Origin of the sequence: Deinococcus sp. AJ005 (genome assembly GCF_009017495.1) — a bacterium.
Classification (GTDB): domain Bacteria; phylum Deinococcota; class Deinococci; order Deinococcales; family Deinococcaceae; genus Deinococcus.
Map to the genome: position 1 here is coordinate 1,783,704 of NZ_CP044990.1, position 108,027 is coordinate 1,891,730.

At 63.7% G+C, this 108,027-nt stretch carries 125 protein-coding genes and 1 pseudogene (2 of these 126 running past the window's edge); 40 read left to right on the forward strand and 86 right to left on the reverse strand.

The window, feature by feature from the left end; all coding sequences use genetic code 11:
- Positions 1-660, forward strand: partial view of a phosphoglycerate dehydrogenase gene (gene serA / locus DAAJ005_RS10380; protein ID WP_151847054.1) — the final stretch only. Its footprint begins 969 nt before the window's first position; only the last 660 of its 1,629 coding nucleotides appear in the window; its start codon lies off the left edge, out of view; the stop codon is at positions 658-660.
- A gap of 203 nt (positions 661-863) precedes the next feature.
- Here the strand turns inward: serA and DAAJ005_RS10385 are convergent, their stop codons facing one another.
- Entirely contained in the window at positions 864-1,949 is a 1,086-nt protein-coding gene (locus DAAJ005_RS10385) for an NADH:flavin oxidoreductase/NADH oxidase (RefSeq protein ID WP_151847055.1), read from the reverse strand.
- A gap of 79 nt (positions 1,950-2,028) precedes the next feature.
- Here DAAJ005_RS10385 and DAAJ005_RS10390 point away from each other — a divergent pair, with 79 nt between their 5' ends.
- From DAAJ005_RS10390 to DAAJ005_RS10400, 3 genes are all read left to right on the forward strand, one after another.
- Positions 2,029-2,430, forward strand: coding sequence for a GNAT family N-acetyltransferase (locus tag DAAJ005_RS10390; RefSeq protein WP_151847056.1), 402 nt, complete (start codon positions 2,029-2,031; stop codon positions 2,428-2,430).
- A 68-nt stretch (positions 2,431-2,498) separates the two neighbouring features.
- Positions 2,499-3,398: a rhodanese-related sulfurtransferase gene (locus tag DAAJ005_RS10395; RefSeq protein ID WP_151847057.1), complete on the forward strand. Its 900-nt coding sequence runs from the start codon at positions 2,499-2,501 to the stop codon at positions 3,396-3,398.
- Complete coding sequence (locus DAAJ005_RS10400) at positions 3,379-4,002, forward strand: DUF305 domain-containing protein (protein WP_151847058.1); 624 nt, start codon at positions 3,379-3,381, stop codon at positions 4,000-4,002. Before DAAJ005_RS10395 ends, DAAJ005_RS10400 begins: the two co-directional genes overlap by 20 nt.
- A 169-nt stretch (positions 4,003-4,171) precedes the next feature.
- Here DAAJ005_RS10400 and DAAJ005_RS10405 read toward each other — a convergent pair whose 3' ends face one another.
- The 3 genes from DAAJ005_RS10405 to DAAJ005_RS10415 form a co-directional block, all read right to left on the reverse strand.
- Positions 4,172-5,224, reverse strand: coding sequence for a hypothetical protein (locus DAAJ005_RS10405; protein ID WP_151847059.1), 1,053 nt, complete (start codon positions 5,222-5,224; stop codon positions 4,172-4,174).
- A gap of 9 nt (positions 5,225-5,233) precedes the next feature.
- Positions 5,234-5,437, reverse strand: coding sequence for a DUF433 domain-containing protein (locus tag DAAJ005_RS10410; protein ID WP_151847060.1), 204 nt, complete (start codon positions 5,435-5,437; stop codon positions 5,234-5,236).
- Positions 5,438-5,686: 249 nt separating this feature from the next.
- Positions 5,687-6,649 (reverse strand): hypothetical protein, encoded by a 963-nt coding sequence (locus DAAJ005_RS10415; protein ID WP_151847061.1) that lies wholly within the window; start codon positions 6,647-6,649, stop codon positions 5,687-5,689.
- Positions 6,650-6,918: 269 nt separating this feature from the next.
- Between DAAJ005_RS10415 and DAAJ005_RS10420 the strand changes: the two genes are divergently transcribed.
- Positions 6,919-7,110 (forward strand): hypothetical protein, encoded by a 192-nt coding sequence (locus tag DAAJ005_RS10420; protein WP_151847062.1) that lies wholly within the window; start codon positions 6,919-6,921, stop codon positions 7,108-7,110.
- Positions 7,111-7,117: 7 nt separating this feature from the next.
- Positions 7,118-7,630: a hypothetical protein gene (locus tag DAAJ005_RS10425; protein WP_151847063.1), complete on the forward strand. Its 513-nt coding sequence runs from the start codon at positions 7,118-7,120 to the stop codon at positions 7,628-7,630.
- A gap of 6 nt (positions 7,631-7,636) precedes the next feature.
- Here DAAJ005_RS10425 and DAAJ005_RS10430 read toward each other — a convergent pair whose 3' ends face one another.
- The gene (locus tag DAAJ005_RS10430) at positions 7,637-10,762 is read right to left on the reverse strand and encodes a DEAD/DEAH box helicase (RefSeq protein WP_151847064.1); all 3,126 of its coding nucleotides are present in this window, start codon (positions 10,760-10,762) and stop codon (positions 7,637-7,639) included.
- Positions 10,763-10,869: 107 nt separating this feature from the next.
- Between DAAJ005_RS10430 and DAAJ005_RS10435 the strand changes: the two genes are divergently transcribed.
- The 3 genes from DAAJ005_RS10435 (at position 10,870) to DAAJ005_RS10445 (ending at position 12,428) form a co-directional block, all read left to right on the forward strand.
- Positions 10,870-11,151, forward strand: coding sequence for a type II toxin-antitoxin system HigB family toxin (locus DAAJ005_RS10435; RefSeq protein ID WP_151847065.1), 282 nt, complete (start codon positions 10,870-10,872; stop codon positions 11,149-11,151).
- A 1-nt stretch (position 11,152) separates the two neighbouring features.
- Complete coding sequence (locus tag DAAJ005_RS10440) at positions 11,153-11,590, forward strand: type II toxin-antitoxin system HigA family antitoxin (protein WP_192930730.1); 438 nt, start codon at positions 11,153-11,155, stop codon at positions 11,588-11,590.
- 181 nt (positions 11,591-11,771) lie between these two features.
- A complete protein-coding gene (locus DAAJ005_RS10445) occupies positions 11,772-12,428 on the forward strand; it encodes a DUF1345 domain-containing protein (protein ID WP_151847067.1) in 657 nt (218 codons plus the stop codon).
- A gap of 76 nt (positions 12,429-12,504) precedes the next feature.
- Here DAAJ005_RS10445 and DAAJ005_RS10450 read toward each other — a convergent pair whose 3' ends face one another.
- Positions 12,505-12,987, reverse strand: a complete 483-nt coding sequence (locus DAAJ005_RS10450) for a universal stress protein (protein ID WP_226342378.1) — start codon at positions 12,985-12,987, stop codon at positions 12,505-12,507.
- 136 nt (positions 12,988-13,123) lie between these two features.
- Between DAAJ005_RS10450 and DAAJ005_RS10455 the strand changes: the two genes are divergently transcribed.
- Both DAAJ005_RS10455 and DAAJ005_RS10460 read left to right on the forward strand, forming a co-directional pair.
- On the forward strand, positions 13,124-13,930 hold the full coding sequence (locus DAAJ005_RS10455) for a TIGR00282 family metallophosphoesterase (protein ID WP_151847068.1): 807 nt from the start codon (positions 13,124-13,126) through the stop codon (positions 13,928-13,930).
- A 69-nt stretch (positions 13,931-13,999) separates the two neighbouring features.
- Positions 14,000-16,492 (forward strand): phosphoenolpyruvate carboxylase, encoded by a 2,493-nt coding sequence (locus tag DAAJ005_RS10460; RefSeq protein WP_151847069.1) that lies wholly within the window; start codon positions 14,000-14,002, stop codon positions 16,490-16,492.
- Between the two features lie 81 nt (positions 16,493-16,573).
- Here DAAJ005_RS10460 and DAAJ005_RS10465 read toward each other — a convergent pair whose 3' ends face one another.
- On the reverse strand, positions 16,574-17,548 hold the full coding sequence (locus tag DAAJ005_RS10465; protein ID WP_151847070.1) for a carbon-nitrogen hydrolase family protein: 975 nt from the start codon (positions 17,546-17,548) through the stop codon (positions 16,574-16,576).
- A gap of 372 nt (positions 17,549-17,920) precedes the next feature.
- On the opposite strand from DAAJ005_RS10465, the gene DAAJ005_RS10475 reads away from it, so the two are divergent.
- The 7 genes from DAAJ005_RS10475 to DAAJ005_RS10505 all read left to right on the forward strand — a co-directional run bounded on the left by DAAJ005_RS10475 (position 17,921) and on the right by DAAJ005_RS10505 (position 25,985).
- Positions 17,921-18,763, forward strand: a complete 843-nt coding sequence (locus DAAJ005_RS10475) for a stage 0 sporulation family protein (protein WP_151847071.1) — start codon at positions 17,921-17,923, stop codon at positions 18,761-18,763.
- 83 nt (positions 18,764-18,846) lie between these two features.
- Positions 18,847-20,559, forward strand: coding sequence for a M3 family oligoendopeptidase (locus tag DAAJ005_RS10480; protein WP_151847072.1), 1,713 nt, complete (start codon positions 18,847-18,849; stop codon positions 20,557-20,559).
- Between the two features lie 83 nt (positions 20,560-20,642).
- Positions 20,643-22,793 carry a VWA domain-containing protein gene (locus DAAJ005_RS10485; protein ID WP_151847073.1) on the forward strand — a complete coding sequence of 717 codons (2,151 nt, stop codon included), beginning with the start codon at positions 20,643-20,645 and terminating at the stop codon, positions 22,791-22,793.
- 250 nt (positions 22,794-23,043) lie between these two features.
- The gene (locus DAAJ005_RS10490; RefSeq protein WP_151847074.1) at positions 23,044-23,526 is read left to right on the forward strand and encodes a hypothetical protein; all 483 of its coding nucleotides are present in this window, start codon (positions 23,044-23,046) and stop codon (positions 23,524-23,526) included.
- A gap of 238 nt (positions 23,527-23,764) precedes the next feature.
- The gene (locus DAAJ005_RS10495; RefSeq protein ID WP_151847075.1) at positions 23,765-25,099 is read left to right on the forward strand and encodes a LysM peptidoglycan-binding domain-containing protein; all 1,335 of its coding nucleotides are present in this window, start codon (positions 23,765-23,767) and stop codon (positions 25,097-25,099) included.
- 191 nt (positions 25,100-25,290) lie between these two features.
- Positions 25,291-25,578 (forward strand): 30S ribosome-binding factor RbfA, encoded by a 288-nt coding sequence (rbfA, locus tag DAAJ005_RS10500; protein WP_151847076.1) that lies wholly within the window; start codon positions 25,291-25,293, stop codon positions 25,576-25,578.
- Positions 25,579-25,640: 62 nt separating this feature from the next.
- On the forward strand, positions 25,641-25,985 hold the full coding sequence (locus DAAJ005_RS10505; protein ID WP_255448062.1) for a thioesterase family protein: 345 nt from the start codon (positions 25,641-25,643) through the stop codon (positions 25,983-25,985).
- A gap of 120 nt (positions 25,986-26,105) precedes the next feature.
- Here DAAJ005_RS10505 and DAAJ005_RS10510 read toward each other — a convergent pair whose 3' ends face one another.
- Positions 26,106-26,861, reverse strand: a complete 756-nt coding sequence (locus tag DAAJ005_RS10510; protein WP_151847077.1) for a PIG-L deacetylase family protein — start codon at positions 26,859-26,861, stop codon at positions 26,106-26,108.
- 52 nt (positions 26,862-26,913) lie between these two features.
- Positions 26,914-27,375: a DUF4870 domain-containing protein gene (locus DAAJ005_RS10515; RefSeq protein ID WP_075834079.1), complete on the reverse strand. Its 462-nt coding sequence runs from the start codon at positions 27,373-27,375 to the stop codon at positions 26,914-26,916.
- A gap of 39 nt (positions 27,376-27,414) precedes the next feature.
- On the opposite strand from DAAJ005_RS10515, the gene rnhA reads away from it, so the two are divergent.
- Positions 27,415-27,981, forward strand: coding sequence for a ribonuclease HI (gene rnhA, locus DAAJ005_RS10520; RefSeq protein ID WP_151847078.1), 567 nt, complete (start codon positions 27,415-27,417; stop codon positions 27,979-27,981).
- Positions 27,982-28,374: 393 nt separating this feature from the next.
- Here the strand turns inward: rnhA and DAAJ005_RS10525 are convergent, their stop codons facing one another.
- The 7 genes from DAAJ005_RS10525 to sufC form a co-directional block, all read right to left on the reverse strand.
- The gene (locus DAAJ005_RS10525) at positions 28,375-28,977 is read right to left on the reverse strand and encodes a TMEM175 family protein (RefSeq protein WP_151847079.1); all 603 of its coding nucleotides are present in this window, start codon (positions 28,975-28,977) and stop codon (positions 28,375-28,377) included.
- A gap of 190 nt (positions 28,978-29,167) precedes the next feature.
- Complete coding sequence (sufD, locus tag DAAJ005_RS10530; RefSeq protein WP_151847080.1) at positions 29,168-30,520, reverse strand: Fe-S cluster assembly protein SufD; 1,353 nt, start codon at positions 30,518-30,520, stop codon at positions 29,168-29,170.
- The gene (locus tag DAAJ005_RS10535) at positions 30,517-30,921 is read right to left on the reverse strand and encodes a PIN domain-containing protein (RefSeq protein WP_151847081.1); all 405 of its coding nucleotides are present in this window, start codon (positions 30,919-30,921) and stop codon (positions 30,517-30,519) included. Before DAAJ005_RS10535 ends, sufD begins: the two co-directional genes overlap by 4 nt.
- A gap of 1 nt (position 30,922) precedes the next feature.
- Positions 30,923-31,141, reverse strand: a complete 219-nt coding sequence (locus DAAJ005_RS10540) for a hypothetical protein (RefSeq protein WP_151847082.1) — start codon at positions 31,139-31,141, stop codon at positions 30,923-30,925.
- 563 nt (positions 31,142-31,704) lie between these two features.
- The gene (gene sufB / locus DAAJ005_RS10545; protein ID WP_151847083.1) at positions 31,705-33,111 is read right to left on the reverse strand and encodes a Fe-S cluster assembly protein SufB; all 1,407 of its coding nucleotides are present in this window, start codon (positions 33,109-33,111) and stop codon (positions 31,705-31,707) included.
- Positions 33,112-33,131: 20 nt separating this feature from the next.
- Entirely contained in the window at positions 33,132-33,839 is a 708-nt protein-coding gene (locus DAAJ005_RS10550; RefSeq protein ID WP_151847084.1) for a hypothetical protein, read from the reverse strand.
- Between the two features lie 14 nt (positions 33,840-33,853).
- On the reverse strand, positions 33,854-34,624 hold the full coding sequence (sufC, locus tag DAAJ005_RS10555; protein ID WP_151847085.1) for a Fe-S cluster assembly ATPase SufC: 771 nt from the start codon (positions 34,622-34,624) through the stop codon (positions 33,854-33,856).
- A gap of 318 nt (positions 34,625-34,942) precedes the next feature.
- Here sufC and DAAJ005_RS10560 point away from each other — a divergent pair.
- From DAAJ005_RS10560 to DAAJ005_RS10585, 6 genes and pseudogenes are all read left to right on the forward strand, one after another.
- A pseudogene (locus tag DAAJ005_RS10560) lies at positions 34,943-35,566 on the forward strand (MotA/TolQ/ExbB proton channel family protein); the annotation flags it as partial.
- A 296-nt stretch (positions 35,567-35,862) separates the two neighbouring features.
- Complete coding sequence (locus DAAJ005_RS10565; protein ID WP_192930731.1) at positions 35,863-36,282, forward strand: biopolymer transporter ExbD; 420 nt, start codon at positions 35,863-35,865, stop codon at positions 36,280-36,282.
- A 1-nt stretch (position 36,283) separates the two neighbouring features.
- A complete protein-coding gene (locus DAAJ005_RS10570) occupies positions 36,284-38,428 on the forward strand; it encodes a hypothetical protein (RefSeq protein ID WP_151847086.1) in 2,145 nt (714 codons plus the stop codon).
- Positions 38,429-38,512: 84 nt separating this feature from the next.
- Positions 38,513-39,286 carry a hypothetical protein gene (locus tag DAAJ005_RS10575; protein WP_151847087.1) on the forward strand — a complete coding sequence of 258 codons (774 nt, stop codon included), beginning with the start codon at positions 38,513-38,515 and terminating at the stop codon, positions 39,284-39,286.
- A gap of 94 nt (positions 39,287-39,380) precedes the next feature.
- On the forward strand, positions 39,381-40,157 hold the full coding sequence (locus DAAJ005_RS10580) for a type III pantothenate kinase (protein ID WP_151847088.1): 777 nt from the start codon (positions 39,381-39,383) through the stop codon (positions 40,155-40,157).
- Positions 40,158-40,215: 58 nt separating this feature from the next.
- A complete protein-coding gene (locus DAAJ005_RS10585; RefSeq protein WP_151847089.1) occupies positions 40,216-41,142 on the forward strand; it encodes a cobalamin-binding protein in 927 nt (308 codons plus the stop codon).
- 1 nt (position 41,143) lies between these two features.
- Here the strand turns inward: DAAJ005_RS10585 and DAAJ005_RS10590 are convergent, their stop codons facing one another.
- From DAAJ005_RS10590 to DAAJ005_RS10600, 3 genes are read right to left on the reverse strand one after another with little or no spacing between them, the layout of a single operon-like run.
- A complete protein-coding gene (locus tag DAAJ005_RS10590) occupies positions 41,144-41,671 on the reverse strand; it encodes an AAA family ATPase (protein ID WP_151847090.1) in 528 nt (175 codons plus the stop codon).
- 3 nt (positions 41,672-41,674) lie between these two features.
- Complete coding sequence (locus tag DAAJ005_RS10595; protein ID WP_075834025.1) at positions 41,675-42,673, reverse strand: inorganic phosphate transporter; 999 nt, start codon at positions 42,671-42,673, stop codon at positions 41,675-41,677.
- 11 nt (positions 42,674-42,684) lie between these two features.
- Positions 42,685-43,323, reverse strand: coding sequence for a DUF47 domain-containing protein (locus DAAJ005_RS10600; protein ID WP_151847091.1), 639 nt, complete (start codon positions 43,321-43,323; stop codon positions 42,685-42,687).
- Between the two features lie 185 nt (positions 43,324-43,508).
- Between DAAJ005_RS10600 and DAAJ005_RS10605 the strand changes: the two genes are divergently transcribed.
- Positions 43,509-43,793 (forward strand): DUF427 domain-containing protein, encoded by a 285-nt coding sequence (locus tag DAAJ005_RS10605; protein WP_151848510.1) that lies wholly within the window; start codon positions 43,509-43,511, stop codon positions 43,791-43,793.
- Positions 43,794-43,823: 30 nt separating this feature from the next.
- Complete coding sequence (locus tag DAAJ005_RS10610) at positions 43,824-44,894, forward strand: hypothetical protein (protein ID WP_151847092.1); 1,071 nt, start codon at positions 43,824-43,826, stop codon at positions 44,892-44,894.
- 110 nt (positions 44,895-45,004) lie between these two features.
- Here the strand turns inward: DAAJ005_RS10610 and DAAJ005_RS10615 are convergent, their stop codons facing one another.
- The 6 genes from DAAJ005_RS10615 to DAAJ005_RS10640 form a co-directional block, all read right to left on the reverse strand.
- Positions 45,005-45,445 (reverse strand): hypothetical protein, encoded by a 441-nt coding sequence (locus DAAJ005_RS10615; RefSeq protein ID WP_151847093.1) that lies wholly within the window; start codon positions 45,443-45,445, stop codon positions 45,005-45,007.
- Between the two features lie 104 nt (positions 45,446-45,549).
- On the reverse strand, positions 45,550-46,437 hold the full coding sequence (gene purU, locus DAAJ005_RS10620; protein WP_151847094.1) for a formyltetrahydrofolate deformylase: 888 nt from the start codon (positions 46,435-46,437) through the stop codon (positions 45,550-45,552).
- Between the two features lie 59 nt (positions 46,438-46,496).
- The gene (locus DAAJ005_RS10625; protein WP_151847095.1) at positions 46,497-46,946 is read right to left on the reverse strand and encodes a hypothetical protein; all 450 of its coding nucleotides are present in this window, start codon (positions 46,944-46,946) and stop codon (positions 46,497-46,499) included.
- A gap of 113 nt (positions 46,947-47,059) precedes the next feature.
- Entirely contained in the window at positions 47,060-47,905 is an 846-nt protein-coding gene (locus tag DAAJ005_RS10630) for a phosphotransferase family protein (protein ID WP_151847096.1), read from the reverse strand.
- The gene (locus tag DAAJ005_RS10635; protein ID WP_226342380.1) at positions 47,889-48,530 is read right to left on the reverse strand and encodes a uridine kinase; all 642 of its coding nucleotides are present in this window, start codon (positions 48,528-48,530) and stop codon (positions 47,889-47,891) included. The genes DAAJ005_RS10630 and DAAJ005_RS10635 overlap by 17 nt, the downstream gene beginning before the upstream one ends.
- Before the next feature lie 26 nt (positions 48,531-48,556).
- Positions 48,557-49,777, reverse strand: a complete 1,221-nt coding sequence (locus DAAJ005_RS10640) for a toxic anion resistance protein (protein ID WP_151847098.1) — start codon at positions 49,775-49,777, stop codon at positions 48,557-48,559.
- A gap of 118 nt (positions 49,778-49,895) precedes the next feature.
- On the opposite strand from DAAJ005_RS10640, the gene DAAJ005_RS10645 reads away from it, so the two are divergent.
- The 3 genes from DAAJ005_RS10645 to DAAJ005_RS10655 are packed head-to-tail and all read left to right on the forward strand — an operon-like array spanning position 49,896 to position 51,291.
- Positions 49,896-50,357 (forward strand): DMT family transporter, encoded by a 462-nt coding sequence (locus DAAJ005_RS10645; RefSeq protein WP_151847099.1) that lies wholly within the window; start codon positions 49,896-49,898, stop codon positions 50,355-50,357.
- Positions 50,354-50,806, forward strand: a complete 453-nt coding sequence (locus DAAJ005_RS10650; protein ID WP_151847100.1) for a DMT family transporter — start codon at positions 50,354-50,356, stop codon at positions 50,804-50,806. The genes DAAJ005_RS10645 and DAAJ005_RS10650 overlap by 4 nt, the downstream gene beginning before the upstream one ends.
- Positions 50,803-51,291, forward strand: coding sequence for a MarR family winged helix-turn-helix transcriptional regulator (locus DAAJ005_RS10655; RefSeq protein ID WP_151847101.1), 489 nt, complete (start codon positions 50,803-50,805; stop codon positions 51,289-51,291). The genes DAAJ005_RS10650 and DAAJ005_RS10655 overlap by 4 nt, the downstream gene beginning before the upstream one ends.
- 3 nt (positions 51,292-51,294) lie before the next feature.
- Here the strand turns inward: DAAJ005_RS10655 and DAAJ005_RS10660 are convergent, their stop codons facing one another.
- Positions 51,295-52,428, reverse strand: coding sequence for a sorbosone dehydrogenase family protein (locus DAAJ005_RS10660; RefSeq protein WP_151847102.1), 1,134 nt, complete (start codon positions 52,426-52,428; stop codon positions 51,295-51,297).
- 119 nt (positions 52,429-52,547) lie between these two features.
- The gene (gene aroA / locus DAAJ005_RS10665) at positions 52,548-53,888 is read right to left on the reverse strand and encodes a 3-phosphoshikimate 1-carboxyvinyltransferase (protein ID WP_151847103.1); all 1,341 of its coding nucleotides are present in this window, start codon (positions 53,886-53,888) and stop codon (positions 52,548-52,550) included.
- A 514-nt stretch (positions 53,889-54,402) separates the two neighbouring features.
- Between aroA and ilvA the strand changes: the two genes are divergently transcribed.
- The 3 genes from ilvA to DAAJ005_RS10680 all read left to right on the forward strand — a co-directional run bounded on the left by ilvA (position 54,403) and on the right by DAAJ005_RS10680 (position 58,222).
- Positions 54,403-55,953, forward strand: a complete 1,551-nt coding sequence (gene ilvA, locus DAAJ005_RS10670) for a threonine ammonia-lyase, biosynthetic (RefSeq protein WP_151847104.1) — start codon at positions 54,403-54,405, stop codon at positions 55,951-55,953.
- A 201-nt stretch (positions 55,954-56,154) separates the two neighbouring features.
- Complete coding sequence (locus tag DAAJ005_RS10675; RefSeq protein WP_151847105.1) at positions 56,155-56,832, forward strand: response regulator transcription factor; 678 nt, start codon at positions 56,155-56,157, stop codon at positions 56,830-56,832.
- 58 nt (positions 56,833-56,890) lie between these two features.
- Entirely contained in the window at positions 56,891-58,222 is a 1,332-nt protein-coding gene (locus DAAJ005_RS10680; protein WP_151847106.1) for a HAMP domain-containing sensor histidine kinase, read from the forward strand.
- A 71-nt stretch (positions 58,223-58,293) separates the two neighbouring features.
- Here the strand turns inward: DAAJ005_RS10680 and DAAJ005_RS18940 are convergent, their stop codons facing one another.
- A complete protein-coding gene (locus DAAJ005_RS18940; RefSeq protein WP_192930981.1) occupies positions 58,294-58,485 on the reverse strand; it encodes a hypothetical protein in 192 nt (63 codons plus the stop codon).
- On the opposite strand from DAAJ005_RS18940, the gene DAAJ005_RS10685 reads away from it, so the two are divergent.
- The gene (locus DAAJ005_RS10685; protein ID WP_226342381.1) at positions 58,484-58,687 is read left to right on the forward strand and encodes a helix-hairpin-helix domain-containing protein; all 204 of its coding nucleotides are present in this window, start codon (positions 58,484-58,486) and stop codon (positions 58,685-58,687) included. The two genes, DAAJ005_RS18940 and DAAJ005_RS10685, sit on opposite strands and share 2 nt — an antisense overlap.
- Positions 58,688-58,755: 68 nt before the next feature.
- Here DAAJ005_RS10685 and DAAJ005_RS10690 read toward each other — a convergent pair whose 3' ends face one another.
- The 4 genes from DAAJ005_RS10690 to DAAJ005_RS10705 form a co-directional block, all read right to left on the reverse strand.
- Positions 58,756-58,944, reverse strand: a complete 189-nt coding sequence (locus DAAJ005_RS10690) for a hypothetical protein (protein ID WP_192930733.1) — start codon at positions 58,942-58,944, stop codon at positions 58,756-58,758.
- A 293-nt stretch (positions 58,945-59,237) separates the two neighbouring features.
- The gene (locus DAAJ005_RS10695) at positions 59,238-60,203 is read right to left on the reverse strand and encodes a transposase (RefSeq protein WP_226342382.1); all 966 of its coding nucleotides are present in this window, start codon (positions 60,201-60,203) and stop codon (positions 59,238-59,240) included.
- Positions 60,204-60,496: 293 nt separating this feature from the next.
- Positions 60,497-60,760, reverse strand: a complete 264-nt coding sequence (locus tag DAAJ005_RS10700; RefSeq protein WP_151848513.1) for a metal-sensitive transcriptional regulator — start codon at positions 60,758-60,760, stop codon at positions 60,497-60,499.
- 56 nt (positions 60,761-60,816) lie between these two features.
- Positions 60,817-61,032 (reverse strand): heavy-metal-associated domain-containing protein, encoded by a 216-nt coding sequence (locus DAAJ005_RS10705; protein WP_370519701.1) that lies wholly within the window; start codon positions 61,030-61,032, stop codon positions 60,817-60,819.
- Positions 61,033-61,207: 175 nt separating this feature from the next.
- On the opposite strand from DAAJ005_RS10705, the gene DAAJ005_RS10710 reads away from it, so the two are divergent.
- A complete protein-coding gene (locus DAAJ005_RS10710; protein ID WP_226342383.1) occupies positions 61,208-63,766 on the forward strand; it encodes a heavy metal translocating P-type ATPase in 2,559 nt (852 codons plus the stop codon).
- A 98-nt stretch (positions 63,767-63,864) separates the two neighbouring features.
- Here DAAJ005_RS10710 and DAAJ005_RS10715 read toward each other — a convergent pair whose 3' ends face one another.
- Entirely contained in the window at positions 63,865-64,275 is a 411-nt protein-coding gene (locus DAAJ005_RS10715; protein ID WP_151847107.1) for a hypothetical protein, read from the reverse strand.
- Between the two features lie 162 nt (positions 64,276-64,437).
- Here DAAJ005_RS10715 and DAAJ005_RS10720 point away from each other — a divergent pair, with 162 nt between their 5' ends.
- From DAAJ005_RS10720 to recA, 3 genes are all read left to right on the forward strand, one after another.
- Positions 64,438-65,643, forward strand: coding sequence for a CinA family nicotinamide mononucleotide deamidase-related protein (locus tag DAAJ005_RS10720; protein ID WP_151847108.1), 1,206 nt, complete (start codon positions 64,438-64,440; stop codon positions 65,641-65,643).
- 101 nt (positions 65,644-65,744) lie between these two features.
- Entirely contained in the window at positions 65,745-66,545 is an 801-nt protein-coding gene (thpR, locus tag DAAJ005_RS10725) for an RNA 2',3'-cyclic phosphodiesterase (RefSeq protein ID WP_226342384.1), read from the forward strand.
- The gene (recA, locus tag DAAJ005_RS10730; protein WP_151847110.1) at positions 66,542-67,633 is read left to right on the forward strand and encodes a recombinase RecA; all 1,092 of its coding nucleotides are present in this window, start codon (positions 66,542-66,544) and stop codon (positions 67,631-67,633) included. Before thpR ends, recA begins: the two co-directional genes overlap by 4 nt.
- A 117-nt stretch (positions 67,634-67,750) precedes the next feature.
- On the opposite strand, the gene era is transcribed toward recA, so the two are convergent.
- Together era and DAAJ005_RS10740 are read right to left on the reverse strand one after the other, a co-directional pair.
- Entirely contained in the window at positions 67,751-68,746 is a 996-nt protein-coding gene (gene era, locus DAAJ005_RS10735; protein WP_151847111.1) for a GTPase Era, read from the reverse strand.
- Positions 68,747-68,825: 79 nt separating this feature from the next.
- Positions 68,826-69,629 carry an SDR family oxidoreductase gene (locus tag DAAJ005_RS10740; RefSeq protein WP_151847112.1) on the reverse strand — a complete coding sequence of 268 codons (804 nt, stop codon included), beginning with the start codon at positions 69,627-69,629 and terminating at the stop codon, positions 68,826-68,828.
- Positions 69,630-69,764: 135 nt separating this feature from the next.
- Here DAAJ005_RS10740 and DAAJ005_RS10745 point away from each other — a divergent pair, with 135 nt between their 5' ends.
- Positions 69,765-70,358: a YIP1 family protein gene (locus DAAJ005_RS10745; protein WP_151847113.1), complete on the forward strand. Its 594-nt coding sequence runs from the start codon at positions 69,765-69,767 to the stop codon at positions 70,356-70,358.
- Between the two features lie 90 nt (positions 70,359-70,448).
- On the opposite strand, the gene DAAJ005_RS10750 is transcribed toward DAAJ005_RS10745, so the two are convergent.
- From DAAJ005_RS10750 to DAAJ005_RS10775, 6 genes are all read right to left on the reverse strand, one after another.
- The gene (locus DAAJ005_RS10750) at positions 70,449-71,273 is read right to left on the reverse strand and encodes a transglutaminase family protein (protein WP_151847114.1); all 825 of its coding nucleotides are present in this window, start codon (positions 71,271-71,273) and stop codon (positions 70,449-70,451) included.
- A gap of 107 nt (positions 71,274-71,380) precedes the next feature.
- Entirely contained in the window at positions 71,381-72,337 is a 957-nt protein-coding gene (locus DAAJ005_RS10755) for an alpha-E domain-containing protein (RefSeq protein ID WP_192930734.1), read from the reverse strand.
- A complete protein-coding gene (locus DAAJ005_RS10760; RefSeq protein ID WP_151847115.1) occupies positions 72,337-74,019 on the reverse strand; it encodes a circularly permuted type 2 ATP-grasp protein in 1,683 nt (560 codons plus the stop codon). The genes DAAJ005_RS10755 and DAAJ005_RS10760 overlap by 1 nt, the downstream gene beginning before the upstream one ends.
- 179 nt (positions 74,020-74,198) lie before the next feature.
- The gene (plsX, locus tag DAAJ005_RS10765; protein WP_151847116.1) at positions 74,199-75,254 is read right to left on the reverse strand and encodes a phosphate acyltransferase PlsX; all 1,056 of its coding nucleotides are present in this window, start codon (positions 75,252-75,254) and stop codon (positions 74,199-74,201) included.
- A complete protein-coding gene (locus DAAJ005_RS10770; protein ID WP_151847117.1) occupies positions 75,244-75,858 on the reverse strand; it encodes an NYN domain-containing protein in 615 nt (204 codons plus the stop codon). Before DAAJ005_RS10770 ends, plsX begins: the two co-directional genes overlap by 11 nt.
- 96 nt (positions 75,859-75,954) lie before the next feature.
- The gene (locus DAAJ005_RS10775) at positions 75,955-76,290 is read right to left on the reverse strand and encodes a DUF309 domain-containing protein (protein WP_151847118.1); all 336 of its coding nucleotides are present in this window, start codon (positions 76,288-76,290) and stop codon (positions 75,955-75,957) included.
- Between the two features lie 116 nt (positions 76,291-76,406).
- On the opposite strand from DAAJ005_RS10775, the gene trxA reads away from it, so the two are divergent.
- Positions 76,407-76,766 carry a thioredoxin gene (gene trxA / locus DAAJ005_RS10780; RefSeq protein WP_151847119.1) on the forward strand — a complete coding sequence of 120 codons (360 nt, stop codon included), beginning with the start codon at positions 76,407-76,409 and terminating at the stop codon, positions 76,764-76,766.
- Between the two features lie 82 nt (positions 76,767-76,848).
- Here trxA and DAAJ005_RS10785 read toward each other — a convergent pair whose 3' ends face one another.
- The 45 genes from DAAJ005_RS10785 to DAAJ005_RS18945 form a co-directional block, all read right to left on the reverse strand.
- Entirely contained in the window at positions 76,849-77,427 is a 579-nt protein-coding gene (locus DAAJ005_RS10785) for an alpha/beta hydrolase (protein ID WP_151847120.1), read from the reverse strand.
- Between the two features lie 128 nt (positions 77,428-77,555).
- Entirely contained in the window at positions 77,556-77,906 is a 351-nt protein-coding gene (gene rplQ, locus DAAJ005_RS10790; protein ID WP_029476425.1) for a 50S ribosomal protein L17, read from the reverse strand.
- Positions 77,907-77,956: 50 nt separating this feature from the next.
- Positions 77,957-78,973, reverse strand: a complete 1,017-nt coding sequence (locus tag DAAJ005_RS10795; protein ID WP_151847121.1) for a DNA-directed RNA polymerase subunit alpha — start codon at positions 78,971-78,973, stop codon at positions 77,957-77,959.
- A gap of 10 nt (positions 78,974-78,983) precedes the next feature.
- On the reverse strand, positions 78,984-79,604 hold the full coding sequence (rpsD, locus tag DAAJ005_RS10800) for a 30S ribosomal protein S4 (RefSeq protein ID WP_029483507.1): 621 nt from the start codon (positions 79,602-79,604) through the stop codon (positions 78,984-78,986).
- Positions 79,605-79,775: 171 nt separating this feature from the next.
- Positions 79,776-80,171, reverse strand: a complete 396-nt coding sequence (gene rpsK / locus DAAJ005_RS10805; RefSeq protein WP_029476431.1) for a 30S ribosomal protein S11 — start codon at positions 80,169-80,171, stop codon at positions 79,776-79,778.
- A 3-nt stretch (positions 80,172-80,174) separates the two neighbouring features.
- Positions 80,175-80,555 (reverse strand): 30S ribosomal protein S13, encoded by a 381-nt coding sequence (gene rpsM / locus DAAJ005_RS10810; protein WP_075836856.1) that lies wholly within the window; start codon positions 80,553-80,555, stop codon positions 80,175-80,177.
- Entirely contained in the window at positions 80,555-80,671 is a 117-nt protein-coding gene (gene rpmJ / locus DAAJ005_RS10815; protein WP_029476433.1) for a 50S ribosomal protein L36, read from the reverse strand. Before rpmJ ends, rpsM begins: the two co-directional genes overlap by 1 nt.
- Positions 80,672-80,769: 98 nt before the next feature.
- Positions 80,770-81,012, reverse strand: a complete 243-nt coding sequence (infA, locus tag DAAJ005_RS10820) for a translation initiation factor IF-1 (protein ID WP_029483509.1) — start codon at positions 81,010-81,012, stop codon at positions 80,770-80,772.
- Positions 81,013-81,184: 172 nt separating this feature from the next.
- Positions 81,185-82,381: a VWA domain-containing protein gene (locus DAAJ005_RS10825; protein ID WP_151847122.1), complete on the reverse strand. Its 1,197-nt coding sequence runs from the start codon at positions 82,379-82,381 to the stop codon at positions 81,185-81,187.
- Between the two features lie 90 nt (positions 82,382-82,471).
- Complete coding sequence (locus DAAJ005_RS10830; RefSeq protein ID WP_151847123.1) at positions 82,472-82,852, reverse strand: hypothetical protein; 381 nt, start codon at positions 82,850-82,852, stop codon at positions 82,472-82,474.
- 57 nt (positions 82,853-82,909) lie between these two features.
- Positions 82,910-85,114, reverse strand: a complete 2,205-nt coding sequence (locus DAAJ005_RS10835) for a DUF5682 family protein (protein WP_151847124.1) — start codon at positions 85,112-85,114, stop codon at positions 82,910-82,912.
- Positions 85,115-85,124: 10 nt separating this feature from the next.
- Entirely contained in the window at positions 85,125-85,883 is a 759-nt protein-coding gene (locus DAAJ005_RS10840) for a hypothetical protein (protein ID WP_151847125.1), read from the reverse strand.
- A 48-nt stretch (positions 85,884-85,931) separates the two neighbouring features.
- Entirely contained in the window at positions 85,932-87,035 is a 1,104-nt protein-coding gene (locus DAAJ005_RS10845) for an AAA family ATPase (RefSeq protein WP_151847126.1), read from the reverse strand.
- 28 nt (positions 87,036-87,063) lie between these two features.
- Complete coding sequence (locus tag DAAJ005_RS10850; protein WP_075837055.1) at positions 87,064-87,510, reverse strand: hypothetical protein; 447 nt, start codon at positions 87,508-87,510, stop codon at positions 87,064-87,066.
- A 10-nt stretch (positions 87,511-87,520) separates the two neighbouring features.
- Positions 87,521-89,068, reverse strand: a complete 1,548-nt coding sequence (locus DAAJ005_RS10855; protein WP_151847127.1) for a DUF5691 domain-containing protein — start codon at positions 89,066-89,068, stop codon at positions 87,521-87,523.
- The gene (locus DAAJ005_RS10860; RefSeq protein ID WP_226342385.1) at positions 89,065-90,366 is read right to left on the reverse strand and encodes an SWIM zinc finger domain-containing protein; all 1,302 of its coding nucleotides are present in this window, start codon (positions 90,364-90,366) and stop codon (positions 89,065-89,067) included. The genes DAAJ005_RS10855 and DAAJ005_RS10860 overlap by 4 nt, the downstream gene beginning before the upstream one ends.
- 173 nt (positions 90,367-90,539) lie before the next feature.
- Entirely contained in the window at positions 90,540-91,133 is a 594-nt protein-coding gene (locus DAAJ005_RS10865) for an adenylate kinase (RefSeq protein WP_151847128.1), read from the reverse strand.
- 203 nt (positions 91,134-91,336) lie between these two features.
- A complete protein-coding gene (gene secY / locus DAAJ005_RS10870) occupies positions 91,337-92,683 on the reverse strand; it encodes a preprotein translocase subunit SecY (protein WP_151847129.1) in 1,347 nt (448 codons plus the stop codon).
- 1 nt (position 92,684) lies between these two features.
- Complete coding sequence (rplO, locus tag DAAJ005_RS10875) at positions 92,685-93,191, reverse strand: 50S ribosomal protein L15 (protein ID WP_151847130.1); 507 nt, start codon at positions 93,189-93,191, stop codon at positions 92,685-92,687.
- Positions 93,188-93,355 (reverse strand): 50S ribosomal protein L30, encoded by a 168-nt coding sequence (rpmD, locus tag DAAJ005_RS10880; RefSeq protein ID WP_029483709.1) that lies wholly within the window; start codon positions 93,353-93,355, stop codon positions 93,188-93,190. Before rpmD ends, rplO begins: the two co-directional genes overlap by 4 nt.
- 26 nt (positions 93,356-93,381) lie before the next feature.
- A complete protein-coding gene (rpsE, locus tag DAAJ005_RS10885; protein WP_151847131.1) occupies positions 93,382-93,987 on the reverse strand; it encodes a 30S ribosomal protein S5 in 606 nt (201 codons plus the stop codon).
- The gene (rplR, locus tag DAAJ005_RS10890; protein ID WP_029483707.1) at positions 93,977-94,315 is read right to left on the reverse strand and encodes a 50S ribosomal protein L18; all 339 of its coding nucleotides are present in this window, start codon (positions 94,313-94,315) and stop codon (positions 93,977-93,979) included. Before rplR ends, rpsE begins: the two co-directional genes overlap by 11 nt.
- Positions 94,315-94,872 (reverse strand): 50S ribosomal protein L6, encoded by a 558-nt coding sequence (gene rplF / locus DAAJ005_RS10895; RefSeq protein ID WP_029483706.1) that lies wholly within the window; start codon positions 94,870-94,872, stop codon positions 94,315-94,317. Before rplF ends, rplR begins: the two co-directional genes overlap by 1 nt.
- A gap of 153 nt (positions 94,873-95,025) precedes the next feature.
- On the reverse strand, positions 95,026-95,427 hold the full coding sequence (rpsH, locus tag DAAJ005_RS10900; RefSeq protein WP_029483705.1) for a 30S ribosomal protein S8: 402 nt from the start codon (positions 95,425-95,427) through the stop codon (positions 95,026-95,028).
- Positions 95,428-95,802: 375 nt separating this feature from the next.
- Entirely contained in the window at positions 95,803-95,988 is a 186-nt protein-coding gene (locus DAAJ005_RS10905; RefSeq protein WP_029483704.1) for a type Z 30S ribosomal protein S14, read from the reverse strand.
- A gap of 18 nt (positions 95,989-96,006) precedes the next feature.
- A complete protein-coding gene (gene rplE / locus DAAJ005_RS10910; protein WP_151847132.1) occupies positions 96,007-96,546 on the reverse strand; it encodes a 50S ribosomal protein L5 in 540 nt (179 codons plus the stop codon).
- A gap of 60 nt (positions 96,547-96,606) precedes the next feature.
- Positions 96,607-96,954: a 50S ribosomal protein L24 gene (gene rplX, locus DAAJ005_RS10915; protein WP_151847133.1), complete on the reverse strand. Its 348-nt coding sequence runs from the start codon at positions 96,952-96,954 to the stop codon at positions 96,607-96,609.
- Positions 96,954-97,358 carry a 50S ribosomal protein L14 gene (rplN, locus tag DAAJ005_RS10920; RefSeq protein ID WP_029483701.1) on the reverse strand — a complete coding sequence of 135 codons (405 nt, stop codon included), beginning with the start codon at positions 97,356-97,358 and terminating at the stop codon, positions 96,954-96,956. The genes rplX and rplN overlap by 1 nt, the downstream gene beginning before the upstream one ends.
- On the reverse strand, positions 97,355-97,645 hold the full coding sequence (rpsQ, locus tag DAAJ005_RS10925) for a 30S ribosomal protein S17 (RefSeq protein WP_075837065.1): 291 nt from the start codon (positions 97,643-97,645) through the stop codon (positions 97,355-97,357). The genes rplN and rpsQ overlap by 4 nt, the downstream gene beginning before the upstream one ends.
- Positions 97,642-97,860 (reverse strand): 50S ribosomal protein L29, encoded by a 219-nt coding sequence (gene rpmC, locus DAAJ005_RS10930; protein ID WP_151847134.1) that lies wholly within the window; start codon positions 97,858-97,860, stop codon positions 97,642-97,644. Before rpmC ends, rpsQ begins: the two co-directional genes overlap by 4 nt.
- Positions 97,847-98,272 carry a 50S ribosomal protein L16 gene (gene rplP, locus DAAJ005_RS10935; RefSeq protein WP_029483698.1) on the reverse strand — a complete coding sequence of 142 codons (426 nt, stop codon included), beginning with the start codon at positions 98,270-98,272 and terminating at the stop codon, positions 97,847-97,849. The genes rpmC and rplP overlap by 14 nt, the downstream gene beginning before the upstream one ends.
- The gene (gene rpsC, locus DAAJ005_RS10940) at positions 98,272-99,021 is read right to left on the reverse strand and encodes a 30S ribosomal protein S3 (RefSeq protein ID WP_151847135.1); all 750 of its coding nucleotides are present in this window, start codon (positions 99,019-99,021) and stop codon (positions 98,272-98,274) included. Before rpsC ends, rplP begins: the two co-directional genes overlap by 1 nt.
- Before the next feature lies 1 nt (position 99,022).
- Positions 99,023-99,490: a 50S ribosomal protein L22 gene (gene rplV, locus DAAJ005_RS10945; protein WP_151847136.1), complete on the reverse strand. Its 468-nt coding sequence runs from the start codon at positions 99,488-99,490 to the stop codon at positions 99,023-99,025.
- Positions 99,487-99,774 carry a 30S ribosomal protein S19 gene (gene rpsS, locus DAAJ005_RS10950; RefSeq protein ID WP_029483695.1) on the reverse strand — a complete coding sequence of 96 codons (288 nt, stop codon included), beginning with the start codon at positions 99,772-99,774 and terminating at the stop codon, positions 99,487-99,489. Before rpsS ends, rplV begins: the two co-directional genes overlap by 4 nt.
- A gap of 14 nt (positions 99,775-99,788) precedes the next feature.
- Positions 99,789-100,622 (reverse strand): 50S ribosomal protein L2, encoded by an 834-nt coding sequence (gene rplB, locus DAAJ005_RS10955; protein WP_151847137.1) that lies wholly within the window; start codon positions 100,620-100,622, stop codon positions 99,789-99,791.
- A gap of 13 nt (positions 100,623-100,635) precedes the next feature.
- On the reverse strand, positions 100,636-100,923 hold the full coding sequence (locus tag DAAJ005_RS10960; protein ID WP_075837071.1) for a 50S ribosomal protein L23: 288 nt from the start codon (positions 100,921-100,923) through the stop codon (positions 100,636-100,638).
- Positions 100,920-101,540, reverse strand: a complete 621-nt coding sequence (rplD, locus tag DAAJ005_RS10965) for a 50S ribosomal protein L4 (protein WP_075837072.1) — start codon at positions 101,538-101,540, stop codon at positions 100,920-100,922. The genes DAAJ005_RS10960 and rplD overlap by 4 nt, the downstream gene beginning before the upstream one ends.
- A 2-nt stretch (positions 101,541-101,542) precedes the next feature.
- Positions 101,543-102,148 carry a 50S ribosomal protein L3 gene (gene rplC, locus DAAJ005_RS10970; protein WP_370519823.1) on the reverse strand — a complete coding sequence of 202 codons (606 nt, stop codon included), beginning with the start codon at positions 102,146-102,148 and terminating at the stop codon, positions 101,543-101,545.
- A 26-nt stretch (positions 102,149-102,174) separates the two neighbouring features.
- On the reverse strand, positions 102,175-102,498 hold the full coding sequence (rpsJ, locus tag DAAJ005_RS10975) for a 30S ribosomal protein S10 (protein ID WP_014685998.1): 324 nt from the start codon (positions 102,496-102,498) through the stop codon (positions 102,175-102,177).
- 5 nt (positions 102,499-102,503) lie between these two features.
- Positions 102,504-103,721, reverse strand: a complete 1,218-nt coding sequence (tuf, locus tag DAAJ005_RS10980) for an elongation factor Tu (RefSeq protein WP_151847139.1) — start codon at positions 103,719-103,721, stop codon at positions 102,504-102,506.
- A 335-nt stretch (positions 103,722-104,056) separates the two neighbouring features.
- A complete protein-coding gene (locus tag DAAJ005_RS10985; protein WP_151847140.1) occupies positions 104,057-104,494 on the reverse strand; it encodes a hypothetical protein in 438 nt (145 codons plus the stop codon).
- 103 nt (positions 104,495-104,597) lie between these two features.
- A complete protein-coding gene (gene fusA, locus DAAJ005_RS10990; RefSeq protein ID WP_151847141.1) occupies positions 104,598-106,700 on the reverse strand; it encodes an elongation factor G in 2,103 nt (700 codons plus the stop codon).
- A 154-nt stretch (positions 106,701-106,854) separates the two neighbouring features.
- Positions 106,855-107,325: a 30S ribosomal protein S7 gene (gene rpsG, locus DAAJ005_RS10995; protein WP_029479390.1), complete on the reverse strand. Its 471-nt coding sequence runs from the start codon at positions 107,323-107,325 to the stop codon at positions 106,855-106,857.
- Positions 107,326-107,480: 155 nt separating this feature from the next.
- Positions 107,481-107,864, reverse strand: a complete 384-nt coding sequence (rpsL, locus tag DAAJ005_RS11000) for a 30S ribosomal protein S12 (RefSeq protein ID WP_151847142.1) — start codon at positions 107,862-107,864, stop codon at positions 107,481-107,483.
- A gap of 6 nt (positions 107,865-107,870) precedes the next feature.
- Positions 107,871-108,027, reverse strand: the 3' portion of a protein-coding gene (locus DAAJ005_RS18945) for a hypothetical protein (RefSeq protein ID WP_192930735.1). The gene runs 20 nt beyond the window's last position; the window shows 157 of its 177 coding nt (coding positions 21-177); its start codon lies off the right edge, out of view; it ends in the stop codon at positions 107,871-107,873.

The window sequence follows — 108,027 nt, forward strand, 5'->3', positions numbered from 1 at the left end:
GGCGCGGTGAACGCCCCGGCGCTGGACCCCAAGACGCTGGAGGCACTGGGCGGCTATCTGGATCTGGGCGAGAAGCTGGGCCGCATCCAGGGGCAACTGCTGCCCGGCGCGTATGACATCGAAGTGACCTTCCGGGGTGAGTTTCCGGTAGACCCGGCCCCGGTGGTCTCCAGCGTGCTGGTGGGTTACCTGTCGGGCAGCACCGACGAAAGGCCCAACATGATCAACGCCCGTGCGCTGGCCAAGGAACGCGGCCTGAATCTGGCCGTGCGCGAGCAGACCGACAGCCCGGATTACCAGACGGAAGTGATCGTGAAGGTCAGCACGCAGGGACCGGACAAGGCCCGCACCCGCACGGTGGGCGGCACGGTGTTTGGCCGCAGCCCGCGCCTGACCCGCCTGCGCGATTACCGCGTGGAACTGGAGCCGGAGGGCTACATTCTGATCGCCAGTAATCAGGACAAGCCTGGAGCAGTGGCGCAGCTCAGCACGCTCCTGGGAACGTGGGGCGTGAACATCGCCGGGATGGCACTGGGGCGCGCACAACGCGGTGGGGAGGCGCTGTTCACGTTGACGCTGGACGAGGGGCTGAGCGCCGAGCAATTGCGGGCGGTGCGTGATCTGGACGTGATTGACAGCGCCTATCTGGTGAAGGTGTAGGCATCTGGAGCAGGGCCATTTTTTTCAATCAAATGACGGCCTGCCCGATGAACTCTCCCCCATCTGCCGCTTCGCCCCTCTGTGCCGTGTCATCAGCTTGATATGACGCACCCGCACCGGGACGCCCTGCCCGTCGCCTCTTTTACAAGGAATGAGGTTGAGGGGCAGGGCGAGCAGCGAACCCGCTCCCTGCCCCCAGCCCGCTAATCCAGCCGATGGCCGCGCTGGTACTGCGGAACGATTTCCACCTCCACATCCAGACGCTTCGCGGCAAACTGGGACCAGTGCGGATCACCCAGCAGGGGGCGGGCCAGCGCAATCAGGTCGGCGTCGCCGTCTTGCAGGATGCGCTCGGCCTGTTCCGGCGACTCGATCATGCCCACGGCCATCACGTCCATACCGGACACGGCCTTCTTGACGGCGGAGGCGAAGGGCACCTGATAGCCGGGTTCAGGGGTGATCTGCTGCGCAGTGGTCAGGCCGCCGCTGCTGACGTCCAGCACGTCTACCCCGTGCCGGTAAAGCAGGCCCGCCAGTTTCACGGTCTGCTCCAGATCCCAGCCGCCCTCGGCCCAATCGGTGGCACTGAGGCGCACGAACAGCGGCTTGTGCATGGGCCAGCCGCCACGCACGGCCCGCACCACTTCCATCACGAAGCGCGTGCGGTTCTCGAAGGAGCCGCCGTAATCATCGGTGCGCGAGTTGGACAGCGGCGACAGGAACTGGTGCAGCAGGTAGCCGTGCGCGGCGTGGACCTCGATCACGTCAAAACCCGCCATTTCCGCACGCTGGGCGGCGGCCACGAAATCCTGGGTCACGCGCTCGATGTCGGCCACCGTCATGGCGCTGGGCGTGGGAAAGATCGGCGCGAAGGACTGCGTGTCCGGCCCGATCAACTCCCAGCCGCCGTACTCGTGCGGCACCGCGCCTTTGCCGCGCCACGGGGCGTAGGTGCTGGCCTTGCGCCCCGCGTGCGCCAGTTGAATCCCCACCAGCCTGCCGTGCGCGTGGATAAAGTCGGTCACGCGGCCCAGCGGTACGATGTGATCATCGGACCACAACCCCAGGTCCTCTGGGCTGATCCGGCCTTCCGGCGAGACGGCGGCGGCCTCGGTGAAGATCAGACCCGCCCCGGCCAGCGCAAACTGACCCAGGTGCACCAGATGAAAATCGTTGGCCAGACCATCATGCGCGCTGTACATGCACATGGGCGAGACGACGATGCGGTTGGGCAGCGTGAGGCGCTGAAGCTTGAGCGGCTGGAACAGCTTGGGGGCGTTATCGGGCATCTGGACAATGTACTGGGACCGCGTAAGGTGCGCCAGATGGCCGATGCTTAGCCTCTGCCCATGCTTCAGAGTGGTAGAAATGCAGATTCAGACCACACTGGAAGGAATCACGCCCGCCGCCCTGACCGGCTTTTTCGAAGGCTGGCCCAACCCGCCGACACTGGAAACGCTGTGGCGCATGCTGTCCGGCTCGTCCCACATGGCGCTGGCAGTGGAAGACGGACAGGTAATCGGATATGTGCAGGCCATCAGCGACGGCGTGCTGAGCGCCTACATTCCGCTGCTGGAGGTCCAGGCGCAGTGGCGTGGACAGGGCGTCGCCTCGCGCCTGATGGAGAACCTGCTGGCGCAACTGGACGGTCTGTACATGATCGACACCGCCTGCGACGACGATCTGGTGCCCTTTTACGAGCGCTTCGGCATGATGCGCGGCAACTCTATGATCCGGCGCGACTACGCCCGTCAGAATGGGAACGGTTGAGGCTGGTGGCGACGGAGGCCGCCTGAACTCACGCTGAGGTGCGGGTAGGGCCGCTATTCTGCGGAGGCATGCTCAGTGTTCTCCCCTCCTCCGCTCCCTTCACCGTTCTGGCCCTCTATCAGTTTCGCAACGTGCCGGACCCTACCGCCCTGCGCGCCGAGCTGCTGCAACTGGGCGAAGGCTCCGGCCTGTGCGGCACGCTGATCGTCGCGTCAGAGGGCATCAACGGCACGGTGGCCGGAACGCGGGCGGCGGTTGACGAGCTGAGTGCCTTCCTCCAATCAGCGGGTTTTGACCGACTGGAAGCCAAGGAATCGCACAGCACCGGACAGCCCTTCAAACGCTTCAAGGTGCGCCTGAAATCCGAGATCGTGACGCTGGGCCTGCCCGTCGAACCCACTTCCCAGGCCGGGCAGTACGTGGAGGCGGGCGACTGGAACGCCCTGATCGCTGACCCGGATGTGGTGGTGGTGGACACCCGCAACCGCTACGAAGTCAGCGCCGGAACCTTTGAGGGGGCAGTCAACCCGCTAATCGACAGCTTCCGCGAGTTTCCCGCGTGGCTGGACGCGCATGCCGACGAACTGGCGGGTAAACGCGTCGCCATGTTCTGCACCGGGGGCATTCGCTGCGAGAAAAGCACCAGCCTGCTGCGTGAGCGCGGCTTCACAGACGTATTGCACCTGCGCGGCGGCATCCTGAAGTATCTGGAGGATGTGCCGGAAGAGGACAGCCGCTGGAACGGCGAATGCTTTGTCTTTGATGGCCGCGTGACCGTGGGCCACGGCCTGCGCGAGGGCGGGGCCGCGATGTGCCACTCCTGCGGCTGGCCCCTGGGCGCGGATGAACGGGCGCACACGGCCTACGAGGAAGGCGTGAGTTGCCCGCAGTGTGTGGAGGCGACGACGGAGGCTCAGAAAGCGGCGTTCCGGGATCGGCAACGGATGTATGACGCGCAGCAAACCTAGACCGCAACTGCTGGCCGCATTGGCGCTGGTTCTTTTTGCCGTGGGAGTGGGCGTTTTTCTGCTGCTGACTCCGAGAACCCCAACACCAACCATCAACAGCCCAGAAGTGACCTTCACGCGCGCGATGATCGCCCACCACGATCAGGCCATTACGCTGGCGGTGCTGATCCGAAAACGCAGCGCAGACCGCACCATTCGCTCGGCGGCGCTGGACATCCAACTGTCGCAGGAGGAGCAGATTCGCCAGATGCGCGGCTTTTTGACGGTCTGGAAGCAGTCCGACACCTTCGAGATGTCCGCCGATCACGCCCACAGTATGGGCATGGCGTCGGACGCGGAGCTGGTATCGCTGAGAACTCTGCCCGTGCTACAGGCCGAGATCAAATTTCTGCAACTGATGACCCGCCACCATCAGGGCGCGTTGCGAATGATTCCGCCTGCGCTGGAGCCGGGGGTGTTGCCCCAGGTGCGCCACCTCGCCCGCCAGATGCAGGTTACGCAGGGCGGCGAGATTCGCTTTATGACTTCGCTATTGAAAGCGCGTGGGGCAGGGTTGCTGCCGTTGCCCGAAATGGAGATGGAGATGCCGGGGATGGGGCATTGAGGGGCAAGGGTGAGTGCAACGGTTTAACCCCTCAGTCGGCTTCGCCGCCAGCTCCCCTCAAGGGGAGCCAAGAGTCGCAATTGATCGTGCCACGGCGAAATCTCCTTGCCTCCCTTCTAAGGGGAGGTGGCGCGGAGCGCTGGAGGGGTTAAACCGTGGGAGCCACCCCTTACCCTTCTCCCTCTTGCAAAGCCTCCACTGGCAACGCGGGCGGCAACACCAGCGCCGACAAGGCCAGCCCTCCCAACCCGGTCATGACCGCCACACCCAGCCACAGTTCCAGGCTCAGGTTGCTGAGGCCCAGCCGCACCACGCCGCCCAGATACGGCACCCACACCGCCAGTGGCAGCAGAAAGGCAAACGTCCGGAAAGCCCAAACCCGCGCAGGCGAGGGCCGCAACAACACGCACAGCACGTCCGCCAGCAGGCCGCACACGAACGCCACGCCGGGCAAACGCCAGTCGCCGGGGGCGAGCATCAGGGCCATCGCGGTATTGGTCAGGGTGTACATGACCGTGATTGCACCAAAAGGCAGCACGAAACGGCGCAGCAGCAACAGCACGGGCGCGGCCAGCATCAACGCGGTCAGCAACACGGCGCTGAGTTCGCCGCGCGTCTGCACCCAGCCCAGGCCCTGCGGCACGCTCAGCAGGCCCCACATGTACATGTGGATAAAGGCGGTCAGCGCCAGAACCGACGTGGCCGACAGCACCGCCACCCAGCGCAGGTTCAGGGGCGCAAGCCGGGGCGTCCGCGATTGCCACGCGGCATTCAGCGGCGAGGCCACGATCAGGGAGCCGCCCGCGAACAGCATTAAGTGCGTGGGCGAGAGCAGCGCCTCAATGCCCACCTCTATGCCGTAAACCGTGTGCCACGTCAGATCGCCGATTCCGCCCAGGCCGAACAGCGGCACGCCAATGGCCGCCAGGCCGTAGCCGTCGGGGAAGGCGGACAGGCCGCGCCGTCCCATCTGCCAGCCGCGCGAGGCCAGGTACAGGCACCAGCCCGCCACCGCCAGGAAGCCGCTGTAAAAGACCGCGTGCCAGGGTGTGAAGATGGTTTCTAGCGACTCGCCCAGGTTGTTGTGCGCCCAGCCGTCCAGAAACAGTCCGGCCAGCAGCCACCACGCCAGCGCAATGGTGATCAGGTGCTGCGCGGTGGTGGCGCGGTAAGCCGCAGCCGGGGCCGGGGCCACCTGCACGGGTTGGGGGGCAGTGGTCATGGGGGTAGTTTACGGGGTTTGGAGGGCGGCCCAATGCAAAGCGGCTTCAATATCCTCGCGTTGCAAGTCGGGGTAGTCGCGCAAAATCTCATCGGCTTCCACGCCTGCGCCCAGCAAATCCAGCACGTCGCTAACCCGAATTCGCATATCTCGGATACAGGGCCGCCCTCCGCACTGCGCGGGGTTAATGGTGATGCGCTCCAGCAGAGTCATAGAGTGAGCTTACAGCGTGCTTTAAAAGTCCTCTCATTTTCGATAAGTGACGTCCGAAAGGCATTTGCGGTTTGTTCTCTCTTGCGGACCCGTAGAGCTGCCCCACAAAGCTGTGCCAGTGCCAGCCTCCCCGGCAGGAAGACTTCCAAAGCTGCGGAGCAGGGGAGCGAGAGGCCCATGTTTCCGGGACGAGACTGGAATCTGTGGATCTTTGTAAACGTGCGCTGAGCACCAGATATTCTGCCTGCTTCAGCGGGGCCAGCAGTTGACGAGTGTGCCGTCCAGCGGACGGTGAAAGCCGATGGCCGGACTCTTTCCCCGGAAGAAAGCGTCGGCCACCGCGCCATTAAACAGCCCGCCCGTGAAGTTCAGCTTGCCTGCGGCGGCGTCGTAGCGGAAGGGGAACTCGGCGCTGCCCAGATTGATGTCAAGGAAGGGTTCCAACTGCATGGTGAAGCCACCCGAAAAATTGACGTGCGGAGCGTAGAGAAAACACTGGTAAATGCCCCTGGGCAGTGAGGCAGGCACTGGGCCTTTAGCTTTGGCGGTTCCCGTCACCGTGAAGGTACGGCGGGCCTGCACGATGTTCTGGAAGTTCGGTTTGTCAAAAAACACCTTGACCTCGTACTGGCCCGGATCAAGTGGTGTGAAGGTGAAATCCATCTCGCGTTTGCTGTTGGCGTAAAAATACTGGTCATAGAGCTTATCCGGCGTGCCAACAGGCACCACCGTTACCCAGTCGCCAGGATCACCCGCAAAGCCGGAGACGTGAACTGGGAAGGATTTACCCGCCGGAACCTGCGCCGGAACGGTGATGGTCACGCTGCCCCGAGCGGCAGGAACATTCTGAGGAGGCGTGGTGGACACTGGTTTTGGTGTGGGCGCTGGTTTTGACAGAGGCGCTGCTTTTGGCACGGGAGCGGCTTGGGCCGGAGCGGCTGCCGGGGGTGCAAGAAGGCTGTCAGCTTCCTGCTCGAAGGCGGCGGCCAGTTTTTCGTAAGCGGCGGCTTCCTGGGTGGGCATCTGCGCCAGATGAAAAGCGTCCGCCGCCCGCTGGTAGCTCTGCTCGGCGGCGGCGAACTGATGGGCGGCCAGGGCACTGTCGCCCGCCTTGAGAAAAGCCGCTGCCTGCTGAACCGGCGTGATGGCCTGTGCCAGCGAAGGCAGCAGGGCAAGGGAAAGACTGAGCATCACACTGCGGCAATGGTTCATATCAGCTCCTGGGGTGCGGGTTGTGGGCAGCAAAGCGCGACTTGCAGCGGCGTTCCAGCATCAGCCTGACAGCAGAGGCCGGACAGGCTGATGCTAGCACCGCCTCCAACGCCTCTTGAAGTTCAGGTCAATGCGCGAATACAGGGCCGCCCACCACACTGCGCGGGGTTAACGGTGATCCGCTCCAGCAAGGTCATGGGATGAGTTTACACTGCGCTAAAGCCTCGCCGCTAGATAAGTAGGAATGAACGAGTGGAGGAAAACAGCTCATGAACAGCCGAGCCAAAGCCCGCGCCGAACGGATGCAAACCCTCTTGGATGACGATGGAACGGTGACGCCCGCTGAGCAGCTTCCAGCCGGTTTGCTGATTCAGGAGGGCGAGTTGGAAATGGAATACGCAGAGGCACTGACCGCTGCTGATACATGGGAGCGCCTGAAATTGGTCTGCTCCAAGATATGATTGGCCGATGAAACCCGCCAACCTGCACTACATGCGACTTGTTGGCGTTCTGGGCCTCCTAGCAATGAGCAACTATCCCAATGCAAATTCTCAAGTTTATGATGAACTAGAGATAATTAAAATTAGAGAGAATTATAAGTTTGTCAACTCTCAGATAGATTCCAGAGCTTATACGCGCTCAACAAAAGAATTGCCGTACTGCCAGGGACGAATTGATCAGAAGAGGGAAATTTGGACTGATAAAAATGGGACACTCAGAAAATATAGTCAGAGTGGCGGATCTGACGATAGTTTTACATCAGCGGATTACTATTTTGACTATAAAAAACGTCTGGATTTCATTTTAATCCAACATAATAATGTGCATGGAATATCGGCAGAGCTGCGAGTTTACTATGACGATTCGGGCAAGATAATTCGCTCTACTCAGTCTAGAAGCTCTGTGGCCGAAGATTTCTGGCAGGCGATAAGTTCAAATCCAACTGCCTTATTTACCGCATCATATCAATGTGACCATTAACCCTACTTACCCGAAATACCCCAGCAATTCAATAATCATCCGCGCGTAATCGTCCGGCTTGATGCCCCGTTTCTCCATCTTCACACTGGGCGGGAAGGTCTGCACCTCGGTCTTGTGGGGAAAACGCTTCAGCCCGGCGGCGTCGTAGTCCAGCGATTTATAGGCGAACGTCACCTGCAACTCGGTCATGGTCTCGCCGATGCTCAGCACACGCCGGGCGGCAGCCGTCAGCCTCAGCTTGGCGAGGTCAATGAAGTTCTGTTCCTCCGGGGCGGGCGGGCCGTATTTCTTGCGTAAATCACGCTCCACCCGGCTGATCGCCTGCAACGTGCGCGCGTCCGAGAGGCGGCCATAGGTGGCAATCCGCGCCTCGTCGTCGCCGCCGAAATAGGCCGGGGTCAGGCGGGCGTTGATCGGCAGGTCAATGGAAATGTTGACCGGAGCCTGAATCTTCTCGCCCTTCAGCCGCGCCACCGCTTCCGAGAGCATCTCGGTGTACACGTCGATGGACACGGCCTGCACATGCCCGTGCTGTTCCTCGCCCAGAATGTTGCCCACGCCGCGAATTTCCATGTCCTTCTCGGCCAGCAGGTGTCCGCTGCCCAGGTCTTGCAAATCGGCAATGGCCCACAGGCGGCGCTGCGCGGTCTCGGTCATGCGCGGCGGGTAGAACAGGTAGGCGTAGGCAGTCTGGGCGCGTCGGCCCACCCGCCCGCGCAACTGGTAAAGCTGCGCCAGGCCCAGCCGATCCGAACGCTCGATCAGGATGGTGTTGGCCTCCGGGATGTCCAGCCCCGTTTCCACGATGGTGGTGGACACCAGCACGTCAAAGGCCCCTTCCTCAAAGCCCAGCATGATCTCTTCCAGCTCCTCCTCGTTCATGCGCCCGTGCGCCACGCCAATGCGGGCTTCCGGCACCAGATTGCGCAGGTACAGGCTGCGTGCGCCGATACTGGCAATCCGGTCATGGATGTAAAAGACCTTGCCGCCGCGCTCAATCTCGCTGATGATGGCGTCACGCACCGTACTGGGGTCAAAGGGAGCCAGCACCGTCTGGATGGGCTTGCGGCCCTTCGGCGGCGTCTGGATGCTGCTCATGTCGCGCAGGCCCACCATGCTCATGTAGAGGGTGCGCGGAATCGGGGTGGCCGAGAGGGCCAGGGTGTCCACCGCCCGCGCCCCTTCTGGAATGTCCAGCTTGCCCGCCGCCACATCCGGCATCCCACGCAGCGCCCGCAGTTTTTCCTTCTGAGACACGCCAAAGCGGTGTTCCTCGTCCACGATGATCAGGCCCAGATTCTTGAATTCAATATCGCCGCTCAGGAGGCGGTGCGTGCCGATCAGGATGTCCACCTTGCCCGCCGCCAAGTCGCGCAGGATGGCCTTGGAAGATTGCGGCGAGGTAAAGCGCGACAGCCCCTCCACGCGCACCGGCAGATCCTTGAAACGTTCCACGAAGGTGGTGGTGTGCTGCTCGGCCAGCAGCGTGGTGGGAACCAGAATCGCCACCTGCATGCCGTGGCCCACGACGCGGTGGGCGGCGCGCAGGGCCACTTCGGTCTTGCCGAAGCCCACGTCGCCGGAGATCAGGCGGTCAGCGGGGTTGGGCTTCTCCAGATCCTTCAGCGTTTCCTTGAGGGAGATGCGCTGGTCACTGGTCAGCTCAAACTGGAAGTTGTCCTCGATCTGCTTTTCCCACTCGGGCAGCGGGGCGAATTCGTTGCCGGGCGTAACTTGCCGGGCAGCGTACTGCACAAGGAGTTTACCCGCCACCTCCTCCGCGTTCTTGCGGGCCTTGTCCTTGGCCCGCGCCCAGTCCTTCTTGTCAAAACTGCTCAGCACGGGCGGATCGTCGGTGGTACCGGGATGACGGCGCAGCACGGGCAGTTGCTCAATGGGAACGCGCAGGTGTGCGCCCTTGCGGTATTCCAGGTCAAGGTAATCGCGCGTGACGCCCAGCACCGTCAATGTTTCCAGCCCTAGAAACTGACCGATGCCGTGTTCAGGATGAATCAAGTAATCGCCGACGTGCAGGCCCAGCGCGTCCGTAACCGGGCGGCCCGCCAGCCGTTTGCCACGCAGCGCAGAGCCGCCCTGGAAGCCGTAGATCAGGTCTTCGGTAATGACCACGGTGCGGTGTTCGGGGATGACGAAACCGCCCTCTCCCCCGCCGCGCAGGAAGCCCAGGCCACCTTCCTCCACGCGCGGAAGTTTGAGCCAGGGAATCTCGTGGGTGTTCAGCAATTTGTCGGCCAGATACGCCGCCGTGCGGTCGTGGCGCACCAGAATCAGGACGCGGTAATCGGCCTCCCGCCACTCCTTGACATCCTTTTCCAGATCGCCCAGGCGGGCGCGGTAGAAATCCAGTGTCCCCAGTCCGGTATCCAGATCGGGCAATTGCAATGGCGCGCGGCCAAACGACGTGACCTCGCGCCCGGCCAGTTTGGGCCACAACGTATCGGTCAACACGCCCAGGCTGGAGGCGTAAAACTCCGGGGAGTCCAGAAAGACGCGGCCCGGCAGCAGTTCCAGGCGGGTGGCGTCCCACTTTACTTCCGTCAGGTAGTCGGCGGTGGGTTCCAGGGTGAAGGTCTGGGCCTTCTCGCCCGTCATCTCGCCGGGGGCCAGCAGGCGCAGGGTGTCCAGTTCGTCGCCAAAGAACTCGGCGCGCACCCAGATGTCGCCCTCTGCGTCGGTGGGGCGGCCCGCACCGGGGCTGAGGCGCAGTTCCAGGGTGTCGCCGCGCAACTCGTAGCCGGGTTCTTCTCCCCGCTCGTAGCCCAGGCGTTCCAGGCGGTTCAGGAGTGCCTCGCGCGGGTAGTTGCGGCCCACGCGCAGGCTCAGGGCGTGGTCTTCGGGGTGGGCGGGGAACAAGTCCAGCGCGGTGTTCACGTCCAGTACCACATGCTCGTGCATGCCGTCCCAGTCGCTCAGACCCGGATTGACCGTCACCGGCGCACCCAGTGCCCCCGCCGAGGCGTAATTGCCAATGCGGTCAGCGGTGGTCAGCAGCACCGCCGGGCCGGGAAAGGCCGCGAATAGCGCCGCCCGCGCCACCTGCGGGAGCAAGAGCAGATTGCCGGGCGGGGCGGCGGGCAGCAATTTAGACAGGTTGGGCGCGGAGATGGTCACTGGAAGAGTTTACGCGTAGAGACGCGGGCAGACCGGAAGCGAAATGGCTTATGGGACGAGCGATGAGGAAAATCATTATTGAGATATGCAATAATCAGGATGTGGGAATGAACGCGCTCACTCTGGCAGCGCTGATCGCGTTCTGGCTCAAACATCCCGACGCCGAGGGGCCATTGCGAATCTGGTACAGGCAGGTCCGCCGGAATGAATACCAATCTTTTGCCGATGTGAAGGCCGATTTTAGCAGCGCCGACTGGGTGCAGGGTTTCATCGTCTTTGACATCGGCGGCAACAAATATCGGCTGATCGTCTGTCCAGATTTTCGTACCAAGCGCCTGTACATTGAGGCCATCTTGACCCACAGGGAATATGACCACTGGAGGCCCTGATATGACCACCTTGCCCAACTTCAACGCCTTTGTTCAGTCGTGGCAGCAAATCCATAGCTATGCACCTGGATTATTTGTTGAAATCACTGACGATGAAACCCTCAAACAGGCAACGGACGCACTCAAAGCCCTAGACGCCGAGATGAGCGCCAGCGGAATTCATCCGCACCCGCTTGATGATCTGGCAAACACCGTCATGAACCGCATCGTCGCCTATGAAGCCGTCCACTACCCCATCCCCGACATAGACGCCCCTGACATCCTCAAAGTGTTTATGGAAGAACGCCACCTGACCCAGCAGCAACTCGCTAAAGCGGTGGGCATCAGCCAAAGCACCATCAGCCAACTGCTGGGGCGCAGGCGGGCCTTCACGCTGGAGCATCTGCACAAGCTGGCCGGGTACTTTGGGGTGAAGGTATCGCTGTTTTTGCCGGACTGAACTGTTGCTGGACTAGACGGGATTCATGGACAGCCAGACCTGCGCCAGCATTAGCAGGCCAAAAATAAGGAACATCATCACGGGCATCCAACGCCGGAGCCAGGTGCGGGTGCTTTCTTTCATGGCCCAATGCTAGGCCAGGCATCTATCGCCTTTCTGACGGGAGCGATATGCTCCGCGCATGACCGACACCTCGCGCCATCCCCCGGCTGTGGCGCGGCTGCTGCTGGGCGCTGGCGTGGGCATTCTGGCAGGACTGCTAACCCCACACGTCTGGCCCTGGGAGGCCCGTGTGCTGGTGGGCTGGGTGCTGTTCTGTGCCATCGTCCTGCTGTGGCTGAGGCTGGCGCTGTGGACCGCTTCCCCGGAACGCACACGGGCGCTGGCGCTGCGCGAGGACGATACGCGGGCGCTGGCAGGCGGCGTGACCCTGGTGGCCTCGCTGGTCAGTCTGGTGGGCGTGATCTTCGCGCTGCATCAGGCCGGGAGCGAGAAGGGGGCGGCGGCGGTGGCCCTGACCGTGCTGGCGGTGCTGACTGTGGCCGCGTCGTGGCTGCTGGTCCACGCCGAGTACACGCTGCACTACGCCCGCAAGTTCTACAGCGATGGCGGCGGCGTGACCTTTCCGAAGGAGGACGGCGGCACGCTGAAAGACCCCGATTACCGCGACTTCGCCTACCTGTCCCTGACCATCGGCATGACCTTTCAGGTCAGCGATAACACCATCACTACGCGGGCCTTTCGCCGCCTGCTGCTGGGCCACGCGCTGCTGTCGTACCTGTTCGGGGCCGTGATCGTGGCCGTGACCATCAACGGGGTGGCGGGGATTATCGGGTAGGCATCCGCTCGCTCAGGAAGGCAAAGAAAACCAGGGGCGGAATGCGCAATCACCGCCCCTGACTTCCAACTGTTTATTACGACGAGGCGGTACTCTTGCCCCATGCCACCGGACCCTGATCGCCCTTGATCAGCAGCACGGGCACCGCCGCATGTTGCGCCACCGCCTGCGCCACACTGCCCAGCAGGGCGCGGCCCAGACCGCTGCGTCCGTGGGTGGTCATGACGATCATCTGCGCGCCTTCCTCACGGGCCACGTCCAGAATGGCGCGGGAGACATGGCGGCCCTGGGCGCGCTCCACCATGATCCTGGCGTCCGGCACCTGCTCGTGCAGGAGGTTTTCCAGGCTCGCTTTCATCTCGTCCATGGTTTCGTTGGACGTGGGCATGGCGTAGGCGTATTCGCCGTAGGCGGCCACCAGCGGATCGGTCTGGATGCTCAGCACGATCAGTTCGGCCCCCAGCGCCTTGGCCAGTCCCTGCGCGTGAGAGAGGGCATGCTGGCCCAGTTCGCTGCCATCGGTGGTCACGAGAATTCGGTTCATCGGTGTGGTGGTCATGGTGGTGCCTCCTGCTGCCCAGCCTCGGCCACGCCCATTACGGGGGCATTACCACGCAGAACGTTGGGCCGTATAGAAAACACTGGGCCGTGCAGAAAATGGCAGAAGAAGGCAGCACAGACGCTAGCCTGCCCGCATGATCAAGCTGTTATTCGTGGGAGACGTATTCGGACAACCGGGACGCCGGATGCTGGGAAAAACCTTGCCAGACCTTCGCCGGGACGTGGATTTTGCCATCGTGAATATGGAGAATTCTGCCGGAGGATTTGGAATGCACCGCGACGCGGCGGAAGGCGCACTGCGGGCCGGGGCCGACTGCATGACGCTGGGCAACCACGCCTGGCAACACCGCGACATCAACAAATTGATGCAGGACCCGGAGAACTACCCCATCGTGCGCCCGCTGAACTATGCCGATCCAGCTACTCCCGGCGTCGGCTGGCGCACTTTTGACATTCAGACGAAGGAAGGAACCGAGCGTCTCACCGTGGTCAATCTGCTGGGCCGGGTCTTCATGGATCAGGTGTCCAATCCCTTCAGCGCCATAGACAACCTGCTGGAACGGGATGACCTGGGCAGTGTCTTCGTGGACTTTCACGCCGAGGCCAGCAGCGAGAAGGCGGGCATGGCGTGGCATCTGGACGGACGGGTGGCCGCCGTGATCGGCACGCATACGCATGTGCCCACCGCCGACACGCGCATCCTGCCGCACGGGACCGCCTTTCAGACCGACGCCGGATTCACCGGCCCACACGACAGCATCATCGGTTCGGACCCGGCTGGTCCGGTGGCCCGCTTCGTCACCGAGCGCCCCCACCGGTACGCGGTGGCCGAGGGCCGCGCCGAGCTGAATGCCGTCTATGTCCAGATAGAGGCGGGGCGGGCGATGTCCATTGAGCGCTACCGTGCCGTGGAAGAAGGGGTGGAGGCAGACGGGTTGTAGAGCTGTACGGGTTGTAAAGCTGTTCTGCCTCCCCGCTGCCAGATCCCCACCCATCACCGGAGGACCACTATGGGCATCAAGAGTGACGTGAACTTGCTGGGCCGCACGCTGGGCCACGTGCTGAAAGAGCAGGAAGGCGAGGCATTTTTTGACCTCGTGGAGCGCACACGGGCGCTGGTCCGCGAAGTCCGGGCCGGGGGCGATGACATCGAACTGAGGCAGATGTTGGCCGATCTGTCCGGCGAGGATGCAGGACGGCTGGCACGGGCCTTTACGTGGTACTTCCAACTGGTCAATCTGGCCGAGGAATACGAGCGGGTGCGCTCGCTACGCGGCAGCGATGGCGTCCGCTCACAGAGTCTGGAAAGTGCGCTGGCCGCCCTGAAAGAGCAGGGCCTGAGCGCGGCGGACGTGGAAGCCCTGATCGAGCGCGTCAACCTGGGCCTGACCTTCACCGCCCACCCCACTGAGATGCGCCGCCGCACCATCCGGCAGCATCTGGAAGCGGTGGCACGCGATATCCCGCACCTGGACGATACCGAGGCGCAGGAGCGGGTGGCCGCCCATGTGGAGGCGATGTGGTCCACGCCCGAGCTGCGGCACCTGAAGCCCACCGTGCTGGACGAGGTCAAGGGCGGTCTGAACTACATCACCGCGATTGCCGGGGCGTTGCCCGAGTTACAGCGTGATCTGGGCCGGGCCTTCGTGAACGTGTACGGGCAGGAGTCAAATGCCCGAATCCCCCTGAGTTTCTCGTCGTGGATGGGCGGGGACCGCGACGGCAATCCCTTCGTGACGCCGCAGGCCACCCGTGAGACGCTGGAAGTCCACCGCCAGCGGGCGCGCGAGCTGCTGCTGGGCGAATTGAAGCGCACCTACGCCAACCTGTCTCAGGAGGACGGCGATCCGGCGCAGACGGCGGGGCAGGAGCCGTACCGCACCGAGTTGCGCCAGCTTCACAACGCCGTGCGCGACGGCGAACAGGTGGAGTTGCTCCCGCGCCTGGAAGCGCTGGACATCCGCCTGCGGGGGGACGGGCAGCACCGCACCGCCGATCAATTGCTCACGCCCTTGCTGACCCTCGTGCGCGTCTTTGGGCAGCATCTCGTCAGTCTGGACGTGCGCGAACACTCCGGGCAGACCGGGGCGGCGGTGGCGGAACTGCTGAAACAGGCTGGGGTGGAGGCCGATTATCTGGCGCTTTCGGAGGAGGAACGGCAAAAACTCCTCACCACCGAACTGCGCTCGCGCCGCCCGCTGTGGCCTGCCGGAGAAGTGCTGCCCGAGGAACTGGAAACTGTGATCGGTCCCATCCGCGAGGTGCAGGGCGCGATTGCCCAGAGCGGGCCGCGCGCTTTTGGACGCTACATCATCAGCATGGCCGAGAGCGTCAGTGACGTGCTGGAGCCGCTGCTGCTGGCCCGCGAGGTGGGCCTGCGGGTGCTGACCGTGCCGCTGTTCGAGACGCTGGACGACCTGCAACGCGCCCCGCAGGTCATGACCGATCTGCTGGCCCTGCCCGAATACCGCGCGATTCTGGGCGAGGACGTGCAGGAAATCATGCTGGGATATTCGGACAGCAACAAGGACGCCGGATTCCTGGCCGCCAACTGGGCGCTGCACGAGGCCCAGCGGCAGATCAGCGACGTGTGCCGCGCGGCAGGGGTGCGCTGGCGGTTCTTCCACGGGCGCGGCACCAGCATCGGGCGCGGGGGCGGCCCAGCTTCCCGCGCGATTCTGGGGCAGCCTGCCGGAACCATTGACGCCGGACTGCGGATCACCGAACAGGGCGAGGCACTGGCCGATAAGTACAGCCACCCCGTGCTGGCGCGGCGCAATCTGGAACAGGCGCTGTACGGTCTGCTGCTGTCTGCCGCACGTCCAGCGGATTCGCTGAAACCCGAATGGACGGCAGCGATGGACACGGCGGCTGCGGCCAGTGCCACGGCTTATCGCGCACTGGTGCATGACGACGGCTTCCTACCCTTTTTTGAAGCCGCCACGCCCATCCACGAAATCGCCCGTCTGAACATCGCCTCGCGCCCCGTTCGCCGCCCCGGTGCGCCCACGCTGACCAACCTGCGCGCCATTCCCTGGGTGATGAGCTGGACGCAGATTCGCAGCAACCTGCCCGGCTGGTACGGCCTGCGCGAGGGCTTGCAGAGCATCGGCCCGGACGCGGCGCGGGGGATGTACGCGGCGTGGCCGTTCTTCCGTACCGTGATCGACAACGCGCAGATGAGCCTGGCGAAGAGTGACCCGCTGATCTTCGAGGAATACCTGCGCCTGCTGGGGCCGCACCCGCTGGCCGACTCTCTCCAGGCCGCTTACCGCGAGACGGTGGAACTGGTGCAGGCCGTGGTGGGCGCGGAGTTGCTGGACAATGAACCCCGCCTGCGCGAGAGCATCAGCCTGCGCAACCCGTACATCGATCCGATCCACCGCATTCAGGTGGAACTGCTGCGCCGCGCCCGCGCCGAAGAAGGCGGCCTGGACACCTTCGAGCGCCCGCTGATGCTGAGCTTGCAGGGCATCGCGGCGGGGGTGCGGAATACGGGGTGAGGGCGTGCGCCACGTCTAAAAGTCAAACGATCCAGCCGCAAAAACGTATGCCTATTTTCTGCGGCTGGACCGTTTGAGCTGTCACCGCTCCCCATCCTCAAACCGCGCCATGCGCTGCCGCTCACGGTTGACGCGCAGTTGCACGATGTCGGGGCGGGCGTAATGGCCTGCCACGTCAAAGTTCTGGCGTTCCTCGCGCACATGGGCGTGATTCAATTCCACAGTGAACAATCCCTCTGTCTCGGCCAACGGCGGGAGGAGCCACGTCCCGTCGGGCGCAGCGGCGGCAGTTCCACCATTGGCGAAGAAGGGTCTGCCCGAATCCAGCATTTCCTGGCGCAGTAGGAAATCCTCTGGAATATCCGAGGGACGCAGCAGGCCGGACACGGAGAGCACGAATGAGCGGCTCTCCAGGGCGATAAAACGCGTGATGTCGGGGGTGTTGTGCATTCCGCCGGGCCACACCGCCACATGCACATTCTCACCCTGGGCATACAGCGCTGAGCGTAGCAGCGGCACCCAGTTTTCATAGCAGTTCAAGCCGCCCACCCGAAAGGGTCCAAGGTCATGGACGCGCAGGCCGTGGCCGTCGCCCGCACCCCAGACCAGGCGTTCCTCGTAGGTGGGCTGAGTCTTGCGGTGAACACTGGCAATCTGGCCGCGCTGATCTATGTAAACCAGCGTGCAATACAGGCTGTGGCCCCCACGGTCCGGCGCGCGTTCCATGATCCCCAGGTAAATTGCCAGCGCGTGTTCGGCAGCGAGGGCGCACAGAGCGTTCAAGTCGCCGCGTTCAATGACCACGCCCTGATCCAGATAGTGGGCGTACATCTTCTTCTGCGCCGGACTGTTAAAGCGTGCGCCGTCCGTCAGTTCTACCCAGAATGGATAGCCCGGCACCAGCGCCTCACCGAAGACCACCAGCACGCAACCTTGCGCGGCGGCGTTCCGCACGTAGCCCGCGACTTTTTCCAGGGTGCGGACGCGGTCCAGCCACACCGGGGCCATCTGGACCAGACCGACTTTCAGGGTGTCCGTGTTCGCAGGATCAGTCATGGGGTGAGGTTAACGCCTCGCGCCTGGATCTGCGCTGCCCACACGTCCTGCGGCGTCTTGCGGCGGCGAATCAGGGTGCAATCCGTGCCATTCCGCGTTCCTGGTTCATCCAGGGCTTCAGCAGGTCTGGAACGGGTCAGGTCAGTGCTGCTCCTGGCCGCGCCATACGCCCGCGCCTCTGCGATAGACAGCAGATCACCGCTCTCGCAGGCAAGGCCAGCGATGTCCTATGTCTGAACATCCGAACCGACCCACATGGCCACCTTTTCGATGGGCGCGGGCTGCTGGAAAGCGCGGTGACTCTCCCTCCCACACCCGGATTTGTGCCTCAACTCCCGTCGCAGCGCCCCCCGGCGTGACATGCTGCGGCCAATGGTTGTCCTTCCTGTCCGCTTCGAGCGCAGTCCGCGCCTCCATCCCATGCTCAGTGAGGACACCTTTGCCGTGGGCACGCAGGTGGTCGTGCAGGGCAAGCGTGGGCCGGAGATTGCCACTGTGCGCGGTGAGCCAGGGCAGGCCAGGAGCAACGAGCGCTACGGCGCGGTACTGCGCGCGGCCACCCCCGAAGACCTGACCCGCTGGGACGAGCTGCACCGCACCGGCAACGACCTGAAATGGCTGCTGCGGGCGCGGGCGCGTGAGCGGGGGCTGGCGGTCAAGCTGGTGGCGGTGGAATTCACGCTGGACGAGAGTCTGGTCACGGTCAGCTACAGCGCCGACGAACGTATCGAACTGACGGGGCTGATCGGCGAGGTGCGCGCGCAGACCAGTGCCCGCGTCAACTTTGCCGCCATCGGCCCGCGCGAGCAGGCGCAGATGATCGGCGCACTGGGCGCGTGCGGGCGCGAGAACTGCTCGTCCACCCACCTTCAGGACTTTGCCCCAGTCAGCATCCGCATGGCGCGCGATCAGCAGTTGCCGCTGAATCCGGAAAAACTGTCGGGGCCGTGCGGGCGCTTGCTGTGCTGCCTGCAATTCGAACACAGCCAGTACCAGGATCTGCTGCGCGATCTGCCGCGTAAGAACGCCAAGGTCTGCCACACCGGCAGCGGCGCGTGCGGCAAGGTGACCAAACTGCATCCGTTGACCGGAACCGTGGACGTGTACAGCGATCAGGGCATGCTGCTGGGCGTGCCTGCGGGCGAACTGCGCCGCGCCTCCGAGAACGAGGGCAAGGGTGGGGCGGGCAAACGCGGGGCCGACGCCTCGGAGTGACAGACACGGGGCTTGGCCAGACGGTCAGTTTCTGAGCCATCTGACCCGCGTTGCAGCACCTGCCACACGCTACACTCCCCGCCATGACGGCATCACTGGACCGGGTTGAGAACAAGTTGCAGGTTTCCGAACACGCCGCAGACTGGGAAAGGTACCGCCCGCGCTATGAATCGCTGCTGAAGGCCGAGCTGACGGCGGCGGACGTGCCCGACTGGCTGGAGCGCTGGAGTGCGCTGGACGCCGAACTGGGCGAGGCGGGGGCGAAACTGTCCACCCATGCGGACCTCCATACCGATGACGAAGCAGTGCAGAGGCGTTACCAGACCTTTGTGGCCGAGGTAATGCCCCCCGCTAGCCGCACCGGGCAGGCGCTGACCGAGAAGCTGCTGGCGGTGGCGGGCTACACGCCCGCGCCGGACTTTGCTCTCAATTACCGCCGCTTCCGCGACGCCGCTGCGCTGTTCCGGGAGGCCAACGTGGAACTGGAGGTGACACACCAGCAGCAGCAGAACCGCCACTCGGTCATCACCGGCAACCAGAAGGTGACGCTGAAGGGCGAGCAACTGACCATTCCACAGGCCAAGCAGCGCCTGGATAGTCCGGACCGCAAGGTGCGCGAGGACGCGTGGTGGGCGCTGACGGTCAGCAATATGGAGGTGGCGCCCGAGCTGGACGCGGTGATGCTGGAGCTGATCCACACCCGTAGAGAGCTGGCCCGCAACGCCGACGCGGCCAATTACCGCGATTTTCGCTGGAAGCAACTGGACCGGGTGGACTACACCCCTGCCGACTGCCGCGCCTTCCACGACGCGGTGCGTGAGGAAGTGGTACCGCTGGCCGCCAAACTGATGGGGGACATCGCGCGGGAGCTGGGACTGGAGAGCATTCGCCCCTGGGATTTCAACCGCAGCAACCTGCTGGACCCCTCGGGACGCGAGGCGCTGAAACCGTTTACCACGGGCGAGGAGTTGCAGGAGCTGGCGCAGACGGCCTTCGCAGGCGTGGACCCCGATCTGGCCGCCCGCTTCGGGCAGATGCGGGAGAGCGGTCTGCTGGACCTGGAATCGCGCCCCGGCAAGATGACGCACGCCTACTGCCAGTATTTCCCGGTCAACAACGAACCCTTCGTGCTGATGAACGTGGTGGGCACGGCGCACGATCTTCAGGTGCTGTTCCATGAGGTGGGCCACGCTTTCCACGGTTTTTACAGCGGCGACGCGCAGCCGCTGGTCTGGAACCGCTGGAGTCCCATCGAGTTCGTGGAAATCCCCAGCATGGCAATGGAATTCCTGACGCTGGACCACTTGGGCCATGTGTTTAATCCCGAGGAACTGGCCCGCTACCGCCGCAGCCAGCTTCAGGGCGTGGTGGCTTTCTTGCCATGGGCCGCGCAGATGGACGCCTTCCAGCACTGGCTGTACGCCGAGGCGCCAGAAGATGTGGGCGTTGCCGACCTGGACGCCAAATGGCTGGAACTGGATAAGACTTTCCATCCGTTTGTCGATTGGAACGGCATTGACGAGGGGGTGCGGGCCAAGGGGTGGCAGTACTACCATATTTTTCAAGCGCCTTTTTATTACATCGAGTACGCCATGTGTTATCTGGCCGCAGTCGGCATCTGGCGGGAAGCGCGTGAAGATGCGGCGGGGGCGCTGACGCGCTACAAGGCCGCCCTGCGTCTGGGCAACGCGGCGGGCGTACCAGAGCTGTACCGCGCGGCAGGCGTGGAATTCCGTTTTGACCGCGAGTACATCAAGGGACTGATGGGCTTTCTGAAAGAGCAACTCACGTCCTGAACACACTTTCACGGCATTCCGCCCGTTCTGGCCCACTTCGGCGCAGCTCCCCACCGCCCGTCTCGGGGCACAATAGGGGCCAGATGCAGCCCGTCACCCTCCTCCTTCTCGCACTCGGTCTCAGCGTGGCCGCCTCCGGTACGGCGGCTGGGGCGACTCCGAGTCCGCCACCGCCCACATTGCCCGCTACCTGCGCCCTGCCCACCGGCCCGCTGCCCACGCGCACGCGGGCGGTGTTCGTGCTGGACACCAGCGGCAGCATGCGCGGTATAGGGGACGGGCGGGCAGACATCTTCGGGCGGGTGCGGGCCGAACTGAACCGCTACGTGCGCGAATCGCGGCCTGACCGGGTAGAGCTGCTGACCTTCGATGCCGGGCTACGGACGCGCCGGGGCTTTGACCGCCCCGCCGGAACGCCAGGATGGAACACCGCGCTGAGACGGTTGAAGGCGGACGGCAGCAACACCTACCTGTACCGCAGCCTGCGCGCCGCCCTGGAGCCGCTGACGGGGGGCGAGCAGTATGTGACCACCGTGTTCGTGCTGACCGATGGTATCGACAACGACAGCCTGCGGCCCTTCACGGCGGCGCAGGCGCTGGCGGCCTTCGCGGAGCGCGGCCCCCTTGACCGCCTCCACTATCTGGCGCTGGGCACCCGCATTCCCGCCGACGCCCGCCGCGCCCTGCTGGCCAGCGATTACGCCGATGGCCGGGCCATGCCGCTGGGACAGGTGCCCCGGCTGGGCGGCCCCGGCCTGGGCATTGGGCTGCGGCGCGTGAACAGTCTGGCCTCGGTGCGGCTGCCCCTTGCAGACAGCACACGGGTCCGGCTCTCAGCCCCCGGCAATCTGGGCCTCACGCTGAAGCCGGACGTGGTCAGGGGCGGAAAGGTAAGGCTGTCGGCGCGGGGAAACGTTCCCTACGGGGCGGCGGCGCTGCTGTGCGCGGACGCCCAGGCACTTCCGGGCAGTGTGGCCGCCAAGCCCCAGCAGGTGCTGTTGCGCCTGAACACCACGTCGCCCCTGACGCTGCTGAACCCCGGCGCAGACCGGGAACTTGCTCAGGGTGAGGAGACGGTCCTGCGCTACCGGGCCACCTCCGGCGTGCGGCTGAATGACCTGACGGTGGGCGACCTGCCCCCTGGCCTGAGTGCCGTGGTCTCTCGCGCCCCCGACTCGCGGGAATTTGCGGTTCGCCTCGTCAACTCGGCCCTGACGCCGGGTCAGACCGTCACGCCGCTGCTGATCCTGCCCGGAGGCGCGGAGGTGACCCTGCCCGCCGTGCTGGGCCGAGTGGGAGGCCGCGCGCCGTATGCTGCCGCGCCCATCTCCAGACCCTCAGGCGCGCAGGCGGGCAATCCTTCTCCGCAGGCCACGCGAGACCAGCAGGACCAGGATCAGGAGGAACGCGTGGGAAGCTGGGCCGCCCTGATCGGCGGGCTGGAGTGGATACGGGCGCTGGTGCTGCTGGCCCTGGCAGCAGGCGCCGCATTCTGGCTGCTGGCGCGCCGCAGACGTGGTGGAGGCGTCTGGCGGCCCCTGGGTGGGTCTGCGGCGGTGGCCAGTGCCCGCCTGCGCCCGGTGCTGAGACCACAGGCTACCCCCCAGAACGAGCCGCCTGCAGTGGAGGGCATCGAGTACAGCGGGGGCCGTGTCCTGTCGCTGGTGGCGGCAGGGGGCGAGGTCACGCCCGTGCCCATTCCGCTGGGCGGCCCCTTCGATCTGGGACAACTGGCCCGCGTACCACACCTGAGTGGCCTGCGTGCAGAGCAGCACCGGGACGGCCTGAAAATTCTACGGGTGCCCACCGATCTGGACGTCAGTCAGGGAGCGCGGCTGATCGAGGCCGGGGACGTGGTGAGGCCCGGTACGCTGCTGGGTGTCGCGGTAGGCCGCACAGGCCGCGCGCCGCAGCACCCGCTGGGCACCCTGGCCGGGCTGGGCCAGCCCCTGACCCTGCACCGCGAGGCCATCCGCCAGGGCACAGTTAACGTGCGCGCCGCCGGACCTTACGGCCAGCACACCGTCAAGCTGCCGCCGGGGCCGAGCGACCTGGGCGCCGCCTTCGGTGCGCCCGCCCTGGAAGGATTGATGGTCACCCTCAGCGGCCCCAACGTCCTGCTGGTGGAAGTGCCAGACGGCCTGCGCCTGCGCCGCAGCGGCGAAACGGCCCCGCTGCAACCCGGCAGCTATCTGCCTGACCTGACCCTGGTGGACCTGCCAGACGGCCAGTAGAGTTGGAGCAGTGATGCTCCGCCCAGCGTGGGTCTGCACGGCCCTCATACGCATTCCGTTTGTAACGCGGTAGAGATCAGGAAAGCGTAGGTCTCCACACTCCACGCCCGGAACCCGTTTTTCTCCTTCTCGCATCCGCTCGGATCTTCACCGTTTTGCAAACGATTCAATCGGAGTCCGCATGATCTGCACAGGGCTGGTCTCTCCCTTGCAGTCCTCTCCCCCGCCGCCGCGCTACGCTACGGCCCATATGGATCTGCTCCGCGCCATTCACGGCTATCAGTTCGGCTCTTCACTAGCCTTTCTCTTTCCCACCCCATATGTTCTGGCCACGCTGATTCTGCTGGTCTGGAGCATCGCCCCGGCAGTTAAAGGCGTGGTCAGCGGCTCGTTTACGGTCTGGCTGCGAATCGTCTGGGTGCTGACTTTGATCCCTGCGGCGACAGGGGTGATTCTGGCCCTAGGGGGCTTGAAGGTGCCAAGCGCAACGGACATTGGTAATGGGGGAAGCAAATACGGCTTCGTGGTGGACCCTAGCCGCAATATTGAACACTGGATGTATTCGGCTTTTGCCCTGCTCAGCCTATACGTTATCGAAATGCTGGTGGCTGGGCGCATGATTGACCATAGAAATGGCCTAAAATATTTGCCCGTTGCCACCCTATTTCTGTACGGCGTGGCCTACATGATCTGGAGGGTGGCGGTCTTACCGGGCAGCACGCCGGGCACCTGAAAGCGGGGACTTAAGACATTGGGGGGCTGTGTAGACGGCAAATCGGAAGCTGAATCACCGCCAGCCAATCCCTCCCTGAAACCGCACGGGGCCATCTGCAGGGCCTTCCTGGCGATTTACAGGTGGCCCGTTCACACCTCAGCAGCGGGCCGAAGCTGCTTCCCGCCTCGTAACACCTTCCCATCTGATCAGCTCTGCTCATCCGCCCGCAGTGCGGGTGTGTTCATCTGGAAGGTCTATGCGCTCTCGTTATCTTTTCTTAATCTTTTTACTGCTGATCGGCCCGGCGCATGCGGCTTCCAGCAAAGTTACCGTCCGTTCCGGCGACACCCTGTACAAGATCGCCACGCGCGCAGGCCTCAGCGTGGCGCAGCTCAGGGCAGTCAACGGCCTGAAAAGCGACACCATCCGCGTGGGACAGGTGCTGAAGCTGAGCAAGGTGGCGGCGGTGGCGCCCATTCCCGCTACTCCTGCGCGTGCGCCTGCCGCTAATGCTACTGCCGTGACCTACACGGTCCAGCGCGGCGACTTTCTGAGCAAGATCGCGGGCAGATACGGCGTCAGTGTCGGCGCGCTTCAGGCTGCCAACAAGCTGAGCGGCACGCTGATCACGCCGGGCCAGCGCCTCAAGATTCCGGCGCGCGGCTCGGCCCCGGCCCCCCGGCCCACCACCGAGGTCCGCACGCTCTTCACCTATATCTACATGAAACGCACGGAAACGCCTGCGGTGATTGCCCAGCGCTACCGCATCAGCGTGGACAAACTGCGCCGTATCAACAATCTGGGCAGCGCCCGCTACATCGTGCCGGGAATCAAGCTGCTGGTGCCGTCACACGTCCCAGTGCCGATTCCGCCGAAACCACAGGGCCGCGCCGCCACCTACAAGCAGCTCAGGCCACTGAATATCCCGGTGCAGGTGGTCAACGTGGACCTGCGCTGGCGCGACGTGCTGGTGGCCCCGGTGCTGCCCGGCGGCGGCCTGAACTTCGGCTCGGGCGCGCGGGTGGGGCAACTGGCCCGCAGCAGCGGCGCGCAGGCGATCATCAACGGCTCGTACTTTCACCCGCATAGCTTCGCCCCCGCCGGGGACATCGTGATGCAGGGGCGCATGCTGACCTGGGGCCGCATTCCGCAGGCACTGGCGATTACGCCCGACAACCGTGCAGCCATCCGGGCCAGCACCACCGGACTGCTGCAAATTCCGCTGAGCAGCGCGTGGCAGGGCATGGAAACCGTGATCGCCACCGGGCCACGCCTCCTGGCCGGGGGCCAGGTGCAATACCGGTACAGCAACGCCTTCCGCGATCCCGCCCTGTTTGGCCGCGCAGCAAGGAGCGCCATCGGCCTGATCAGCAACCGCGATCTGGTGATGGTCAGCACCCGGTCCCGCCTGACCATCACCGAGATGGCCAAGGTGATGTCCCGCCTGGGCATTCAGGATGCCCTGCTGCTGGACGGCGGCAGCTCTACCGGCCTGGCCTGGAACGGCAAACCCGTACTGGACAGCGTTCGCAAGGTCAGCTACGGCATCGGCGTGTTCACCGGGTATACCGGACGGCGGTACATCCGCTGAGTGAAGACTCCAAACTCAACGCATGGAAATTCCTTTCCAGACCTATTCTGCGGGAGGCAAAGGCCAGCCAGACTGGAGAACACGCGCGTCTCCAAAGGTTTCTTCAGCCACTCCTTGCCGCCATCCGGCCTGCTTCTGCCCTACCATAGTGGGATGACCCTTGTGAATTTCCCCCTCTCCCGGTTGCGGGCATGAAGCCCGAACAGGTGCAGTCCCAGATCACGCGCGTGCTGAGCGAGGCAATTTCCGGCCTGCGTGACCCGCGCGTGCCACTGATCGTGACCGTTGAGCGCGTGACCCTGACCCCCGATTTCAGTCTGGCGCGCGTGTATGTCAGTTCGCTGGGGGCCGACATGCCCGAATTGATTGAGGCCCTGACCCACGCGCGCGGACACTTGCAACGTCAGGTGGCTGATCAGGTCCGCATGCGCCGCACGCCCACGCTGGAATTCCGCTCTGCGGCGGACAATCTGCTGTGACGGACAGGCTGACGGGCGTCAGTGTTCATACCACCATTCGCGTGCGCTACGCCGAGACCGACATGATGGGCGTCGTTCACCACGCCACCTACCCGGTGTGGTTCGAGGTGGGCCGCAGTGACCTGATGCGCGAGCTGGGCTTGCCTTACACCGAGATTGAGGCACGCGGCTACTACCTGATGCTCTCGGGCTTGAACGTGGAATACCGCCGCGCCGCCCGCTACGACGACGGGTTGGTGGTCACCACCCGCATCTCAGCCCTCCGCAGCCGCACCGTGACCTTCGTGTACGAGGTCCGGCGCGGCGAGGAACTGCTGGCGACGGGGGAATCGCGGCATATTGCCACCAACAAGCAGTACCGCCCGGCGCGGATGCCAGACGACGTGATCGCGGCGCTGGGCGGCTGAGCCAAGGGAGAGAGGCCAGGGCAAACTGCTGAAAGCACGGCCAATACGGTGGCCCCTCTCCCCCGCTGCCACAGGTGGAGAGGGGAAAATACACGCCCCCCCTTTCCATAATCCAGACAATCAGTCCAGATAATCCCGCGCTTTCAAGTGGCTGGCGCGCAGGTTGAAGCGCTCGGCGTACTTGACCCCGGCCAGACGTCCGGCTCCGGCGCGGCCCTCGCGGAACAGTTCGTCGGTCCATTGCCACTTATAGAAGTCGCGGTAGTACGAGGCGATGGCGGCAGCGGTTTCCAGCGTGTCCTCAATGTCCACGAAGACCTCGGGATAGGGGCTGGCCGGGGCGAAATACTGGTAGAAGCGAATCGGATCGCGCCACGCTTCCAGACGGCGCACGTCCTCACCGCTTTCCACCGCGTCATCGCCACTCAGATCGGGGGCGGGGGGCATAGGCTCGCCGCCGCCCTGCTCGTTGACGATCTTGGGAATGCGGGCCAGCGTGATGGCATCAAAGGCGATCTTGGCGGTCATGCGATGATCCGGGTGCGGATGATCGTCGCTCCAGGTGATCACGGCGTTGGGGCGGAAGGTGGCGTACAGCTTTGCCAGTTGCAACGCCTCGTCGCGGTGTCCGGTCATACGGCTGTCGCCCATGTCAAAGAAGTGGTACTGCGCGCCAATTTTCTCAGCCACCCAAGCGCCATGCTCTCGCCGGATGCGGGTGACTTCCTCGTGCGAGGTGTCGCCAAACTGGCTGGCGAGTTCGCCCAGCGTCGTCCAGACCAGCATGATCTCGTCGCCGCGCGCCGCGTGTTTCGCCAAGGTTCCAGCGCAACCGATCTCGTCATCCGGGTGGGCAAATACAGCCATGATTCGCATGGGGCACAGGATAGACCCATCTCGCACAGTCAGGTCCCGGAAGCTGGGACGATCAGCGTACGAAGCGGATGCTCAGGGGGTAGTGGTACGGCTGCCCGGCGCTGACCCGCACCACCGCCACGATCATGAAGATGAAGGGGATGATGCTCAGCAGCAGCAGCAGCGGTACAAAGAACACGAAGAAGGCGGCGAAGGTGCCCAGAAAGGCAAAGGCCCCGAAATCCTGCGCTCCTGCCGCCGTGCCCAGCGCCCCGCCCAGGATGCCCAGACTGAACAGCACAAAGGCCAGAATGCCAATGAGAACGCCATACAGCCACATGCTCAGTTGAAAGTTCAGCGCCTCCTTGCCCTGCTGGTCCAGCGCCGGGCTGCGGTCCCGCAGGGCCAGCCACGCCACCAGCGGCCCCAGCACATTGCCCAGCGTGGGCAGCAGAAAGCCCGCCAGTGGCGACAGATGCGTCAGGACCGCCGGGGTGCGGTCAGCTTCGGGAATGGCGAGTGCGGTGCGGGTCATACTTGACAGTACGCGGCCCCCCTGCCTACAGTTCCGTGGATGACGCGCCCCCGAACTTCCTACCCCAAAACTGCCGCCCGCAAAGCGCAGGACAAAGCGCGTGACCTGCTGCCCCTGAAAGCCGGAATCCAGCCCTCTGTGCCAATTGATGGCCCGATTGCTGGAAACGCCGTGGACCTGTTCAGCGACGGCGCATGCGACACGATGGCCGGGCATGGCGGCTGGGCCTGCATCCTCCGCACCGGAGAGCATGAGCTGGTGCTGAGCGGCAATGAGGCAGGCACCACCAACAACCGTATGGAACTGCGCGGTCTGCTGGAAGGACTGCAAAGCCTTAAACGGCCCTGCCAGATCCGCGTGATTACTGACAGTCAGTATTTGCGTAAGGCATTTACCGACGGCTGGATTCTGAACTGGCAGCGCAACGGCTGGAAAACGGCGAGCAAGGAACCCGTCAAGAATCAGGATTTGTGGGAGGCGCTGATTGGGCAGGCCAAGACCCACGCCCTGACCTTCATCTGGGTCAAGGGCCATACGGGACACGGCGAGAATGAGCGCGTGGACGAACTGGCCGTGCAGGAGCGCAAGAAACTCAGGGCGCAGTGAGGGTGCAGAGGTATCTCCGATTTCCCCCTCTGACCGGAGCCTCCGCGATTTTGAACCCGCTGCGACGGTAGAAGTCCACCGAAGCGTCGTCCGTTTCTGCCGTCAATTGCAACAGATTCAGATGCGCGGCGATAGCGTGGAGCAACTCGCACCCGTAGCCTCTGCCGCATGCATCCAAACGTGTACCGATGTGCAGGACTTCCGCCGTCCAGAAACTTGCAGGCCCGCCGCGCTGACGATTTGACCGCCAACTTCCCAGACAAAAAGCCGCCGCTCCGGGTCCGTCTGGTAAGCCTCCAATGTGCGCTCAATCCGGGCTGGATCGGGGAACATGGCGCGGCTCAGGAGGGCAGCAATTTCGGGGGTCAGGGGGGGGCGGGATGCAGCACGGAATTATTCTCCGATACCCTCAGCTTCAGCCAGCACGCGTTCAATGCGAGGGTCTGGAATCACCCAGCTCAGGCCCACGCACAGCAGCAAAATACCTGCCATATACGCCGCTGTCTGCCCCAGCAAGGGCAGAAGAATGGCGACGATATACACTACCGTGGACACCTTTTCCTTGGTGCCGCCCTTGACGGCCCGCGCCAGCAGGGTATTGCTGGTGTCGGCGCGAATCAATGACTGTTGCAGCAGAACATACGCCACGCCGCACATCACCAGATCAAAGGCGTACACGCTGATTGGGGTGGGCGCGAAGTGGCTTTCTCCCACCCAGGCGGTGAGCCACGGCAACAGCGAAAGCCAGAACAGCAGGTGCAGATTGCCCCACAGTGCCGCGCCGTTCACCCGCTTGACCGCCTGAAACATGTGGTGATGGTTGTTCCAGTAATTGCCGATATACAGAAAACTGACGACATACGCCAGAATCTTGGGCCAATCCTTGAACAGATCACCCAGTTCATGGCCTTCCGGCACAGCCAATTCCAGCACCATGATGGTGATGATGATGGCGAGAACGCCGTCTGAGAATGCTTCTATTCGGCCTTTATTCATATGCTTGCGGTTTCCGTCATGTGTCCATCTCCCTGAACGCGGCCCATCAGCTCCGAACTGACGGCCCATCTTCTTTCGCAGAATAGATCACAATGCAGAACGGCGGCATGACAGCGGAAGGCATGAAAAAAGCCAGCCCCGCTTGTGGGCTGACTCTGGAGAACTTGAGAATGTGGTGTAGAGCTGGAGCTTAAGCTGCGCCCACCTTCTCGGCGATGATGCCTTCAATATATTCAACAACGCTCTTGAGAGGCACACGCGTCAGCACGTCTTCCAGGAAGGCCGTGACCAGCATCTTCTCGGCCAGCTCCTGCCGGATGCCGCGTGAGCGCAGGAAGAACAGTTGCTGCTCGTCCACCGGCCCGGTGGTGCTGCCGTGGCTGCAACGCACATCGTTGGCGTTGATCTCCAGTTGCGGCACGCTGAAGTTGCGGGCCTCGCTGGACAGCATCAGGGTGCGGTGCTTCTGATACGCGTCGGTTTTCTGTGCGCCCAGATCCACCTTGATCATGCCGCTAAACACGCCCACGGCCTGATCGTCACCCACGCCCTTGTACAGCAGATCGCTGTAGCAGTTGGCGGCGGCGTGGTGCTGCAAAGTGTAGTGATCAAAGTGCTGGTCTTCATTGGCAAAGTACAGTGCCAGCATTTCGGAGTGCCCTCCCTGACCGAGCAGGTGGCTCTGCATCTCAGTACGGCTGAGGGTGCCGCCCATCGTGACCACAAGGCTGTTGAGGGTGGAATCCTTGCCCACCTGTCCGCGCTGGCGCTGGATGTGCGTGACGCCCTTTCCCCAGTTCTGGATGGACACGTAACGCAGTTGCGCGCCGTCCTTGACCACCAGTTCCACCGCGCCAATCGCGTAGGTACCGGGCAGCTCCTCGGAGTCCTGCTCGTCAATGAATGTCACCTTGGCGTTTTCCTCGGTTACCACCAGGGTGCGGGTGGCGGTGAAGGTTCCGGCCTCGCTCATCACGCGGAAAGACCCCAGCGGCAGGTCCACTTCCACGCCGCGCGGGACGTACACGAACGCGCCGTTGGTCCACAGGGCGGCGGCCAGCGCGGAAAACTTGCCCTCGCTGGGATCGGGGGACTTGCTGGGCGTGGTGCCAGGGGCGGCGATGGTGGTGTCGTCCGGCACTTCAGCCGGGACCACGCTGTAGAGGTACTGCTGCACCTTGTCGGCGTGCTGCTCCACCGCCGTCTTGAGGTCCGTGAAGATGACGCCCTTGGCAGTCAGTTCAGCGGGCAGTTCGGTGCGGTAGACCACATCCGGGCCGTCCAGCACCAGGAATGCGCCCACATCCGTTCCCTTCAGACGCTTCTGCACGCTTTCAGGCAGTTTGGAAATGTCGGACACGACTTCACGTTTGGGGTGCGGGTTCAGGTTGCCAAAGTCCACGTTGACCTGGGTGTATTTCCAGGCTTCCACGCCGCTGTGCGGCACTTCCAGGGTGTCGAAGAGGTCAAAGCTGGCCTTGCGCTTGGCGGTCAGCCACTCGGGGCCGGTGTGGGTGGAGAGGTGTTCGCTGAGTTGGGTCATTGTTCCTCCTGTCGCCAGTCCGCGAGGTGCAGACCGGGAATACGTTGAAAATGGTTGGTGTTGCGGGTGATGAGGGTGGCTCCGTGGCGCAACGCGGTGGCGGCAATCAGCAGATCAGCGTCGTCAATGAGCGTGCCTGCCCCTCTGAGTTGGTGGTGAAGCAGGGCGGCAATATCGGCGGCTTCGCGGTCAAAATCCAGAATGATATGACCAGACAGCAAGATGTCAAGGCGTTGCAGACGGCGGGCGTGTTCCGGCTTGAGCAGACTGCGGCGGGCCTCATAACAAACAGTGGCAGGTACAGTGACCACATCGTTCGTTAGTGCCGCCTGATACTGGCGAACGGCCTGCGGCTCCAGCTTTTGCAGCGCGATCAGGATATTGGTATCCAGAGCCAGCACTTTAGGTATCATCCTCAGCAGGGGCGGTACGCCACGGACGGCGCTTCGTTCCCTCATCCCACGCTGCCTGCTCCTCTGGCGTCCAGTCTTCGGCAAAAGCTTGAAGGGCTGCCATCTGCCGGGCGACATACTCCTGCCGCTCAATGACTTTAACGACTTCCTCAAAGGCAGAGTCGCTCAGTGTCTCAAGTTTGGCTTTTGCTTCTTCCCGCGTCGTCACCTTGCCTCCTTCCGATCTTGCCTGCCCTTATTGCTGACCCCATGCATGTGCTTTGGCTGGGGAAATCCCTCAGTCTGCTTCGCAGCCAGCTCCCCTCAAAAGGGAGCCAGGAAGCGCAGAAGACTGTGCCACCCAGCAGTCACCTTGCCTCCCTTCTAAGGGGAGGTGGCCCGAAGGGCCGGAGGGGTTTCCTACGCCTAAGCTTCCAGCCCTCGCAGACAGATGCCAAGATTGCTCGTGAACGAGAGAGATCAGGAAGCTATCAATCTAAGCTGAGACTGCGGCCATGAGTGCGAATCACGTATTCAGCCGAAACATTATGGCTGGGCAAAGGCATCCGGCACTTGACACATTGCCCTTTGTTTTCACTTAAATGAGTGCCGAAGCGTTTTGCGTCAGCGATATCAAAATCTGTTCACCGCCGCAAAAGCCGTATCCAATCAATTTTAGACGGAGACTTCCGCAGTTCTGCCGCAAGAGAGGTTCGCTCATCCGAAGTTAAAACTGGAATAACGACGTAGCCTCTACATTCTGGACAATCAACCCTGGAAGTCTCCACTGAATCAGCCGACCGAGCCTTCCATTTCCAGCTCAATCAGGCGGTTCAGTTCCACCGCGTACTCCAGCGGCAGTTCCTTGGCAATCGGCTCGATAAAGCCGCGCACGATCAGTCCGGCGGCCTGGTCCTTGCTCAGCCCACGGCTTTGCAGGTACAGGATCTGCTCGTCGTTGATCTTAGACACGGTGGCTTCGTGGCCCACGCGGGCAGTCTTTTCCTCGACCTCAATGTAAGGGTAGGTGTCGGTGCGGGCTTCCTCGTCCAGTAGCAGGGCGTCGCATTCCACGTTGGTCTTGGCGTACTTGGCACCCTCGTAGATCTTGACCAGACCCCGGTAGCTGCTGCGACCCGAATCCTTACTGATCGACTTGGAGACAATCGAACCGCTGGTGTAGGGGGCAAAGTGAACGATCTTGCCGCCCGCGTCCTGGTGCTGCCCGCGCCCGGCCATCGCAATGGACAGGATTTCGCCGCGTGCGCCGTCTTCCAGCAGGTAGCAGGCGGGGTACTTCATGGTCACCTTGCTGCCCAGGTTGCCGTCCACCCACTCCATCACGCCGTTGCCGTACACGGCGGCGCGCTGGGTGACCAGGTTGTAGACGTTGTGGCTCCAGTTCTGGATGGTGCTGTAGCGGAAGCGTGCGCCTTCCTTGACCACGATCTCGATCACGCCGGAGTGGAAGGAGTCGGAGCTGTACGACGGGGCGGTGCAGCCCTCGATGTAGTGGGCCTGCGCGCCCTCATCAATGATGATCAGCGTGCGCTCGAACTGGCCGCTGCTCTCGGCGTTGATGCGGAAGTACGTCTGGAGGGGGATATCCACCTTGACGCCCTTGGGGACGTACACGAAGCTGCCACCGCTCCAGACCGCGCTGTTGATGGCCGCAAACTTGTTGTCCTCGGGGGGGATGATGGTGGCAAAGTGTTCACGGAACAACTCCGGGTACTCCTTGAGGCCGTCCTCGATGCTCAGGAAGACGACGCCCAGCTTTTCCCACTCTTCTTTGAGGTTGTGGTACACCATTTCGGATTCGTACTGCGCGCCCACACCGGCCAGCGCGGCGCGTTCGGCTTCGGGGATGCCCAGGCGCTCAAAGGTGTTCTTCACGTCTTCCGGCACGTCGTCCCAGGAGCGGGTGTTGAAGCCCTCGGGCTTGATGTAGTAGTAAATCTCGTCCAGATTCAGGCCGGACAGGTCCGCGCCCCATTCGGGCATAGGCTTGCTGTTAAAAATGTCCAGCGCCTTGAGGCGGAAATCGAGCATCCACTGCGGCTCGTCCTTGGCCTTGGAGATCATCTCGACGACGTCGCGCCTCAGCCCTTTGGGGGCCTTGATGGCGTAGCTCTCGGGGTTGCTCCAGCCGTACTCGTAAGTGTTGTTGATGTCATTGACTTCGGGATTAATGGTCATGTTGACTCCTTGAAGATGGACTACTTGAGTTTTTTAAGCACTGATTCAAAGTGATTGAAAACACTGGCAGCCGCAGTGGGCGAGGACTCGTCGTAATCAATACTAATAACTTTGCCTAATGGCACAGTCGTTAGAACTGCTTTTGGAACTTTTCCGAGATCCCGCACTTCAGCCAGCCAGTTCCAGCCTCTCTGCAAGCTCACATCCACTCTCATTTCTGAGTAGACTGATTTATCGGACTCTGTGGTACTGCATTTAACCTTACCAATGATTCTCAGTGGTTTATCACTGTACATCATGGTCAGATTCACCAGATCGTCTTTTGAGCCTTGATCCGTCGTATTCACCACAGCAGACGGACCGAATTCAATAAATCCGTCTTTTGTTCTGGCACGGAGAATGGAATCAAAGCGGCCATATCTCAGATCGATCTGAGCGGCAGAAAATGTCAATTTGCCGCTCACTGGTTTGCAGCCGAGGGTAAAATACTCTTCAGCCGGAAGGAAGTCATACTCGTAGTTTGGGACGGGATCGCCAAGTAAGACAGTGAACTTGCCGTCTGCACCCACGGTGTTGAAAGACAGGCCAACATGCGGAACGTCGGTGATGACCTGCACTGGGCCACGATTCCAACCCTTGAGCTGAAGGGTGACGCTGGGTGCTGCCGAGGCGAAGGCCGCGAGGTTCAGGACGGAAAGCACAAGGAAAACCTTGTTCCGCTTCAACACTCGCGTTCTTCTGCTCACGCCGTTGCCAGTTCCTTGACCCAGTCGTAGCCCTGTGCGTCAAGCTTCTTGGCCAGTTCGGGGCCGCCGCTCTGCACCACTTTGCCGTCCACAATGATATGGACCTTATCCGGCACGATGTAATCCAGCAGGCGCTGGTAGTGAGTGATGATCAGGCCACCGAGGTTCTCGCCGCGCATGGAGTTGACGCCATTGGCAACCACCTTCAGAGCGTCCACGTCCAGACCCGAATCGGTCTCGTCCATGATGATGTAGGTAGGTTCCAGCATCAGCATTTGCAGAATCTCGTTGCGCTTCTTCTCGCCGCCGCTAAAGCCCGCGTTCAGATAGCGCTCGACGATGCTCTCGTCCCAGTCCAGGGTCTTGAGGGCCGCCAGCAACTTGCCGTAGAACTCGGTGAACGATACTTCCTCACCCTCTTCCTTGCGGGCCTGCATAGCAAGGCGCAGGAAGTTGGCAATGGTGACGCCGGGAATCTCGACGGGGTACTGGAAGGCCAGGAACAGGCCCATGCGGGCGCGTTCGTCGGGTTCCATTTCCAGGATGCTCACGCCGTCGACCAGAATGTCGCCCTCGGTGACGGTGTATTCGGGATCGCCCACCATGACTTTGGCCAGGGTGCTTTTGCCGTTGCCGTTCGGCCCCATCACGGCGTGCAGCTCGCCGCGCGGGATGATCAGGTCAATCCCCTTCAGGATGGGCAGATCGCCCACGGAGGCGTGCAGGTTACGGATCTCGATCTGATACGGCTGTTCGGTCTGGGTCATACTTGGCTCCTTGTCAGAACGTTCTCTTGGCTGGCGGACCCGTATGCAGAAAAGCTGGTGGTCCGCTTCTTGAGAATGATTCCTACTTACCATGCCATTTTAGCCGCTTGGGCCATTAAAGTCGAGTGCATTGGTGTGGATTGATGGACGGTGAGGATGAGCAGTGAGGCGAGTGTCCATCTCAGCGAGACCCACTGCCTCTGCTGGGCGGAAAGTGCCTCTGGGTAGCCCCCCACTCCGCTTACTCCCCTGAGCGGGTAAGACAATTCACCCCTGTTTTCATGCTTGTCACGCGCCCGCGTGCTACCCGTGTAGACAATGAATGTCCTTGATCTCATCCGCGCCGCTGGCCCACTGCTGTGGGTTCTGATTGCCCTGTCCTTATACGTCGTGTACCTGAGCGTGGCGCGGGCACAGGCCTTGTCCCGGCTGGGGCGCAATGCCGACGCGTTAATCGAGCGGGCGCGGGCCATCACGGCGGAAAGTGGCCCGGCGGCGGCGCTGGCCGAGGTGGACCGGGCCGGACAGTCCTCGCCGGCCATCAACGTGCTGCGGGCCGGGCTGGGCCGCGCAGACCGGGGGGTAGACGCCGCCGGAGCCGCCATGCAGTCCGCCCTACTGGCCGAGGACACGCGGCTGTACGCGGGTCTGAGTGCGCTGGGCACCGCCGCGCAGATCGCGCCATTGCTGGGGCTGCTGGGGACGGTGATCGGCATGGTGCGCTCGTTCCTGGTGTTCAGCTCCACTGCCGCGCCCACGCCCGCGCAACTGGCCACCGGCATCAGCGAGGCGCTGGTGAACACGGCGGGTGGTCTGATCGTGGCGATCATCGCCTATGTGGCCCGCAACGCCCTGAAGGCCCGCGCAGACCGCATCGCCGTGGCCGCCGAACGGGTGCGCGAGGACCTGCCCGGCTGGCTGGCCCGTCCCGAGAGCCGCCCACGCCCCGAGCGCCAGACAGCCAGAGAACAGAATTACACAGAGCAGAATTACGCCGAACAGGACTACCGAGATCAAAACTACAGGGATCAGGGCTATGGAAATCAGGGCCAGCGGGGCCAGGAACGCGGCGCACAATCACAGAGCGGGCCCGTTCCGGTGCTGGCCTTCAACTTCGACGAGGCCCGTGACAATGCAGGAACCATCAGCAGCGGGCCGAACAACACTGGCATCTTCCGCACCACGACGCCTGCCAAAACCGCCCCGGCCCCGCGCGGCGACGGCGAGGGCAGAAACCGATGACCCGAGCCCCTACCCGCCGCCGGATGCGCGACAGCGGCGACGGCGTGACCTTCGACTTCGCGCCGATGGTGGACGTGGTGCTGCTGCTGCTGATCTTCTTCTTTTTGACCAGCAGCCTGGGCGCACGCCAGAACGCGCTGCCACTGGACCTACCGCGCGCCAGCACCACCGTGCAGGAAACGCCCGCCCTGCCCATCGTGAGCGTGGACCGCGCCGGAAAGCTATTTCTGAATGGGCAGGCCACCACCCTGACCAAATTGAGTGGGCAGCTCAAGCCGCTGCTGGCAACCTCGGGCGGCGTGGTGGGCCTGCGTGCAGACGAACGCGGCAGTTACGGCACGGTGGTCCGCGTGATGGACGTGATCAAGAAGGCAGGCGGCGAACGTCTGGCGCTGGGAACGAGGCCCAGCCAGTGAGATGACCACCTTCCCGCCCACTCCCGGCCCGCAGCCAGCCCCCGAGGGACGCGAGCGCTTTCGCGCGCTGGCCGCCACCATCGGCTTGCATGTGGTGGTCTTCTCCGGCCTGCTGCTGCTGCGTCCCGCCGCGCCGGACCCACTCCAGGCCACCCCGGACCCGCTGCGGACGCCGCTGGAAGTGGTCACGCTGGCCCCCGCGCCGGAGCCTTTGCCTGTGCAGACCACTGCGCCGTTGACACCGAAACCCGCCCTCCCGAAACCAGTACCGCCCCGGCCCGTCACCGCCCGGCCCGCCACACCGCCGAAGCCGACGCCTACTCCGGCCAGACCAGCCCCTAGGCCCGCAGCAGTGCCCACGCCGGAGCCTGAGGTCAAGGCGACGCCAGCACCCACACCGCAACCTGTCCCTGCTCCCACCCCAACGCCCGCTGCCCAGCCCAGGCCGCAGCCCTCGCCGCCCTCCGCCCAGGTCAAAGCGCCCTCACCTGCGCCGACGCCCAAGCCCGCCGAAGCGCCCGCCGCGACGCCCAGGCCCACGCAACCGGCAGCGGCTCCGGTGGCCCAGACTCCAGCACAGACGTCCGCGCCAGTCCAACCCACACCCGCTGAACCTACACCCGTGACCCAACCGACATCCGCGACGCCTGCCCCGGCGCGAACGGCGGCCACTACGCCCGCAACGCCCTCGCCGCAGCCCGCGCCCGAGATCGCCCCGGAGCGGGTCACGACGCCGCAGGTGGGCAGCGTGGAACCCCAGCCACGCACAGCAGCCCCGGAGACGCCCGCCGAACCCGTGCGGGCCGTTCCTGCCGCGCCAGCCCCGCAACCGGAAGCTGTGACCGCCCTGCCCCGCCGCGAGGACACCGCCCAGGCTGCACCCACTGCCACCACTCCCGCCGCCAGCGCCCCCGCCAGAGAGCAGGCCAGCACTCCAGAAAGCGTGACCACGGCGCGTCCAGACGCCCAGACTCCAGCCACATCCACCCCCATAGAGGCCGCGCCAGCCTCCAGCCGCAGCGCCAGCAACGAGCCGGCGGCGGCCATTCCGGCCCGCCCGCAGGCCAGCAGTCCTGCCCAGGCCACTGCGCCCACGGCCCCCGTGACCGCCCGCGAGACGCCCATTCCGGTGGCCCCCAGCGCCGAAGCAGGACGGGCAGGCAGCGCGGCGAACACTTCAGGTGCCGACACGTCTGCCCCGGTGGCCGCGCGGCCCAGCCGAACCCCTATTCCGGCAGCTCCTGCCACGCAGACCGAGGCGGGACGGGGGGCCACAGCCCCGAATGCACAGGGCAGCGCTCCCGTTGCCGCCACGCCCGCCCGTACTCCGGCAGCGGCAGGCCCTGCGCCTGCCGCACAAGCCAGCGGCAGCGGCGCGGCAGGCAGCACTGCGGCCAGTAATCCGGCCAGTGCCCGCCCCGCCGAGGGCAGCGGCACTGGAACCACCAGCGCGTCCGGCAGCCCTGCCGAAGCGCCCTCACGGGGAACGGCAGGCAGCGATGGAGCCACCCCCGGCGCACCCGCCGCAGCCCGCGAGTCGGCGACGGGCACAGGCAGCGGCACAGGGGGCAGCCCTGACACCGGCACCCCTGCCAGCGGACGCGGCGCAGGCACAGGTCAGCCCGGCTCCGGTCAGGCAGGCAGCGCCCAGGGCGGGTCAGGCACGGCTCCGGCGGCCTCACGCGCGGGGGCGGCAGGGGGAAGTGCGGGCCTTCCCGCAGGCGGCGCGGGCGAGGACGGAGGCGTCACGGCCCGCGCAGGTGGTGGGGGCGGCGGCACCGGGGGCAGCGAGGACCGCCTGCTGAACTGCACAGTGGTGGTGGATGTGCGCGGTTTTCCCACGTTCCAGCGCGCCCAGTCCAGCTTCGTGTTCGCGCAGGGCGGAGGCCAGCTCTGGCCCGACGCGGCCCTGATCCAGGGGGTCAGCAGCCAACTGGTGCAGGAGGGCAGCCTCCAGACCTACATCACCAGCGAGGGCCAGATCGGCGACTTTAAGAACGTCACCCGCGTCAAGGCGCAGGCAGTGCAGGCCACCAAATTTGCCCCCAGCAGCAATTACATCACCGACGCCGTGCTGTCCGCTGCCGCCGCCGCCCAGTTCCGTTCGGCGGGAAAGGCGTGCCGGGTGGTGTACTTCAAGGATTGAAGACCACAGCAAAAGACACTTTCCCCACCCTGAACGCCAGAAATCAGTTTCCCGTCAACCACAAGTCTCTAAATGGAGTGCAGTATGCGTAAACCCACCCAATTGATGGCCCTCTTGACCCTCGTCCCCCTGCTGTCCGGCCCAGCGCTGGCCTGGGTGCCGCAACTGGATGAAACCGTCGCCAAGAACGTGATCGACGGCGCGTATGGCCGCCGCGCCCTGGTTCCCACCTTTCTGACGGTGGACCTGGGTGTCAAGGACGGTCAGTTCGTCGCCGGGCCACAGGCCGTGACGGCCTTCGCAGGCGGAGCGGCGTGCGTGGACGGCTGGCTGGCTGCGCCCACCGACTACTCGGCTGGCAGCCGTCCCGCCGCGCTGACCATCAGCGGACAGGCCGATCAACTGTTCTTCCAGGCCCAGGACGCCCGCGATTCCTTCAAGAACCTGAGCGCCGCGGACGCACTGACCGGGGACTACGCCAGCAAGAGGCTCGACAACGGAGAACTGCGGGTGGACATCAACGTGCGTGGCCTGCCCACTGAACAGGCCCGCAACGCCTATCTGGTTCGCATGAAGGGCAAGGACGGCAAGCTGGTGGCCCCGGTCCGCTCCACCTACGTCAACGACTTCAAGCCGGTGGACGCTGGCCAGCCTGCCCCCGCACCCGCGACGACCGCTACCGCCACCACTACCCCTGCGACAACCGCCACAGGCCCGTATCAGGGCACGCTGGTCTACTACTTTGAACCCCTCAAGGCCGGACTGGCGGCGGGGGCCAAGATGGACCTGCTGATCAAGACCGAGGCCGACAGCGACTGCGCCTACAGCGTGGTGGTGGACCTGAGCAAGTTCCAGTAGAACGCAACCCGATCTCTGCGCCTCCTCCCCAGCCGGGGGGAGGTTTTGCTTTTGATGGCCGCCATTGACCCCAGCACCCTCTACACTCCCAGGTGTGCCAACCTTTCCCCTTCTGGCCGTGGACATCGGCAACACCAGCACCGTGCTGGGCCTCGCCGACGAGACGAGAACCCTGACCCACACCTGGCGCGTGCGGACCAACCGCGACGCCCTGCCCGACGATCTGGCGCTGCAACTGCACGGTCTGTTCTCGGTGGCCGGGGCGCAGGTGCCGCGCTCGGCGATCCTCAGCAGCGTGGCCCCCCCGGTGGGCGAAAATTACGCGCTGGCCCTGGAGCGGCATTACGGCGTGCAGGCGTTCAGTATCTCGGCCCTGAACCTGCCCGACGTGACGGTGGAACTGGACACCCCCGACGCAGTGGGCGCAGACCGCCTGTGCAACCTGTTCGGCGCAGAGAAGTACATGGACGGTCACGAATATGCCGTGGTGGTGGACTTCGGCACCAGCACCAACTTCGATGTGATCGGGCGGGGGCGGCGTTTTATCGGCGGCATTCTGGCAACGGGGGCGCAGGTCAGCGCCGACGCCCTGTTCGCCCGCGCCGCCAAACTGCCGCGCATTACGCTGGAAGCCCCGGCCAGCGCCATCGGCAAGAATACCGTCCACGCCCTGCAATCCGGTCTGGTCTTCGGCTACGCAGAGATGGTGGACGGCCTGCTGCGCCGGATTCGCGCCGAACTCCCGGCCCCCGCCGTCGCCATCGCCACCGGGGGCTTTGCCCGCACCGTGGAAGGCATCTGCCGCGAGATCGAGTATTACGACGACACCCTGACCCTGCGCGGTCTGGTGGAGGTGTGGGCGAGCCGCTGAGGCTGTCTTCGGGGTGGGTACGCGCCATCCGATACGAATTTCGCATTACCCTGACCCCATGACCCACGCCCTCGACACTGCCCCGGACCGCATCATCAGCCTGCTGCCCAGCGCCACCGACCTGCTGTTCGATCTGGGACTGGGTGAACGGCTGGCCGGGGTCAGCCACTCGTGTGACCATCCGGGGGCGGCAGGACTGCCCGTGCTGACGCGCTCTATCGTGGATTCCAGCGCGTCTCAGGCAGAAATTGACCGCGCCGTGAGCGAGGCCATGCGCGCGGGGCTGGCCCTGTACAGCGTGGATGGCGAATTGCTGGACGCCATCCAGCCCGGTCTGGTGGTCACGCAGGGCGTCTGCGAGGTCTGCGCGGTCACGCCGGGGACGATTGAGGCGGCGGTGCGTTACCTCCCTGGTTGCCTGCCTGCCGCCAACGTCCTGAGTCTGGAGGGCCGCAGCGTGGCCGGGATTCTGGACGATTTACGGGCTTTGGCGAAAGCTGCCGGGGTGGCGAACCTCGGAGAAAAACTGGCGGCCAACGCTCGGACCCGCTGGGACGCCATCCAGCCCGTCCAGACTGCGCCCCGCGTGATGACGCTGGAGTGGGTGGACCCCCCCTTCTACGGCGGCCACTGGGTTCCCGAACAGGTGGAGCGGGCGGGCGGCGTCAACGTGCTGGGCGCGGCGGGAACGGACAGCGGACGTGCTAGTTGGGAAGAAATCGCCGCCCTTGACCCCGACGTGATCGTGGTGATGTGTTGTGGCTACGGCCTGGAGAAGAACGCAGAATTTGCCCGCGAACTGCTGGCGAAAACCGAATTGCAGGCGGTGCGCGACGGGCAACTGTGGGCCGTGGACGCCAACGCCCATTTCTCCCGCCCGGCGCTGGGCGTGGTGCGCGGCGCGGAAGTGTTGGCCGAACTGCTGCGCGGGCGCGAATATGTGGGCGAGAGCGTAAGACTGCTCAGCCAGCCAACCTCGGCCTGACCTACGCAAGCGCCTGAGCGTGGGCATCGGATACGCCCGTGTCCAACCGCAGCAACGGCGCGTGAAGCTCCAGTGGTTCCCAGTTGGCGTTCTCGGGCAGTTTGTCGTGGACGCCAGAATGGTCAATAAAGGGACGCAGTTGCGACTCTACCCGCACCGCATGACGGCGTTTCAACTCGGTCATGTCGGCAAAGCAGTGGATTTGCAGTATCTGAGCGTGGTGCTTCTCGGCAAGTGGGATAACGTTCTGCTCGCTCATCCCCGGGTAAAAATGGGTTTCCAGAATCAGGCTCTGCCGCGCCGTCAGGATGGCCTCGGCAGCCCGGAGCATCACGAAATAACCCGCCTTGCCCATTTCACTGTGACGAGCGAGGCGCTCCTCTTCGGGCAACAGGTCCAGCAGGACTTGCTTGTAATCGTCCTTGGAGATGACTGGCAGGGCAAGCTCACGACCCAGAAACGCCGCCAGAGTTGTTTTCCCGGCGGCGGGCAGGCCCGTGATAACGATCAGAACAGGAGCCGTTTTCAACCCCTAGACCCCAATCGCCAGGATGATCTTGTGGATGACCCAGCCCAGCGCGATGCACGTCGGGATGGTGAATACCCACGCGCTGACGATTTTCCCAGCCACCTGCCACTTAACCTTCTTAAAGCCCTTGGTGGTCCCCACGCCCATGATCGCGGTGCTGATGGTGTGCGTAGTGCTGACCGGAATGCCTAGGCGGCTGGCCGTTTCAATGATCAGCGCCGCACTTGTCTCGGCCACGAAGCCGTCCACGGGTTTGAGGTCCACCACCTTGAAGCCCATCGTCTTGATAATGCGCCAGCCGCCAATAGCCGTGCCCATGCCCATCGCGGTGGCCGCCGCCAGGATGACCCACAGCGGCACGGTCTGCATCTGCGTCCCGAAATACGCGCTGAGGGCGAAGGTGATGATGCCCATCGTCTTCTGGGCGTCGTTGCCGCCGTGCGAGAAGGCCATGAAAGCGGCGCTGAGAATCTGTGCCCAGCGGAAGGTGCGCGTGACCGTGCGCGGCCTCATCCACCTCAGCACCAGCCAGGACAGCAGGAACATCAACAGAATGGGGATCATGAAGCCCAGCACCGGACTGGTCAGCAGCCCGGTCAGGGTTTTTTGCACGCCTTTCGGGATGATGATGCCCCAGCCCCCAGCAGCCACGCCCGCGCCCACCAGACTGAAGATCAGCGCGTGACTGGAGCTGCTGGGCAGGCCCTTCCACCATGTAAACAGGTTCCAGCCGATGGCGCTCAGCAGCGCTGCGCCCACCAGTTCCAGCGTGGCGTACTGCTGCGAAACGATGTCCTCGCTGACCGTTTTGGCCACCGCCGTCCCCGTGAGTGCGCCCACCACGTTCATCACGGCGGACATGGCAATCGCCTGCGCGGGCGTCAGGACCCGCGTGGCGACGGAGGTGGCGATGGCGTTGGCGGTGTCGTGAAAGCCGTTGATGAAGTCGAAGATCAGCGCCAGCGCGACGATGATGATCAGGCCGATAAGTGCAGGTTCCACAGGCAGCGGCTCTAAGCGTTCTTCAGGAGAATGCTCTCCACCGTCTTGGCCACGCGCTGCGCCTGATCGCTGGCATTCTCGATCAGGTTCACGATCTCGCCGCTCCGCATGGCCAGGATCATGCCCGGCACGTCGGTCACGCCGTCATACAGCACGCGCTGCACCTCGTCGCTGATGTCGTCTCCCTGATCTTCCAGGGTGTAGATCTGCTCGGCAATTTTGGCCAGTTCGCCCACCTTGTTAGTGTCCTCAATCAGCGGCATGCCCTGAGCCAGCAGCGCGCACTGGGCCTCCACCACGCGGGCCAGCGCGGCCATCTGCGGCAGCGGCGTCTGGATACGGTACAGGCTGAGCTTGACCGCCGCGTCTTCCATATCGTCCACCAGATCGTCCAGATCCTCGTTCAGGGCGATGATGTCCTCGCGGTCAAAGGGCACGATGAACGACTCGGCCAGCAGGTTGGTCACCTCGCGGGATAAGCGGTCTCCGACGTGTTCCAGATCACGCACGCGCTGCACCTTGGCCTCCACGTCGCTGTAGTTTTCCAGCAGGTCCACGAGCGCCTGGGCGGTGGCGTGGGCATTGCGGGCGGCCTCGGCGAAGCGGGCACTGAACTTGGGGTTGCTGGGCATGAATTTGGATAGAACCATGACAAATCCTCCGTATTGTCCTCCGTTATGTCATGGAATTGTCAGGCGCGGAAAACAGAGCGTGGTGGACGGCCAGATTTACCGCCTGCCCAGCTCCAATCACCGTGCTGGCAGGTGCGGACCGGATTGAGCACAGATGAATGCAGAGCAACAGTGTCACCCCGCCCGCCGCCGTACCCTGGGGCATGAAAGCCACCTGGAACGGAACCGTTATCGCGCAGTCGGACAACACAGTCGTCGTGGAGGGCAACCACTACTTCCCCGCAGACAGCGTGAAGGCGGACTACCTGCGCCCCAGCGACACCCACTCAGCCTGCCCGTGGAAGGGCACGGCCAGCTACCACACGCTGGAAGTAGACGGCAAGCGCAACCCCGACGCCGCGTGGTACTACCCCCAGCCCAAGGACGCCGCCACGGAGATCAAGGACCGCGTGGCCTTCTGGAAGGGCGTGGAAATCACGGCAGACTGATACGGGTGCCGGGCATGACACCATAAGGGCATGACCCAGCCCCCTCCCAGCTTTCCAGAGCTGCCTATCACCGCCGCCGAACTCGCTGCGGCCCGCGCCGGGGTCACCGTCAGAGGCGGGCGCATCATGGGCACGCTGGGGATTCTGGCCGCCCTCTCGGCGCTGGGCGGTCTGCTGGGCGTCTGGGCACTGTGGTGGAGTTTCGGGGAATTGCCACGCTGGCTGGCCTCGCTGAATGAACTGAGCGACGGCGATCTGCCCCAACTGAATGCCGCCGATCTGGTCCCCTCCTGGGCGCTGCCTTCCCTGCTGGGCCTGGGCCTGCTGGCGACGGCCCTTTACGTGTGGGCCATCCTGGTGGCCCGGCAGACGGTGGGTGCGGTACGTAACCAGACGCTGCATCCCGGCCCGGACCACACTGGGGCACTGGAGCGCAGCGTTCGCACGGTGCGGCCCTGGATCCTGCTGGGACAGATCGCACCGATCTTGCAGCTTCTGATCCCGCTGCTGGCAGTGCTCATGAGCCTCGGCCTGATCCGCCAAATCGATCCACAAACCTTTCAGGGCATCGGTTTCGGCCCGGCAGAGATCGGGGCCATCGTGCTGGGCGTGGTGGTTCAGAGCCTGCCCACCATCATCATTACCTGGCTGATCCTGGCGGCCATCCGGCGCTGGCTGGACGCCGTGGTGGCCCGCGCCCACGCCCCTGTGCCAGTGCGTCCCGCCGCGCGGGGGGTGGACGCCTGGCTGCTGTTCACGCTGGCGCTGCTGATACTGGGGCTGGCGGCCTTGCTGCTGGGCGGTCTGCCTCTGCTGGCGATCTCCGCGTTCGTGGGCGGCACACCGCTGAACGACCCGGATCTGGCCGCTCTGGGCATCACGCCCGCCGCCCTGCGTGGTGTCCTGCTCCTCAGCGCAACGGCCATGCTGCTGAGCGCATTCATCTACCTCGTGCTGGCCCTACTGATGGGCTGGTCACGCGGTTTCGCCGCCAGTGTCGCCACCGTACTGGACGCGGGCTTGCCCGGCAGACCGGCAACACCGCTTGCCGATCCCTGGAGTGGTCCGGTGCAGACCGCGCAAGGCCGGGAGCCTTATTGAACACACATGGGCGGCAGGGAGCAACACCATGAGGTGTTCAGCCGTAGCAGAACGCGACACAGCGGACAGGCCGCCTTAACTTTCCAGTGCGGCCTGCCATCTCCAAGAATCTACAGATTGAAGAAACGCAGCAGCGGCCTCCACCACGGAATCCCGGCCAGCGCCGCTACCAGACTCAGCACGGTCCAGAGGGTCATGGCGCGGAATTTGGCCGGGTGGGTGGCCGCGCGCTTGCTCAGGGCCGAAGCCAGAGTGGCGAAGACGGCGGCCAGCACCCCCAGGCCCAGGTGTTCCCACTGGAAGCTGGGCCGCGCCCCCGCGAACACCTGAATGTTCTGCGCGCCCAGCAGGCCGAACAGCAGCAGTCCCAGCACCAGTTGCAGACTGACGGTGCCCACGAACGCCACCACCGGGCGGCGGTCCGCCGCGACGAAGGCCCGCCCGGAACGGAGGCCCGAGAAACCACGGAACAGCGCCCACACCCCGGCCAGCAGAACCAGCCAGCGGTTGATGTTATGCAGCGTGAGCAGAATGACGTACAGGGTTGCCATGCGCTCAGCCTACGGGGCGGCGGTGGGCCGGGTCAAAGGCAAAGGGTTAAGCGTGCGGGAAAGACGCCTGAGAAGGAGCGTGTCTTCCCTGTCCTGCATAGGTTTCAGAACACCACCGTCTTGTTGCCGTGGACCAGTACACGGTCTTCGACATGGGCCTTGACGGCGCGGGCCAGCACCTGCCGCTCCACATCGCGGCCCAGACGCATCAGGGTATCGGGGGTTTCGCGGTGCGTGACGGGAATCACGTCCTGCGCGATGATCGGCCCGGCGTCCAGTTCCTCGGTGACATAGTGGCTGGTTGCGCCGATCAGCTTGACGCCCCGGTTAAATGCCGCACGGTAAGGGTTCGCACCGATGAAGGCCGGCAGGAAACTGTGGTGGATATTGATCACAGGCCGCCCAAACCCACGCAGAAAATCCCCCGATAGAATCTGCATATAGCGGGCCAGCACGACGAACTCGGCGTCGGCCTCGCGAAGCAGGCGGACCTGTTCGGCCTCGGCCTCGGCCTTGTTCTCCTTGCCCACCGGAACGACGTGAAAGGGAATGTCGAACATCTCGGCGTCGCGGCGCAGGTCCTCGTGGTTGCTGATAATCAGCGGGATGGTCACGTTCAGTTCGCCCCGGCGTTTGCGCCATAGCAGGTCCAGAAAACAGTGGTCATAGCGGCTGACCAGAATCGCCATGCGCTTCGGCTCGGCGCGGTAGGCCAGCTTCCACTCCATCTGAAAGGGCTGGGCCACCACACTGACAAAAGCCCGCTCGAAGCCGTCGCGGGACAGATCCAGCCCATCCAGGTAAAATTCCATCCGCATGAAAAACGTGCCGCCCGCCGGATCGGTGCTGTGCTGATCGCTGTGGATGATATTTGCGCCGTGGTTGTGCAGAAACTGCGACACCGAGGCCACAATGCCCCCACGGTCCGGGCAGGTGATGGTCAGTGTCGCAGTGTTCAGGGGATCGGGGACAGAGGCGGGAGCAGCGGTCATGGAGTGCAGGATACGGGAGAGGTGCGCCATCCAGCCCTCACCTTTTAGCTGTGGGGCGGTTAGCTCAGGCCGCCGCGTGCGTACAGGCCGCCAATGATAAAAGTCATCAGCACGAAGGCCAGCGAGGCCACCGTCAGGCCCAGCGCCTTGAGAGAGCTGTCGCGCGCGTCGCGCTTAGGGAGCCAGTAGTACAGCATGACCAGTCCCAGCGCACCCAGACCGCCCAGGTAATGCACGTACTTCTGCACGGTGCCCAACCCCTGATCCAACAATTTGATACCGATCAGCGCCTGAACCATCAACGCAATCTGAAAGGCGATCAGGGCCGCGTTCTGCCAGCCGCCCAGCGAGGGGCTGCGAGGTGAATCCATACCGCCCGAAGTCTCGCCATCTGAGGTCTTGAGGGTGGCGAGGCCACGCCAGTTTAGAAGCACGGTGACGATGGCCGCCAGTACGACGATGCCGCCGATGGCGTTATGGAGGGCAGGCTGAATGATGATCTCGTCCATGATTTTGAACTCCTTGAAAGGTAGAAGAACAATTACTTACCGGTAGGTAAGCTTGAGAGCCAGCCTATCCGCTTTCAGCAATGCCGTCAAGGGATCTCAATCCGGCTAAACATTCATTCCAGACGATTCAGACAGCTCCGCGCAAAGGCGACAGACTCGGCCAGGCGTTGCGGGCGGCCCTGTTCGGCGGCGCGGCCCGCGCGGTGAAAGGCCAGCAACAGGCCGAACAGCGCTGCATTCTGGTCACAGGACTCAGAAGCGGCTCCAACCACAAGTTCCGCCGCGTTCCAGCCGTGGAAATAAGCCACGCTGGCAACGTCCCAGGCGGGCGGACCGATGGCCGCATCCCCGAAGTCCAGCAGCGCCGCGAGTCGCCCCCCCTGCCAGAGAAACTGCCCGGCGTGCAGATCGGTGTGACACAGTGCAGAAGGGGTTTCGGCCACCTGCCACAGCTCCGGCTCCAGCGCAGCCAGTGGGAAGGCGAGGTCCGGCACGTGATGGATCAGCGGCTGGGCGGACAGCCTGCCTCCATTGAGCGGCCACGCTTTCAGGCGGGTGCAGAGGCCATCTGCCGGAGTGGAAGCGATGCCGTGCAAAGCTCCACTCCGGTCCTCCAGCAATCCAAATCCAGCGTGAGGCAGGGTGTGCAACGCGCCCAACGCCCGCCCCAGATCGGCCCAGCCTTCGCGGGACGGTCCCGCATCATCTCCAGCCACAAAACTTTCCAGACTGAAAACCCGCCCGGTGGGCAGCAAGCCGACTTCCAGCACTTCGGGCACAGGCACGCCAGCGGCAGACAGCGCCCGCATGACACCCGCCTGCGAAGAGAGCCGCGCCTCTGGACCGTGCGCCACCCGCAGCACCCGCTTGCCATCCGTGTGGACCTCGCAAGTCGCCCCAGCCGCCAGCAACCGCGCCGTGGGACCAAGGATGGACCGCGCTTCAGCTTCTGGCTGCATCGGGGACGATGAATGGGGCCTTCAGATCGGTGTTGTCCACCACCACACCCACCCACTTTTCCGGGTTAGCTTCGCGGAAATACAATTCATTTCCGCCGATATACCGCCGATTGCTTTCCGCTGCCGGATCGGGCGAGCCAAAGCCGGGGCCGCGTGCCGCGCCGCGTGGAACGGACACGCCAAAATCCACCCGTAGAAAAACGGAGTCGTCCCATACGCCGCGTAACTCCGGGCGGTGCAGGAACAGGCCGTCCACGATCAGGATGCTACCGGGCCGGGCGGTCATTTCTGGTTGAGACACAGACTGGTCCGCGTCCGCGTCAAAAATCGCCGTCCTGTAGCCCAGGGAGCCGTCCGGCCCCAGCGGGTCCAGCAGCGCCTTCCTCATTCCGGCGTAATCGTAGGAGTCGCAGTAAAAGCCCTCGGGTGAATCCCGGCCCAGGCGATGACGCACGGCACGGGGGTTGTGAAAGCCGTCCACGCTGGCGCGGATGACCTCGCGGCCCACACTGCTGAGGCTGGCGGCCAGTTCGTCTGCAAATATCGTCTTACCCGCGCCGTCCACCCCATCCACGGCAACCCGCAGGACGGGATGGGCAGGCTGGGCATCGAGCCTCGCGGCCAACGTCCTCAGCACCGTCTGACGGGCGTTCAGAGCTTCAGCTCACCGTCTCTGGACACGTTCAGGTCCTGGGCCACCTCGCGGGCCACGCCCTGGCGTTCGCGGTCCAGGTAGGTCTGGGCCTGGGCCACCTCCTTGTCCAGCACCTGCATGGTCTCGCTGAAACGCTCCAGCGCTTGCTGGCGGTAGGCGCTGATGGCGTCCAATGCGCCGTACACGTCCCGGAAGGCCCCCTGGATGATCTGCGGGTCCACTGTGGCGCTCCCGGCCTGCCGCTGAATCTCAGTGGATTGCTGCTTCAGGAGGCTGGCGGTGCTGCCGATCATCTTGCCCGTCGTGTCGTTGATGGCCGTGATCTGCCCGAGAACTGCCCCCTGCGTCCCCAGCGCCTGCGAGACCATCAGCGCAGTTTTGAGGGCGCTGACGGTGGTGGTGGTGGCCCGGTCCACGCCCTTGATCAGCTCCAGATTGTTGCGCCGCACCAGATCGAGGGCAAGGTAGCCCTGAATGCTGACCGCCAACTGGGTCAGCAGATCGGTGACGCGCTGGCGCACCGCGAACAGCAGTTCCTCGCTGACCATGCGGGCCTTCTCGGGGTCCGTCGTCGCCAGTTCGGCCAGCCGCTCGGTCAGGGCCATATCCACCGCCTTGCCGACGTGGGCATACTGCCGGAGCTTTTGCATCGTCTCCCACAGGTGCAGTTTCTCGGTTTCGATGGTGGCGTTGTCGCGCCTCAGTTCGTCCTGGCCCCGATACAGCGATTCCAGGATGCCGTTCAGGTGCGACTGGGCGCTCTGATACTTGTCCATCGCGTTCTGCACCTTCTTGGCCCCCGGCAGGATGCCGAACAGGCGGCGCGGCGTGGGAGCGCGGCTGGGGTCCAGGTCTTCCACGGTGCGCCGCAGTTCGGTCAGGCCGTTGAGGATGTCACTGCCCTCGGCCAGTGCGCCGCTGCGGGTGGCGCGCAGGGGGCGGTCCAGCATGCGGTTGCTGGTCTGCGCCGCCGCGCGCTGTTCGGGCAGGCCCAGATCATGCACGGCGTCCAGCTTGCGCTTGAATTCCGGGCTGTGCGCCCTGGAATTCAGCACGTCCAGAGCGAAAGCGCGGGCCATACCATCCAGGCGGGTGCGGTCCTCGTTGGACAGTGGCACCATTTCAGGGGCGTCCACCGGGGCCACGTTCTTGACGGCCTCCGGCGCGCTCAGGGAAGTCTCGGGCGGGGTCAGCGGGCCGGGTTTGCCATCGGTCATGCTCCCTATTACGCACCAAGACGGTGAGGGGTTGCATCCGGCAAAAGGCGTAAGAGGTTAGGGCAAACTCAAATAGACTCTTTAACCAGAAAATAGTTTACCAGTGTAATATCTAAATATGATCGCCGAATCCAGACGCGCCCCCTTCCTTCTCCTGGCGGTGGCTGCCGGAACCCTGTTGCCCATGCAGTTCGCCGTGAACAGTGCACTGGCGGGCGAACTGCATTCGGTGACGTTGACGGCGGGCCTCTCTTATCTGGTGGGCGCGGTGGCGCTGGGCATCGTGCTGGCGCTGATGCGGGTGCGGCCCAACTGGACGGCGGCGGCGACTGCTCCGCGCTGGGTGTGGCTGGGCGGCGTGGTGGGCAGCGCCTACGTGGTAGGCAGCGTGGTCCTCACCCGGCTGCTGGGCGCGGCTCTGGCCACCACGTTCGTGATTGCCGCGCAGGTGCTGACCGCGCTGGCGCTGGATCATTTTGGCGCGCTGGGGCTGCCACGCAGACGAATGAACCGCACGCGCACGCTGGCCGTGCTGCTGGTGCTGGCGGCGCTGGCGTTGCGACTATGGGGGCTGAAATGAGTCTGGTGGCCCTGCTGGCAACCATCGGCGCGGGCATCGGCCTGTCGGCGGGGCTGGCCTTTAACCTGCGGCTGGCAGCGGTCCTGGGTTCGCCGCTGATCGCCACGTTTGTTACGTTCTGGGTGGGTGCGGCGCTGCTGATCTCGCTGTGGGCGCTGGGACTGGACGGCGCACGGCCTGACACCTGGCCCGCACTGTGGACGCTGGTTGGCGGCCTGCTGGGCGTTACCTACGTCACCCTGAGCCTGATCACGGGCGCGCGGCTGGGGGCCGGGGCCAGCACGGTGGCGGTCACGCTGGGGCAGGTTGTGGGGGCCGCAATCATCACGGGCCTGGGCTGGCTGGGACAGACCACGCAGCCCCCCACCCTGGCCGGAATTCTGAGCGCGGCGCTGCTGCTGGGCGCGGTGGGCTTGCTTGCCGCTGACCGGGGGCGGAAGCAGGAATGAAAGACACTCCTACCGCCGAACTTCTGGAACGCATCGAACGCGACTGGCACACGGCGCGGCCCGATCTGGACCCGCAGCCGATGCTGACGGTGATCGCGGTGCAGCGCACCTCTGGACTGCTCCAGACTGAGCTGGAGGCATTTTTTGCCCAGCACAGCCTCACACCGTCCGCCTTTGATGTGCTGGCCACGCTGCGCCGTTCCGCCCCGCCCGAAGGCTTGACGCTGGGAGAACTGGCCGCGCTGATGGCGATCACGCCGCCCGCTGTGACCAAACGAGTGGACGTTTTGACGGAGCGGGAACTCGTGGAACGGCTGCCCCACCCTTCAGACCGCCGCGCCATTCGCGCCCGCCTGACCGCGACGGGATTTGAGCTGGTGGACGGTCTCCTGACTGCCCATCTTGAAAACGAGGAACGGCTGCTGGCTGACCTGAGTGGCGATGAGAGACGGACCCTCAGAATGCTGCTGGGGCGGATTCGCTGAGGCTTACTTCCCTACGTACTGGATACGCCAGACCTTGCCCGCGCCGTCGTCGCTGAGAAGCAGCGCACCATCCGCGGCCACCACCGGATCGACGGGGCGTCCACTGGCCTTGTCGTTCTTGAGGAAGCCCGTCAAAAAATCGGCCACTTTCCCTGTTTTCGGATCGACAGTGATCAGCTTGTACCCGCTCTTCTCGCTGCGGTTCCAACTGCCGTGCAGGGCCACAAACATCTGCCCGGCGTAGGTCTGCGGGAAGGTCTTGCCGGTGTAAAACGCGAGTCCCAGCGGCGCGGAGTGTGCGGTGGTCAGGGCGAAGGCGGGGGTGGTGTCCTTGCACACGGCGGCGCTTTTCTTGCCAAATTCCGTGTCCCAGACCTGTGCCTCGCCCGCCTTGGTGGTGTAGCAGTACGGCCAGCCGAACGAGTCGCCGCTGTTCACCTTATAAAAGCCTTCCGGCGGGATGTTGTCACCCAGGCCGTCGCGCCCGTTGTTGGTGGAGTACAACTGGCCACCAAACCACTCGATACCCACCGCGTTTCGCAGGCCGCTGGCGTACTCCTTGCCGTTCTTGCCATCCGCGTCGTAGACCCAGATCGCCGCGCGTTTGGGATCGCTTTCCTCGCAAACGTTGCAGGAACTTCCGGCAGAGACATACATTTTATCGTCTGGGCCGAAGACGACCGTGCGCGTAGAGTGGCCGCCATCACTGGGCAGATCAACCAGTTTTTCAGCCGAGCCACCCGCTTTTATATCGCCCGCTTCGTACGGAAAACGCACCACGCTGTCGGTGTTGGCGACGTACAGGTAGCCGCCATGAATGGCGAGGCCATGTGGCTGATTCAAGCCACTGGCGAAGACTTCCTTGCTGTCTGCCTGACCGTTTTGATCCCGGTCCGGCAACACGTAGACCTTGCCCGCCGAGGTGTCACTGAGCAGCACATCGCCATTGGCCGCCGCCACCATGAAACGCGGTTTCTGAAAGCCGTCAGCGTAGGGGGTGACCTTGAAGCCCGCCGGAACGGTCAGGCCGGAGGTTTCCAGCGGGGGTTGCGCGGGCTTTTCATTCGTCTGCGTGCTGTTCTGGGCGCAGCCCGCACAGGCCAAGGCCAGGGTGCCGATCAGGAGCAGTCTATTCATTCCCTCAGTTCACCATCCAGCCATGAGGGGGGCAGGAAAAGCAGTTAAAGCATCGTCCGTCACATATAAAAAAAGCTCTGGCCATGTAGAAAGGGCCGGAGAGGGTGAACATGCCAGCGCTAGTGGGTATCCGTCGGCAGATATTCAAACTTCGCGCCCAGTGCCTCCAAGTGACGGAAAAACAACGGGTAACTCTTGCGGATGTGGTGCGCGCCGGTAATCCGAATGGGCGCGTCGGCCCGCAGCCCCAGCAGGGTCAGCAGCATGATCATGCGGTGATCGCCATGACCATCGGCGGTGATGCCCCCGGCAATTTTGCCCGTCCCGGTGATGCTCAGGCTGTCTGCCGTTTCCGCCGCGCCGATGCCCAGCCGCTCCAGCTCGCGCCGGGTGTCGCTGATGCGGTCACACTCCTTGAGGCGCAGCGTGGACACGTTTTCCCAGGTGGTTTCGCCCCCGGCTAGCGCGGCGGCGGCGGTCAGCGCCTGCACCGCGTCGGTAAAGCCGTCCCCATCCCGCGTAACAGCGTTCAGAGGCTGGCCCCCGCGCACGATCAACGTATCTCCCTCTCGCACGATATCCGCGCCCATCTCGCGCAGCACGGCCACCGCCTCGCGCTCGCCCTGAAGGTCATTCTCGCGCAGGTTGCCCAGGCGGACCTCGCCGGGGAGCAGCGCCGCCGCCGCCAGAATGGCCGCCGAGCCAGGATAATCGCCGGGAACGGAGACGCGCCCGGCCCCATACTTCTGCCCGCCAGCAATGGAAATCCGGCTGAGGTCCTCACTGGCGCTGAAGCGCACGCTGAATGCGCCCAGCGTGTCCAGCGTCTGCCGCAGCGGGGCATGGCTCTTGATCTGTCCGGTCAGGCGCAGGTCCAGGCCACGGGGAAGCAGCGGCCCCAGGAAGATCAGGGCGCTGGCGTACTGGCTGGACTTCTCGGCACTGACCTCCACAGTGCCACCTTGAATCGGGCCGGAGATGGTCACTGGCAGGCGTCCACCGTTGCTGCTCACGCGTGCGCCCAGGCGTTCCAGCGCCGCTAGCAAATCACCTTGCGGACGCTTGCCCAGCGAGTCGGGGTAATCGGTGACGAAGGTGGTGTCCTGCGTCAGCGCAGCCACGCCCATCAGAAAGCGGGCCACTGCGCCCGCGTTGCCAGGATTGAGGGTCACGCCTGATCGGGGAACCGCGCCGAATCCTCGGATCACGGCGTCGTCGCCCACCAACGACACGCCCGCACCCCAGTCTTCCAGGCAGCGCAGCATGGCCCCGGCGTCCTCGCTGGTGGCAATGCCTACCACGCGGGTCTCGCCCTCGGCCAGCGCCGCCGCCAGCAGGTAGCGCGTGGTGTAGTTCTTGCTGGGCTGGGCGCGAAGCTCGCCGTTCAGGGCCTGGGCCGGGTGGACGAGAACATCGAATGTTTCTGGTAATTCGGGAGTGGGCAGGCCATCTGGACTCATGCAGGCAGGCTAGCGCCGGAAGGCAACGCAGGCGGAGCGGCTGTCTGGAGGAAGCGACGCCCCCGTGATACCCCGCTCCCAGCGAAAGCGGAGACAGATGGAGAGAAACCGATGGATGCCACCCCTTTCAAACTCTCTACAGCCCAGGAAACCGCCACCCAAGCCGCAACCGAAGGCCGTCGGGCGCTCAGCGCACGCGCCGAACGCAGCGTCACGGAGCCGGGCATCAGACCCGGAGGCCGCCGCACTTTCCCACCCACGATGCCCAAGAACTCCTGCCTAGCGCAGCGCCGCTCCCCCTGCCCCCCTGGGGTAGGAGGCTGGGGGGCGGGGTCTCCCTTGTCTACTTTCTGACCGCCGCTCCCCCACACGTCTCCCCTATCCTCACCTTTATGAATGCGGCGCGAATTATTGGCAGGTCAGGGGAAAGCACCTGACAGCCGCCGCGCTGCCCAGAGTTTCCCCCGCCACCGACGCGGGGGCTTTTTTTGCATTCAGTACGGAGGATAGACCCATGATCCAGACCCAGGAATTTGAACCCGGCCAGATGGACGCGATGGATGTGCTACGCCTCGCCCTGACCGGGAAGGTGTACGGCGCGGCCATCGAAACCCCGATCAGTGCTGCCCCCGGCCTGAGCAAACGCACCAGCAACCGCGTGTTGCTCAAGCGCGAGGACTTACAGCCCATCTTCTCGTTCAAGCTGCGCGGCGCATACAACAAGATGGCGCAACTCTTACCGGAACAGCGGGCAATGGGCGTGATCACGGCGTCGGCGGGCAACCACGCGCAGGGGGTGGCCTACGCCGCACAGGAACTGAAAATGCGCGCGGTAATCGTGATGCCCGCCACGACGCCCGAGATCAAGATCGAGGGCTGCCGCGCCCGTGGGGCCGAGGTGATCTTGCACGGCGACAGCTTCAGCGACGCCGAAACCCACGCCTACGCGCTGCAAAAGGAGCTGGGGCTGACCTTCGTGCATCCCTTCGACGATCCCCTGGTGCTGGCCGGACAGGGCACAGTGGCGCTGGAACTACTGCGCCAGGTAGAAACGGGCAACGGCTACACGGTCTTCGTACCAGTGGGCGGCGGCGGATTGATCGCGGGTGTGGCCAGCGTGATCAAGGCCCTGCGCCCCGATGTGAAAGTGGTGGGCGTGGAACCAGACGACAGCGACGCCATGTACCAGAGTTTGCAGGCCGACACGCGCGTGCGGCTGGACTCGGTGGGCATCTTCGTGGACGGCGTGGCGGTCAAGCAGGTGGGCGCGTACACCTTTGACCTGACGCGGCGCTACGTGGACGACTGGGTGCGCGTCAACACCGATCAGGTCTGCGCGGCCATCAAGGACGTGTTCGACGACACCCGCGCCGTGATGGAACCCGCCGGGGCGCTGGCGGTGGCGGGCCTCAAGAAATATGCCCGCGAGAAGGGTATTAAAGATGAAACCCTGGTGGCCCTGACCTGCGGCGCAAATGTCAACTTTGACCGCCTGCGCCACGTCTCGGAGCGGGCCGAGATCGGCGAACAGCGCGAGGCGATTCTGGCCGTGACCATCCCCGAGCGGGCCGGGGCCTTCCGCGAATTTATCGAGGTGATCGGCGCGCGGGCCGTGACCGAGTTCAATTACCGCTACGCCCCCCGCAGTGAGGCGCAGATTTTCGTGGGCGTGCAACTGGCCTCTGCCGGACAGCGCGGCGAACTGGTGGACACCCTGACCGCGCGGGGATACGCGGTGCTGGACCTGACCGACGACGAACTGGCCAAGGTGCATGTGCGCCACATGGTGGGGGGCCGCGCCCCGGAGGCCGAGGGCGAGCGCGTCTATTCCTTCACCTTCCCCGAACGCCCCGGCGCACTGCTGGAATTCCTGACGCACCTGCACGGGCGCTGGAACATCAGCCTGTTTCATTACCGCAACCACGGCAGCGCCCACGGACGAGTGTTGGCCGGAATTCAAGTGCCGGAAGGCGACGGAGCCGACTTCGCCACCTTCCTGCGCGGGCTGGGCTACCCATCAGACGAGATGACCCAGAATCCGGCATATCGGCTGTTCCTGACCTGAAGGATCTGAGCTATAACAGGATGGTGCAGCAGGATTGCAGGGTTCAGAAAGCTCCGGTCTCATCTGTCCCTGACCTGCCCCACCGCACTCAAGACCTCGTTCCAAAGGTAAACATCAGCTTGCAGGGCGGCCCGACAGAGGAAACCAGGGGCACAGAGCCGCTTCCATCTGGGCGTGACCTGCCCGCGCTAGCCTGCGCCCATGCGCTTCCTGGTTGTCGAGGATGAACCCACCATTCGCCGCCCGCTGGTCGCCAGCCTGCGCGAGGCGGGCTACGCGGTGGACGAGGCGGCCTGTGCCCGCGAGGCGCGTGAACTGGCCCTGGCCATCCCTTTCGACGCCCTGATGGTGGACGTGGGCCTGCCCGAGGGGCCACTGGCCGGCTTTGAGCTGGTGCGGGAACTGAGAGAAAACGGCTCAAGCTGCCCAGTGCTGTTCCTGACCGCACGCGACGCCGTGGAAGACCGGATCGCGGGGCTGGATGCGGGCGGCGACGACTATCTGGTCAAGCCCTTTCACCTGGGCGAGGTGCAGGCCCGGCTGCGGGCGCTGGTGCGCCGGGGCCGCTCGGAACCGCAAAGCACACAGGTGTGGCAGGATCTGCGGCTGGACTGGAATGCCCGCGCGGTGTTCCGGGACAGCGCGCGGGTGGCCCTGACCGCCAAGGAGTTCTCGCTGCTGGAGGTGCTGGCATCACATCCGGGAAGGATCTATACCCGCGACGAACTGATCGACCGGGTCTGGGACGGGCGGTTCGATGCCGAATCCAACGTGGTGGACACCTATGTCCGCAACCTGCGGCGCAAGCTGGGCGACCCGGTGGTGCAGACAGTGCGGGGCCTGGGCTACCGCTTCCCAGATGCTGGGCCGGAAGTCTGACCCACACACGGACCATCTGCTGAATGCTTCCGCCATTGCGCCGCATACTTTCTCTCAGATGACCCTGCGCGCCCGCCTGACCCTGCTGACCTTCAGCATTCTGCTGCTGAGCCTGCTGGCCTCTGCGGGGGTGGCGGGAACGGTGCTGTGGCGGCTGGAACTGAGCAGCATTACCCGGCAGATCGGGGCACAGGCCAACGCGCTGCTGGCCGTCGCGCGGGCGACACCGGGCACGCTGCCCGACAGGGCCGAGAACCTGCTGGAAGTCGACGGCATCACGGCGGTGGCGCGGGTATATGGCGGCGGGCGACTGCGCTGGGCAGGCGGGGCTGCCGGGCCGGACATCCTGGACCCTGGCTGGCTGGCCGGAACTGCTGGGGCGGGGATCAGCCGCGTGGGCGGCTATCTGGTGTCGTCCACGCGGGCGAACAACAGCGCCGTACAGGTGGGCCGCAACCTGCTGCCCCTGGAACGCTCGATGCGGCTGTATGCCCTGGTCACGGCCCTGACCTTGCTGCTGCTCAGTGCCCTGGGCGGCGCGCTGGTAGCCCGCGAGGTCCGGCGCACGCTGCGGCCCCTGGAAGCGCTGGCGGCGCGGGTTCAGACCCTGGACGCCCCCGGCCCGCTGCCCGCCCTGACCCTGGGCGGCGAGGTCGGCGCGCTGGCCCGCGCGCTGGACGCCAGCCTGGGTGCCCTGCGGGCCGAACGCGAGCGCGAGACGCTGTTTCTGGCCAGCGCCTCGCACGAGCTGCGGACTCCGGTCACGGCGCTGCTGGCGGACCTGGAACACACCCTGGCACGCCCGCGTTCGCCACAGGAAATGCACGCCGTCCTGGAACGGACCCAGCGCACCGCCTCGCGCCTGCGCCTGCTGACCGGCAACCTGATGACCCTGACCCGCGCCCAGCGTTCAGGAACACAGCATCTGCAACCCGCCCGCTCCTCCTGGCCCCCTGTGGATCTGCTGGCACTGGCAGGCGAGGCGGTAGACCTGCTGCAACCGCTGGCTCTGCGCCAGGGTCTGGACCTGTGGCTGGACGGGCAGGCCACCCCGCTGCGCGGCGACAGCGCCCTGCTGGGCAGCGTGCTGGAAAACCTGATCGGCAACGCCCTGAAGTTCACCCCGCGCAGCGGCGAGGTGCAGGTCAGGGTGGTGCCCCACAACGGCGGCGCACACTTGACCGTGCAGGACAGCGGCCCCGGCTTTCCCGGCGGCGCACTCACCGAAGCTTTTGTGCGTGGCGAGGCGGCGGCAGGGGCAGCGGTAGAGGGCTTTGGCCTGGGGCTGGCCGTGGTGCGGCAGGTCGTCGAGATTCACGGCGGCACCCTGACGCTGGACAACCCGCCGGAGGGCGGCGCACGGGTGCAGGTCAGCTTCCCCAGCGGGTAAAAAGTGGAGGCGCGTTCCCTTCATTCGCCCGTTAACTGGCCCTCCTCCTGTACTTTTCGGAGGCCCACCATTCACAGCACGCTGACTGTCCTGACCACCACGCGTGCCACCCCCGCCCTGCTGACCGCCCTCGCTTTTGCCCAGACCGCCACGCCCAGGAACAACACGCCTGCGGCCACACCCACCGTCAGATCGGCCATGAACACGGTCAGGACCGGAATGTCGGGCGCGGCGTCCGCCATGAAGATGGGCAAGTCCAGCATGTCCGGCAGCGGGAATATGGCGCTGGTTCACATCAACCGCGCCCCCGCCAGCCAGCTCGAAACACTGCCCGGCGTCCGCGTCAACCTGGCTGCTGAGATCATCAAGGATCGGCCCTTCAAGAACAGCGTGGACCTGGAGAAAAAAGTCAGCCGGATCGACGCAAAGAACGTCAAGATGCTGCCACACATCAGCTTCACTTAAAAACGTTCCAGCAACACGGGAGGGCCGCTCAAATGGGCTGCCCTCCTCTTTTCGCCTGCTTCCGGCATTCAGGCGATGGTGATGTCCTTGCCCAGCGCCTTGAGCTTGTAGCGGGCCATCGCCAGGTTGGCCTTGTCCTTGGCCAGCACCAAATACAGGAACAGCGTCTGGCCGGGCACCATGTAAATAATGTGGTACTGGTTTTGCAGGGTGATCAGGATGTCCTCGATCTCGCCGTCGATGCCCAGGCTTTTCATGGTTCGCAGCTTGGCGCGCACCACTTCGGTGTTGCCTGCCGCCTCGGCAGGGGTGGGGCAGGTGCGGGTGGTCCAGCGCCAATTTGTCGGAGCGTCCGCCTGCGACTGCCGCTCGATCTTCCCTTCCAGATCGCCGACAATCAGCAGGGGAAGGGAAGGCTTCTATTTGGAATAAGGCATGCCTCCCCCTTGAATGGATGCGGCGCAGATAAAGTAAACGGCGTTTTCTTTGCAGGTGATCTGCTTCTCCCTCAGTACCCGACACTTTCCGCGTCTATCGTCCGGTGTGGTGCCTAGAGTCGAATGAGGTGGAGCAGTTCATCTCCCGAAGCCCCAAACTGACGGGAAGATGCCCGAACGAGCGACCGGAGGCCCAGCGTCACGACACTCCATGCCCGCCGTCCATGTTTTTTAAGAGCTGTCTCCTGGTTGATGCCAACCAGGACGCTCCAGACATAGGCCAGGGTTAGCAAACAGAGCGGCCGCGTCACATGCCCGGGAAGCGTCATGTGGGTGCTTTCCAACCGAAAGCCCTTCGTTTTGAGTGCCCTGAACAGACATTCGATCTTCCAGCGCTTGCGGTATCCCTTCAAAATGCGACTGGCGGCGGTGGCGTTGCTTGCCTCGATCAGGGGTTCCCCCTGATCCGTCCGGGTCAAGACCACGTTCATCGGTAGACCCTCGACCTCTACCCCGTCGAGCAGCATCGCCTTCTTTCCGGGCTGCAAGCCGCCCAGCCACTCGCCCGCTGGCAGGTCTTCAATGCGAGTATCAACGCAGAGCCGCACCGTGATGGGCAGACCTCGTTCGGCCAATCCCTGAATCCACGCTTGGCCGACAAATTCCCGATCTGCATAGATGGTGGCAACCTCGCAACAGTCCACCAGCGTCAGCGCCTCGTCCAGCAGAGCAAGGCGGGTGCTCGTTCCGCTGTTGCCGCTGTGCGGCAACAACTCGAACAGAAGTGGCACGGCGACACCTCGCCAGTTCACTGCCAGCACCAACGCGTTCACGTCGGTCTTTCCCAGTTTCCAGCTCGTACGATCAAGGGTGAATGCCCGCCGTTTCCCATCGGGCAGCAGCGCCAGAACCAGACGGGCAACGTCGAGAGGACAGAGCGGATGCTGGTGAAAGAAGCGCTCAATCTGGCGGATGACGGAAGCCGTTTGAGCGTTGCACCGGCAACGCTCAGCGAGTGCGGCGTGGCGAACATCTTTAGCCCCGATCAACGCCAAGACGAGCAGGGCGAGCAGTTCCACTTGATTTTTTCGGTAGGCGAGGAAGTGAGAGACGAAGCAGAGACTCAGCGATTTCAGGGCAGTGGGAGACGCGTTCTGTTTTCGCGTACTGGACGATAGATTTCAAGCCTCCTCTGAAACTGTCGGGTACTGAGTGCTTCTCCAACGCCAGAACAATAGTCGGCAGATCCTTATAGGAATATTTCAGGAACACCTGAAAGCTAAGCTGATGCCACAGCCCTCATTGAAAATAAAGGGGCAGTTAAAGCGCGAGGCTCAACTGACCCATTTCTCAACTGATGTTTCTGGCGTTCTTATCGGTAGCGCAAAGCTTCCATCACTTCTTCCACCAGTTCCACGCTGTCGCCACGCCCAGCAGAGGTGGCGACATGCGCCTCCAGATGACCGCGCAGCACCACGTCACCCGCGCCGCTGAGTGCGCCCTGCACAGCCTTGATCTGCCGCAGCACGTCCACGCAGTAGATCTCCGGGTCATCCAGCATTCGCACGATGCTGTCCAGGTGACCACGGGCGATGCTCAGGCGGCGGCGGGCGCGTTTGCGGGCGTCCTCCGGCATACAGAGTTTGCCGTCGGCAGCGCAGTGGGGAGCGTCCGCAAGGGCGGGAGCATCGGTCAACTGGCAACCTGCGCGGCGTAACCTTCCGCGGCCACGGCGCCGATCATTGCCCCGGTATCAGCGTCGCCGTGAACCGTGGCCTTGCCGCCTTCCAGGTCCACCTGCACGTCATGCACGCCCGTCACGCCCTTGAGAGCCTTTTCCACGGCTTTCACGCAATGCCCGCAGGTCATGCCATCAACTTTCAGTTCAGTGGTCATAGGGTTAGTCATGGGAAAATTCTAGACCCTGGGGGGGAGGAAGATCAAGAGGAGTGAGGTCTAAGGGTCAAGAGTCTAAGAGCAGGAGAGAGGTTTCCATTTGCGTAGATAGGCAAAAAAGATGATCGCCACCCATCTTCTAATACCCCATCTTGCCTTACCCTCCCCAGGGGGGTAGAATGTTTCAATGACGATGAAGACTCCCCAACTCAAGACGCTCAACCTGGACGTCGGCGGGATGACCTGCGCGGCCTGCGTGGGGCGGGTGGAGCGCGGACTGAAGAAGGTGGACGGCGTGCAGGACGCCGCCGTGAATCTGGCCACCGAGCGGGCCAGCGTGACCTACGATCCGGCACTGACGAATGCCGCCCAGCTCGTGGAAGTTGTTAAGGACACAGGCTACGAAACGCGCACGGCGGAACTCTCCTTTCCAGTGGAGGGCATGACCTGCGCGGCCTGTGTGGGACGTGTGGAACGCGGTTTGCAGAAGGCCGAGGGCGTGCTGAGTGCCAGTGTCAACCTCGCCACCGAGCGGGCAAACGTGACGTACCTGCCCACCACCACCTCACCCGCCGCGCTGAAGGAGGCCGTGCGCGAAGCCGGGTACGACGTGCCGGACGAGGCTACAGAATCACAGTCACGCCTGGACACGGACCGGGCCAGAAAAGCAGAGGAAATTGCAGCACTGCGGCGTTCGGTGATCCTCGCCGCCGCCTTCAGCATTCCGCTGTTTATCCTGGCGATGCTGCCGATGGTCTGGCCTGCGCTGGACATGTGGCTGATGGACCGCGTGGGCATGGGAACGCTGAACTGGGTGATGCTGGCGCTGGCCGCCCCGGTCCAGTTCGGCCCCGGACGGCGCTTTTACCGCTCCGGCTGGGCGGCCCTGAAGCACCGCAGCCCAGATATGAACACGCTGGTGATGCTGGGCACATCGGCGGCTTTCGGGTACTCGCTGCTGGTCACGCTGGCCCCCGGCCTGTTTCCGGTGGGCAGCGCGCATGTGTACTACGAGGCGTCCGGCGTGGTCATCACGCTGATCCTGCTGGGCAAACTGTTTGAGGCGCTGGCGAAAGGCCGCAGCAGCGAGGCCATGCGGACCCTGCTGGCCCTGCAACCCAACGTGGCCCGCATACAGCGTGACGGCGGCGTTGTGGAAGTGCCTGCCGACGAGGTGCGCGTGGGGGACCATGTGCTGGTGCGTTCCGGTGAACGCCTGCCGGTAGACGGCGAGGTGGTGGACGGCAGCAGCTACGTGGACGAATCCATGCTGACCGGCGAGAGCGTTCCCGTGCAGAAGACGGCGGGCGCGAAGGTCACGGGCGGCACGGTCAACGGCACGGGCGCGCTGACCTTCCGGGCCACGGGTGTGGGGGCCGACACCGCGCTGTCCCGCATCATCCGCATGGTGGAGGACGCGCAGGCCAGCCGCCCACCGATTCAGGGACTGGCAGACCGGGTGGTGGCCGTGTTCGTTCCGGTAGTACTGGCGATTGCCTCCGTGACCTTCGCGGTGTGGATGTTGATTGGCGGCGAGGGGGCGCTGGCAAATGCTCTGATTCACACCGTCGCCGTGCTAATCATCGCCTGCCCCTGCGCGATGGGTCTTGCCACCCCGGTGAGCATCATGGTGGGCAGCGGGCGGGCCGCGCAGATGGGCGTCCTGTTCCGCAGCGGGGCCGCGCTGGAAGGTCTGGGAGCCGCGCAGGTGGTGGCCGTGGACAAGACTGGAACAGTGACGCAGGGACGGCCCGAAGTGACGGAGGTCATTGTTGATAGTGGATGGTTGAAGGGGAATGGAGAATTGCTCCGGCTGACTGCCGCCGCCGAAGCGTCCTCCGAACACCCGCTGGCACGGGCCATTGAGCGAGCAGCTCTGGGTGAGGAGAACAACGTCAACACCCTCTCCCCTGCCACAGACTTTCAGGCCATTCCCGGCTACGGCGTGCAGGCTAGCGTGGATGGCAAGCGCGTGGAGGTGGGCGCGGCCCGTTACATGGCAAAACTGGGTCTGGAATTGGGCGATTTGACAGCGCAGGCCGACGCTCTGGCAAAACGCGGACGCACCCCCGTTTTTATCGCCGTGGACGGCCAGCTTGCCGGGCTGCTGGGCGTGGCCGATCCGGTGCGGGTGGGCAGCGTGGACGCCATCCGTACCTTGCAGCAGCAGGGAACCGAAGTTGCCATGATCACGGGCGACACCCGCGCCACCGCCGAAGCTGTGGCCGCTGAAGTCGGCATTGAGCGCGTGCTGGCCGAAGTCTTGCCCGAAGGCAAGTCGGACGCCGTACAGGAGCTTCAGGCTGGGGGCCGCAAGGTGGCCTTCGTCGGTGACGGCATCAACGACGCCCCCGCCCTGGCCCGCGCCGACGTGGGCGTGGCGATTGGCACCGGAACGGATGTGGCTGTGGAGACGGCAGACGTGATCCTGATGTCCGGTGATCTGCGCGGCGTACCGAATGCCATCGCCCTCTCGCGGGCCACGCTACGGAATATCCGGGTCAACCTGTTCTGGGCCTTCGGCTACAACATCCTGCTGATTCCGGTGGCGGCGGGCGTGCTGGCGGCGTGGAACATCAGCCTCTCCCCGGTGCTGGCAGCGGCGGCGATGGGCCTGAGCAGCGTGTTCGTGCTAAGCAACGCGCTGAGACTGCGGGGCTTCAAACCGCCGCTGGGAGGCGAGGGGCAGGCGGCTTCACGTCCGGGCAATGCGGCAACGCCGAAACTCACGCCTCCAGTTTCCTGAATCCCAGCCCCTTCCCCTACTTTGAGGCACGAGACAGTTCAGCGGCGGACCTGATCAACAGAGGTCCGCCATTCTTTTGGAGTCTGATTGTGCGGGTTTTAACCCTTCTTCCGCGCCGCCCACGCCCCGGTACTCCACAGCGCCCACGCAATCAGTACCGGCTGAAAGAACAGGCGGATCAGGCGTTTGCGGTCCGTGTCCAGCCCGAAAGCGTCGCTGTGGGTCAGGTATTGCGAGATGTTGCCGGGAAAGACTGCTACGAAGAAGGCGGCCATGATCCACCCTACTGTCACCCGCTGTCTGGGCAGCGCCATCAAGGCCACGCCCATGCCGATCTCCACCACACCGGAGGCCAGGACCACGAAATCCTGATTCAGCGGCAGGCTTTCGGGCACCTGCGCCTGAAAATCCTGGCGTAAGAAAGTCAGGTGGCCGGTTCCTGCGAAGGCGAGGGCCGCGCCCAGCAACACGCGGGCGGCAGTCTGGATAGGAGATACGCGGGAAGTCATGTTCGGCAGTGTGACATGCCCCAGCGGGCCGCTCCACCTTTTTGTTATACAGATGCACCCTGCGGTCCGCCCACCTCCGACATAGACTCTGATGATGTTCTCAAACCCCCCTTCAGGACTAGACGTTCGTTTCGCTTTCGCCTATACTCCGGCGGTGTTGTTATGTTGCTAGCAGAAATTATCAGCGTGGGAACAGAGCTGCTGTTTGGTGAGATCGTGGACACCAACGCGGCCTTTCTGGCACGCGAACTGGGCGAACGGGGCGTCATCCTGCACCGCAAAACGGTGCTGGGCGACAACCTGGGACGCGTCAGTGCGGCCATTACGCTGGCCCTGTCGCGCGCCGATCTGGTGATTCTGGGCGGCGGCCTGGGACCCACCGACGATGACCTGACCCGCGAATCCATTGCCGACGCGCTGGGAGAAACGCCGGGCGAAGACCCCGAATTACTGGCGTGGTTGGAAGGCATGTACGCCGCCCGTGGGCGCGAGATGCCGCAGGTCAACCGCAAGCAGACGTGGCTGATCCCCAGTGCCGAGGCGCTCCCCAATCCGGTGGGAACCGCGCCGGGCTGGTTCGTGCGGACTGGGGGTAAATATGTCGTCGCCCTGCCCGGCCCACCCCGCGAGATGCACAAGATGTGGCGTGAGCAGGTACTGCCGCGTCTGCCGCTGCCGGATCACGCGCTGGTTTCCACCACCATCCACACCCAGGGCATCGGCGAGAGCAACGTGGCCGAGCTGCTGGCCGGGCTGACCCAGAACGCCAATCCCAGCGTCGCCACCTACGCCCGCAAGACCGGCGTGGACGTGCGCGTGGCGGCCAGCGCCGAAACTGAAGCGCAGGCCCGTGAGCTGATGGCCCCGCTGCTGGAAACGGTGCGTGCCCACCTGTCGCGCTGGACCTGGGGCGAGGACGGGCAGACGCTGGCCGGGGCGCTGGGCGACGGATTGGCAGGCCGCAGGTTGGGCGTCATTGAGGCAGGCAGTGCAGGTGCATTGTGTGGCCTGCTGGCCGATACAGCGGGCTTTCTGGACGCCGCCGTGACCGGGGACCACGCCCGCCTGATCACGCTGGGCCTGACCCCCGTGACCCTGCGCGACGCCGGACTGGTCAGCGAGGGGGCCGCGCTGGAACTGGCCGCCGGGGCGCGTGAACACCTGGGCGCAGACATAGGGCTGGCCGTGGTGGTCAGCGTGATGGGCGAGAACGCCGGGCAGGTTCACGCCGCCGTAAGCAGCGAGAAGGGCCACAAGGCCGCCAGCGTCAACTGGCCCGGCGACGCCGCGCAGATGCGCGAACGTGCCGCCGTGACCGCGCTGGCGCTGGCATACCGGGCACTCAGAGCAGGCGGGGAGCTGGCATGAAGATCAGAAAATCGCAGACTAAGCAGAAAGCAGAACAGAAAGCAGAAAAGCCGCGTATATCCGATCTGAACGCCGCTTTGAAGATAAGGGCGGAGGCCGACTTGCCCGCCGCCCCGGTTCAGGGGGTCCGGCGGGTGACCCAGCCGCGCCGGAAGGACGAGGCCGAAGCCAGCGCACCCCGCAAAGCGCAGGAGCAGACCGCATCGGCGGAGTTCAGGCAGCGCACCGAGCGTCAATCCGCGCAGGCCACGCGGGGCAGGCAGGCTCCAGAGGAACACACGCCCACCACCGGACGTTTCTTCTATGCCCTGAAGGTTCCCGCCAGCATCACTGGCCCGCTGTCCGAGGCGCAGCGCAAGCTGAAAGGCAACTGGCGCACCACCGGGCGCGAGCAGATGCACGTCACGCTGTGTTATTTGCCGTCCGCACCGCTGGACCGACTGGCCGAACTCAAGGTGCTGGGTGCACGCCTGACGGAGAATCTGGGACCGATGGACGTCAAGTTGCGCGGCACCGGCTACTTTCCCAACGAGGGCAGCCCGCGCGTGTGGTTCGTCAAGGTGGAGGCCGAGGGACTGGACGAACTGGCCGCCGCCCTTCGCACCGGGGTGCAGGACCTGGGCATAGAAACCGAGGAACTGGGATTCAAGGCCCACATCACCCTGGCCCGCCGCAAGGGACCCGCGCCGCGCGTGCCGCCTATGAATTTTGAACTGGGCTGGAAGGCGGGCGGGGCGACGTTGCAGCGGTCACATCTTCAGAAGACGGGGCCGATCTATGAGCAGGTCAGTACCTTCCGTTTTCAGGTAGAAAGTCCAGCCGCAGCACCACCAAATGAACACCCTCCCACTGACAATCCGCCCTCTCGTACACAGCAAACAGAAGCACAGGAGCCATCATGAGCAAAGAGAACCCCAAGGAATACAGCGCCGCCCCCAGCGACAGCAAGGAGCGCCAGAAGGCCATCGAAACGGCGATGAGCCAGATCGAGAAAGCCTTCGGCAAGGGCAGCATCATGAAGCTGGGCGCGGAGAGCAAGCTTGATATTCAGGTGATCTCCACCGGTAGCCTGTCGCTTGATCTGGCGCTGGGCGTGGGCGGTATTCCGCGCGGGCGCGTGACCGAGATTTACGGCCCGGAAGCGGGCGGCAAGACCACGCTGGCCCTGAGCATCGTGGCGCAGGCGCAGAAGGCCGGGGGGACGTGCGCGTTTATTGACGCCGAGCACGCCCTTGACCCGGTCTATGCCCGCGCGCTGGGCTGCAACACCGATGAACTGCTGGTGTCCCAGCCCGACAACGGTGAACAGGCACTGGAAATCATGGAATTGCTGGTGCGTTCCGGTGCAATTGACGTCGTGGTGGTGGACAGCGTGGCCGCCCTGACCCCCCGCGCCGAAATTGAAGGCGAGATGGGCGACAGCCTCCCTGGCCTCCAGGCCCGCCTGATGAGCCAGGCGCTGCGCAAGCTGACCGCGATCCTGTCCAAGACGGGAACCGCCGCCATCTTCATCAACCAGGTGCGCGAGAAGATCGGCGTGATGTACGGCAACCCCGAGACCACCACCGGGGGCCGCGCGCTGAAGTTCTATTCCACCGTGCGTCTGGATGTCCGCAAGATCGGCCAGCCCATCAAGGTAGGCAACGACGCCGTGGCAAACACGGTCAAGATCAAGACCGTCAAGAACAAGGTTGCTGCCCCCTTCAAAGAAGTGGAACTGGCGCTGGTCTTCGGCAAGGGCTTTGACCAACTTAGCGATCTGGTGGGTCTGGCCGCCGATATGGACATCGTCAAGAAGGCGGGCAGCTTCTACAGCTACGGCGACGAGCGCATCGGCCAGGGCAAGGAGAAGGCCATTGCCTACATCGCCGAGCGCCCCGACATGGAGCAGCAGATCCGTGACCGCGTCATGGCGAGCATCAAGAGCGGCGGTGCGTCCGAGAAGCCTTCACCCCCCGTCGAGCAGAAAATTACCGCTCTGGCGGAGTAAGCGAGAAAGACGAAAACGCCCCGGCCTTGAAGTTGGCCGGGGCGTTCTCTTTTTCTATTCCGATTTTTCTGTTTCGGTCACAGGGTGACATGCAGGACGAAGCTCAACCCAGCCGCTTTACTCGTACCCAAGTTCCCGCAGAGCCTCGGGGTCCTCGCGCCAGCCGTTGATCACGATGACTTCCAGACCCAGAAAGACCTTGCGGTTGAGGAAGATTTCCAGTTGCTTGCGGGCCGCCTGACCGATCTCGCGCAGTTGCTTGCCGCCTGCGCCGATGACCATCCCCTTGTGGGCATTCTTCTCCACGATGATCTCGCCCTCAATGCGTTGTAGACCGTCCTCGCGCTCGGTCCAGCGGTTGACGCGGGTGGCCACCGCGTAGGGCAGCTCGTCGCGCAGCTTTTTCATGGCTTCCTCGCGGATGATCTCGGAGGCCCACATCTCGCGGGTCTGGTCGCTGGCCGCGCCGCGCGGATAAAAGAAGGGGTTTTCGGGCAGCACTTCCAGAATCTGCTCACGCAGAGTCGCCACCGCTTCAGGTTGGTTCTGCGCGCTCAGGGCAATCTCGCCGGTCTGGGCGGTGCGGCCTTCCAGCAGGGCGCGGTACAACTTCATGGCCTCGTCCGGGTATTTGGACACATCAAGCTTGTTGCCCACCATAAACAGCGGTTTGGGCAGGTCACGAATCTGGCGGGCCACCAGTCGGTCCTCGTCGCCAGGCGGGTGGCGCAGGTCCACCACCCACAGAATGGCATCCACATCGCTCAGGGCGCTGTGGACCTCGTGGTTCATGTACTTGCCGAGGGCGTCTTTCGCTTTGTGCAGGCCGGGGGTATCCACGAAAACGATCTGCTGCGTGTCGGTGGTGTGGATCCCGCGCACGCCGCGCCGGGTGGTCTGCGGGCGCGGGCTGGTGGGCGCGACTTTGGTGTTCAGAAACGAATTGAGCAGCGTGCTTTTGCCCACGTTGGGCTTGCCGACAATCGCCACGAAGCCGGAGTAGGTCTGTTCACCCTCGGGGCTGGTTCCGGCAAAGCTGGGAGAGGTGGCATCGTGCGAGGCAGCGTTCGGGCCGTCCTCGACTGGATCGGGTGGAAAGAAAGAATCAGTCATCAGGTGCATTGTCTCACGCCGGAGCGCGGGCAAAAGGAAGTCGAGGCTGGGACAGACGCGGCAAACGGATGGAGGCGGGTTACTCCTCCCGCCGCGCCTGCACGCCCGCGATAATCCGGGCGGCGGCGGCGCGCGGCAGCAGCCGGAAGGCCGAGACCTGAACCTTGTTGGCAAGTCCGGCCACTGCCACCCCCTGACCGCGCAGCATGGCCTCTACGCCGATGCGGGCCACCGTCTCCACATCCAGCATCGCCAGCCGGGTCACGCCGGTCATCAACTTGCTCTCGTTCAGCGTGGCCGCATCCTGAAAACCGGTGTCCACCGGTCCGGGGCACAGGGCCGTGACGCTCAGGCCGGTGCCCCGCAACTCCTCGTTCACCGCCTCGCTGAAGGACAGGACATAGGCTTTGGTGGCGTAATACACCGCCATCAGAGGACCGGGAATAAAACCAGCGGTGCTGGCAACGTTCAGCACCCGGCCCCGCCCACGCTCCAGCATGGCGGGCAGAAAACGGCGGGTCAGATCGGTCAGCGCCATGATATTCACCGCGATCATCTCGCCAATTTCAGCCTGATCCTGGCGGGCAAACTCGCTGAAGCCGCCGAATCCGGCGTTGTTGACCAGCAGATCAACGTGCAGGCCACGCGCCGTCACCTCGTCCTGAAGTAGTTTCCCGGCATCAGGATGAGAGAGATCAATAGCGATCACTTCAGCACGAATCCCGTACTGGCGTGTCAGATCTTCGGCCAGCACTTGCAGTTTGCGTTCGCTGCGGGCCACCAGAATCAGGTTCGCGCCGTGGGCGGCCAGTTGCCGGGCTATCGCTTCGCCGATGCCGCTGCTGGCGCCGGTGATCAGGGCGGTGGAAGTTGGGATGGTCATGTCCTCAAGGTAAGGGGCAGGGCCGTGAGACGCAGCGTCTCACGGAACTCCGTTGTGCTATATAAACGCTGAAACGGCAAAAAATGAAGATTTAATAAAGGCAACGCGCATGACACGAGACGCGTACTGTAGGGCATGAGAAGCCCTGTCACCTCCGGCCCTGAAGTCAGTCTTCAGGACATGTTCGCGCAGAGTACCGCCGTGATCACCCAGCCCAGCGTGGCCACGTTTGAGCGCTACGAGAAACGCGGCGGCCTCCAGAGTGCCTTCATCTACGTGATGGTGGCCGCCGTCGTCTCGGCCCTGATCGCCGCCCTGTTCTCGTTCTTCCACTCGGACGTCACCTTCTTCGGACAACTGTTCTCGCGCCTGATCACCATTCCCATCCAGTTCCTGATCTTCACCGGGGCCGTCTATCTGATCGGTGGCAGTCTGTTCAAGGGAACCGGCACCTACCCGGAGGTGGCCTACACCTTTGCGCTGTTCTTTGTGCCGCTGACCATCATCAGCACCATTATCGGGATCATTCCCATCCTGGGTTGGCTGGTGTCCTTCGTGATTGGTCTGGTCATGATCTACTTCGGCTACTTGGCCGTGCAGAGCAGCATGAACCTGCGCGAACAGGTGCCCGCGATTGCCACGCTGGTCCTGGCCGGGATTGCCAATTTCGCCGTCGGGGCCGTGCTAGGAGGGCTGTTCGTGGTGGGCCGGATCGCGTCGGGCAGCTAAATCTGCTGGGCACCACAAAGGAGCGGGCGAGGCCATACCAGCCTCGCCCGCTATTCGTTTTCCGTCTCTTTACTAATCTGCTGATCCGCTCTACTGATCCGCGTAAACATGTACCGCCACTTCCAACATGCCCTGGCCGCCGCCAAAATAGGTCCCGCGCACCGGAGAGACGTCGCTGTATTCGCGCCCGTGGCCGATCTTGATGTGTTTTTCCAGCGCCAGACAGTCGTTGGTGGGATCATAGCCCAACCAGCCGTAACCGGGAATTAGGCACTCCACCCAGGCGTGGGTGGCCTCCGCGCCGCGCATCTCGCCGCCGCTGTAGAGGTAGCCGCTGACATAACGGGCCGGAATTCCCAGTTGCCGGGTGATGCCCAACATGGCATGCGTAAAGTCCTGGCACACGCCATGCCCAGTCTGCGCGAACTCGGCCAGCGGGGTCCGCACATCGGTGGCCCCCGGATCATAGGTAAAGCGGCGGCGCAGGTGACTGGTCAGTTCCAGTAAAAATCCGGGCAGGTCGTCGTCGGGGCCAGGGCGGGCCACGCCGAACAACTCGGGCCATCTGCCGCTGGGAACACGCGGGCTGGGGACCAGAAATTCGGAGTTGCGCCCACGCTCGGGCCGCAGTTCGCTGAATGGTGTGGAAATGGGCAGCGTGACGGCGTGCGTGTCCACAATCGCCTGCGCCTCGATCAGCAGATGGCGGTGGTGTTCGTGGACGTGAACGTGGTGGACAATGGCCCCGAAGTAATCCTTGTGCGAGGTGATCTCGGCGTCAGGGGTCACGTTCAGGTGAAACAGCCGCACGCTCTGGCGCGTCTCATTGGAAGGATGCAGCCTGACCTGGTTAAAGGAGTTCCAGGCGGGCTTGGGGTAGTGGTACTCGGTGGTGTGCCGGATTTCGCAACGCATAAGTGGGGGAACCCTCTAGCGGTTCTGCCGGGCAGTCTGACATGCCTCGGGAAAGCGAATGTGGCGCAGGGCAGACGAATCGGGGACAGGCAGCCGCAGAGGCCGCCTCATTCCTCCTCGAAATAAGCCGAGGTAATGGCCGCGCCGACACGGTTGAAGTCCTGCACCAGGGTCTCGAGGCCCGGATCTTCCTTCTCGATAATGTCGTGGACGCGGGCATATTGCAGCCGGGCCACCAGCCAGCGCGACAGCCGCAGAATCTCCGGGTGTGCGCCGGGATGATGGCGGTCGATCTGCTCCAGCGCCTCGCTGAGATTCATGGCGCTGTACCGTGCGCTGCGCGGAAAATACTCGTCCAGCAGCAGGAATTCGGTCACACGCATGGGTGTGATTCCGGTCTGCACGCGCTTGCGGTACGCCTCGTTGGCGCTGGCCCCCTTGAGGGTGCTGACCCAGCGCTGGTCCTGCAAGGCGCGGCCCGCCGGATCGCCGCGTGCGGCCAGAGCGTCGGCGTCTTTGAACCGGCTTTGCAGCACGCGCAGGGTATTGTCCCCGCGTTCCAGCATCTGCCCAGCGCGCATGAACGACCAGCCCTCGTCGCGCGGCAGGGTGGCAAAGGCGATCCCGAAAAAGAACTGAGAGGCGTCACGCGCGGCGGTGCAGTATTCGAACAGGCCGTCGCGGTCCAGCACGTCTACATTCTCAAAACATAGCGTCAGGTAAGAGCGGTTCAGCGATTCCCACATTTCGCTGGGCAGGCGGTCACGCAGGCCACGGGCGTTCTCGCGGGCGCGGGCCAGACTGCTGGCGATGCTGGAGGGATTGTCACGGTCAAAGGCCATCCACGAACTGACGCTGCGGGCATCCAGGCGTCCGTACTTGGCGCGCAGTTGCGCCTCGCCCCCCGTCAGTTCCAGCAGCGGCGTCCAGTACTCACGGGCGCGGCCCGAGATTTCCAGGCCAGCGTAATAATTGACGTTCAGCAGGCGGGCGGTGTTCTCGGCGCGCTCCACGTAACGCCCGATCCAGAACAGGTTCTCGGCCAGTCGGGATAAGAGCAGCATTATTTGTCCTCCCCGGCTGAGTTTTCCGGCGCGGTATTTTCTAACACAGAGCCGTCCAGAGCGGCGTCCTCAAGAACGTCTTTCTCCAGTTCCTGCTGATACGAATGCCCTCCCGGCGAACTCTCGGGCTGGGGCTGAGACTGCGACTGGGTCTGGGATTGCGAACCGCCACCGGACTGACCTTGAGATTGAGACTGGCTCTGGCCGTCGCCATGCATCATCTGGTTCTGGCTCTGCGGCGTCACCGGGCCGTCGTGGTCCAGCACCCAGGTGTCCTTGCTGCCGCCGCCCTGCGAGGAATTGACCACCAGACTGCCGCGCCGCAGCGCCACGCGGGTCAGGCCGCCCGGCACGATGGTCACCTCGTCCTTGCCGCACAGGATGTAGGGACGCAGGTCGATGTGCGCGCCCTCGAATTCGGCGCTGTCAGGGTAGAACGTCGGGTGGCGCGACAGGCCCACCACCGGCTGCCCGATAAAGTCGCGCGGATTGTCCTTGACCTTGACCAGAAATTCCGCCACTTCCTCCTCAGTAGACGCGGGGCCGATCAGCATGCCGTAGCCGCCCGCCTCGCCCACGGCCTTGATCACCATGTTGGCGGCATTGGCCAGGATGTGTTCCAGGTGATCCGGCTCGCTGCCCAGGAAGGTGGGAACGTTGTTCAGCAGCGGTTCCTCGTTCAGGTAATACTTGATCATATCGGGCACGTAGGCGTAGACGGCCTTGTCGTCGGCCACCCCGGTCCCCACGGCGTTGGCGATGGCCACGCGGCCCTGGCGGTAGACCTCGATCAGCCCGGCCACGCCCAGCGCACTGTCGCGGCGGAAGGCCAGCGGATCGATGAAGTCGTCGTCGATGCGGCGGTAGATCACGTCCACCTGCTGCCGCCCGCCGGTGGTCCGCATCCAGACCCGGCCCGCGTCCACGAACAGGTCCCGGCCCTCGACGAGTTCCACGCCCATCTGCTGCGCCAGATAAGCATGTTCAAAGTACGCGCTGTTGTACATGCCGGGGGTTAAAACAACGACCGTGCCATTGTCGCGCGGGCTGACCGATTGCAGTAGCGAGAGCAGCGAGGTGGCGTAATGCTGCACCGAGCGCACGCCCTGGCCCTCGAACATCTTGGGATAGATGCGCCGCATGGCATCTCGGTTGGACAGCAGGTACGACACGCCGCTGGGCGAGCGTAGGTTGTCCTCCAGCACCAGATACTCGCCCCTCTCGTCGCGGATCAGGTCACTGCCGACAATGTGGGTATAGATGCCGCCGGGCGGCGTGACGCCGTGGACCTCGCGCCGGAAATGGGCCGAGGTGTAGACCAGTTCACTGGGAACGACGTTGTCGTTGAGAATCTGTGCGTCGCCGTAAATGTCGTTCAGGAAGAGGTTGAGCGCCTTGACGCGCTGGGTCAGCCCCGCTTCGAGATGCGCCCACTCGGAGGCCGGGATAACGCGCGGGACCGGATCGAAGGGAAACGTCCGCTCGGTGCCCTTGGAGTCGCCGTAGACGGTGAAGGTGATGCCCTGGTTGCGGAAGGCCAGATCCAGCATGCCGTGCCGCCGCTGAAATTCAGTGACACCCAGAGAATCGATATATTCCTGCAAGCCCTGATAGTGCGGACGCACCTGCCCGTCCGCCGCAAACATCTCGTCAAAAAAGCTCTCGCCTGGCTCATATTTCATGCGCCTGTCCCCCTTGTGTCGTGCTGGTGAATGCCCGCAGGATAGCGGCTCGGCAGGACCGGGAAGGCAGTGTGGCTAGGCGAACTCCTTATGGTCCAGCGCGGCGCGGGCGAAGCGGGAAAGGAAAAACGCGCGCTGAATGGGGCCAGGGCGCGGTTTTCTGAAGCTGTGTCTCTCCCCTACCCCTCGGTTCCGGTCAGTGGCGCGGCCCCCTCCCCGAAGGCCACTTCCAGGCGCGGCAGCAGCCTGCCCTCGTGGGCGCGGGCGGCACGCAGCAGCGCGTTCTTGACGGCGGTGGCATTGGCCCCCCCATGCCCGATGAAGGCCAGTCCCTTCACCCCGATCAGGATGCTGGCCCCGTAGGTGCTGGGGTCCATCCGGTCAGCCAGCCCGCGCAACGATCCGCGCACCAGCAGGCCGCCCAGCTTGCTTTTCAGGCCGCTGTTCAGAGCGTCGCGGATCCAGCCGAACATCACCCTGGCCTCGCCTTCTGCCAGCTTGAGGACCACGTTGCCGGTAAAGCCGTCGGTCACGACGATATCGGTGGTCCCCAGGAAGATGTCGCGGCCCTCCACGTTGCCGTGAAAGTTGATGCCTTTACCATGCAGAGCGCGCAGCAGGGCATGGGCCTCGATGACCAGCGCACTGCCCTTGTGGTCTTCCTCGCCAATCGAGAGCAGGCCCACGGTGGGGTTGTCCTGATCCTCCAGCACCTTCAGGTACACGGTGGCCAGCCGTGCCCACTGCGCGTAGTAGCTGGCCTTTACGTCCGCGTTGGCCCCGGCATCCAGCAACGTGGTCATGCCGCCGCGCGCGGGCAGGTGGGTCAGGATGGCCGGGCGTTCCACCCCCTTGATGCGCCCGAAGGTCAGCAGCGCCGAGGCCATCGTCGCGCCGCTGTGGCCCATGCTGACGGCGGCGGCGGCCCGGCCCTCCTTGACCAGTCGGGTGCAGATGTTGATGCTGGCCCCGGTGCGGCTGCGAACATCGCTGGCGTGTTCGTCCATGCCGATCACGTCGCTGGCGTCCACGATCTCCAGTGGCAGGGATGCGCTGCCCGGAAACTTGCCCAGTTCGGCGTGCAGGGCCACCCGCTCACCCACCAGCAGCACCGATACCCCCGCCCGCGCCGCCAGAATCGCACCCTCCACATTGGGCACCGCGCCGTGGTCCCCGCCCGCCGCATCCAGCGCGATGGGCAGACTGCCCGCCGCTGCCCCGGCTTCAGCGCTCATCGTTTTCGGCCAGCGCGGCGGTCATGTAGAAGGGACGCCCCTCCGCCGCCTTCGTGTCCGGGCTGCGCTGTTCCCCCCGCCCGTCGCTGGGCAGACGGTAGCCAGGGCGCTCGATCTGGGCACGCAGGTCACCCAGGTCCACGTACAGGTCGGCGGCGTTGCGCAGCTCGTAACTGGTCATCTCGGGGATGCTGGCGACGATCACGCGTTTGCCCCGTGCCCGCAGCACCTCCACCGGGCGCTCGAAATCGCCGTCACCAGTCAGCAGCACGGCGGTGTCGTACAGATTGGTGGTGGTCAGCAGGTCCGTGACGATCTCGATGTCCAGGCTGGCGCGGCGGGAGGTGTCGCCGTTCTCGTCGGTACTCTCGCGCAGGGGGCGGGTGCGGACGGTGTAGCCCATGTAGGTCAGCGCATCGGTGAAACGGCGCTGCTTGTCGTCGATGGGCAGGGGCACAGCGGTGTAGTAAAAGGCGTTGTAGAGGGTGCCCTGCGCGGCAAAGTGGTCCAGTATCTTGCGGTGATCGAAGTTCCAGCCCAGCCGCTTGGCCGCCGAGTAGACATTGGCCCCGTCAATAAAAAGTGCAATCCGTGGTGCGTTCATATCCATAAAATCTGTCTCCCGATCCTTTAAATTCTCTACCCCGGCAGATCGCTGGGGCATCCCGGCAGGATAGCGGACGGGAGGCAGACAGAGCGTTCACCCGCTGGGGGGAACCTGGGGAAACACATCCGGCATGTGCAGCGCCTCCCAGACCTCTGCCCGTAGCCGGACCAGATCCACACCGCCGTATTCGTCCGGCAGGGCATCCAGATATTTGACGGCCTTGTGAAAGTTGCGCCCGGTCAGGCTGCCGTGGTGCCAGCGCTTGTGCAGGGCCGCCGCCAGCAGGATCAGCGCTTGCAGAAAGGCGCGTTCCTGGCCCGTCGCCTCCAGCCACAGCTCCTCCCAGGCTTCATGCGCTTCCCACCACTGGCCCAAGTTGAACAGGGCCGCACCTTTCCTGAAGGTCTGCTGATCGGCAGTGCTGAACATTGCCCCACCCTACCCCGCCCACATTGCAACCGCCCCCACCACGCATGAATGACGCCTAAGCTCGTGCCCATGCCCGCCCAATCCACGCGCGAGGCACGGGGCGTATAGTTGTCCCCATGAAGCCTTTGGAACTCACAGACACTAACTTTAGCGACGAAATTGCCAGCGGATTGACCCTGGTGGACTTCTGGGCACCCTGGTGTGGCCCCTGCCGCATCATTGCCCCCGTGATCGAGGAACTGGCCGGACAGTACGAGGGCCGCGTCAAGATCGGCAAGGTCAACGTGGATGAGAACCCCGTGACCCAGGGCCAGTTCCGCGTGATGAGCATCCCCACGCTGATCCTGTTCAAGGACGGCCAGCCCGTGGAAGGCGTGGTGGGCGCGCAGCCCAAGCGGGCCTTTGAGACTCTGCTGGACAAGCATATTGGCACGGCTGCCGCCAGCAACGACAGCAGTACCGTTAGCGCCAGCTAAGCCCCGAATTCAAAGAAAGGCCACCCGTACGATGGGGTGGCTTTTTTGCTGTTTTGCTGTACTGGATGGCCTACGAACTACTTCAAAAACGCACCACATCTGGCGGCGTCCAGGCATGCAGCACCTCACTGAGCAGGATTTCTCCGTCTGGCCATTCCCCATGCCCGCTCTCGGCATTGATATGCCCGGCCTCGCCCGCCGAAACCGCAGCCGCACCCCAGGCTTCGGCCATCGCCTCGGCACGTTGGGGCGTGCAATACGGATCGTTCTCGCTATAGACCAGCAGCGCAGGAAAGGGCCATACATCCACAGGCAAGGGGGCCAGGGCCAGAAGCTGGGGATGCAACTCGGCCATGCCCGACTGTTCTGGATCGGCGGGAGCCACCAGCAACGCGCCGCGCACTCTCTGCATCTCCTCACCACCGGAAAGCCGCGCCCAATGAGCCACCGTCGCCACGCCCGCCGAGTGGGCCACCAGCACCAGTTGCCCCGGTGTGGCCTCGATCACTTCATGCAAACGGGCGGCCCAAACTTCCGGCAGGGGATTTTCGGGATCGTCCTGGCGCACGCGTTCGGCACCGAATTTGTGCTGCCACAGCGTCTGCCAGTGCTGTGGCCCGCTGTCGCCCAATCCAGGCACGATGATCAGGGTGGGGGTCATGGGGCAAAGGGTAGCAGGTGCAACAGAGACCGTGAGATTGAACATCTCTTGGGTCCGCTGGCAGGATCAAAATACCCCACAGCAAAAACCCCCCGCACAAGGCAGAGGGCATTCAAAAAAGATCTAGCTCAGACCAGTTCGATCAGGGCCATCGTCACGCCGTCGCCCCGGCGGGTGCCGATGCGAAGGATGCGGGTGTAGCCGCCGGGACGCTCGGCGTACTTGGGGGCCACTTCATCCATCATCTTGCGGACAACGTCGTTATCGTGGATGTCGCGGGCCACCAGACGGCGGGCGTGCAGGTCGCCGCCCTTGGCGGTGGTGATCAGTTTCTCAACGTAGGGGCGCAGCTCTTTGGCCTTCGTGAGGGTCGTCTGGATGCGGCCCTCGCGCAGCAGCGCCGTCGCCTGGGCACGGGCCAGGGCGGTGCGGGCACTGCTGTTGCGGTTGAGCTTGCGTCCGGCTTTACCGTGGCGCATGGGTGTTCTCCTTCAAAACGCGGCCCCAGAGTACAGGGCCGGAAAGTGGTTTAGTCGCGCAGAGCAAGCCCAAACTGGGCCAATTGCTGCTTGATCTCATCCAGGCTGCGCTCGCCGATGCCGGGAACCTTCTTCAGGTCACGGTCACTCAGAGCGCACAACGCGTCCACGCTGTCGATGCCTTCTTCCTTGAGGGAATGCAGCACGCGGGTGGTCAGACCCAGCCCTTCCAGCGTGACACGCGGCGAATCCATCTCGGCAGGGTAATCGCCGGGGTTCAGATTCAACGTCGTGGGGCTGGTGGGGGGCAGATCGTACACGCCGGTCTGTGGCATGACGGGGGCGCTGGGGGTGTACACCGGCTGCTGGGTGAACTCCGGGGTCAGGGCAGGCAGGTTTTCCACGTTGCCGAACACGTTCAGCTCTTCACGCAGAATCTCCACCGCCTTGTCCAGGGTGTCCTGCGGGCCAGTGCTGCCATCGGTCCAGACGCGCAGGATCAAGCGGTCCAAGTCGGTCTGCTGTCCCACGCGGGTGTTCTCGACGTGGTAGGCCACCCGGCGCACCGGGGAGAACACCGCGTCCACCGGAATGGAGTTGATGCGGTCCTTGGTGGCGTGCTTTTCAGCGGGAACATAGCCCTCGCCTTCTTCCACGCGCACTTCCATGACCAGCTTGCCGTCTTCAGCCAAAGTGGCGATCACCAGATCGGGGTTGACGATCTCGGCGTCGCTGGGTACCTCGAAGGCGCTGGCCTTGACGACACCCTCGCCCTGCGCGCGCAGGGTCAGGGTTTTGGGACCGGGAGCGTGGAATTTCACGACCAGTTCCTTGAGGTTGAGGATCATCTGAATGACGTCCTCTTTCACTCCGGGAATGGTGGAAAATTCGTGCAGCACGTCTTCGATATACACGCTGGTGACAGCCGTGCCGGGGATCGAGGACATCAGGATGCGCCGGATGGGGTTCCCGATGGTGACGCCGTAACCGCGCGTGAGCGGTTCCAGGACGAATTCGCCGTAATCGCCGTCCACGCGGGCTTTGAGTTGAGGGCGCTTTTGATCCATGGGTCCTCCGTTAACGCGAGTAGTACTCGATGATGAAGTTCTCGTTGATCGGCAGCGCCAGGTCTTCACGCGCCGGGAGGCGGGCGAAGGTGCCGGTGAAGGTTTCGGGGTTCAGTTCGACCCAGGGGGCCACGCGGCGGCGCTTCTGCGCTTCCATGTTTTCCTGGATAAAGCCCATCGAGCGGCTGCCTTCGGCCACGACGATTTCATCGCCGATCTTGACGCGGTAGCTCGGGACGTCGACCTTCTGGCCGTTCACGAGAATGTGACCGTGGCCGACAAACTGCCGGGCCTGACGGCGGGTGCTGGCAAAGCCCATGCGGAACACGACGTTGTCCAGGCGGCGTTCCAGCAATTGCAGGAACACGGTGCCGGTGACGCCGGGAACTTCGGAGGCTTCGGTAAAGAGGTTGCGGAACTGCTTTTCGCCCATGCCGTACAGACGCGACAGCTTCTGTTTTTCACGCAGACGCACGCTGTAATCGCTGGGGCGACCACGGCCACGGCGCTGGCCGTGCTGGCCCGGCGGGTAGGGGCGCTTGTCCAAATATTTCTGGACTTTCTCTGTTTCCGCGAGGTTGATGCCCTCACGGCGACTCAGTTTAGTAATTGATCCACGGTAACGACCCATTGATTGATCTCCTTGGTGCGGTCAGGAACGGTGCCCTGCCGGGTCTGCGGCCCTCTGTTTACCCGCCGCCATTGCTGGTGGTTGCAGCTTTCATTCCCCCAAAAGGAAACAGCGGCGGCGGGACAGGTGGGCGCGCGCGAAAACTCTAGTTCAGCACTCTTCTAAAAAACACTAAGCGCGAAACTTTTTCTTGGGGCGGCAGCCGTTGTGAGGCACGGGGGTGTCGTCCATGATGGACTTCACTTCAATGCCGCTGGCCTGAATGGCGCGGATGGCCTGTTCGCGGCCTGAGCCGCTGCCCCGCACCACCACGTCGACGATGTTCATGCCGAAGGTCTGTTGGGCCTTCTTCACGGCGTCGGCGGCGGCGAGCTGGGCGGCGTAGGGCGTGCCTTTCTTGCTGCCCTTGTAGCCGATGGTCCCGCCACTGCTCCAGGCGACAGAGTTGCCGTCCAGATCGGTGATGGTGACAATCGTGTTGTTGTAGCTGGCATGCACGTAGGCGCGGCCAGCGCTGATGTTGCGCCGGGCGCGGCGCGGGGTCTTGCCCTTGGTAGATTTCGCCATGGCTTACTTCCTCGCGGCCTTTTTCTTACCAGCCACAGTCTTGCGCGGTCCCTTGCGGGTGCGGGCGTTGGTCTTGGTGCGCTGACCGCGCACGGGCAGCCCACGGCGGTGGCGCAGGCCACGGTACGCACCGATGTCCATCAGACGCTTGATGTTCTGACCGACTTCGGAGCGCAGATCGCCTTCAACCTTGTAGGTCTTTTCCACGGCTTCACGCAGGGTGGACTGGTCCGCTTCCGAGAGGTTCTTGACGCGGGTGTCGGGGTTGATTCCGGTACGCGCCAGGACTTCCTTGCTGCGGGTCAGGCCAATGCCGTAGATGTAGGTCAGCGCGATTTCAATGCGCTTTTCGCGGGGCAGATCGACGCCTGCAACGCGGGCCATTAACCTTGCCTCTGCTTGTGCTTGACTTCCTTGCTGCAAATGATCAGCACCCGTCCGTGACGGCGGATCACCTTGCAGCCGTCGCACATTTTCTTGACACTGCTGCGAACTTTCATGCTTCCTCCTCGCGCCGCCTGCTGTGCATTAGCAGCGCTCGACCCCCGTCTCACCTTCTGTCAGAGGGAATCTGTGGTGTGCCTCAGCCCTGAGACGGTCAGCGGCGGTAGACGATGCGCCCGCGCGACGTGTCGTACGGGCTGATTTCCAGAACCACACGGTCACCAGGCAGGATACGGATGTAGTGAATCCGCATCTTTCCGCTGATGTAAGCCAGGAGATCGTGTCCCGTATCCAGCTTTACGCGAAAGGTGGTGTTGGGCAACGCCTCTGTCACCACGCCCTCAGCGCGTACGGTATCGGACTCTTCCTTCTTCTTCTTTTCCCGCTGTTCCGGCATTCTTCGTCTTGCCACGCAACCTCCAGGCCCAATACAAGCCAAACGTAAAGGTATCACGCGTGTGGGCAGCCAGACAAGGCAGGATGACAATCCCGTGCAGGCATAAGGGAAAGGCAGGGCCAAGCGTTCGTCTATTCAGGACACAGACCTGGCACATGAAAGGCTCTTGTTCTCAGCCCGCCGCTCCACCCCTCGTCACGATGCCCTGCGTTCCGGCCCACGCCGCCACATCGTCGCCGCGCATGGCCGCCGCCATCAGGCCGGGGAAATGATCGGGGGTGCAGGCGAAGGACGGAATGCCCAGGCCCGCGAAGGCCCGCGCCACGCCGTGATCGTAGCTGGGTGCGCCGTCATCCGACAAGGCTAGCAGGGCGATCATATTCACGCCCGAATCCTTGAGGGTGCGGGCGCGGGCCAGCATCTCGCGCTCGTTGCCGCCTTCGTACAGATCGCTGATCAGCACCAGGATGGTCTGTTCTGGGCGCTGGATCACACCCTGGCAATAGGCCAAGGCGCGGTTGATGTCCGTGCCGCCGCCCAACTGAATGCCGTACAGCACGTCCACCGGATCACTCAGGTTCTCGGAGAGGTCCGCGACTTCGGTATCGAAGACCACCACGCGGGTGCTGACGGCGGGCAAACTGGCCAGCACCGCGCCGAACACGCCCGCGTACACCACACTGCTGGCCATGCTGCCCGACTGATCCAGACACAGCACGATGTCGCGCAGGCTGCGGCGTTTGCGCCCATAGCCGATCAGCCGTTCGGGAATGATTGTGCGCTTTTCGGGCAGGTAAGACTTGAGATTGGCGCGGATGGTGGCGTTCCAGTCGATCTCCGGGCCACGCGGGCGGAAGTTGCGCTGGGCACGGTTCAGGCTGCCCGACACGGCGGCGCGGGTGGGTTCTTCCAGACGCTTCGTGAGGTCATCCACCACCTTGCGGACCACGGTGCGAGCGGCGTCTTTCGCCTTGGCGGGCATCACGCCCTTGAGCGTGAGCAACGTGCCCACCAGATTCACGTCGGCCTGCACGTTTTCCAGCATTTCCGGCTCGAAGAGGAGTTGCGTGAGATTCAGGCGTTCGATGGCGTCCTCCTGCATCACGCGCACCACGTCAGCAGGGAAGAATTCGCGTAAGTCGGCCAGCCAGCGGGCCACCTTCGGCGCGCTTGCGCCCAGGCCGCCGCGCCGGGAACCCGTGGGGGCGTCGTAGAGGCCGCTCAGGGCGTCGTCCATGCGTTTGTCTTCGATGGACAGGCCGATGTCCTGGCCGCCCTCGCCGCTGACGCCATCGGCCTCGCCGCCGCCCAGCACGAGTCTCCAGCGGCGCAGGCGTTCGGGGGTAGCGGATGAATTGGGAAGGGTCATGGTTGCTCCTGGTGGACATAGATGTGGCGGCTTGGACAAAAGCGTAGGAACAAGGTTACGGCACGTTTTCTCGCAGTGGCTAGCATCGCTTCATTCGTCCTCGCCTGGAAAGACGATGACCCCATCCGTGGCGCTGACATCGAAAAAACCGACGCCATGCTTCTGTGCCAATCGGGTCACGGTCTCGTGTGCCGTCTGTGCCTGAGACCAAGCAAAGGCGGCGTAAACCATTACCGTTCCCAGCGAGTAATCCGTTGCTCTGGATTCGTCGAACTCCTCGTCGGACATGCCATTCATGTCTGGGAAGGTCTGGATAATCTCGGCATACCACGCCTGCAACACGGCTGAACAGACCTGAACGTCGTTGTACCCGTGTTCCTCGCTCCACTGGGTCTGCTGTTCGTACCAGGCTATAAATTCGGCACGGTAACGCGGTGCAGAAGGATCGAAAACCATTAAGTCGTGACTCACTGCACCACCTCCAGAACTCGGATCATTCGATCGCGCTCAGCGGGCGGGATGCGGCGTTCACTGGCGCACCCCCAGCAGCCGCAGCACCACCGGCACCACACGCATGGCCCGTTCGTCGTCCAGCTCCAGCACGGCCTCTCCCCTGTTCGGCCCGCCTCCACGCACCGCCTCGCCCAGCGCGCGGCGTTCGGGCTTCTCGTAGCGGGAAAACACGCGGCGCAGCAGAGGCAGGGACTCCTGGAAAGCGTCGCCTTCCAGACCCGCCAGCCAGCCGTCCAGCAGGGCCAGCAACGCGGAGTCGTGCAGCAGCAGCGCGGCGCTGTGGCCCAGGAAACCGTCCAGCCAGGCAGTGACGTCGCCGGGGCGCGCAGCACCCAGAGCGAGGCTGACGCGGCGCTCCACCTCCGGGCCATCCAGTTCGCCGCTGTCGCGCAACCGTCGCACGGCGTCCCCAACCAGCAGCGGATGGGCCTCCAGGCGATCCGCCAGATGCAGCAAGGCAGCGCGCCACTCGGCCAGCGCCCCGGCCTCGTCCAGCAGGCGCACGCTGGCGTCTCCGGCGTCCACGGCGCGTTGCAACACTCCAGCAGCATCCTCGGCCAGACCGATGGCAGCGGTGGGCAGGCCCACACAGGCGCGCGTGAGCAGGGTGCGGAAGACGCGGGCAGGGGCCTCATCTGCGCCTTTTGCCACCTCGTCGCGTCCACGCACGTCGCCGTACCGGGCCAATCGGGCCAGCGGGGCCAGCGCAGACAGTAAGTCGGCCACATCCGCCCCCACCGCAGCACGGGCATCCAGGGCGTCCAGCGCGGCGGGCAGGGCGTCCGGCAAATCGGCGTACCGCACCGCTTCCAGCAGGGCGGTCAATTCAGACAGGGACGCACCTGTCCGCGCTGTTTCGGTGGCCTGTGCGCCTGCCGCGTCCGCCACCGTCTGACCGTAACGGCTGGCCTGCACCAGACGAACGCTGAATTCGGGCTGCCACGCCAGCGCCCAGGCTTCCTTGAAGGTGCCGCGCCCGCCCGCGTGCCGTTCCTGCGCCCAGGGAATGCCCAGCAGATTCAGGCGGTGAAACAGGGCACTCCGGGCCAGATCGTTGTCCTGGCGCAGATCCAGGGTCATTTCCAGTTGTTCGGGCTGCACCTTCACGCGCAACTTCTTCTGCTGACGGGCCAGATCCTGCGCCAGCGGGACGGTGGGCGTGTCGGAAGGCACCTCACCCAATGCCTCGCCCACGATCAACTGGCGCTCGATCAGGCGCAACGGCAAATCGCTGTCCCAGCCGAAGACGCTCAGGGCGGCCTCGTTCAGCTCATCCAGGCCGGGGAGGGCGCGGCCCCGTAGTCCGGCCAGGGTATTCGCCAGACGGGTGGCCTCGATCACGCTGGCGCTGCTGGCCTCCAGTTTCTCGCCGCGCAGCAGCCGCGCCGCCCGCGCAAACCAGCGTTCGGTGACGTGTTCAGGCGTGGTGAACAGGTGGTGGTAATACCCCGGCGAGCGCACGCCTGCGCCGTAGCCACTGTGCATCGACAGCCGCCCATGCGTCCACGGCACCCAGGTCAGCGTGACCTTGGCCTTGGGCAGGCCCTTGAGCAGCGCCGCATCCTCCTTGACCGGGTACGCTGCCAGCTCCGTCAGCACGGGCGCGTGCCACGCTCCGCAGACCACGGCAATACTCTGGAATCCTTCCTTCTGCGCGGCGCGAATCGTCTGTCGCATGTGGGCCTCGCGCATGGCCTCGCGGCCCGCCGGGGCTGGCGCGTCGGCCCGCACCGCCGCCATCACCTCCAGCACCGCCCCGAATACGTCGCCGCCGTCGCCCCTGGCTTCCACCAGGGTTTCCCACCAGCGCTCAAAGTCGCTGTATCCGGCAGCCTCGGCCAGCACGCGCAGGGGGTCTGAATGGAGGTCAGATTCGGCCTCTTCCTCGCGTTCAAAACCCAGTGTTGCGCTGGCGGGCAGGTCCATAAAGCGGGCGGGAACATTCAGACGGGCCGCCCACTGAAACGCCACGAACTCCGGGCTGAAGACGGCGAACGGCCAAAACGATGCGCGGGCCGGATCGTCGTTCACGTAGCCCAGCAGCGCCACGGGCGGCTTGAAGTCCGGGTGGGCCAGGAAGGGCAGCACGGGGTTGGCATCTGCCGGGCCTTCCACCAGCACCAGATCGGGCCGGAGCCGTTCCAGCGCCCCCGCCAGTGAACGCGCCGAGCCGGGGCCGTGGTGCCGGATGGGGAATAGGGTGAGGATAGATTTCGTCATGCCTGCCACTTCATGGGACAAGCCACTTGAAAATTGTGTATCCCCCAGTTATCACAGTGATTAAAATTCCTGATATAACTAAAATTGGATGTATTGAAATTTCATTCAGCTTTTGCATTACTATATTGTTGTTCGTTCTTAATTTTCTATCAAAGACAAGTCTTAAGATATCTGACATCAAGTCAACCTTTCTCGCTGTTGACATGCGGAGAACATTGAAATTTTCTCGGTCAAATGCATCGGCTTCCGCAGCACCAACCAAAAAGTCCTTCATACTCAGATCGTTTATTTGACATAGCTTTTCAAGTCTGGGATGAGGCGCATAATCTTTTCCATAGATAGATTTCAGCATTTCGGCTAAGTCAAATAATCTATTTTCACCCAGAGTTATGGGTGAACCTTGCAACATCCTGTATCTGTGATAAATTGCATGAAATCCGTACACAGATCCGCGCATGTTCCAATGTACCCAATTACTAGTTTGATTCACCCCTAAGTAATCAAAAAAGTCATCCAGCATGGCTTTTTCTAAGGCGTTGTAGTTGCCGTTTATTTGACTAGCACTTATACCCAGAGTCTCTGCGAAGTCAACAATAGAAAAACATTTAGTCTGAGTCTCACTAAAATTTTTTACACAAATCGAAGTAATTCTTGGCGAGAAATTGTCGCCTTTCTGATAAAAGCTTTCGCATGAATAATGAATTATGCGAATTGATCTCTTGTCATTTCTAAGAATTTTTATTCTATTTAAAGCTTCTATTCTATCCACCTTTAAACCTCAGTCCACTAATACTTCCTTTTGAGAACTTGCTCACGCTCAACTCACCGCCCGGCAAGCCTTGTACAAATCCCGCCAGTCTTCCCTTTTCTTTGCCACAGTTTCCAGGTATTCACGCCACACCACGCCGTCCTGCACGGGGTCTTTGACCACCGCGCCCACCAGACTGGCAGCCACGTCCGCCGCGCTCAGTTCGCCGTTGCCGAAGTGGGCGGCCAGGCTCAGGCCGTGGTTGACCACGCTGATGGCCTCGGCAGTGGACAGCGTGCCACTGGGAGCTTTGAGCTTGGTCTTGCCGTCCTCGGTCACACCGCTGCGAAGCTCGCGGAAGATGGTCACGATGCGCCGCACTTCCTCCAGCGCCGGGGGCGCGGCGGGAATCTGGAGACTGCTCGCCAGTTGCGCCACGCGCTGCACGACGATCTTCACCTCGTCTTCCAGGCTGTCGGGGACAGGCAGAATCACCGTGTTGAAGCGGCGCTTGAGGGCGCTGGACAGGTCATTGACGCCCCGGTCCCGGTTGTTGGCGGTGGCGATCAGGTTGAAGCCGCGCGTGGCCTGAATTTCCGTGTTCAGCTCCGGCACGGGCAGGGTCTTCTCGGACAGCACGGTGATCAGGGCGTCCTGCACGTCGCTCTGCACACGGGTCAATTCTTCCACGCGGGCCAGCTTGCCGGTTCGCATGGCGCGCATGATTGGACTTTCCACCAGCGCCGCCTCGCTGGGACCCTCGGCAATCAGGCGGGCATAATTCCAGCCGTAGCGAATGGCCTCCTCGCCCGTGCCCGCCGTTCCCTGCACCAACAGCGTGCTGTCACCCGAAATCGCGGCGGCCAGATGCTCGCTGACCCAGCTCTTGGCCGTGCCAGGAACACCAATCAGCAGCAGGGCGCGGTCTGTGGCGAGGGTAGCCACCGCGATTTCCATCAGGCGGCGATGGCCCACATACTTGGCGGTAATTTCTGTGCCGTCCTTCAATTTGCCGCCCATCAGGTAGGTCAGCACGGCGTGCGGGCTGAGGTTCCACTGCGGGGGCTTTGGCCTGTCGTCCTGTGCGGCCAGGGCAGAGAGTTCGTGGGCGTAGGCTTGCTCGGCGTGCTGGCGCAGGACTTCTGGGGCAGAGGTGGGCTGGGTGGCAGTCATAACGTCTCCTTGAGGATCGGGGGAAAATTCAGCGTTCCAGCGCCGTGCGAACCGGGCCGTCGGGAATCATCATGGTGGCGTTGCCGCCGTACTGCACGCTCAGCGCTCCCTGATAGCGGGTCACTCCACCCATCTTGGTCAGCGGCAGGCGAAAGCTGCCCTGGGCGTTAACGATGTGCAGCGTGCTGTCCTCCTGATCCAGGCGGAATTCGGTCACGCCGCTGTTGCGGGCGGTGAGCAGCACCTGGGCCATGCTGCGGCGGGCGTTCCACCACACGAACAGACCCAGCGCCGCCGCCGCCAGCAGAAAGAAGATGTTGCGGTAATACACCGCCCAGATCACGCCGATTATGGTCAGCAGGGCCAGGGCGATCAGCGGGCCGCGCAGGATGCGGCGCTGCATCTGGCGGTAGACGCTGGCGACGAGCAGTTGCCCATCGGGAGAGGCCCAGTCCACGGTCTGCTGAATGGTCACAAGCTGTTCCTCATAGGGACCTCTCTGCCGCAAAATCGGCGTGAATCTGGGCGCGCAGGGCCAGGCCAGCGTACAGGTTATCCAGCGTCTGGCGGGCGTATTCGGGGGCATCGGCAGGCAAGGAGGAGGGGCGCGGGGCAGCGGGTGAGGCGCGGGTCTGGGCCAGCTCCAGCACGTTGATCCAGGCGTAATCCCAGTCCGAGTTCTTATCGTAGGCAGCAAAGGCCGACTCGGCCTTGCGAATAGCCCGGCTGAGCTGCCTGAAAACCTCGGTGGAAAGGTCAGCAGGCCACGGCGTCGGCAGGCCCCGCAACAGGGTCAGCGTAAGCTGCGAATCATGGCCCCGCAGCGCCGCTTGCAGTTCGGCCTCGCGGCGCGGCGCTGGAACCAGGGCCAGCAGGTCCGCCCGCCAGTGCGTGAAACTGCCCTTCAGGCGGGGCAGCAACAGTTCGGCCAGTTCCGAGAATGCCGGCTCAATCGGCTGGGCTGCCGAAGAGAAAATGGCCCGCACCAGCTCATCGGTGGCCTCGAATTGCGCCGCCAGACCCACCAGCCCGGCGGGCTTCAGCTCAAGCGCAGTCATCAATGCCCCTGGATGTACAGCGTTCAGCAGGTGGCGCAGGCGTTCAGCGGGGTGCTGGACAGGCTCCAGACCATCGCGTTTCAGGTCCGCGTCGGGCACCTCCGGCAGGGCGAGGGTAAAGTTGACCTGACCCCGCAATCTGCCCAGGAACCCCACCTTTTCCTGTCCCAGCATGGCTTTCGCGCGGTCTGCCATCCGGGCGTTATAGGCGCTGCTGGGCAACCCCTGAAGCAGACGGCGGACCTGAGCGCGCACGTCCTCGCTGCGGTCAGACAGCGTTTCTTCCAGCAGGGGTTCGAGTTCGGCGTCCCCTGCCTCCCAGGTCTGGGCCAGCACATCCAGCAGCCGCTTGCGAACGCCCGCCTTCTCAACCTTGAAATGAACGGTCAGGAATGCGCGGGAGGCGGCAGAATCGGCGTCTCGCAGGGCACGGAACAGCGCCTCCCGGCCCGCCTTGGTGGCGCCCTCCCATTCCGGGCCGTCCACCGTCACATCACCGCTTTTCAGGCCAAGCAGCCAGCGCCAGTCGGAGGAAAACCCGGCCAGCCAGCGCCCGCGTTCGCCCAGCACCGGGCGCAGCGTGGCGCGCAGTTCCTCATTCACGTGGCTCCCCCAGTCCAGCAGATCGGGCAAGTCAGCATGTGGGACGCGCCAGCCCGCCGCGCCGCAGAGGCTCAGCCACTCGGGCAGCATGGCCGTATTCAGCACGGAGATCAGGTGCCGGGTCACGCGGGCAGGGGCTTCGGGCCGAAGTTCAGCGGGGGCAGGCTCAGGGGGCGGGGCCGACGGCAGAGGCAGTTGCCCCGCGCGGGCTGCCAGTCCCACCAGCGCAGCGCGGGCCAGCAGAGTGGATTCCGCATCATCTCTTGTCACGCGGCTCAGGGCATCAGCCAGCGGTGTATCGACGTGCGGAGGCAGAGCGGCGCGTGACATTCCCACCAGCGCCGTTGCCAGCAGCGTCTTCAAGTCGCTCATCTCCGCCCCCCTGGCGTACCTGTCCAGAAATTTAGGGCAGCAAAGGCCGCGCCGTCCCACTCGCCAAACACGGACACTGCTTCGCCTGCACTTTCGGCCAGCAGCCTCAGCAGCGGGCGCACGTCTTCCGTCAGTGGCAGTCCACCACCGGTTTCATCCACCACAGACCACGGCTCACCCGGCAGCACCCGCACCGGCCCCAGCAGATAAGCCGCACGCTCCAGCCAGGGATTGCGGGCCAGCGCGTCGGCGTGGGCAGACAGCATTGCCGTGAGTGTCAGAGGCGGTGGCAAGTCGGTCAGTGGGCCGCTCCCGCGTGCCTCGCCCTTCAGCACGGCCCGCTGAGCAAAAGCAGAGGGGGCAAGGACCAGCTCGGCCTCCACGCTCTGACCCATCGGCAGGCCGGGCGGCAGCGGACGGCCCGCCGGAGCGAAATCCAGCAGCAGGGCGGTCTGATCGCTGTTCTGGAGCCACTGGCGGCGCACGGTCAGCGTCTCTTCCTGAATCAGCGCCTGCCCCAGCACGTTCCAGCGCGACCGAATCCCCTCCGTTTCCAGCAAGCCCGCGGCGTCCAGCGGAAAACCCAGGGCAGAGCGCAGGTCCGCCAGTTCATTCTCGACTAGGCCCTCGCGGTTCGTCCAGCCCTCAGCCAGCAGCGCCAGTTCGCCCAGGTGCGCCAGCAGAGCGGCGGGATCACCCAGCAATTCGGGAATGTGGGCCACCCGCCGCGCCGCACCCGCAGCCTGAGCGTCCATCAACCGCGCCGCCTGCGTGTCCCAGTCGCTATACGGGCGGGAAGACGCCGTGGCCAATCCATCACGCACCAGATCGTTGAGGAACAGGTGCAAGCCCTCCAGCCCAGCCGTCACCTTCTTCTCGCGGGCGGCGCGGCGTTTGGCCTGAGCGGCGGGATCGGCCTCCTTCTCGGCCTTCTGCTGTCCGCCTTCTGCCTTCTGCACCTCCCGGTTCTGCCGCCCGGCCAGCCATGTCTGAATGCTCTCGGGCGCGGGCTGAGAACCAAAATCGGAACCGTGCGAGGCGTGCAGCAACAGCAGCGCCAGCCCATGCTTGCAGGGGAACTTGCGGCTGGGGCAGGAGCATTTTGCCACCGGACCACTCAGGTCAACCGCCGTCAGGTACGGAGTCTTGCCGCTGCCCTGACACTCGCCCCACAACACGCCGTCCGTGTCATTCAGGCTGGGCCACTTGCCGGGTGTGGCGAGTTTGCGTGCATTGGCCGCGCTGCCCGCATCGGGAGCCAGAGAGAGAATGGTTTCGGGGGTTAATGCCTGTGACAAATTTAAACTCCTTATTCTGTTACTGACGTAATAGTAACAGCTTCACGTTGCTGGGGCAAGCCTAGCGCAGTGGTGCAGGCGGCAGGCCCATCAGATCACCAGACCTCAAATCTCAGAACAAAGAAGAAGGGCCGGAGACATCGTCGTCCCGGCCCCTCCTCTGTTACTGCGCTCTACTTCATGCTGTCCTGAATGCGTCCGTACACCTCATCCATGCTGCCCACGCCGTCCACATGCTTCAGGTTGCCGCGTGCGCCGTAGTAGTCAATAAGGGGCTGGGTCTGCTCACGGTACACGTCCTGACGTTTGCGGGCCACCGCCTCTGTGTCGTCGCTACGGGACGTGCCGCCGTTGGCTGCCGCATCCCGCCCGCGCGACACAATGCGCTCAATCAACAGCTCGTCGGGAACTTCCAGCAGTGGCACATGGTTGACGGGTGCGCCCAGTTCCTCTAACAGAACGTCCAGCGCCTCGGCCTGGGCGCGGGTGCGCGGAAAGCCGTCAAAGATCACGCGGACGCCTTCCATCTCGGCCAGACGGTCCCGGATCAGCGCGATCAGGATATCGTCGGGCACCAGTTGGCCCGCGTCCAGCATGGGCTTGATCTGCTGACCCAGTTCGGTGCCACGCACCACATGATCACGCAGGATATCGCCGGTGCTGATCTTGACCAGATGCTGCTCGGCGGCCAGACGCTCGGCCTGTGTGCCTTTCCCGGCACCGGGTGGCCCCAGAAAAATAACGACTTTGTTTTTCGGTTGAGTCACTTCAGTTCCTCCGTAAGTTGAGCATCAGTTTAGCGGCTGTTCGGCAACCTGCCTTTTCCCTGCCCAGCCCACCCACATTTCTGAACAGGTGAGAGAAAAAACACGGGGACAGGAAAAACGCAGAGAAAAGAAAAACTCAAAGAAAAAAAGAAACAAAGAGCCGCCCCCGGACAGGCAGGCGGCCACTTCTTTGTCTCAGGACTTCAATTGTTCAGGCGTCCGCGAATGCGGCCCTTGCTGATAAAGCCGTCGTAGCGGCGCACCGTCAATTGAGCCTCAAGTTGCTTGAGGGTTTCCAGCGCCACGCCCACGATGATCAGCAGGCCCGTTCCCGAGAACTGGAAGGTGGTGATCCCGGTGATGCGCTGAACGATCTGCGGAATAACCGTCAAAACCACCAGGAAGATCGCGCCCCACAGGCTCAGGCGGCTGCTGATGCTGCCCAGATACTCGGTGGTGGGCGTGCCGGGCCGGACGCCGGGAATAAAGCCTCCGGCCTCGCGCAATTGCTCGGCAATCCGCTTGGGATCAAACTGCACGCTGTTGTACAGGTACGTGAAGCCGAAGATCAGTGTGGCTTCCAGCAGGATGTACAGCGGCTGCCCGAACACCAGATTGGAGTTGAGCCACGCGCTCACGCCCGGCGCGCGGGTGGCCGTGGCGCTGGCGATCAGGTTGGGAATGATCAGCATGGCGCTGGCGAAGATCACCGGAATCACCCCAGCTTGGTTGACCTTGATGGGCAGCCAGGTGGCCTGCCCCGCGCCCTGCTGTTTAGCTGCAGAAGCCGAACCAGCCGCCGCCGTCGGTGCACCGCCCCGCGCACGCGCGTAGGTGACCGGCACACGCCGCTCGCCCTGATACACGTACACGATGCCCGCAATCGTCACCAGGATGATGGCAATGAACGCCAGCAACGACAGCAGTTGGACCTGATCGGTGCGGAACAGTTGCGCCGTCGCCGCGATTTCGCGCGGGTAGGCCGAGATGATCCCCACCGTGATGATCAGCGAGATACCGTTGCCGATGCCGACCTCGGTGATGCGCTCGCCGATCCACATGGTAAAGGCGATCCCCGCCACCTGGGTCAGCACCATTACCAGCACCGTGAACAGGCCCGGCGTCCAGCCCACGGCCACATACGCCGCGTTGCTGGTCACGAACAGTGAGAAGAACAGCGCCTGAACTGCGCCCAGTGCCACCGCCGAATAGCGGGTGAACTGGTTGATCTTCTTGCGCCCTTCCTCCCCTTCCTTGGACAGCTTTTCCAGGGCCGGGATGGTGGTGGTCATGAGCTGGATCACGATGCTGGCCGTGATGTACGGCAGCACCCCCAGCGCGAAGATCGAGAACTGCGAGAGATTGCCCCCCGAGATCATGCTGATCAAGCCGAACAGGCCACCCGAAGTGGCCTGGCTCAGCGCGGCGGTATTGACGCCTGGGGTAGGAATGGTGCTTCCCAGGCGGTACACCGCCAGCAGCAACAGGGTGAAGACAATCTTCCGCTGGAGATCCGGGATACGGAACGCGTCGCGGAAGGCGCGCAGCATGCTAGATGGCCTGCTTGGCTGCGGCTGCGCGGGCAGCGGCGCGGTCTTCCTTGTTGGGGGCCGCAGGCTTGGGCGTGGGCAGCACGACGCTGCCGCCCGCTGCTTCCACGGCCTTGATGGCGGCCTGACTGGCGGCGTCCACATGCACGGTCACGGCGCGGGTCACCTCACCGCCGGCCAGAAGTTTGACCGGACGATTCTTGCGGCGCACCAGACCGACGAGTTCCAGCACGGTGCGGTCAAAGGTATCGGTACCCTCGATCTCGTTGAGCTGCGAGAGCTTGACGATCTCGTGGGTGATGCCGACGTTGTTAAAACCGCGCTTGGGCAGGCGGCTGATCAGCGTGCTGCGGCCACCTTCAAAGAACGGTCCCTTGCCCGCGCCGCTGCGCGACTTCTGGCCCTTGTGACCGCGTCCGGCGGTCTTGTCGGTGCCGCCGGGGCCACGCCCGACGCGCTTGCGGTCCTTGCGGCTGCCCTCGGCGGGCTTCAGGTCATGGAGCTTCATTCTTCTACCTCCAGCAGGTGCTGAACGGTTCTGATCATGCCGCGCAGGGCAGGATTGTCATTGACTTCACGGCTATCACCGATGCGGCGCAGACCCAGGGCCTTAACGGTGTCCACCTGACTCTGGCGACGCCCGATCACGCTGCGCTTGAGGGTGATCTTGATGGCCTTGCCTTTTGACTCGCTGGTCATTATTGCGCACCTCCGGCTTCAGCCGCACCGGTCTGGGGGGTGGCCGCCTGGGCAGGGGCGGTCTGGGCAGCACTGGTTTGGGCTGGCTGGCCAGAACGCAGAACGTCTGTGCCACGCAGCGCACGCACCTGCTTGGCGGTGCGCAGGTTACGCAGACCGTCGAACACGGCGTAGGCCACGTTGATCTTGTTGCGGCTGCCAATTTCCTTGGACAGCAGGTTGGTGATGCCCGCGAGTTCAGCAATCGAGCGCGGCACGGTTCCGGCAATCACGCCCGTACCGGGTCCGGCGGGCTTCAGGAGAACCTGAGACGTGCTGTTGACGCCCACGATGTCGTGCGGAATGGTGCCGTTTTCCACGGGAACCATGATCATGTTCTTCTTGGCGATGCTCTTGGCCTTCTCGATGGCCACGGGCACTTCCTTGGCCTTGCCGATCCCCATGCCCACGCGACCGTTGCGGTCACCCAGGATCACGAGAGCAGCAAAGCGGAAACGGCGTCCGCCCTGATAGGTCTTGGAGGTGCGGTTGACGAAGAGCATCTTTTCTTCGAATTCGCTGCTCTCGCGGTCCGCGTTGCGGTCATTTCTACGATTAAAAGTCAAGGCCACCCTCCCGCGCCGCGTCTGCGAGCGCCTTCACGCGTCCGTGGAAACGGTACTGACCACGGTCAAACACCACCTGCTTGACGCCCTTCTCGGCGGCAGCTTCGGCCAGGGCCTTGCCCACGGCAGCGGCGTTCTCGGACTTGGTGCCGCCCATCAGCTTGGCGCTGCTCGCGGCAGCCAGCGTGGTGCCGTTTGTATCGTCGATGATCTGGGCGTAGATGTGCTTGCTGGAGCGGAACACGCTCAGGCGTGGGCGCACTCCGGCGGCGACGCGAACCTTGCGGCGCGCACGCAGCTTGCGGCGGACAGTATTCTGAGCAGCCATTATTTCTTCCCTTTCCCGCCTGTCGCGCCGGCTTTACCGGCCTTCAGGGCAATCTTTTCACCAAGGAAGCGCACACCCTTGCCGTGGTAGGCGTCGGGCTTGCGGACCTTGCGGACGTTGGCAGCCACCTGGCCGACGAGCTGCTTGTCGATGCCGCTCACGTCGATCTTGGTGGGTTCCGGCACGGTGAAGCTCACGCCTTCGGGCGGCTGGATCACGACGGGGTGGCTGTAACCGATGGTCAGCTCCAGCGCCTTCCCGGCCAGCTTGGCACGGTAACCGACGCCGCGCAGCTCCAGGTTGATGACGAAGCCGTCGCTGACGCCCTTGACGGCGTTGAAGACCAGGCTGCGGGTCAGGCCGTGCAGCGCGCGGTGACGCTGGGCATCGCTGGGACGCTCGACCAGCAGGGAGTCGCCGTCCTGCTTGATGGTCAGCTCGGTATTGAAGGGAACGCTGAGTTCACCTTTGGGTCCCTTGACCTTGAACACGCCGCCATCGGCGCTGTAGGTCACGCCGCTGGGCATGGGGATGGGAGATTTACCAATTCGGGACATGAATGTCCTCCTTGCCTTAAGTCAGGGCTGAGCGGACTTGCAGTCATCTCAGTCTGAGGTCAGGTGTTTGTGGTTCGGGGCGGCCCCTTACCAATTGCCTGGACCAATTGCTTGGAACAGTTGTGCGGGCAGCTCAGGGTTAAGGAGCTGGCGTTACCAGAGAACGCAGACGACTTCGCCGCCCACGCCCTGCTTGCGGGCTTCGCGGTCCGGCATCAGACCACGGGAGGTGGACACCACGGCCACACCCAGGCCGCGCTGAATGCGGGGCAGGTTGTCGGCGCTCACGTAGGCACGGCGGCCCGGACGCGAAATGCGCTCGATGTGCTTGATGACCTGCTCACGCTTCTGACCGTACTTGAGGGTCACGCGCAGCACGTCAAACTTCTGGCCTTCCGGGACCAGACGCTCGTAGGAAGCCACGTAGCCTTCCTTGACCAGCAGCTTGGCCAGTTCTTCCTTGAATTTGGAGGCCGGGATGTCCACGGTCTCCTTGAATGTGCGCGTCGCATTGCGGATGCGCGTGAGCATGTCAGCGATAGGATCACTCAGCATGTGTCTCCTCCAGAGGCGCGGCGCTGGCCACTGCCCCGGCAGGTGCGGCCCACATCAAAATGATATGGACTGCGGGTCTCCCCGTTGGAACGTTCGACGGTCAAAATCCGCCTTTCCTTCTGTTGGGTTGGAAGCCACCACTGGACGATCACCATTCAAAATTGGACGGTTCGTATCCAGAGGGGTACAGCATGAACATTACCGCACAGGTGCGGCAAGGAAGGAGTATAGCAGGTCAGGAAGTGAGAGGCAACGCTCTCTGATGGTGAATTCGTCAGCGGCTTCAGGCGCTCAAGCCAGATTGACAATCTCAAGCCAATGCTAAAAAAACCCCCCAATCGGGGAGTCTCTTTTGATTCATTTTGATGAATGTGCTTACCAGCTTGCTTTACGCACGCCGGGCAATTCACCCTTGTGCGCCATCTCGCGGATGCAGATGCGGCACATGCCGAAGAAACGGTAGTAGCTACGGGCACGGCCACAGCGCGAGCAGCGGCTGTAGTCCTGCACCTTGAACTTGTGGCCACGCGCGGCCTTGACAACTTTAGAGGTATTAGCCATAACGTCCTTTGCCCCCGCTTACTTGCGGAAGGGCAGGCCCAGACCTTGCAGCAAGGCGCGGGCTTCTTCGTCGGTCTTCGCGGAGGTGACGATGGTGATGTCCATGCCGCGAACTTTGTCTACCATGTCATAGGTGATCTCGGGGAAGATCAACTGCTCTTTGATGCCCAGGTTGTAATTGCCACGGCCATCAAAGGCGTTGGGGTTGATCCCACGGAAATCGCGGATGCGGGGCAGGCCGATGTTGACCAGCTTCTCCAGGAACACGTACATACGCTCGCCGCGCAGCGTGACTTTGATGCCCACGGGCATGCCCTGACGCAGTTTGAAGTTGGAGATGCTCTTCTTGGCCTTGGTGATGATGGGCTTTTGCAGCGCGATCAGGCTCAGCTCTTTGGCGGCCTTGTCGATGGCCTTGCTGTCTTCCTTGGCACTGCCCAGACCCTCGTTGATCACGATCTTTTCGATGCGGGGCACGGCCATCACAGAGGAGTAGCCGAACTGCTGCATCATCGCGGGCTTGACCGTTTCGTTGTATTTCTGCTTGAGCTGTTGCATGTTTCTACCTTTCGGGCGGACGGGTCGCCCAGGTCACGCGCGGTGGCGTGACCCTGGAAATCAGTCGATGTTCTTGCCGCTCGCGACAGCCACGCGGACTTTCTTGCCGTCCACGATGGCGCGGCGAACGCGCGTGGCCTTCCCGGTTTCGGGGTCCACGATAGACACCTTGCTGGCGTGCAGGGCCAGCTCGCGCTGTTCCTGGCCGCCGTTGGGGTTGCCCGCACTCGGCTTGACGTTCTTGGTGACCATGTTGATGCCTTCCACAACTACCTTCTGGTCACGCGGGAGCGCCAGCAGAACTTTGCCAGTCTGGCCCTTGTTCTTGCCGTTGCGGACGATGACGGTATCGCCCTTCTTGACGTGCAGCTTGTCGTTGTGGTGGCTTCCGGCGCTGGGACGGGGCATTACAACACCTCCGGGGCCAGGGAAACGATCTTCATGAAGCGGCGGTCACGCAGCTCGCGGGCCACTGGCCCGAAGACGCGGGTGCCGCGAGGCTCGCCCTGGTTGTTGATGATGACGGCGGCGTTCTTGTCGAAGCGGATGGTGCTGCCGTCGGCACGCTTGACGGCGTGCGCGGTGCGGACGATCACGGCCTTGACCACGTCGCCGGATTTGACAGCGCCGCGCGGGGCAGAGTCCTTGACGCTAGCGACGATGATGTCACCGACGTGTGCGAACTTCTTGTTACCGCCGCCGCCGGAGGTCAGGCCCTTGCCGCCGATGCCGGAGTTCAGCACACGGATGCACATGATCTCGCGCGCGCCGCTGTTGTCGGCCACGTCCAGACGGGATTGGGTCTGAATCATGCCTCACCCCCGGCCAGCTCGGTTTCCACGGCAGTCGTTTCGGTGCCGCGCGGGCGCTCGATCAGACGCGTGACCTTCCAAGTCTTGGTCTTGCTGATGGGGCGCACCGCAATGATCTCGACGCGGTCACCCAGCTTGTATTCGTTGGTCTCGTCGTGCGCGGCGTACTTGTTGCTGCGCGTGACGACCTTGCCGTACAGCGGGTGGGCGAAGCGGCGCTCCACCTTGACGCTGACGGTCTTGTCGGCACGGTCACTGACGACGACGCCGGTAAAGGTCTTCTTCATGCCTGCTCTCCCTGCCCGTTCTGGACAGCCTGGGCCTGCTCATGCCGAATGGTATTGAGCTGGGCCACTTCGCGGCGGAGCTGCGTGACGCGGTGGGGCTTTTCCAGATTTCCCATCGCGGCCTGAAAGCGCAACTCCATCAGTTCTTTCTTGCGGGACTCGATCTCGGAGGCGAACTTGTCGGCCCCCAGTTCGCGCATCTCACTGGGCTTCATCGTAAACCTCGCGCTTGACCATCTTGGTCTGGATAGGCAGCTTGTGACCGGCCAGACGGAAGGCTTCCTTGGCCTGGGCCTCGGTCACGCCGGAGACCTCGAACATCACGCGGCCCGGCTTCACGACACTGACCCAGAATTCCACCGCGCCCTTACCTTTACCCATTCGGGTTTCGGCAGGCTTCTTGGTGACGGGCTTGTCGGGGAAAATACGGATGTAGATCTTACCGCCGCGGCGGAAGTGACGGCTCATCACGATACGGCACGCTTCGATCTGGTTGCTGCGGATCCACGCGGGTTCCGTGGCGATCAGGCCGTAGTCGCCAAAGGCCACGTAGTCGCCGCCCTTGGTGTCCCCGGTCATCCGGCCACGGTGCTGCTTACGGTACTTGGTGCGCTTGGGAAGAAGCATCATTCACCTCCGGGGCGGCGGCGTCCTGCGGCAGGACGGCGGCGGTTGGGACGGTCACCGTCTTCGCGGCGGGGACGGTCGTCGCGGCCCTTGGGACGGGCCAGGGTCTCGGTACGGCCACCGATCACTTCGCCGTTGAAGACCAACACCTTGATGCCCAGGATGCCGTAGCTCGTGCGGGCCAGTGCGGTGCCGTAGTCGATGTCTGCGCGAAGGGTGTGCAGCGGCACGCGACCTTCCAGAACCTTCTCGGTGCGGGCCTGCTCGGCCCCACCCAGACGGCCCGAAAGCACGATCTTGACGCCGCGTGCGCCGGATTCCATCACGCGCTGTGCGGCCTGCTTCATGGCGCGGCGGAAGGCAAAGCGGCGCTCAATCTGCTCAGCGATCCGCAGGGCCACCAGGGGCGCACTGATGTTGGGGTTGGGGATCTCGGCGACGTTGACCGCCACCGTACCCGCAGAAACCATACGCTCGATATCGCCGCGCAGGCCCTTAATGCTGTCCCCGCCCTTGCCGATCACGATGCCGGGTTTGGCAGCGGAGATGATCACGTTGACCTGCTGGCCAGCACGCTCGATCTCCACGCGGGCGATGCCAGCGGCAGACAGCTTCTTATCGATCAGCTTGCGGATCTTCTCGTCTTCACGCAGAAGCCCGGCGTACTGCTTCTTCCCGGCATACCAGCGGCTGTTCCAGCCACGGGTAATGCCCAGGCGGAAGCCGTTCGGGTTGATTTTATTGCCCATATTAGTTGCGCCCCTTAGTTCCACCAGCGCGGTTTCCGAGCGCGCGGTTTCCAGCTTCGGCCTCGCCCACGATGATGGTGATGTGGCTGGTGCGCTTCTTGATGATGTTGGCGCTGCCGCGTGCGCGGGGGATCAACCGCTTGAGGGTTGGTCCTGCGTCCACGTAGGCCGCCGTGATCACCAGACGGTCTTCGAGCATCTCGTCGTTGTGCAGCGCGTTGTGCTTGGCGCTGTTCAGGGCCTTGCTGACGGGTTCGGAAGCCGCACGCGGGATGAAGCGCAGCAGGTCCTCGGCGTCACGCACGCTCTTGCCACGGATGATGTCGACGACCAGACGCACCTTGCGGGGGCTGATGCGGACATACTTGGCCACGGCGTAACCGGGACGGCGCAGCTTGACGAGCTGCTTGCGCTCTTTCTTGTTGCGGTAGGTCTGCTCGGGAGCAGCATTTGAGGTAGCAGCGGTCATTTCTTCTTGCTCCCCTTACTGCTCTTCTCGGAGCCGTGACCACGGTAACTGCGGGTGGGCGAGAACTCACCGAGCTTGTGGCCGATCATCTGCTCGTTCACGAAGACCGGGATGTGCTGCTTGCCGTTATGCACGGCGATGGTGTGGCCGATCATCTCGGGAACCACGGTGGAGCGGCGCGACCACGTCTTGATCACACGCTTGTCTTTCTTCTCGTTCTGGACATCCACCTTTTTCAGCAGGTGATCGTCCACGAACGGGCCTTTCTTGAGGCTACGGGGCATAGAGTTCGCCCTCCTTACTTCCCGCCGCGGCGGGTGATGATGAAGCGGTCAGAAATCTTGCGCTTGCGGCGGGTCTTCAGGCCCTTGCTGGGCTGGCCCCAGGGAGAGACAGGCACGCGGCCTGCGCCGGTCCGTCCTTCACCACCGCCGTGTGGGTGATCCACCGGGTTCATGGCGCTGCCTCGCTGGTGAGGCTTGCGGCCCAGCCAACGGCTGCGTCCGGCTTTACCCAGGTTGATGTTCTTGTGTTCGGCGTTGCCCACGGTGCCGATGGTGGCGTAGCACTCGCTGTGGACGCGGCGAAGTTCGCCGCTGGGCAGGCGCAGGATCACGTAGTCGCTTTCCTTGCCCTGCACCTGAATGCTCGTTCCTGCACTGCGGGCCATCTGTGCGCCCTTGCCGGGAACCAGTTCCACGCTATGCACCACCGCGCCGACTGGCACGAAGCGCAGCGGCAAGGCGTGACCCAGCTTGGGTTCGGCTTCAGGACCAGCGTTGACGGTCGCGCCTACCTTCAGACCTTCGGGGGCCAGGATGTAACGCTTCTCGCCGTCTGCGTAGTGCAGCAGGGCGATGCGGGCGCTACGGTTGGGATCGTATTCAATCGCGGCGACCTTGGCCACCACACCGGACTTGTCGCGGCGCTTGAAGTCGATGATGCGGTACAGACGCTTGTGCCCGCCGCCGATGAAGCGGCTGGTGATGCGGCCCCGGTTGTTGCGCCCACCGGACTTGGAGATGCCCTCGGTGAGTGCCTTTTCCGGGCGCTTCTTGGTCAGTCCGCTGAAGTCGGCGGTCGTCATTTGACGGCGCGACGGGGTATACGGACGGTACTTTTTAACGGCCATGTTCAATCTCTCCTTAGGCCTGGCCTTCGAGTTGCTCGATGCGCTGACCCTCGGCGAGACGGACAACCGCCTTCTTGCGGTCGTTGCGGGTGCCCATGAACTTGCCGACGCGCTTTTGCTTACCGCGCACGTTCATGGTGCTGATGCCCACCACAGACACGTCGAAGGCGCGCTGGATGGCGCTCTTGATCTCGGTCTTGGTGGCCTTGGGGCTGACCCAGAACGAGTAGACGCCGCGCTCCATGCCCGCGTAAGCCTTCTCGCTGACCACCGGCTGGTGGATGATGTCGTAGTAGCTCATGCAGCACCCTCTTCTTCAGTCTGCTCGTCGTGCGCAGGCTCCAGGGCCACCGCGTCGATCACCAGACGGTCATGGCGCAGGATGTCGTAGGCATTGAGGCCCGCGACAGCCAGAACCGTGACCCACGGAACGTTGCGCGCGGCCTGACGGACCACGGCGTCGTCGGTTACCAGCAGCACACTCTCGCTGCCGTTCATGCCGTTGTCGGCAGCCCAGGCGATGAAGCCCTTGGTCTTGCCGTCCAGACCGAAGCCATCCACGGCAGTCAGCATATTTTCCTGCTGACGGTCCGAGAGGGCCATCGCCAGGCCGAGCTGACGCACCTTGCGGGGCAGGGTGTAGCCGTAGTTGCGGGGTTTGGGACCAAAAGCCACGCCGCCGCCCACGAAGGTGGGAACAGTGCGGTTGCCGTGACGGGCGTTACCGGTGCCTTTCTGGCCGTACATTTTCTTGCCGGTGGCACTCACCTGCGCGCGAGTCTTGGTGCTGGCCGTACCACGGCGGCGGCTGGCGAGCTGCCAAGTGACCACTTCATGCAGGATGTGCTTGTTGGCTTCAGGCAGGTCCAGGCTGATCTGACGACCACCGTTCTGTCCGATGACGTTAATCTGCGCCATGCTTACTTGCCTCCCTTGGCGGTGCGCATCTTCACGGCTCCGCGCAGGATCACGAGGCCACCATTTGCTCCGGGAATCGCACCCTTGACCAGGATGATGTTCTCGCTGGCGCGCACTTCCACCACTTCCAGGTTCTGGACGGTCACGCGGTCCGTACCCATGTGTCCGGCCATCTTCTTGCCCTTGTACACGCGGCCTGGCGTCTTGCGCTGGCCGATGGAGCCGGGACGACGGTGCCACTTCTTGGTGCCGTGGCTACCAGGGCCGCCGGCAAAGTGCCAGCGCTTAATGACGCCCTGAAAACCCTTGCCCTTGCTGGTGCCGGTCGCGTCGATCTTCTCACCCTCAGCGAAAATATCCACGTTCACGGTGTCGCCTTCGGGAGCAAAGTCACGGAATTCACGCAGGAAGCGCACAGGGGACACCCCGGCCTTCTTGAAGTGACCCATCGCGGGGCGGTTGACCTTGCGCTCCGCCTTGGGGGCAAAGCCGATCTGCACGGCCTCGTAGCCATCGCTCTGCGCGGTCTTGCGCTGCACGACGGGGCAGGGGCCAGCCAGCACCACGGTCACCGGAACGGCCTTGTCGCCCTTCCAGATCTGGGTCATGCCGATTTTGGTTCCCAGCAGGCCCTTCACGCGCGGCCTCCCACCGTCTTGATTTCAATGTCCACGCCAGTAGGCAGGTCCAGGGTCATCAAGGAGTCGATGGTCTTCTTGGTGGGGTTCATGATGTCCACCAGACGGTTGTGGGTGCGGATTTCAAAGTGTTCGCGGCTGTCCTTGTTCACAAAGGGCGAGCGCAGCACGCAGAAGCGGCGGATGCGGGTGGGGAGCGGCACTGGGCCGCTCACGTCCGCCCCGGTGCGCCGGACGGTGTCCACGATCTTGCTCGCGGACTGGTCCAGCGCCTTGTGGTCGAAACCACGCAGTTTGATACGAATCTTCGGGGCAACCATTGCTATTACTCCAGAACCTTCGTGACGACGCCTGCGCCGACGGTGCGGCCACCTTCACGGATGGCGAAGCGCAGTCCTTCTTCCATGGCGATCGGCTTGATCAGTTCCACGATGAAGGTGATGTTGTCGCCGGGCATGACCATTTCCACGCCTTCGGGCAGTTCCACCACACCGGTCACGTCCGTGGTGCGGAAGTAGAACTGGGGACGGTAGCCGCCGAAGAACGCGCTGTGGCGTCCACCCTCGTCCTTGGACAGCACGTAGGTGCTGGCTTCGAACTTGGTGTGGGGCTTGATGCTGCCGGGCTTCGAGAGCACCTGGCCGCGCTCCACGTCGTCGCGAGCGACGCCGCGCAGCAACACGCCCACGTTGTCGCCGGCCATGCCGGAATCCAACAGCTTGCGGTGCATTTCCACGCCGGTCACGGTGGTCTTCTTGGTGTCGCGCAGACCCACGATCTCGACTTCATCCTGGATCTTGACGATGCCGCGCTCGATACGTCCGGTGGCGACGGTGCCGCGTCCGGTGATGGTGAAGACGTCTTCGACGGGCATCAGGAACGCCTTGTCGGTGTCGCGCTCGGGGGTGGGGATGTAGCTGTCCACGGCGTCCAGAAGTTCCCAGATGCCGTCGACCCACTTGTCTTCACCACGGGGGGTCTTGGGGTTCTTCTGGAGAACTTCCAGTGCCTGGAGGGCGCTGCCCTTGACCACGGGCAGATCGTCGCCGGGGAACTCGTACTTGCTCAGGAGTTCACGGACTTCCATTTCCACGAGTTCGAGCAACTCTTCGTCGTCGACCATGTCCACCTTGTTCATGAAGACAACCATGTAGGGGATGCCCACCTGGCGGCCCAGCAGGATGTGTTCGCGGGTCTGGGGCATGGGGCCGTCAGCGGAGCTGACGACCAGGATCGCGCCGTCCATCTGCGCTGCGCCGGTGATCATGTTCTTGATGTAGTCGGCGTGGCCGGGGCAGTCGACGTGGCTGTAGTGGCGGGTGGCGGTCTGGTACTCGACGTGGGAGGTGTTGATGGTGATGCCACGGGCCTTTTCTTCGGGGGCCTTGTCGATCTGGCTGTAGTCCATCGTTTCGATGGTGGGGTCCATCGCGGCTGCCGTGAAGGTGATGGCGGCGGTCAGGGTGGTCTTGCCGTGATCGACGTGACCGATGGTGCCGATGTTCACGTGCGGCTTGCTGCGCGAAAAAGTGCCTTTTGCCATGTTCTCTACTCCCTCCAAGTGGTGGATTTACACGCAAAACCGCCCCTTTGATCGGGCGTCCCCCGCGCATACCGCAGGGTTCTGATGGTGTGACCCACATTGGGTTGATTCTCGCCAGGGCAGTGTCCCGCCGTGCTGGCACGTTGCGCTGGAATCCAGACGCACCGAAGAAGAAGGATACAGGAAACTGGGGATCATGGCAAGTCTGATGAAGAAATATGAATCCTGCCTGACCGCCACTTTCAGGCCCTGCTGGGAGATGATTCCAAAAACGTATCCCTGCAAGGCGAAAAGCCGAAGCTGGTTCGGCTATTTATATTCAGCCGGACACCAGATCAGTGCCGGGCGTAAGCCACCACGTTCTTATCGAACGCGCCAATCAGCATGAAGATGCCCAGTACGGTGCCAATGGGAAAGATCAGCAGGGTAAACACACCGATCACGATGGCCGAAACGCGGCCCCAGCTCCGGCCTTCCAGCAGGGCGCGGCGCGTGTAATACAGCCACAGGATCAGAATCGCCGTGATGGCGAAAGACAGCCACAACACCCACTGAAGTTGATCGGGCGCAAGCTGGATGGGCGGCAGTCCTGAAGTGGAAGACTGCTGGTTCAGGCGGGCCAGCATATCGGTCAGCGTTGGGCCGGAGAAAGGCAGGGTCAGCAGTGAAATCGCATTGTAAAAGACGCCGATCAGAAGGGGCAACGTCAGGAACAGCAGGCGCGGGGGGCGGGGGCCAAGTTGTTTTTGTTCGGGAGAGGTGGGGGCGGTCATCACTTCTCAGAGTACCGCGCTTGCTCCCCAAGGCCCACATCGCCAATGGGGACAAAAGAAAAAGCCCGCCAGTCACGGCGGGCCTTTCCCTCTCAAATCTGGTTTACTTCTTCATCAGCCCCTGGGCGATGTTGGCCGGCACCTGGGTGTAGTGATCGAAGAACATGCTGTAGCTGGCGCGGCCCTGCGTCATTGAGCGCATTTCGGTGGCGTAGCCGAACATCTCGCTCAGCGGCACGAACGCCTTGACGAGCTGGGCGTTGCCGCGCGCCTCCATGCCCTGAATCTGACCCCGGCGGCTGTTGAGGTCGCCAATGATGTCGCCCATGAAGTCGTCAGGCACGGTGACTTCAACGCGCATCACGGGTTCCAGAATCGCGGGAGCGCCCTTCTGGACGGCTTCCTTGAGGGCCATCGATCCGGCGATCTTGAACGCCATTTCCGAGGAATCCACATCATGGTAGGACCCGTCGTAGATGGTGACCTTCATGTCCACCACCGGGAAGCCCAGCATGGGACCGCTCTGCATGGCTTCCTCGATGCCCTTCTGGGCCGGGTTGATGTACTCGCGGGGGATGGTGCCGCCCACCACGGCGTTCTCGAACACGAAGCCGGAACCGGGTTCCAGAGGCTCGGCGCGGATCTTGACGTGCCCGAACTGTCCACGTCCACCCGACTGACGAACGAACTTGCCTTCCACGTCTGTGGCCTTGGTGATGGTCTCGCGGTAGGCCACCTGGGGCGCGCCCACGTTGGCTTCCACCTTATACTCGCGCCTCAGACGGTCCACCAGAATTTCCAGGTGCAACTCGCCCATGCCCGCGATGGTGGTCTGACCGCTTTCCTGATCAGATTCCACGCGGAAAGTGGGATCTTCTTCCGCCAGCTTCTGGAGACCGACGCCCATCTTTTCCTGATCGGCCTTGGTTTTGGGTTCGATGGCCAGCTTGATCACGGGTTCCGGGATGTCGATGCTTTCCAACAGCACGGTGTCGTCGCCGTCCCCGATCAGGGTGTTGCCCGTGCCGGAATCGCGCAGGCCGATCACAGCGCCCAGTTCCCCGGCCTTCAACTCGGTGACTTCCTCACGGCTATTGGCGTGCATCTTCAGCAGACGGCCCACGCGCTCGCGCTTGTCCTTGGAGGCGTTCATGATGTAGCTGCCAGACTGCATGGTGCCCGAGTAGATGCGCACGAAGGTCAGGCGGCCCACGTAGGGATCGGCCATGATCTTGAATGCCAGCGCGGCCAGCTTGCCCTCGGGATCAGGGGGGAAGGTGACGGTTTCCTCGCTGTCTTCCACCTTACCGACGATAGCCGGAACTTCCAGCGGGTTGGGCAGGTAATCGATCACGGCGTCGAGGAGAAGCTGGACGCCCTTGTTCTTCAGCGCACTACCGCACAGCACCGGGAAGATCTTCTGCGCGATGGTGCCCTTGCGCAGCGCACGGATCAGTTCCTCCACGGTGGGGTCCTCGCCCTCCAGGAACTTCATCATTACGTCTTCGTCGACTTCGGCGGCGGCCTCAATCATCATGGCGCGCATTTCGGCCACCTTGCCCACAAACTTCTCGGGGATGTCGCCGATCTCGCCCACCACGATATCGGTGCCCAGATCGTTAGCGAAGGTGTGGGTCTGCATTCTCACGACGTCGATGATGCCCTTGAAGTCGGCTTCCTCGCCCATCGGGTACTGGATGGGTGCAGGAATCGCGCCGAGGCGTTCGCGGATGTCGTTCAGCACCAGCTCGAAGCTTGCGCCGGTCTTGTCCATCTTGTTGGAGAACGCGATGCGCGGCACGCCGTAACGGTCCGCCTGACGCCACACGGTCTCGCTCTGCGGCTCGACGCCCTGGCTGGAGTCGAACACGGCCACTGCGCCGTCCAGCACGCGCATAGACCGCTCGACTTCAATGGTGAAGTCCACGTGACCGGGGGTGTCGATGATGTTGACGACGTATTCCTGATCGGTGCCGGAACGAGTCCACTTGGCGGTGGTGGCGGCGGCGGTAATCGTGATACCGCGCTCGCGCTCCTGCTCCATCCAGTCCATGGTGGCCGCGCCGTCATGCACCTCGCCGATGCTGCGGTTGCGCCCGGTGAAGAACAGGATGCGCTCGGTGGTGGTGGTCTTGCCCGCATCGATGTGCGCGGCAATCCCGATGTTGCGGAAATTGGTCAGGTAATTGGTGGCTTTGGTGGTCATTAGACTCCCTGATTGAGAGGGGAAGCGTGTCTCGCCTCCCGAGTGGGTTGAGCCAGGCAGCAGATAGATGCGCCCGACAGTGTGCGCCCCTCACCTGAACTGGACGGCAGGGAATCCCACCGTCCAGTTCAACGCTTCTGGGCGGAAAAAACGTTTACCAGCGGTAGTGCGCGTAGGCGCGGTTGGCTTCCGCCATACGCTCGATATCGTCTTTCTTCTTGATCGAGCCGCCACGGCCCTGCGCGGCGTCCATGATCTCGCCGGCCAGACGCTCGATGGCAGTGCGCTCGGGACGGCTGTCCACGGCGGACATCATCCAGCGCAGGGTCAGGCTCTGCTGACGGCGCACGCTGACTTCCACGGGCACCTGATAGGTGCTGCCCCCGACGCGGCGGCTGCGGACTTCCACGCGCGGCTTGATGTTGTCCATGGCCTGCTTGAAGATCTTGAGGGACTCCTGACCGGTGCGCTCCTGGACGACTTTCATAGCTCCGTAGAAAATACGGCTGGCCAGGTTCTTCTTGCCGTCTTCCATGATGCGGTTGATGGTGGCGCTGACCAGTACGTCCTGATAAACCAGATCGGGCTGGAGGGGACGCACTTCTGCTCTGCGGCGACGTGCCATGTTGAACTCCTTGGGGACTGTTGTGGTGCGCTGTATTTAATTTAAGCGCGTTTCGCTTGATTCATTGGCCTGACCTCCGGCGAACATGGGTGTTCTTGCCGCAAGGTGGCGTGCCGACTGTCCTGCCCATCTCTGTGAAGAGAAAAGCAGGGACTTTACTTCTTGGCCGCCTTGGGCTTTTTGGTGCCGTACTTGGAGCGGCTCTTGTTGCGGTCCTTGACGCCCTGGGTGTCGAGGCTGCCGCGCACGATGTGGTAACGCACGCCGGGCAAGTCCTTGACGCGTCCGCCGCGAATCAGCACGACGCTGTGTTCCTGAAGGTTGTGGCCTTCGCCAGGGATATACGCAGTGACTTCAAAGCCGCTGGACAGACGCACACGCGCGATCTTGCGCAGCGCCGAGTTGGGCTTCTTGGGCGTGGTGGTCTTGACGACGGTGCAAACGCCACGGCGGAAGGGGCTTCCCTTCAGGGCCGGAACCTTGCTTTTCTTCTGGAGCGTGGCACGCCCCTTGCGGATCAGTTGCTGGGTGGTAGGCAGGGTGAATCACTCCTCGTGTTCGGTGTTCCAAAGATTGACGAAGCGTTCTTGGAAGGTGGGGCCAGCCCACGCGTACGGGGCCGGGCGACGGGTTGACAGTTCCAGCTTTGAGATGATCACGCGTTCCTGACGGACTTTTACGGCTGTCAGCATCAGCCAGTGG

Bases quoted from the DNA above. Each gene is read 5' to 3' on its own strand.
- DAAJ005_RS10740 (WP_151847112.1), bottom strand. From the start codon at position 69,629: ATGACCATCCCAACTTCCACCGCCCTGATCACCGGCGCCAGCAGCGGC.
- rplX (WP_151847133.1), bottom strand. From the start codon at position 96,954: ATGCCCCGTCCCAGCGCCGGAAGCCACCACAACGACAAGCTGCACGTC.
- rpsD (WP_029483507.1), bottom strand. From the start codon at position 79,604: ATGGGTCGTTACCGTGGATCAATTACTAAACTGAGTCGCCGTGAGGGC.
- DAAJ005_RS10770 (WP_151847117.1), bottom strand. From the start codon at position 75,858: ATGAACGCACCACGGATTGCACTTTTTATTGACGGGGCCAATGTCTAC.
- rpmJ (WP_029476433.1), bottom strand. From the start codon at position 80,671: ATGAAAGTTCGCAGCAGTGTCAAGAAAATGTGCGACGGCTGCAAGGTG.
- DAAJ005_RS10675 (WP_151847105.1), top strand. From the start codon at position 56,155: ATGCGCTTCCTGGTTGTCGAGGATGAACCCACCATTCGCCGCCCGCTG.
- DAAJ005_RS10630 (WP_151847096.1), bottom strand. From the start codon at position 47,905: ATGCAGCCAGAAGCTGAAGCGCGGTCCATCCTTGGTCCCACGGCGCGG.
- DAAJ005_RS10465 (WP_151847070.1), bottom strand. From the start codon at position 17,548: ATGACTGATCCTGCGAACACGGACACCCTGAAAGTCGGTCTGGTCCAG.
- DAAJ005_RS10390 (WP_151847056.1), top strand. From the start codon at position 2,029: ATGCAGATTCAGACCACACTGGAAGGAATCACGCCCGCCGCCCTGACC.
- recA (WP_151847110.1), top strand. From the start codon at position 66,542: ATGAGCAAAGAGAACCCCAAGGAATACAGCGCCGCCCCCAGCGACAGC.
- DAAJ005_RS10855 (WP_151847127.1), bottom strand. From the start codon at position 89,068: ATGAGCGACTTGAAGACGCTGCTGGCAACGGCGCTGGTGGGAATGTCA.
- DAAJ005_RS18940 (WP_192930981.1), bottom strand. From the start codon at position 58,485: ATGCTGGACTTGCCCATCTTCATGGCGGACGCCGCGCCCGACATTCCG.
- rpsQ (WP_075837065.1), bottom strand. From the start codon at position 97,645: ATGAAGAAGACCTTTACCGGCGTCGTCGTCAGTGACCGTGCCGACAAG.
- DAAJ005_RS10625 (WP_151847095.1), bottom strand. From the start codon at position 46,946: ATGGACGAGATCATCATTCAGCCTGCCCTCCATAACGCCATCGGCGGC.
- DAAJ005_RS10905 (WP_029483704.1), bottom strand. From the start codon at position 95,988: ATGGCTAATACCTCTAAAGTTGTCAAGGCCGCGCGTGGCCACAAGTTC.
- fusA (WP_151847141.1), bottom strand. From the start codon at position 106,700: ATGACCACCAAAGCCACCAATTACCTGACCAATTTCCGCAACATCGGG.
- DAAJ005_RS10565 (WP_192930731.1), top strand. From the start codon at position 35,863: ATGACCCGAGCCCCTACCCGCCGCCGGATGCGCGACAGCGGCGACGGC.
- sufD (WP_151847080.1), bottom strand. From the start codon at position 30,520: ATGACCCAACTCAGCGAACACCTCTCCACCCACACCGGCCCCGAGTGG.
- DAAJ005_RS10400 (WP_151847058.1), top strand. From the start codon at position 3,379: ATGACGCGCAGCAAACCTAGACCGCAACTGCTGGCCGCATTGGCGCTG.
- sufC (WP_151847085.1), bottom strand. From the start codon at position 34,624: ATGACCCAGACCGAACAGCCGTATCAGATCGAGATCCGTAACCTGCAC.
- DAAJ005_RS10715 (WP_151847107.1), bottom strand. From the start codon at position 64,275: ATGACTTCCCGCGTATCTCCTATCCAGACTGCCGCCCGCGTGTTGCTG.
- aroA (WP_151847103.1), bottom strand. From the start codon at position 53,888: ATGAGTCCAGATGGCCTGCCCACTCCCGAATTACCAGAAACATTCGAT.
- DAAJ005_RS10640 (WP_151847098.1), bottom strand. From the start codon at position 49,777: ATGACCGATGGCAAACCCGGCCCGCTGACCCCGCCCGAGACTTCCCTG.
- DAAJ005_RS10795 (WP_151847121.1), bottom strand. From the start codon at position 78,973: ATGGATCAAAAGCGCCCTCAACTCAAAGCCCGCGTGGACGGCGATTAC.
- DAAJ005_RS10490 (WP_151847074.1), top strand. From the start codon at position 23,044: ATGGATCTGCTCCGCGCCATTCACGGCTATCAGTTCGGCTCTTCACTA.
- DAAJ005_RS10660 (WP_151847102.1), bottom strand. From the start codon at position 52,428: ATGAATAGACTGCTCCTGATCGGCACCCTGGCCTTGGCCTGTGCGGGC.
- rplF (WP_029483706.1), bottom strand. From the start codon at position 94,872: ATGTCCCGAATTGGTAAATCTCCCATCCCCATGCCCAGCGGCGTGACC.
- DAAJ005_RS10410 (WP_151847060.1), bottom strand. From the start codon at position 5,437: ATGACTCTGCTGGAGCGCATCACCATTAACCCCGCGCAGTGCGGAGGG.
- ilvA (WP_151847104.1), top strand. From the start codon at position 54,403: ATGATCCAGACCCAGGAATTTGAACCCGGCCAGATGGACGCGATGGAT.
- secY (WP_151847129.1), bottom strand. From the start codon at position 92,683: ATGCTGCGCGCCTTCCGCGACGCGTTCCGTATCCCGGATCTCCAGCGG.
- rpsH (WP_029483705.1), bottom strand. From the start codon at position 95,427: ATGCTGAGTGATCCTATCGCTGACATGCTCACGCGCATCCGCAATGCG.
- DAAJ005_RS10420 (WP_151847062.1), top strand. From the start codon at position 6,919: ATGAACAGCCGAGCCAAAGCCCGCGCCGAACGGATGCAAACCCTCTTG.
- DAAJ005_RS10495 (WP_151847075.1), top strand. From the start codon at position 23,765: ATGCGCTCTCGTTATCTTTTCTTAATCTTTTTACTGCTGATCGGCCCG.
- DAAJ005_RS10720 (WP_151847108.1), top strand. From the start codon at position 64,438: ATGTTGCTAGCAGAAATTATCAGCGTGGGAACAGAGCTGCTGTTTGGT.
- rpsK (WP_029476431.1), bottom strand. From the start codon at position 80,171: ATGGCGAAATCTACCAAGGGCAAGACCCCGCGCCGCGCCCGGCGCAAC.
- rplN (WP_029483701.1), bottom strand. From the start codon at position 97,358: ATGATTCAGACCCAATCCCGTCTGGACGTGGCCGACAACAGCGGCGCG.
- trxA (WP_151847119.1), top strand. From the start codon at position 76,407: ATGAAGCCTTTGGAACTCACAGACACTAACTTTAGCGACGAAATTGCC.
- DAAJ005_RS10475 (WP_151847071.1), top strand. From the start codon at position 17,921: ATGGTTGTCCTTCCTGTCCGCTTCGAGCGCAGTCCGCGCCTCCATCCC.
- rbfA (WP_151847076.1), top strand. From the start codon at position 25,291: ATGAAGCCCGAACAGGTGCAGTCCCAGATCACGCGCGTGCTGAGCGAG.
- DAAJ005_RS10825 (WP_151847122.1), bottom strand. From the start codon at position 82,381: ATGACCCTTCCCAATTCATCCGCTACCCCCGAACGCCTGCGCCGCTGG.
- rnhA (WP_151847078.1), top strand. From the start codon at position 27,415: ATGACGCGCCCCCGAACTTCCTACCCCAAAACTGCCGCCCGCAAAGCG.
- tuf (WP_151847139.1), bottom strand. From the start codon at position 103,721: ATGGCAAAAGGCACTTTTTCGCGCAGCAAGCCGCACGTGAACATCGGC.
- rplP (WP_029483698.1), bottom strand. From the start codon at position 98,272: ATGCTTCTTCCCAAGCGCACCAAGTACCGTAAGCAGCACCGTGGCCGG.
- rplV (WP_151847136.1), bottom strand. From the start codon at position 99,490: ATGACCGCTGCTACCTCAAATGCTGCTCCCGAGCAGACCTACCGCAAC.
- DAAJ005_RS10755 (WP_192930734.1), bottom strand. From the start codon at position 72,337: ATGCTGCTCTTATCCCGACTGGCCGAGAACCTGTTCTGGATCGGGCGT.
- plsX (WP_151847116.1), bottom strand. From the start codon at position 75,254: ATGAGCGCTGAAGCCGGGGCAGCGGCGGGCAGTCTGCCCATCGCGCTG.
- DAAJ005_RS10655 (WP_151847101.1), top strand. From the start codon at position 50,803: ATGAAAGACACTCCTACCGCCGAACTTCTGGAACGCATCGAACGCGAC.
- DAAJ005_RS10775 (WP_151847118.1), bottom strand. From the start codon at position 76,290: ATGTTCAGCACTGCCGATCAGCAGACCTTCAGGAAAGGTGCGGCCCTG.
- DAAJ005_RS10845 (WP_151847126.1), bottom strand. From the start codon at position 87,035: ATGACTGCCACCCAGCCCACCTCTGCCCCAGAAGTCCTGCGCCAGCAC.
- DAAJ005_RS10645 (WP_151847099.1), top strand. From the start codon at position 49,896: ATGATCGCCGAATCCAGACGCGCCCCCTTCCTTCTCCTGGCGGTGGCT.
- DAAJ005_RS10570 (WP_151847086.1), top strand. From the start codon at position 36,284: ATGACCACCTTCCCGCCCACTCCCGGCCCGCAGCCAGCCCCCGAGGGA.
- DAAJ005_RS10685 (WP_226342381.1), top strand. From the start codon at position 58,484: ATGTCCGGCAGCGGGAATATGGCGCTGGTTCACATCAACCGCGCCCCC.
- DAAJ005_RS10605 (WP_151848510.1), top strand. From the start codon at position 43,509: ATGAAAGCCACCTGGAACGGAACCGTTATCGCGCAGTCGGACAACACA.
- rplE (WP_151847132.1), bottom strand. From the start codon at position 96,546: ATGCAACAGCTCAAGCAGAAATACAACGAAACGGTCAAGCCCGCGATG.
- DAAJ005_RS10600 (WP_151847091.1), bottom strand. From the start codon at position 43,323: ATGGTTCTATCCAAATTCATGCCCAGCAACCCCAAGTTCAGTGCCCGC.
- rplB (WP_151847137.1), bottom strand. From the start codon at position 100,622: ATGGCCGTTAAAAAGTACCGTCCGTATACCCCGTCGCGCCGTCAAATG.
- rplO (WP_151847130.1), bottom strand. From the start codon at position 93,191: ATGAAGCTCCATGACCTGAAGCCCGCCGAGGGCAGCCGCAAGGACCGC.
- DAAJ005_RS10460 (WP_151847069.1), top strand. From the start codon at position 14,000: ATGGGCATCAAGAGTGACGTGAACTTGCTGGGCCGCACGCTGGGCCAC.
- DAAJ005_RS10835 (WP_151847124.1), bottom strand. From the start codon at position 85,114: ATGACGAAATCTATCCTCACCCTATTCCCCATCCGGCACCACGGCCCC.
- rpsC (WP_151847135.1), bottom strand. From the start codon at position 99,021: ATGGGCAATAAAATCAACCCGAACGGCTTCCGCCTGGGCATTACCCGT.
- DAAJ005_RS10680 (WP_151847106.1), top strand. From the start codon at position 56,891: ATGACCCTGCGCGCCCGCCTGACCCTGCTGACCTTCAGCATTCTGCTG.
- DAAJ005_RS10585 (WP_151847089.1), top strand. From the start codon at position 40,216: ATGACCCACGCCCTCGACACTGCCCCGGACCGCATCATCAGCCTGCTG.
- DAAJ005_RS10480 (WP_151847072.1), top strand. From the start codon at position 18,847: ATGACGGCATCACTGGACCGGGTTGAGAACAAGTTGCAGGTTTCCGAA.
- DAAJ005_RS10690 (WP_192930733.1), bottom strand. From the start codon at position 58,944: ATGAAAAGCCTGGGCATCGACGGCGAGATCGAGGACATCCTGATCACC.
- DAAJ005_RS10985 (WP_151847140.1), bottom strand. From the start codon at position 104,494: ATGACCGCCCCCACCTCTCCCGAACAAAAACAACTTGGCCCCCGCCCC.
- rplQ (WP_029476425.1), bottom strand. From the start codon at position 77,906: ATGCGCCACGGTAAAGCCGGACGCAAGCTCAACCGCAACAGCAGTGCC.
- DAAJ005_RS10395 (WP_151847057.1), top strand. From the start codon at position 2,499: ATGCTCAGTGTTCTCCCCTCCTCCGCTCCCTTCACCGTTCTGGCCCTC.
- DAAJ005_RS10485 (WP_151847073.1), top strand. From the start codon at position 20,643: ATGCAGCCCGTCACCCTCCTCCTTCTCGCACTCGGTCTCAGCGTGGCC.
- purU (WP_151847094.1), bottom strand. From the start codon at position 46,437: ATGACCGCTGCTCCCGCCTCTGTCCCCGATCCCCTGAACACTGCGACA.
- DAAJ005_RS10435 (WP_151847065.1), top strand. From the start codon at position 10,870: ATGAACGCGCTCACTCTGGCAGCGCTGATCGCGTTCTGGCTCAAACAT.
- DAAJ005_RS10510 (WP_151847077.1), bottom strand. From the start codon at position 26,861: ATGCGAATCATGGCTGTATTTGCCCACCCGGATGACGAGATCGGTTGC.
- era (WP_151847111.1), bottom strand. From the start codon at position 68,746: ATGACTGATTCTTTCTTTCCACCCGATCCAGTCGAGGACGGCCCGAAC.
- DAAJ005_RS10405 (WP_151847059.1), bottom strand. From the start codon at position 5,224: ATGACCACTGCCCCCCAACCCGTGCAGGTGGCCCCGGCCCCGGCTGCG.
- DAAJ005_RS10505 (WP_255448062.1), top strand. From the start codon at position 25,641: ATGATGGGCGTCGTTCACCACGCCACCTACCCGGTGTGGTTCGAGGTG.
- rplD (WP_075837072.1), bottom strand. From the start codon at position 101,540: ATGGCGCAGATTAACGTCATCGGACAGAACGGTGGTCGTCAGATCAGC.
- DAAJ005_RS10385 (WP_151847055.1), bottom strand. From the start codon at position 1,949: ATGCCCGATAACGCCCCCAAGCTGTTCCAGCCGCTCAAGCTTCAGCGC.
- rpsM (WP_075836856.1), bottom strand. From the start codon at position 80,555: ATGGCCCGCGTTGCAGGCGTCGATCTGCCCCGCGAAAAGCGCATTGAA.
- DAAJ005_RS10450 (WP_226342378.1), bottom strand. From the start codon at position 12,987: ATGACCACCACACCGATGAACCGAATTCTCGTGACCACCGATGGCAGC.
- DAAJ005_RS10615 (WP_151847093.1), bottom strand. From the start codon at position 45,445: ATGGCAACCCTGTACGTCATTCTGCTCACGCTGCATAACATCAACCGC.
- DAAJ005_RS10700 (WP_151848513.1), bottom strand. From the start codon at position 60,760: ATGCCGGAGGACGCCCGCAAACGCGCCCGCCGCCGCCTGAGCATCGCC.
- rpsJ (WP_014685998.1), bottom strand. From the start codon at position 102,498: ATGGTTGCCCCGAAGATTCGTATCAAACTGCGTGGTTTCGACCACAAG.
- DAAJ005_RS10710 (WP_226342383.1), top strand. From the start codon at position 61,208: ATGACGATGAAGACTCCCCAACTCAAGACGCTCAACCTGGACGTCGGC.
- rplC (WP_370519823.1), bottom strand. From the start codon at position 102,148: ATGACCCAGATCTGGAAGGGCGACAAGGCCGTTCCGGTGACCGTGGTG.
- rpsG (WP_029479390.1), bottom strand. From the start codon at position 107,325: ATGGCACGTCGCCGCAGAGCAGAAGTGCGTCCCCTCCAGCCCGATCTG.
- DAAJ005_RS10705 (WP_370519701.1), bottom strand. From the start codon at position 61,032: ATGACTAACCCTATGACCACTGAACTGAAAGTTGATGGCATGACCTGC.
- DAAJ005_RS10440 (WP_192930730.1), top strand. From the start codon at position 11,153: ATGACCACCTTGCCCAACTTCAACGCCTTTGTTCAGTCGTGGCAGCAA.
- DAAJ005_RS10650 (WP_151847100.1), top strand. From the start codon at position 50,354: ATGAGTCTGGTGGCCCTGCTGGCAACCATCGGCGCGGGCATCGGCCTG.
- DAAJ005_RS10750 (WP_151847114.1), bottom strand. From the start codon at position 71,273: ATGCGTTGCGAAATCCGGCACACCACCGAGTACCACTACCCCAAGCCC.
- rpsS (WP_029483695.1), bottom strand. From the start codon at position 99,774: ATGCCCCGTAGCCTCAAGAAAGGCCCGTTCGTGGACGATCACCTGCTG.
- rplR (WP_029483707.1), bottom strand. From the start codon at position 94,315: ATGGCTGCTCAGAATACTGTCCGCCGCAAGCTGCGTGCGCGCCGCAAG.
- DAAJ005_RS10415 (WP_151847061.1), bottom strand. From the start codon at position 6,649: ATGAACCATTGCCGCAGTGTGATGCTCAGTCTTTCCCTTGCCCTGCTG.
- DAAJ005_RS10610 (WP_151847092.1), top strand. From the start codon at position 43,824: ATGACCCAGCCCCCTCCCAGCTTTCCAGAGCTGCCTATCACCGCCGCC.
- DAAJ005_RS10785 (WP_151847120.1), bottom strand. From the start codon at position 77,427: ATGACCCCCACCCTGATCATCGTGCCTGGATTGGGCGACAGCGGGCCA.
- rpmC (WP_151847134.1), bottom strand. From the start codon at position 97,860: ATGAAGCCCAGTGAGATGCGCGAACTGGGGGCCGACAAGTTCGCCTCC.
- DAAJ005_RS10960 (WP_075837071.1), bottom strand. From the start codon at position 100,923: ATGAGCTACTACGACATCATCCACCAGCCGGTGGTCAGCGAGAAGGCT.
- DAAJ005_RS10425 (WP_151847063.1), top strand. From the start codon at position 7,118: ATGAAACCCGCCAACCTGCACTACATGCGACTTGTTGGCGTTCTGGGC.
- DAAJ005_RS10525 (WP_151847079.1), bottom strand. From the start codon at position 28,977: ATGAATAAAGGCCGAATAGAAGCATTCTCAGACGGCGTTCTCGCCATC.
- DAAJ005_RS10745 (WP_151847113.1), top strand. From the start codon at position 69,765: ATGAGAAGCCCTGTCACCTCCGGCCCTGAAGTCAGTCTTCAGGACATG.
- DAAJ005_RS10575 (WP_151847087.1), top strand. From the start codon at position 38,513: ATGCGTAAACCCACCCAATTGATGGCCCTCTTGACCCTCGTCCCCCTG.
- DAAJ005_RS10760 (WP_151847115.1), bottom strand. From the start codon at position 74,019: ATGAAATATGAGCCAGGCGAGAGCTTTTTTGACGAGATGTTTGCGGCG.
- sufB (WP_151847083.1), bottom strand. From the start codon at position 33,111: ATGACCATTAATCCCGAAGTCAATGACATCAACAACACTTACGAGTAC.
- infA (WP_029483509.1), bottom strand. From the start codon at position 81,012: ATGCCGGAACAGCGGGAAAAGAAGAAGAAGGAAGAGTCCGATACCGTA.
- DAAJ005_RS10445 (WP_151847067.1), top strand. From the start codon at position 11,772: ATGACCGACACCTCGCGCCATCCCCCGGCTGTGGCGCGGCTGCTGCTG.
- DAAJ005_RS10455 (WP_151847068.1), top strand. From the start codon at position 13,124: ATGATCAAGCTGTTATTCGTGGGAGACGTATTCGGACAACCGGGACGC.
- DAAJ005_RS10515 (WP_075834079.1), bottom strand. From the start codon at position 27,375: ATGACCCGCACCGCACTCGCCATTCCCGAAGCTGACCGCACCCCGGCG.